The 112,024-nt window shown below is 63.3% G+C and carries 98 protein-coding genes, 2 tRNA genes and 1 pseudogene; 47 read left to right on the forward strand and 54 right to left on the reverse strand.

The genetic code is table 11. The features are described 5' to 3' along the window. Nucleotides 1-72: 72 nt before the first annotated feature. From V6M89_RS21510 to V6M89_RS21530, 5 genes are read right to left on the reverse strand one after another with little or no spacing between them, the layout of a single operon-like run. On the reverse strand, nucleotides 73-984 hold the full coding sequence (locus V6M89_RS21510; RefSeq protein ID WP_332855092.1) for a dihydrodipicolinate synthase family protein: 912 nt from the start codon (nucleotides 982-984) through the stop codon (nucleotides 73-75). A 45-nt stretch (nucleotides 985-1,029) separates the two neighbouring features. Next, nucleotides 1,030-2,292, reverse strand: a complete 1,263-nt coding sequence (locus V6M89_RS21515; RefSeq protein WP_332855093.1) for an FAD/NAD(P)-binding oxidoreductase — start codon at nucleotides 2,290-2,292, stop codon at nucleotides 1,030-1,032. Next, nucleotides 2,289-2,543: a 2Fe-2S iron-sulfur cluster-binding protein gene (locus V6M89_RS21520; RefSeq protein WP_332855094.1), complete on the reverse strand. Its 255-nt coding sequence runs from the start codon at nucleotides 2,541-2,543 to the stop codon at nucleotides 2,289-2,291. Before V6M89_RS21520 ends, V6M89_RS21515 begins: the two co-directional genes overlap by 4 nt. Next, nucleotides 2,536-3,654, reverse strand: coding sequence for an NAD(P)/FAD-dependent oxidoreductase (locus V6M89_RS21525; RefSeq protein ID WP_442881991.1), 1,119 nt, complete (start codon nucleotides 3,652-3,654; stop codon nucleotides 2,536-2,538). The genes V6M89_RS21520 and V6M89_RS21525 overlap by 8 nt, the downstream gene beginning before the upstream one ends. Beyond that, entirely contained in the window at nucleotides 3,639-4,571 is a 933-nt protein-coding gene (locus tag V6M89_RS21530) for a 4-hydroxyproline epimerase (RefSeq protein ID WP_332855096.1), read from the reverse strand. The genes V6M89_RS21525 and V6M89_RS21530 overlap by 16 nt, the downstream gene beginning before the upstream one ends. Before the next feature lie 123 nt (nucleotides 4,572-4,694). Here V6M89_RS21530 and V6M89_RS21535 point away from each other — a divergent pair, with 123 nt between their 5' ends. Beyond that, entirely contained in the window at nucleotides 4,695-5,459 is a 765-nt protein-coding gene (locus V6M89_RS21535; protein ID WP_332855097.1) for an AraC family transcriptional regulator, read from the forward strand. 14 nt (nucleotides 5,460-5,473) lie between these two features. Here the strand turns inward: V6M89_RS21535 and V6M89_RS21540 are convergent, their stop codons facing one another. Together V6M89_RS21540 and V6M89_RS21545 are read right to left on the reverse strand one after the other, a co-directional pair. Continuing rightward, a complete protein-coding gene (locus V6M89_RS21540; RefSeq protein WP_332855098.1) occupies nucleotides 5,474-6,964 on the reverse strand; it encodes a sensor domain-containing diguanylate cyclase in 1,491 nt (496 codons plus the stop codon). Nucleotides 6,965-7,038: 74 nt separating this feature from the next. After that, nucleotides 7,039-8,109, reverse strand: coding sequence for an alkane 1-monooxygenase (locus V6M89_RS21545; protein ID WP_332855099.1), 1,071 nt, complete (start codon nucleotides 8,107-8,109; stop codon nucleotides 7,039-7,041). Between the two features lie 139 nt (nucleotides 8,110-8,248). On the opposite strand from V6M89_RS21545, the gene V6M89_RS21550 reads away from it, so the two are divergent. Beyond that, complete coding sequence (locus V6M89_RS21550; protein ID WP_332855100.1) at nucleotides 8,249-9,247, forward strand: AraC family transcriptional regulator; 999 nt, start codon at nucleotides 8,249-8,251, stop codon at nucleotides 9,245-9,247. A gap of 60 nt (nucleotides 9,248-9,307) precedes the next feature. On the opposite strand, the gene V6M89_RS21555 is transcribed toward V6M89_RS21550, so the two are convergent. Next, nucleotides 9,308-9,384, reverse strand: a tRNA-Met gene (locus tag V6M89_RS21555). Between the two features lie 146 nt (nucleotides 9,385-9,530). Between V6M89_RS21555 and V6M89_RS21560 the strand changes: the two genes are divergently transcribed. Next, nucleotides 9,531-9,935 carry a VOC family protein gene (locus V6M89_RS21560; protein WP_332855101.1) on the forward strand — a complete coding sequence of 135 codons (405 nt, stop codon included), beginning with the start codon at nucleotides 9,531-9,533 and terminating at the stop codon, nucleotides 9,933-9,935. On the opposite strand, the gene miaA is transcribed toward V6M89_RS21560, so the two are convergent. The 3 genes from miaA to V6M89_RS21575 form a co-directional block, all read right to left on the reverse strand. Further along, the gene (miaA, locus tag V6M89_RS21565; RefSeq protein ID WP_332855102.1) at nucleotides 9,932-10,888 is read right to left on the reverse strand and encodes a tRNA (adenosine(37)-N6)-dimethylallyltransferase MiaA; all 957 of its coding nucleotides are present in this window, start codon (nucleotides 10,886-10,888) and stop codon (nucleotides 9,932-9,934) included. The genes V6M89_RS21560 and miaA overlap by 4 nt on opposite strands. Before the next feature lies 1 nt (nucleotide 10,889). Beyond that, nucleotides 10,890-12,857: a DNA mismatch repair endonuclease MutL gene (mutL, locus tag V6M89_RS21570; protein WP_332855103.1), complete on the reverse strand. Its 1,968-nt coding sequence runs from the start codon at nucleotides 12,855-12,857 to the stop codon at nucleotides 10,890-10,892. Between the two features lie 92 nt (nucleotides 12,858-12,949). After that, a complete protein-coding gene (locus tag V6M89_RS21575; RefSeq protein WP_332855104.1) occupies nucleotides 12,950-13,873 on the reverse strand; it encodes a peptidylprolyl isomerase in 924 nt (307 codons plus the stop codon). A 137-nt stretch (nucleotides 13,874-14,010) separates the two neighbouring features. Here V6M89_RS21575 and V6M89_RS21580 point away from each other — a divergent pair, with 137 nt between their 5' ends. Next, a complete protein-coding gene (locus V6M89_RS21580) occupies nucleotides 14,011-14,655 on the forward strand; it encodes a VTT domain-containing protein (RefSeq protein ID WP_332855105.1) in 645 nt (214 codons plus the stop codon). A 105-nt stretch (nucleotides 14,656-14,760) separates the two neighbouring features. Continuing rightward, nucleotides 14,761-15,798 carry a carbonic anhydrase gene (locus V6M89_RS21585; protein WP_332855106.1) on the forward strand — a complete coding sequence of 346 codons (1,038 nt, stop codon included), beginning with the start codon at nucleotides 14,761-14,763 and terminating at the stop codon, nucleotides 15,796-15,798. A 9-nt stretch (nucleotides 15,799-15,807) separates the two neighbouring features. Here the strand turns inward: V6M89_RS21585 and V6M89_RS21590 are convergent, their stop codons facing one another. The 3 genes from V6M89_RS21590 to tsaE are packed head-to-tail and all read right to left on the reverse strand — an operon-like array spanning nucleotide 15,808 to nucleotide 18,555. After that, nucleotides 15,808-16,650, reverse strand: coding sequence for a D-hexose-6-phosphate mutarotase (locus V6M89_RS21590; protein WP_332855107.1), 843 nt, complete (start codon nucleotides 16,648-16,650; stop codon nucleotides 15,808-15,810). Between the two features lie 16 nt (nucleotides 16,651-16,666). Further along, the gene (locus tag V6M89_RS21595; RefSeq protein ID WP_332855108.1) at nucleotides 16,667-18,106 is read right to left on the reverse strand and encodes an N-acetylmuramoyl-L-alanine amidase; all 1,440 of its coding nucleotides are present in this window, start codon (nucleotides 18,104-18,106) and stop codon (nucleotides 16,667-16,669) included. After that, nucleotides 18,070-18,555 (reverse strand): tRNA (adenosine(37)-N6)-threonylcarbamoyltransferase complex ATPase subunit type 1 TsaE, encoded by a 486-nt coding sequence (gene tsaE / locus V6M89_RS21600; protein ID WP_116991545.1) that lies wholly within the window; start codon nucleotides 18,553-18,555, stop codon nucleotides 18,070-18,072. Before tsaE ends, V6M89_RS21595 begins: the two co-directional genes overlap by 37 nt. A gap of 57 nt (nucleotides 18,556-18,612) precedes the next feature. Here tsaE and queG point away from each other — a divergent pair, with 57 nt between their 5' ends. From queG to V6M89_RS21615, 3 genes are read left to right on the forward strand one after another with little or no spacing between them, the layout of a single operon-like run. After that, nucleotides 18,613-19,713, forward strand: a complete 1,101-nt coding sequence (queG, locus tag V6M89_RS21605; RefSeq protein ID WP_332855109.1) for a tRNA epoxyqueuosine(34) reductase QueG — start codon at nucleotides 18,613-18,615, stop codon at nucleotides 19,711-19,713. A 42-nt stretch (nucleotides 19,714-19,755) separates the two neighbouring features. Beyond that, on the forward strand, nucleotides 19,756-21,513 hold the full coding sequence (locus tag V6M89_RS21610) for a DUF885 domain-containing protein (protein WP_332855110.1): 1,758 nt from the start codon (nucleotides 19,756-19,758) through the stop codon (nucleotides 21,511-21,513). A 22-nt stretch (nucleotides 21,514-21,535) separates the two neighbouring features. Then, nucleotides 21,536-22,012 (forward strand): DUF4188 domain-containing protein, encoded by a 477-nt coding sequence (locus V6M89_RS21615; RefSeq protein WP_332855111.1) that lies wholly within the window; start codon nucleotides 21,536-21,538, stop codon nucleotides 22,010-22,012. 56 nt (nucleotides 22,013-22,068) lie between these two features. Here V6M89_RS21615 and nhaD read toward each other — a convergent pair whose 3' ends face one another. From nhaD to V6M89_RS21630, 3 genes are read right to left on the reverse strand one after another with little or no spacing between them, the layout of a single operon-like run. After that, nucleotides 22,069-23,352: a sodium:proton antiporter NhaD gene (gene nhaD / locus V6M89_RS21620; protein ID WP_332855112.1), complete on the reverse strand. Its 1,284-nt coding sequence runs from the start codon at nucleotides 23,350-23,352 to the stop codon at nucleotides 22,069-22,071. A 7-nt stretch (nucleotides 23,353-23,359) separates the two neighbouring features. Continuing rightward, nucleotides 23,360-23,947 (reverse strand): response regulator transcription factor, encoded by a 588-nt coding sequence (locus tag V6M89_RS21625; protein WP_332855113.1) that lies wholly within the window; start codon nucleotides 23,945-23,947, stop codon nucleotides 23,360-23,362. 3 nt (nucleotides 23,948-23,950) lie between these two features. Beyond that, nucleotides 23,951-25,972 (reverse strand): two-component system sensor histidine kinase NtrB, encoded by a 2,022-nt coding sequence (locus V6M89_RS21630; protein ID WP_332855114.1) that lies wholly within the window; start codon nucleotides 25,970-25,972, stop codon nucleotides 23,951-23,953. 129 nt (nucleotides 25,973-26,101) lie between these two features. Between V6M89_RS21630 and V6M89_RS21635 the strand changes: the two genes are divergently transcribed. The 8 genes from V6M89_RS21635 (at nucleotide 26,102) to V6M89_RS21670 (ending at nucleotide 34,468) form a co-directional block, all read left to right on the forward strand. Continuing rightward, the gene (locus V6M89_RS21635) at nucleotides 26,102-27,088 is read left to right on the forward strand and encodes a TRAP transporter substrate-binding protein (protein WP_332855115.1); all 987 of its coding nucleotides are present in this window, start codon (nucleotides 26,102-26,104) and stop codon (nucleotides 27,086-27,088) included. A 61-nt stretch (nucleotides 27,089-27,149) separates the two neighbouring features. Next, entirely contained in the window at nucleotides 27,150-27,722 is a 573-nt protein-coding gene (locus tag V6M89_RS21640) for a TRAP transporter small permease (protein WP_332855116.1), read from the forward strand. Then, a complete protein-coding gene (locus tag V6M89_RS21645) occupies nucleotides 27,719-28,999 on the forward strand; it encodes a TRAP transporter large permease (protein ID WP_332855117.1) in 1,281 nt (426 codons plus the stop codon). Before V6M89_RS21640 ends, V6M89_RS21645 begins: the two co-directional genes overlap by 4 nt. A gap of 433 nt (nucleotides 29,000-29,432) precedes the next feature. Beyond that, nucleotides 29,433-29,954, forward strand: a complete 522-nt coding sequence (locus V6M89_RS21650) for a methylated-DNA--[protein]-cysteine S-methyltransferase (RefSeq protein ID WP_332855118.1) — start codon at nucleotides 29,433-29,435, stop codon at nucleotides 29,952-29,954. Further along, a complete protein-coding gene (gene xerD / locus V6M89_RS21655) occupies nucleotides 29,930-30,835 on the forward strand; it encodes a site-specific tyrosine recombinase XerD (RefSeq protein ID WP_332855119.1) in 906 nt (301 codons plus the stop codon). The genes V6M89_RS21650 and xerD overlap by 25 nt, the downstream gene beginning before the upstream one ends. Before the next feature lie 71 nt (nucleotides 30,836-30,906). After that, the gene (locus tag V6M89_RS21660; protein WP_332855120.1) at nucleotides 30,907-31,086 is read left to right on the forward strand and encodes a hypothetical protein; all 180 of its coding nucleotides are present in this window, start codon (nucleotides 30,907-30,909) and stop codon (nucleotides 31,084-31,086) included. Between the two features lie 365 nt (nucleotides 31,087-31,451). Further along, nucleotides 31,452-32,903, forward strand: a complete 1,452-nt coding sequence (locus tag V6M89_RS21665) for a DNRLRE domain-containing protein (RefSeq protein WP_332855121.1) — start codon at nucleotides 31,452-31,454, stop codon at nucleotides 32,901-32,903. Nucleotides 32,904-32,977: 74 nt separating this feature from the next. Next, the gene (locus V6M89_RS21670) at nucleotides 32,978-34,468 is read left to right on the forward strand and encodes a DNRLRE domain-containing protein (protein ID WP_332855122.1); all 1,491 of its coding nucleotides are present in this window, start codon (nucleotides 32,978-32,980) and stop codon (nucleotides 34,466-34,468) included. A 17-nt stretch (nucleotides 34,469-34,485) separates the two neighbouring features. On the opposite strand, the gene V6M89_RS21675 is transcribed toward V6M89_RS21670, so the two are convergent. Continuing rightward, nucleotides 34,486-37,632, reverse strand: coding sequence for an efflux RND transporter permease subunit (locus V6M89_RS21675; RefSeq protein ID WP_332855123.1), 3,147 nt, complete (start codon nucleotides 37,630-37,632; stop codon nucleotides 34,486-34,488). 3 nt (nucleotides 37,633-37,635) lie between these two features. Continuing rightward, nucleotides 37,636-38,871 carry an efflux RND transporter periplasmic adaptor subunit gene (locus V6M89_RS21680; RefSeq protein ID WP_332855124.1) on the reverse strand — a complete coding sequence of 412 codons (1,236 nt, stop codon included), beginning with the start codon at nucleotides 38,869-38,871 and terminating at the stop codon, nucleotides 37,636-37,638. 220 nt (nucleotides 38,872-39,091) lie between these two features. Between V6M89_RS21680 and V6M89_RS21685 the strand changes: the two genes are divergently transcribed. Further along, complete coding sequence (locus tag V6M89_RS21685) at nucleotides 39,092-40,846, forward strand: putative bifunctional diguanylate cyclase/phosphodiesterase (RefSeq protein ID WP_332855125.1); 1,755 nt, start codon at nucleotides 39,092-39,094, stop codon at nucleotides 40,844-40,846. Nucleotides 40,847-40,925: 79 nt separating this feature from the next. Here the strand turns inward: V6M89_RS21685 and V6M89_RS21690 are convergent, their stop codons facing one another. Then, on the reverse strand, nucleotides 40,926-41,924 hold the full coding sequence (locus V6M89_RS21690) for an endonuclease/exonuclease/phosphatase family protein (protein WP_332855126.1): 999 nt from the start codon (nucleotides 41,922-41,924) through the stop codon (nucleotides 40,926-40,928). A gap of 47 nt (nucleotides 41,925-41,971) precedes the next feature. Between V6M89_RS21690 and ybaK the strand changes: the two genes are divergently transcribed. The 6 genes from ybaK (at nucleotide 41,972) to V6M89_RS21720 (ending at nucleotide 46,678) form a co-directional block, all read left to right on the forward strand. Further along, nucleotides 41,972-42,463, forward strand: a complete 492-nt coding sequence (gene ybaK, locus V6M89_RS21695) for a Cys-tRNA(Pro) deacylase (protein ID WP_332855127.1) — start codon at nucleotides 41,972-41,974, stop codon at nucleotides 42,461-42,463. Between the two features lie 95 nt (nucleotides 42,464-42,558). Then, the gene (gene plsY, locus V6M89_RS21700) at nucleotides 42,559-43,188 is read left to right on the forward strand and encodes a glycerol-3-phosphate 1-O-acyltransferase PlsY (RefSeq protein ID WP_332855128.1); all 630 of its coding nucleotides are present in this window, start codon (nucleotides 42,559-42,561) and stop codon (nucleotides 43,186-43,188) included. Between the two features lie 79 nt (nucleotides 43,189-43,267). Further along, entirely contained in the window at nucleotides 43,268-43,924 is a 657-nt protein-coding gene (locus tag V6M89_RS21705; RefSeq protein WP_332855129.1) for a DsbA family oxidoreductase, read from the forward strand. A gap of 133 nt (nucleotides 43,925-44,057) precedes the next feature. Next, entirely contained in the window at nucleotides 44,058-45,110 is a 1,053-nt protein-coding gene (locus V6M89_RS21710; protein ID WP_332855130.1) for a GGDEF domain-containing protein, read from the forward strand. Between the two features lie 18 nt (nucleotides 45,111-45,128). Next, nucleotides 45,129-45,419 carry a DUF427 domain-containing protein gene (locus tag V6M89_RS21715; RefSeq protein WP_332855131.1) on the forward strand — a complete coding sequence of 97 codons (291 nt, stop codon included), beginning with the start codon at nucleotides 45,129-45,131 and terminating at the stop codon, nucleotides 45,417-45,419. Between the two features lie 8 nt (nucleotides 45,420-45,427). Then, complete coding sequence (locus V6M89_RS21720; RefSeq protein WP_332855132.1) at nucleotides 45,428-46,678, forward strand: metal-dependent hydrolase; 1,251 nt, start codon at nucleotides 45,428-45,430, stop codon at nucleotides 46,676-46,678. Nucleotides 46,679-46,689: 11 nt separating this feature from the next. Here the strand turns inward: V6M89_RS21720 and V6M89_RS21725 are convergent, their stop codons facing one another. Next, entirely contained in the window at nucleotides 46,690-47,550 is an 861-nt protein-coding gene (locus tag V6M89_RS21725; RefSeq protein WP_332855133.1) for an oxidoreductase, read from the reverse strand. 107 nt (nucleotides 47,551-47,657) lie between these two features. On the opposite strand from V6M89_RS21725, the gene V6M89_RS21730 reads away from it, so the two are divergent. Continuing rightward, nucleotides 47,658-48,578, forward strand: coding sequence for a LysR family transcriptional regulator (locus V6M89_RS21730; protein ID WP_332855134.1), 921 nt, complete (start codon nucleotides 47,658-47,660; stop codon nucleotides 48,576-48,578). 133 nt (nucleotides 48,579-48,711) lie between these two features. Beyond that, nucleotides 48,712-48,897: a hypothetical protein gene (locus V6M89_RS21735; protein WP_332855135.1), complete on the forward strand. Its 186-nt coding sequence runs from the start codon at nucleotides 48,712-48,714 to the stop codon at nucleotides 48,895-48,897. On the opposite strand, the gene tsaD is transcribed toward V6M89_RS21735, so the two are convergent. Beyond that, nucleotides 48,894-49,934 (reverse strand): tRNA (adenosine(37)-N6)-threonylcarbamoyltransferase complex transferase subunit TsaD, encoded by a 1,041-nt coding sequence (gene tsaD, locus V6M89_RS21740; RefSeq protein ID WP_217941064.1) that lies wholly within the window; start codon nucleotides 49,932-49,934, stop codon nucleotides 48,894-48,896. The genes V6M89_RS21735 and tsaD overlap by 4 nt on opposite strands. Before the next feature lie 186 nt (nucleotides 49,935-50,120). Here tsaD and V6M89_RS21745 point away from each other — a divergent pair, with 186 nt between their 5' ends. After that, complete coding sequence (locus V6M89_RS21745; RefSeq protein ID WP_332855136.1) at nucleotides 50,121-50,435, forward strand: hypothetical protein; 315 nt, start codon at nucleotides 50,121-50,123, stop codon at nucleotides 50,433-50,435. 76 nt (nucleotides 50,436-50,511) lie between these two features. Here V6M89_RS21745 and V6M89_RS21750 read toward each other — a convergent pair whose 3' ends face one another. Continuing rightward, entirely contained in the window at nucleotides 50,512-51,570 is a 1,059-nt protein-coding gene (locus V6M89_RS21750; protein WP_116991519.1) for a 3-deoxy-7-phosphoheptulonate synthase, read from the reverse strand. Between the two features lie 74 nt (nucleotides 51,571-51,644). On the opposite strand from V6M89_RS21750, the gene ybiB reads away from it, so the two are divergent. The 10 genes from ybiB (at nucleotide 51,645) to V6M89_RS21800 (ending at nucleotide 62,145) form a co-directional block, all read left to right on the forward strand. Continuing rightward, nucleotides 51,645-52,634, forward strand: coding sequence for a DNA-binding protein YbiB (ybiB, locus tag V6M89_RS21755; protein ID WP_332855137.1), 990 nt, complete (start codon nucleotides 51,645-51,647; stop codon nucleotides 52,632-52,634). A 136-nt stretch (nucleotides 52,635-52,770) separates the two neighbouring features. Continuing rightward, nucleotides 52,771-53,979, forward strand: coding sequence for an NAD(P)/FAD-dependent oxidoreductase (locus tag V6M89_RS21760; RefSeq protein WP_332855138.1), 1,209 nt, complete (start codon nucleotides 52,771-52,773; stop codon nucleotides 53,977-53,979). Between the two features lie 194 nt (nucleotides 53,980-54,173). Then, entirely contained in the window at nucleotides 54,174-54,386 is a 213-nt protein-coding gene (gene rpsU, locus V6M89_RS21765; RefSeq protein ID WP_008451879.1) for a 30S ribosomal protein S21, read from the forward strand. Nucleotides 54,387-54,525: 139 nt separating this feature from the next. After that, a complete protein-coding gene (locus V6M89_RS21770; protein ID WP_332855139.1) occupies nucleotides 54,526-54,975 on the forward strand; it encodes a GatB/YqeY domain-containing protein in 450 nt (149 codons plus the stop codon). Between the two features lie 94 nt (nucleotides 54,976-55,069). Then, entirely contained in the window at nucleotides 55,070-56,866 is a 1,797-nt protein-coding gene (gene dnaG, locus V6M89_RS21775) for a DNA primase (RefSeq protein ID WP_332855140.1), read from the forward strand. Nucleotides 56,867-57,356: 490 nt separating this feature from the next. Further along, nucleotides 57,357-59,597, forward strand: coding sequence for an RNA polymerase sigma factor RpoD (gene rpoD, locus V6M89_RS21780; RefSeq protein ID WP_442881992.1), 2,241 nt, complete (start codon nucleotides 57,357-57,359; stop codon nucleotides 59,595-59,597). A 102-nt stretch (nucleotides 59,598-59,699) separates the two neighbouring features. Next, nucleotides 59,700-59,778, forward strand: a tRNA-Ile gene (locus V6M89_RS21785). A 111-nt stretch (nucleotides 59,779-59,889) separates the two neighbouring features. Further along, complete coding sequence (locus V6M89_RS21790) at nucleotides 59,890-60,831, forward strand: hypothetical protein (RefSeq protein ID WP_332855142.1); 942 nt, start codon at nucleotides 59,890-59,892, stop codon at nucleotides 60,829-60,831. Then, nucleotides 60,828-61,535: an HIRAN domain-containing protein gene (locus tag V6M89_RS21795; protein WP_332855143.1), complete on the forward strand. Its 708-nt coding sequence runs from the start codon at nucleotides 60,828-60,830 to the stop codon at nucleotides 61,533-61,535. The genes V6M89_RS21790 and V6M89_RS21795 overlap by 4 nt, the downstream gene beginning before the upstream one ends. A 319-nt stretch (nucleotides 61,536-61,854) precedes the next feature. After that, on the forward strand, nucleotides 61,855-62,145 hold the full coding sequence (locus tag V6M89_RS21800; RefSeq protein ID WP_332855144.1) for a hypothetical protein: 291 nt from the start codon (nucleotides 61,855-61,857) through the stop codon (nucleotides 62,143-62,145). 272 nt (nucleotides 62,146-62,417) lie between these two features. Here V6M89_RS21800 and V6M89_RS21805 read toward each other — a convergent pair whose 3' ends face one another. The 3 genes from V6M89_RS21805 to V6M89_RS21815 all read right to left on the reverse strand — a co-directional run bounded on the left by V6M89_RS21805 (nucleotide 62,418) and on the right by V6M89_RS21815 (nucleotide 65,225). Beyond that, entirely contained in the window at nucleotides 62,418-63,101 is a 684-nt protein-coding gene (locus tag V6M89_RS21805; RefSeq protein ID WP_332855145.1) for a hypothetical protein, read from the reverse strand. 452 nt (nucleotides 63,102-63,553) lie between these two features. Beyond that, entirely contained in the window at nucleotides 63,554-64,111 is a 558-nt protein-coding gene (locus tag V6M89_RS21810) for a hypothetical protein (protein ID WP_332855146.1), read from the reverse strand. 898 nt (nucleotides 64,112-65,009) lie between these two features. Beyond that, on the reverse strand, nucleotides 65,010-65,225 hold the full coding sequence (locus V6M89_RS21815) for a hypothetical protein (protein ID WP_332855147.1): 216 nt from the start codon (nucleotides 65,223-65,225) through the stop codon (nucleotides 65,010-65,012). A 573-nt stretch (nucleotides 65,226-65,798) separates the two neighbouring features. On the opposite strand from V6M89_RS21815, the gene V6M89_RS21820 reads away from it, so the two are divergent. Both V6M89_RS21820 and V6M89_RS21825 read left to right on the forward strand, forming a co-directional pair. Beyond that, the gene (locus tag V6M89_RS21820; RefSeq protein ID WP_332855148.1) at nucleotides 65,799-66,050 is read left to right on the forward strand and encodes a hypothetical protein; all 252 of its coding nucleotides are present in this window, start codon (nucleotides 65,799-65,801) and stop codon (nucleotides 66,048-66,050) included. 258 nt (nucleotides 66,051-66,308) lie between these two features. Then, nucleotides 66,309-67,484, forward strand: a complete 1,176-nt coding sequence (locus V6M89_RS21825; RefSeq protein WP_332855149.1) for a sensor histidine kinase — start codon at nucleotides 66,309-66,311, stop codon at nucleotides 67,482-67,484. Between the two features lie 52 nt (nucleotides 67,485-67,536). Here the strand turns inward: V6M89_RS21825 and V6M89_RS21830 are convergent, their stop codons facing one another. From V6M89_RS21830 to V6M89_RS21890, 13 genes are all read right to left on the reverse strand, one after another. Continuing rightward, on the reverse strand, nucleotides 67,537-68,412 hold the full coding sequence (locus tag V6M89_RS21830) for a Crp/Fnr family transcriptional regulator (protein ID WP_332855150.1): 876 nt from the start codon (nucleotides 68,410-68,412) through the stop codon (nucleotides 67,537-67,539). 157 nt (nucleotides 68,413-68,569) lie between these two features. Next, nucleotides 68,570-68,956, reverse strand: coding sequence for a hypothetical protein (locus V6M89_RS21835; protein ID WP_332855151.1), 387 nt, complete (start codon nucleotides 68,954-68,956; stop codon nucleotides 68,570-68,572). Further along, the gene (locus V6M89_RS21840) at nucleotides 68,953-69,846 is read right to left on the reverse strand and encodes a hypothetical protein (RefSeq protein WP_332855152.1); all 894 of its coding nucleotides are present in this window, start codon (nucleotides 69,844-69,846) and stop codon (nucleotides 68,953-68,955) included. Before V6M89_RS21840 ends, V6M89_RS21835 begins: the two co-directional genes overlap by 4 nt. Nucleotide 69,847: 1 nt before the next feature. Beyond that, nucleotides 69,848-70,318, reverse strand: coding sequence for a hypothetical protein (locus V6M89_RS21845; RefSeq protein WP_332855153.1), 471 nt, complete (start codon nucleotides 70,316-70,318; stop codon nucleotides 69,848-69,850). Beyond that, a complete protein-coding gene (locus V6M89_RS21850) occupies nucleotides 70,318-71,529 on the reverse strand; it encodes a DUF4214 domain-containing protein (RefSeq protein ID WP_332855154.1) in 1,212 nt (403 codons plus the stop codon). The genes V6M89_RS21845 and V6M89_RS21850 overlap by 1 nt, the downstream gene beginning before the upstream one ends. Continuing rightward, the gene (locus V6M89_RS21855; protein ID WP_332855155.1) at nucleotides 71,529-71,750 is read right to left on the reverse strand and encodes a helix-turn-helix domain-containing protein; all 222 of its coding nucleotides are present in this window, start codon (nucleotides 71,748-71,750) and stop codon (nucleotides 71,529-71,531) included. Before V6M89_RS21855 ends, V6M89_RS21850 begins: the two co-directional genes overlap by 1 nt. 341 nt (nucleotides 71,751-72,091) lie before the next feature. Continuing rightward, the gene (locus V6M89_RS21860) at nucleotides 72,092-72,694 is read right to left on the reverse strand and encodes a hypothetical protein (RefSeq protein ID WP_332855156.1); all 603 of its coding nucleotides are present in this window, start codon (nucleotides 72,692-72,694) and stop codon (nucleotides 72,092-72,094) included. 1 nt (nucleotide 72,695) lies between these two features. Then, nucleotides 72,696-72,860, reverse strand: a complete 165-nt coding sequence (locus tag V6M89_RS21865; RefSeq protein WP_332855157.1) for a hypothetical protein — start codon at nucleotides 72,858-72,860, stop codon at nucleotides 72,696-72,698. Beyond that, nucleotides 72,860-73,150 (reverse strand): hypothetical protein, encoded by a 291-nt coding sequence (locus V6M89_RS21870; RefSeq protein ID WP_332855158.1) that lies wholly within the window; start codon nucleotides 73,148-73,150, stop codon nucleotides 72,860-72,862. Before V6M89_RS21870 ends, V6M89_RS21865 begins: the two co-directional genes overlap by 1 nt. A gap of 104 nt (nucleotides 73,151-73,254) precedes the next feature. Continuing rightward, on the reverse strand, nucleotides 73,255-73,827 hold the full coding sequence (locus V6M89_RS21875; RefSeq protein WP_332855159.1) for a hypothetical protein: 573 nt from the start codon (nucleotides 73,825-73,827) through the stop codon (nucleotides 73,255-73,257). After that, on the reverse strand, nucleotides 73,824-74,222 hold the full coding sequence (locus V6M89_RS21880; protein ID WP_332855160.1) for a helix-turn-helix domain-containing protein: 399 nt from the start codon (nucleotides 74,220-74,222) through the stop codon (nucleotides 73,824-73,826). The genes V6M89_RS21875 and V6M89_RS21880 overlap by 4 nt, the downstream gene beginning before the upstream one ends. A 587-nt stretch (nucleotides 74,223-74,809) precedes the next feature. Then, on the reverse strand, nucleotides 74,810-76,171 hold the full coding sequence (locus V6M89_RS21885; RefSeq protein WP_332855161.1) for a tyrosine-type recombinase/integrase: 1,362 nt from the start codon (nucleotides 76,169-76,171) through the stop codon (nucleotides 74,810-74,812). Nucleotides 76,172-76,441: 270 nt separating this feature from the next. After that, nucleotides 76,442-78,007, reverse strand: coding sequence for a S10 family peptidase (locus V6M89_RS21890; RefSeq protein WP_332855162.1), 1,566 nt, complete (start codon nucleotides 78,005-78,007; stop codon nucleotides 76,442-76,444). 162 nt (nucleotides 78,008-78,169) lie between these two features. Here V6M89_RS21890 and V6M89_RS21895 point away from each other — a divergent pair, with 162 nt between their 5' ends. Then, nucleotides 78,170-78,439, forward strand: a complete 270-nt coding sequence (locus V6M89_RS21895) for a type II toxin-antitoxin system TacA family antitoxin (RefSeq protein WP_332855163.1) — start codon at nucleotides 78,170-78,172, stop codon at nucleotides 78,437-78,439. Nucleotides 78,440-78,512: 73 nt separating this feature from the next. On the opposite strand, the gene V6M89_RS21900 is transcribed toward V6M89_RS21895, so the two are convergent. The 3 genes from V6M89_RS21900 to V6M89_RS21910 all read right to left on the reverse strand — a co-directional run bounded on the left by V6M89_RS21900 (nucleotide 78,513) and on the right by V6M89_RS21910 (nucleotide 81,202). Further along, on the reverse strand, nucleotides 78,513-79,142 hold the full coding sequence (locus tag V6M89_RS21900) for a hypothetical protein (protein ID WP_332855164.1): 630 nt from the start codon (nucleotides 79,140-79,142) through the stop codon (nucleotides 78,513-78,515). A gap of 48 nt (nucleotides 79,143-79,190) precedes the next feature. Continuing rightward, nucleotides 79,191-80,249 (reverse strand): hypothetical protein, encoded by a 1,059-nt coding sequence (locus tag V6M89_RS21905; RefSeq protein ID WP_332855165.1) that lies wholly within the window; start codon nucleotides 80,247-80,249, stop codon nucleotides 79,191-79,193. 65 nt (nucleotides 80,250-80,314) lie between these two features. Beyond that, nucleotides 80,315-81,202, reverse strand: a complete 888-nt coding sequence (locus V6M89_RS21910; RefSeq protein ID WP_332855166.1) for a bifunctional helix-turn-helix transcriptional regulator/GNAT family N-acetyltransferase — start codon at nucleotides 81,200-81,202, stop codon at nucleotides 80,315-80,317. A 104-nt stretch (nucleotides 81,203-81,306) separates the two neighbouring features. Here V6M89_RS21910 and V6M89_RS21915 point away from each other — a divergent pair, with 104 nt between their 5' ends. Then, nucleotides 81,307-81,669 carry a DUF5710 domain-containing protein gene (locus V6M89_RS21915; RefSeq protein WP_020701289.1) on the forward strand — a complete coding sequence of 121 codons (363 nt, stop codon included), beginning with the start codon at nucleotides 81,307-81,309 and terminating at the stop codon, nucleotides 81,667-81,669. Between the two features lie 17 nt (nucleotides 81,670-81,686). On the opposite strand, the gene V6M89_RS21920 is transcribed toward V6M89_RS21915, so the two are convergent. After that, on the reverse strand, nucleotides 81,687-82,571 hold the full coding sequence (locus V6M89_RS21920; RefSeq protein WP_332855167.1) for a LysR family transcriptional regulator ArgP: 885 nt from the start codon (nucleotides 82,569-82,571) through the stop codon (nucleotides 81,687-81,689). 87 nt (nucleotides 82,572-82,658) lie between these two features. Between V6M89_RS21920 and V6M89_RS21925 the strand changes: the two genes are divergently transcribed. Both V6M89_RS21925 and V6M89_RS21930 read left to right on the forward strand, forming a co-directional pair. Further along, nucleotides 82,659-83,264 (forward strand): LysE/ArgO family amino acid transporter, encoded by a 606-nt coding sequence (locus tag V6M89_RS21925; RefSeq protein WP_332855168.1) that lies wholly within the window; start codon nucleotides 82,659-82,661, stop codon nucleotides 83,262-83,264. A gap of 809 nt (nucleotides 83,265-84,073) precedes the next feature. Beyond that, nucleotides 84,074-85,855 carry a putative bifunctional diguanylate cyclase/phosphodiesterase gene (locus V6M89_RS21930; RefSeq protein ID WP_332855169.1) on the forward strand — a complete coding sequence of 594 codons (1,782 nt, stop codon included), beginning with the start codon at nucleotides 84,074-84,076 and terminating at the stop codon, nucleotides 85,853-85,855. Here the strand turns inward: V6M89_RS21930 and V6M89_RS21935 are convergent. Together V6M89_RS21935 and V6M89_RS21940 are read right to left on the reverse strand one after the other, a co-directional pair. After that, nucleotides 85,848-86,174, reverse strand: a complete 327-nt coding sequence (locus V6M89_RS21935) for a hypothetical protein (protein ID WP_332855170.1) — start codon at nucleotides 86,172-86,174, stop codon at nucleotides 85,848-85,850. The genes V6M89_RS21930 and V6M89_RS21935 overlap by 8 nt on opposite strands. 55 nt (nucleotides 86,175-86,229) lie before the next feature. Then, nucleotides 86,230-86,523 carry a divalent metal cation transporter gene (locus V6M89_RS21940; protein ID WP_332855171.1) on the reverse strand — a complete coding sequence of 98 codons (294 nt, stop codon included), beginning with the start codon at nucleotides 86,521-86,523 and terminating at the stop codon, nucleotides 86,230-86,232. A 205-nt stretch (nucleotides 86,524-86,728) separates the two neighbouring features. On the opposite strand from V6M89_RS21940, the gene V6M89_RS21945 reads away from it, so the two are divergent. The 3 genes from V6M89_RS21945 to V6M89_RS21955 all read left to right on the forward strand — a co-directional run bounded on the left by V6M89_RS21945 (nucleotide 86,729) and on the right by V6M89_RS21955 (nucleotide 92,451). Further along, entirely contained in the window at nucleotides 86,729-88,972 is a 2,244-nt protein-coding gene (locus V6M89_RS21945) for a TonB-dependent receptor (RefSeq protein ID WP_332855172.1), read from the forward strand. After that, the gene (locus V6M89_RS21950; protein WP_332855173.1) at nucleotides 88,973-90,688 is read left to right on the forward strand and encodes an alkaline phosphatase family protein; all 1,716 of its coding nucleotides are present in this window, start codon (nucleotides 88,973-88,975) and stop codon (nucleotides 90,686-90,688) included. Between the two features lie 95 nt (nucleotides 90,689-90,783). Continuing rightward, the gene (locus V6M89_RS21955) at nucleotides 90,784-92,451 is read left to right on the forward strand and encodes a methyl-accepting chemotaxis protein (RefSeq protein ID WP_332855174.1); all 1,668 of its coding nucleotides are present in this window, start codon (nucleotides 90,784-90,786) and stop codon (nucleotides 92,449-92,451) included. Between the two features lie 79 nt (nucleotides 92,452-92,530). Here the strand turns inward: V6M89_RS21955 and V6M89_RS21960 are convergent, their stop codons facing one another. Beyond that, nucleotides 92,531-92,716, reverse strand: a complete 186-nt coding sequence (locus tag V6M89_RS21960) for an oxidoreductase-like domain-containing protein (protein ID WP_332855175.1) — start codon at nucleotides 92,714-92,716, stop codon at nucleotides 92,531-92,533. An 8-nt stretch (nucleotides 92,717-92,724) separates the two neighbouring features. Next, nucleotides 92,725-95,853, reverse strand: coding sequence for a ligand-binding sensor domain-containing diguanylate cyclase (locus tag V6M89_RS21965; protein WP_332855176.1), 3,129 nt, complete (start codon nucleotides 95,851-95,853; stop codon nucleotides 92,725-92,727). Nucleotides 95,854-96,161: 308 nt separating this feature from the next. Between V6M89_RS21965 and V6M89_RS21970 the strand changes: the two genes are divergently transcribed. Further along, nucleotides 96,162-97,733 carry a DEAD/DEAH box helicase gene (locus V6M89_RS21970; protein WP_332855177.1) on the forward strand — a complete coding sequence of 524 codons (1,572 nt, stop codon included), beginning with the start codon at nucleotides 96,162-96,164 and terminating at the stop codon, nucleotides 97,731-97,733. A 13-nt stretch (nucleotides 97,734-97,746) separates the two neighbouring features. Here the strand turns inward: V6M89_RS21970 and V6M89_RS21975 are convergent, their stop codons facing one another. Together V6M89_RS21975 and V6M89_RS21980 are read right to left on the reverse strand one after the other, a co-directional pair. Then, entirely contained in the window at nucleotides 97,747-98,598 is an 852-nt protein-coding gene (locus tag V6M89_RS21975) for a class I SAM-dependent methyltransferase (protein WP_332855178.1), read from the reverse strand. Between the two features lie 73 nt (nucleotides 98,599-98,671). Next, the gene (locus tag V6M89_RS21980) at nucleotides 98,672-99,823 is read right to left on the reverse strand and encodes an acyltransferase family protein (RefSeq protein WP_332855179.1); all 1,152 of its coding nucleotides are present in this window, start codon (nucleotides 99,821-99,823) and stop codon (nucleotides 98,672-98,674) included. 231 nt (nucleotides 99,824-100,054) lie between these two features. On the opposite strand from V6M89_RS21980, the gene V6M89_RS21985 reads away from it, so the two are divergent. Continuing rightward, the gene (locus tag V6M89_RS21985; RefSeq protein ID WP_332855180.1) at nucleotides 100,055-102,064 is read left to right on the forward strand and encodes an acyltransferase family protein; all 2,010 of its coding nucleotides are present in this window, start codon (nucleotides 100,055-100,057) and stop codon (nucleotides 102,062-102,064) included. A 91-nt stretch (nucleotides 102,065-102,155) separates the two neighbouring features. On the opposite strand, the gene V6M89_RS21990 is transcribed toward V6M89_RS21985, so the two are convergent. From V6M89_RS21990 to V6M89_RS22010, 5 genes and pseudogenes are all read right to left on the reverse strand, one after another. Then, entirely contained in the window at nucleotides 102,156-104,258 is a 2,103-nt protein-coding gene (locus V6M89_RS21990) for a DUF7024 domain-containing protein (RefSeq protein ID WP_332855181.1), read from the reverse strand. Nucleotides 104,259-104,279: 21 nt separating this feature from the next. Further along, nucleotides 104,280-106,388, reverse strand: coding sequence for a DUF7024 domain-containing protein (locus tag V6M89_RS21995; RefSeq protein WP_332855182.1), 2,109 nt, complete (start codon nucleotides 106,386-106,388; stop codon nucleotides 104,280-104,282). A gap of 63 nt (nucleotides 106,389-106,451) precedes the next feature. Beyond that, the gene (locus tag V6M89_RS22000) at nucleotides 106,452-107,456 is read right to left on the reverse strand and encodes a glycosyltransferase family 2 protein (RefSeq protein ID WP_332855183.1); all 1,005 of its coding nucleotides are present in this window, start codon (nucleotides 107,454-107,456) and stop codon (nucleotides 106,452-106,454) included. A gap of 3 nt (nucleotides 107,457-107,459) precedes the next feature. After that, a complete protein-coding gene (locus tag V6M89_RS22005) occupies nucleotides 107,460-111,773 on the reverse strand; it encodes a glycosyltransferase (protein ID WP_332855184.1) in 4,314 nt (1,437 codons plus the stop codon). A gap of 2 nt (nucleotides 111,774-111,775) precedes the next feature. Then, nucleotides 111,776-112,024 (reverse strand): annotated as a pseudogene (locus V6M89_RS22010) (FkbM family methyltransferase); the annotation flags it as partial.

The following is a 112,024-nucleotide window of genomic DNA, read 5'->3' on the forward strand; positions in this document are numbered from 1 at the left end:
CCATTACAGCATGAGCTCGGCTGTACCCGCCGAGCTCATGCTGTAATGGGGGACCTGACCCCGGATTAAGTTTTAGAACAGCGTGCTGACGTCCGGACGGGTGGCCAGCGCCTGCTGGACCACGGCCGTGACGCGGGCGCGGTCGGCGCCTTGCAGCGGCTGGCGCGGACGGCGCACGAACTCGTTGCCGACGCCGGCCAGCGTTTCCACCAGCTTCAGGTTCTGTACCAGCTTGGTCGACACGTCCAGGTGCATCAGCGGCATGAACCACTGGTACAGCTTGAGCGCTTCATCCCAACGCTTGGCTTTCATCAGCTTGTACAGCGCCACCGTCTCTTTCGGGAAGGCCACCACCAGGCCGGCCAGCAGGCCGTCCGCGCCCACCGCCAGGCCTTCGAACGACAGATCGTCCACGCCCATGAACAGCTGGTAGCGGTTGCCGACGGCGTTGCGCAGGTCGGTGATGCGGCGCACGTTGTCGGTCGATTCCTTGATCGCGACGATCCATTCGCAATCGGCCAGTTCCTTGAAGTCTTCCGGCGTCAGGTCGACCTTGTAGGAGACCGGATTGTTGTAGACCATGATAGGCAGCTGCGCCGCCTTGGCGATGATGCGCAGGTTGTCCATCGCCTCGCGCGAATCGGCCGCGTACAGCACCGACGGCATCACCATCAGGCCTTGCACGCCCATCTCATGCGCCTTCTCGACGAAGCGGCAGGCGGTGGCGGTGCGCGTTTCGCTGACGTTGACCAGCACCGGCACGCGGCCGGCGGCGACGTTCAGCGCGGTCTTGGTGACGGCCAGCTTCTCGTCGAACGACAGCGTGCTGGCTTCACCCAGCGAACCGCAGGTCAGCAGCGCGTGCACGCCGCTGTCGATCTGGAAGTTGAAGTGCTTTTCCATCTCTGCGTGATCGAGGTCCTCGTTCTCTTTGAACTTGGTCGTTACTGCGGGGAAGACCCCTTCCCATTTTGCTGCTGCCATGCTGTTCTCCTTGTGATGAATCGGTGGTTGTTATGACGGTAATGATCAATCGATGATGCTGGCGATGCGGGCCGGCGAGATCGGCATCCGCACCGCATCCGGCCGCCAGCCGTACAGCAGTTCGGTGGCGCCGCCGCAGATGCGTCCCTGGCACGGCCCCATGCCGCAGCGTGTTTGCAGCTTGGCGCTGCGCCAGCTGGTGTGCGTGCGCAGCTCGCTGTGGCAGACGTCTTCGCAACGGCAGACGATGGTGTCGTCGCCGGCCAGTTTCAGTAGTTCCGGCCGCAGCGCAAAGGCGCGCTCCAGCCTTGCCGCGAATTTCTTCCAGCGCGCGCGTTCGGGGTACAGCTGCCGCGCGGCGGTGAGCTGGCGGGTGGCCGCCAGGCCGGCGATGCGCCCCTCGGCCAGCGCCAGGTCCACGCCGCCGACGCCCGTGCCTTCGCCGGCGCAGTACACGCCGAACACGGAAGTCAGCTGGTCATCGTCGACCAGCACCGTCGTTTGCCGGTTGTTCGATGCGGTGACGCAGCCCAGCGCCTGCGCCAGTTCGACGTTGGGCAGCAGGCCGTAGCCGCAGGCCAGGTAGTCGCATTGCAGCGCTTCCAGCTCGCGCGCGCCGCCGCGCTGGACCAGGATCGATTGCAGCGTGCCGTCGCCCAGCGCCGAGTGCACATGGCTGCCGCGCAGATACGGAACGCCTTTCAGCTGCGCGGCCAGTTGCAGCGACTGGGTGATCTTGGACGGCGTCGCCAGCAGGCCGAAGCCGAAGCGCGCCAGTGCCGGCAAGGCCGCCTGCTCGATGATGGCGACGATCTCCGCACCCTTGGCGCGCAGCGTCGCGGCCACCGCCAGCAGCAGCGGGCCGCTGCCCGCCACCACCACGCGCTTGCCCTGCACCGGATAGCCGCCCTTGGCCAGCGCCTGCAAGCCGCCGGCGCCGGTCACGCCGGGCAGCGTCCAGCCGGGGAAGGGCAGCAGCCGCTCGCGCGCGCCGGTGGCCAGTATCAGTTTTTCGTAGTGCAGCGTGGCCGACGACGATGGCGTCTGCACTTGCAGCTGCTGCGGCGCCGGTGCGTACAGCACACGCGTCTGCGGCAGGTAGGTCAGGTTGGGGGCGGCGCGCAGGTCGCTCCACATTCTTTGCGCGCGCTGGTCCTGCTGCTGCTCGGGACCGCCGCGCCAGATCTGGCCGCCGGCCAGCGGGTTGTCGTCGACCAGGCCGACCTGGGCGCCGTGCGCCACGGCGGCATGCGCGGCCGCCAATCCGGCCGGTCCGGCGCCGATCACCAGTACGTCGTAGCGGCTCATGGCTGGACCTCGCCGGTGGTCACGCGCATGCCGTCGGCGCACGGCGTCTGGCAGGACAGTTGGTGCATGCGGCCGTCGATGGTGACACGGCATTCCTGGCACACGCCCATGCCGCACAAGGGTGCGCGCGCCGCGCCGCGGACCGAGCGCCGGGTGATGGCGCTGCCGGCCATGGCGATCGCCGCCGCCACGCTGACGCCTTGCGCCACATGGATGTCGTGGCCGTTGATGTTGAGGACGACGTCAGTCATTGAAGCGTCCCGGTAAATATGGGGCGGCGGGGATGCGCGTGCCGTCGCCGGTCATCTGGCCGGCCAGCAGTTGCGCCGTCGCCAGCGAGGTGGTGATGCCCAATCCTTCATGTCCGGTCGCCAGCCACAGTCCGCGCCGCGCGGCGTGGGGGCCGATCAGCGGCAGGCCGTCCGGCGTGGCGGCGCGCAGGCCGGTCCAGCAGCGCAGCACGTTCAGTTGCGCCAAAGCTGGCGTGAACGCGGCGGCATGGCGCAGCATGCGTTGCAGCATGGCCGGCTCCACCGCCAGGTCGATTGTGTCGAACTGGCGGGAGGAGCCGATCAGTACTTGTCCGGTAGGACGGGGCTGCAAATTGAACGCGACCGAGTCGCCGCTGGCGGCGTGGGCGCTTTTGATGTATCCGAGTTCCACCAGCTGATGGTGGACAAAGCCGGGATAGCGGTCGGTGATGGCGATATGTCCCTTCTTGGGCTGCACCGGCAGTTCCGGCAGCAGCGTGGCCGAACGCGAACCGGCGGCCAGCACCACGTGCTGCGCCTGATGGCGCGCGCCGTCGGCCAGCAGCACGCCGTTGTCTTCGATGGCGGCGACGCTGGCGCGCAGCGTGGTGGCGCCGCGCCGGATCGCCCGGTCCAGCAGGATGCGCGCGCTCTTGGGCGGATAGACCAGGCCATCGCCGGGGACCAGCAGGCCGCCGGCCAGGCCGGTGCGCAATTGCGGTTCGCGTGCATACAGCGCGGCGGGCGCCAGCAGTTCGCAGGCGATGCCGTAGGCGGACAGGGTGTCGGCCTTGGTGCGCGCCGCCGCCATTTCTTCTTCATCGGCGGCCACCCAGATGGTGCCGCAGCGGCTGTACTCGTGGCGCTGCGGCAGGTCGCCCACCAGCGAATTCCACAAGGAGACCGAATACGCCGACAACGCCAGCTCCGCCGGGTTGTCGTCCATGACCACCAGGTGACCCATGCCGGCGGCGGTAGCGCCGCTGCCGGGCATGTCCTGTTCGATCACCATCACCCGCAGGCCGCGCTGGCTGAGCGCATCCGCACAGGCGGCACCGACGATGCCGGCGCCGATGACGATCACGTCTTGGTTGTTCACCGGATGCCCCATACGAAAGGATCGGTCGGATCGAGGATCAGCTGCGCCTGCGAGTTCACCCATGCGCGGCCGCGGATGCTGGGAATCAGCTGTTCGCCGCGATAGCGGTACGAGGCTTCGAACACGCTGCCGATGACGCTCTCCTGCTTCCACAGCGCGCCCTCGGCCAGCTTGCCGTCGGCCGCCAGGCAGGCCAGCTTGGCGCTGGTGCCGGTGCCGCAAGGCGAGCGGTCGTAGGCCTTGCCGGGGCAGAGCACGAAGCTCTGGCTGTCGGCGCCGGTGCGCGATGGCGCGAACAGTTCGATATGGTCGATCAGCGCGCCGCCTTCGCCGGTGATGCCGGCCTTTTCCAGCGCCGCGCCGACGGCCACGGTGTAGGCGGTCAGCGCCTCGACGTTACCAACCCCCAGTTCCAATCCATGACCGGAAACCAGGAAGAACCAGTTGCCGCCCCACGCCACGTCGCCGGTGACCGGGCCGTGGCCCGGCACCTCGACCGTGACCTGGGCCTGGCTGCGATACGAGGCCACGTTGTCCACCGTGACGCTGCCGTCGGCGTGCAGCTCCGCCTCGACCACGCCCACCGGCGTATCGATGCGGTGGCGGCCGGCGCCGATGCGGCCCATGAAGGCCAGCGACGCGACCAGGCCGATGGTGCCGTGGCCGCACATGCCGAGGTAGCCGACATTGTTGAAGAAGATGACGCCTGCGGCACAATCGGCCTCGTAGGGCTGGCACAGCAGCGCGCCGACCAGCACGTCCGAGCCGCGTGGTTCGCACACCACGGCGGAACGGAAGCGGTCGTGCTGGCGTTTCAGCAGGGCGAGCCGCTCGCTAAGCGGTCCTTGGCCCAGTTCCGGGCCGCCGTCGGTCACCAGGCGGGTCGGTTCGCCGCCGGTGTGGGAGTCGATGATGGAGATGGTTTTCATGCTCAAATCTTAGGCCTCCTGAGGTTAGTTGTCTTGCACGTCCTGCGCATGATCGATGACGAAATCTGCACAACGGCGATAAAACAGGAGACGCCGCCCGGCGCCGCTGGCACAATCGCCTTCATGCATAAAGAACTCCCTCACGACGACGCCCGCCGCGCCCTGGGCACGGGCATCGCCGATCCCTTCTTTGCCGAAGCGCTGTTCGACGCGCTGCCGGACGTGGTTTTCTTCGTCAAGGACGTCGAGTGCCGCTATGTGGTGGTCAATCAGACGCTGGTGCAGCGTTGCGGCCAGCGGCACAAGGCGGCGCTGATCGGCCGCACGCCGGCCGAGGTGTTCGCGCGGCCGTTCGGCCTGACCTACCTGGCGCAGGACATGGCGGTGCTGGCCGGCGGCAGCGATATCGAAGACCAGCTGGAACTGCACCTGTATCCCAACCGCGATCCCGGCTGGTGCCTGACGCGCAAGACCGCGCTGCGCGACGCCGACGGCCGCATCGTCGGCCTGACCGGCGTGTCGCGCGACCTGGCGATGGCGGACAAGAAGAACCCCGCCTACCGCAAGGTGGCGGCGGCGGTGAACCTGATCCACCAGGAATACGGCCAGGCCTTGCCTCTGGCCGAGCTGGCGCGCACGGCCAATATGTCGGTGGCGCAGATCGAGCGCTACTTCCTGCGCATCTTCCACCTGACGCCGCGCCAGATGATCATCCAGACCCGCGTCGACGCCGCCTCGCGTTTGCTGAAGGGCGCCGCCAGCGTGGCGGAGATCGCCCAGGCCTGCGGCTACGGCGACCATTCCGCCTTCACCCGCCAGTTCAAGGCCACCACCGGCGTCACGCCCACCCAGTACCGCCAGCTGGCGGTGGCCGGCAAGGGCGGCTAGAACGGTGAGTGCGCTCATACCGGCAGGCGGATGTCGCGGATGTCGGCCATCTCGGCGCGGTTGCGGCCCATCTGCTTGGCGCGATAAAGCGAGGCGTCGGCCTGCTTGAGCAGGTCGGCGGCGGCGCTGTCCGCGTCCGGCACCGTCACGGCGACGCCGACGCTGACCGTGACCACGCCGTAGGGCGACAAGGCATGCGGCATGTGCAGCGCCTCGACCACCTGGCACACCAGATCCGCCATCTTTTGAGCATGTTCGGCATCGGTCGACTGCGAGATCAGCGCGAACTCCTCGCCGCCGTAGCGCGCGACGAAATCGCCGCTGCGTCGCACCTGCGCGGCCAGCGCCTGCGCCACCATGCGCAGCACCTCGTCGCCGGCCTGGTGGCCGTAGTGGTCGTTGTACTGCTTGAACAGATCGACGTCCAGCATCGCCACAGCCAGCGGCTGGCTGCCGCGCCAGGCGCGGCTCCATTCGGCGTTCAGCATCTCGTCGAAGCGGCGCCGGTTGGCGATGCCGGTCAGGCCGTCGGTGGCGCTCATCGCGGCCAGCAGCTGGTTCGATTGTTCGAGTTCGCGCGTGCGTTCCTGTACCCGGCTTTCCAGTTCGCGCTCGCGCATGCGCAGTTCGTTGAGCATGACGGCGAAGCCGATGCCGACGATGCACAGCGTCAGGATGAACTCCTGGGCGTGCAGCGTTTCCAGGTACACCGGCACGTCGCCGAAGGGCTTGAAGTGGGCCGTCATCGTCATCGCCATGCCGAGCGAAATCAGGGCCACGAACAGCGTCGTCATGCGGATGCCGAAGCGGAAGGCGATGACCGCCACCGCAGGCAGCAGCAGGGTAGGCGTGACGGGGAAGCCGTCGATGGCGCCGCCCTGGGCGAACAGCACGGCCGTCGCCAGCATCAGCGTCAGCGCCAGGCTGGCGTCGTCGAGCCATGTGCGCAACCGTCGCTGGCGGGGCGGGTAGGTGAAGGCCAGCAGCATCGGCGTGTAGATCAGCAGCCCTAGGGCGTCGCCGAACCACCACAGGCGGGCCAGCGTCAGGTAGGGCGTGGTATCGCCGCCGACCTGCTGCATCACCACCGCCGCCATCAGCGCGGCCGCCAGCGTGCCGGCGATCGGCCCGGCCACCACGAAGCGCAGCAGGTCTTGCGTGCGTTGCAGGCGGAAGGTGGCGCCGCTGCGGCGCATCAGCAGGAAGGACAGCATCACCTCGAACAGGTTGATGACGCTGAGCAGAATCGCTTCATGCAGGGGGAAGGTGCCGAGATTGCCCAGGATGTCGGAGCTGAAGGTCAGCGCCGCCATCAGCGGCGCGCGCTGGCCGTTGAAGCGCACCAGCGCCGCCAGCAGCACCGCGTTCGGCAGCCAGACCACCACCACTTTTTCCGGCGTGACGGCGCAGAACAGCGTCAGTTTGACGCTGGCGAAATGCAGCAGGAACAGTAGTACGCAGAACAGCCAGCCAGGCCGTTCCCAGAAGGTGGCACGTTTGATCATCAGCTGCCTTTGCGGAGGGAGGCAACCGGCGCGGCGGTCGGTTCACGCTAGATTGCCCCGCAACGGCAGCGCTGTCAATCCCTGCCGGATTGGGCGGCCAGTGCGCGTTCTTCGTCGTTGGCCTGGTGCCGGTCCCAGGCCTGCAGGCGTGGCGTCATCAGGTGGTGCCACAGCGGCGGCACCAGCGCCACCAGGATGGTCGACAGATAACCGCCTATCATCATCGGCGCATCCGGATAAGGATGCAGCTCCTCGTACGGCAGGCCGGCGCGCGCGTGGTGGTGCGAGTGGCGCGTCAGGTTGAACATGGTCCAGGAGCTCAGGCGCTTGTTGGTGTTCCACGAATGACGCGGCTGCACCGGCCTGGCCGGATTGCGCACCAGCCCATAGTGCTCCATGTAGTTGACCACCTCCAGCAGCGCCTTGCCCCACAGCGCGCAGGCGGCGAAGAACAGCGTCGCCGCGGCGCCGCCCCAGTACCAAACGGCGGCCAGCAGCAGTACGCTCATCAGGTGGCCGCGTATCACCATATTGTGCCAGCTGTACTGGCGATGGCCGCGCCGTTCCAGGCGCTTGCGTTCCAGTGTCCACGCGCTGATGTTGCCCTTGATGGTGGAGCAGACGATGTGCCAGTAGACGTTGCGTCCGCGCGGCGCGGTGGCCGGGTCCTCGCGGGTGGAGACGTAGCGGTGGTGGCCGTACATATGCTCGATGGCGAAGCCGGTGGCGAAGCTGAAGGCCAGCAGCCAGCGGCCGATCAGCAGCGATGCCGGCTCCTTGGTGCGGTGGACCAGTTCATGCGCGGTGATGGTGCCTATCATGCCTATCATTAGCCCGGTCAGCAGCACGGCGGCCGCCAGCTGGACCGGCGTGGCGTAGCGGCCGGCGATGAAGCTGTCCAGTGACGCACCGACGATCAGCAGCAGCAGCGGCAACGCCAGCCACAGTTGCCCGGTCAGGATGGCGTGGTGGCGCAGCGACGGCGTGCTCAGATCGTCGCCGCCCAGCAGGTCGCCCAGCACGTAGAACAGCACTACGCCAAGCAGCGAGGCCGCTATCGTGTCGCCGCCCGCGTACAGCGCGGCGGCGGCCAGCAGGCCGATCACATGGAACAGGCAGAATTTCAGGTAGTGCAGGACGTTCATAGACGCGGTCTCCTTGTTGTTATTACGTCCATTGTAGGCAGCGCAGCTGCGTCCAAGGGAGGTGCCGGATTGACATGCAGGGGTTATTTATTGACAATCGATTGATCTCAATTGATCGCTCTTCATTCAGGCGCTCCCCATGCAGGCAAACGACCACACGCTGGCAAGCAGCTACCTGCGCCAGATCGCCGAGCAAATCGGCAGCATGGGCGGCGACGTCGGCGACTGGCTGGCGCGCAGCGGCCTGCGCGCGGAGCAGCTGGACGACGGCGAGCTGGCCGTGTCCTTCCCGGTGTTCCGCCAGTTGGTGCTGGATTCGGTGGCGCTCACCGGCGAGCCGGCCATGGGCCTGCTGGTGGGTGACCGCATGCGCGAGCACACCCACGGCATCCTCGGCTACGCCGCCATGAACAGCGCCACGCTGCGCCAGGCGCTGGAGCTGCTGGAGCGTTTCTTCATGCTGCGCACGACGATGATCTCGATCGATTTCGCGCAGCAGGGCGATGACTTCCGCGTGCGCCTGCATGAACGCATTCCGCTGGGCGATATCGCGCGGCCGGTGCTGGAGGCGGCGCTGCTAGCGTTTAAGAATGTATTGGATTTCATCGCGCGCGGCTCGTATCAATGCCGCAGCGTGGCCTTCCAGTTCGCCGCGCCGGACGATGCGCCGCTGGCGCGGGAGCTGTTCCGCTGCGAGGTTCAGTACGGGCAGGATTGGACCGGCATGGTGCTGCCGTCGGCGGCCATCGACGTGCCGTTGCGGGTGGGCGATCCGGCCACCTTCGGACACGCGGTGCAGATCTGCCAACGGGAGCTGGACAAGCTGGCGGCGCAAGTCTCGCTGAGCGCGCGCGTGCAGCGGCTGATGCTGGAGCAGCGCACCAGCTTCCCGTCGCTGCAACTGACGGCGCGGCTGCTGTGCATGACGCCGCGCACCCTGCACCGGCGCCTGCTGGAGGAGGGCAGCTCGTACAAGCAGATACTGGAACAGGTGCGCCGCATGCTGGCGCTGGAATACCTGCGCGCCGGCCAGCTGAGCGTGCAGGAGATCAGCTACGCGCTGGGCTACACCGACGTCGCCAATTTCCGCCGCGCGTTCAAGCGCTGGGAGTCGGTGCCGCCGTCGGCGCGGCGCTGAACGCGTCGCGCATAAGCAAAAAGGGCGATAACTCATCGAGTTATCGCCCTTCGAAATTCTTGGTGGTGATAGGTGGACTTGAACCACCGACCCCAGCATTATGAATGCTGTGCTCTAACCAACTGAGCTATATCACCTGCAACGCCCAGCATTATGGGGGTTGGAGCCTTCGCTGTCAACGACCGTTCCGAAAATTTTTTAAAATTTTGAATCGCGTCGCCAAAAGATAGTCAAATTGGTATGCTGTTTCGCTGGGTGTGAACATTTTTTTAACGGAGACGATATGGCGACCAATATCTTTGTGAACCTCCCCGTGCGCGACCTGGCCGCCTCGGTCCGGTTCTTTACGCATCTGGGCTACTCCTTCAACCAGCAATACACCGACGACAGCGCCACTTGCATGATCGTGGCGGAGAATATCTTCGTCATGCTGCTGGTCGAGGAGCGCTTCAAGGGCTTCACGCCGAAACCGATCTGCGACGCCCGTACCTCAACCGAGGTGCTGGTCTGCCTGCAGGTGGAATCACGCGAGCAGGTCACGTCCATGGTCAACAAGGCCATCGAAGCCGGCGGCAGCGCCTACAAGGAGCCGCAGGACCACGGCTTCATGTACGGCCACGGCTACCAGGACCTCGACGGCCATTTGTGGGAAATCATTTATATGGATTCGGCACCGCCGAAAACCTAACCGAGCTTCTCGGCGATCTGCGCCAGCATCGCGCTGGCCGGATCGGCGCCCAGGCAGTCGAGCACCACGCGTTCCGGCATGGAACGCAACCACGTCAGCTGGCGCTTGGCCAACTGGCGCGTGGCGATGATGCCGGTCTCGCGCATCGTTTTGTAGTCGATGGTGCCGTCCAGGTATTCCCACGCCTGGCGGTAGCCGACGCAGCGCATCGACGGCAGGCCGGGATGCAGGTCGCCGCGACGGCGCAGCACTTCCACTTCGGTGATCAGGTTACCGTCCGGGCTTTCTTCCAGCATGATGTCGAAGCGGCGCGCGATGCGCTGGTGCAGCACGGCGCGGTCCGACGGCTCCAGCGCGAACGACAGCAGATCGAACGGCAGCTCGGTCTTCTCTTTTAACGCCAGCAGTTCGGACATCGGCTTGCCGCTCAGGGCGCAGATCTCCAGCGCGCGCTGGATGCGCTGCGCGTCGGCCGGCGCCAGGCGGGCGGCGGTTTCGGGATCGAGCAATGCCAGTTTTGCGTGCATGGCCGGCCAGCCGACGCGGGCGGCTTCTTCTTCCAGCTCAGCGCGGAGTGCCGGATCGGCGCCGGGCAGGTCGTCGAGGCCGTCGGCCAGGCCTTTGAAGTACAGCATGGTGCCGCCCACCAGCAAGGGCAGCTTGCCGCGCGCGACGATGTCGTCGACCAGCCGCAGCGTATCGTTGCGGAACTGCGCCACCGAATACGAATCGAGCGGATCGATGATGTCGATCAGGTGATGCGGCGCGGCGGCGCGTTCTTCGCGCGTGGGCTTGGCGGTGCCGATGTCCATGCCGCGATACACCAGCGCGGAATCGACCGAGATGATCTCCGACGGAATGCGTTGCGCGATGGCCAGCGCGGACGCGGTCTTGCCCGACGCCGTAGGCCCCATGATGGCGACCGCCAGCGGTTTTGAAACGTGAGTGTTCATCTTATTGACCGCGCAGGAACAGCTTGTCGAGCGCGCCGATTTCCACCTGCACCCAGGTCGGGCGGCCGTGGTTGCATTGGTCGGCGCGTTCGGTGATTTCCATCTGGCGCAGCAGGGCGTTCATCTCCTGCGTCGACAGGATGCGGTTGGCGCGCACCGCCGTGTGGCAGGCCAGTGTGCCCAGCAGCTCGTTCTGGCGCTCGATCAGCACCCGCGAGCCGCCGAATTCGCGCACGTCGCGCAGCACGTCGCGCGCCAGCGTCTGGGCGTCGGCGTTCTTCAGCAGCACCGGCACCGAGCGCACCGCCAGCGTGGTCGGCGACAGCGTGGCGATGTCGAAGCCCAATGCCTGCAAGGTCTCCTGGTGTTCGGAGGCGGTGGCCACTTCCACCGTGTCGGCGTAGAAGGTGACGGGGATCAGCAGCGGCTGCACCTGCATTTCTTCACCGGCGACGCGGCTGTCCAGGGCGGTCTTCAATTGTTCGTACAGGATGCGCTCGTGCGCGGCGTGCATGTCGACCAGCACCATGCCCTTGTTGTTCTGCGCCAGGATGTAGATGCCGTGCAGCTGCGCCAGCGCGAAGCCGAGCGGGAACTCTTCCTGCGCCATCGCGGCCGAAGAGACGGTGAACGGGCTGGCCTGCGGCAGCGCCATGTCCGATTCGGCGCGGTAGCCGGTGACGGGGCCGGAGCCGCCGAACAGGGCGCCGTATTTTTCCGTGCTCTGGGCGATGCCGCCGTCGTTGCCGCCGAAGCGGGGCGCGCCGAAGCCGGCGCCCGCACCCGCACCTGTACCGCCTGCGCCGCCGTCACGCGAGCCGAATGGCGACGGCGAAAACGTCGGCGAATAGTCGGGCGCCAGCAGCGGTCCGAACGAAGTCTGTTCGCCGCGCCAGGTCGAGCTGCCCAGGCTTTCGGCCGCCGGCAGCGGCGACGGCACGCTGCCGTGCGAGGTGGCCGAGGTCTGCGCCAGCGCGCGCTGCACCGCATGGAACACAAACTGGTGCACCGCGCGGCTGTCGCGGAAGCGCACTTCGATCTTCGACGGGTGGACGTTGACGTCCACCAGCGCCGGATCGAGATCGAGCGCCAGCACGTAGGAAGGGAAGCGGTCGCCGTGCAGCACGTCCTGGTAGGCCGCCTTGACGGCGTGCACCAGCACCTTGTCGCGCACGAAGCGGCCGTTCACGTAGAAGAACTGGCCGTCGGCGCGCGCCTTGGAGGCGGTGGGCAGGCCGGCGTAGCCGTGCAGGCGCAGCGGGCCGGCGCTTTCGTCGATCGGCAGGCGCGCCTCGGCAAAGCCGTCGCCGAGGATGTGGGCGCTGCGCTTGGCCATCTCGCTGACGTTCCAGTGATCGATGGTGCGGCCGTTATGGCTGAGCGAGAACGACACGTCCGGCCGCGCCAGCGCGATGCGGCGCACGACTTCGGCGCAGTGGCCGAATTCGGTCTGCTCGGATTTGAGGAACTTGCGGCGCGCCGGCGTGTTGAAGTACAGGTCCTGCACGTCGACCGTGGTGCCCTGGGCGCCGGACGACGGCGCCACCGCGCCGTTGTGCGAGCCGACGATTTCCCATGCGTGGGCGGCGTCGGCGGTGCGCGAGGTCAGCGTGACGGCGGCCACCGAGGCGATCGAGGCCAGCGCCTCGCCACGGAAGCCCAGCGTGCCGACGTTTTCCAGGTCGTCCAGCGAGGCGATCTTGGAGGTGGCGTGGCGCGCCAGCGCGAGCGGCATCTGCTCGGGCGGGATGCCGCGGCCGTTGTCGGTGATGGCGATGCGTTTGACGCCGCCTTCCTCCAGCCGCACGGTGATCTGGGTGGAACCGGCGTCGAGGGCGTTTTCCAGCAGCTCCTTGACCACGGCGGACGGCCGTTCGACCACCTCGCCGGCGGCGATCTGCGAAATCAGCTGGTCAGGCAGGGCCTGGATAGGGCGGGGAGTGCGGGGGGAAGTGTCGGGCGCGTTCATCACGAGATTATAACTGTTCGCCGCGCCCGATTACCCCGCACGGCGGAGACAGGGGTCTGACCCCGGCGGGGTCAGACCCCTTGCTTGTGGGTTTAGTCCTTTGGATGCTCGCGCACCGGAATCGGCGCGTTGCACAGCTCAACGTAATGCGGCGTGAATTTGTTCCACGGGCCGCCACGGTTGCGCGCCGCGTCGACCACGTCCTTGTAAATAGCCGCGTCGCTGCGCATCACTTCCAGGTGGCTGCGTTCCGCCTCCGGCACGTCGGCCTCCAGCCGCACCGATTTGATCGGCATGCGGGCCTCGTTGGCGCCGTAGAAACCCATCGCCTCGCTGCCGCGCGGCAGTCCGGTCAGCAGCGGCATGCCCGACACCACCCGGCCCACCACCGTGATATTGCGGTCCAGGTGGCGCGGCGCGTTGCCGGTGACGGCATACAGCTCGGCGCCGCTGCCGCTGTCGGTGTCGTTGTCGCGGCCGACGCCGACCATGCCGTAGCAGTGCGCCAGCCAGGTGGTCTTGGCCTTGGGATCGCGGCCGACCGGGAAACCGTTGGAATGGCCGATCTGCGGCGCGTAGCCGTCGGCGTCCTGCTGGCGCACGAAGCGCTTGTCGTTCGCCATCGGCACCGTGAACTCGCCCGGCACCTTGGCCTTGGCCGATCCCAGCGACTTGGGCTTGGTCTCGGCGTTCGGGTCGCCCCACTGCGCCACATAGTTATCCTGCGAGCGCAGGATGGCCAGGCCGTCGAAATACCCTTCCTTGACCAGCGTCTTGATGTTGGCGATGCCCTGCGGCGCGAAATCCGGCGCCAGCTCGATCACCACCCGGCCGCTGGCCAGCTCCATGTACAGGGTGTTGTTGGGGTCCAGCGGACGCCAGTCGGCCGGTTTGGATAGCTTGACGATGTCGCCGGCGCTGGGGCGGACCGGCAGGTCGGCGGCGTGCGCCAGGCTGGCCAGGCTGATCGCCAGGGCGGAGAGGGGAAGGGCGCGGAACGGGTGGGTCAGGGACATCCATTATCTCCTTGGTTGGTCGCGCCTGCTTGTTGCGGACGCTCGGGGGATTGTAAACTGCTTATCACCGGTCTGGAAACTTCCGCGACCGGGGCAAGGGTGGTGTATGATTCCGGCGCAGACTTTATGGGAAGAATATGGATTTTATGCAATTTTTTGACATGATCCTTCATGTCGACAAAACACTGGAAGTGCTGATTCAGCAATACGGAACCTTGGTCTATGCCGTGTTGTTCGCGATTATTTTTTGCGAAACCGGGCTGGTGGTACTGTTCTTCTTCCCAGGCGATACGCTGCTGTTCATTGCCGGCGCCCTGTGCGCGCTGGGCGAAATGAATCTGTTCCTGCTGATGATGTTGCTGATTACGGCGGCCGTCACCGGCAATACGCTCAATTACTGGATAGGCGAGGCCATCGGGCAGCGCGTGTTCACCCATGATTACCGCTGGCTCAACAAGGATGCGCTGCGCCGCACCCACGATTTCTTTGAAAAACACGGCGGCAAGACCATCGTGCTGGCGCGTTTCGTGCCGGTGGTGCGCACCTTCGCCCCGTTCGTGGCCGGCGTGTCGGACATGACCCATGCCCGCTTCCAGATGTACAACATCACCGGCGCCGTGCTGTGGGTGGTGCTGCTGACCACCGCCGGCTACTTCTTCGGCAATATCGCCATCGTGCGCGAACACCTGACCGAGATCGTGCTGTTCGGCGTCGGCATTGCCGTGGTGCCGATGGCGCTGGGCGGCATGTGGAAGCTGTCGCGCCGCATGCTGGGCCGCTGAGCGTGATGTTTTGTAAATAAAGTCCTCAGGAAAGGCTCGGCCCGCTCAAGTTTTGCCCAAATGCATCCGTATACCAGTGTGTAATTCTCTTCTTTCTGGATACACATGCGTACTCTCCTCACCCTGATTGCCTGCTGCTGCGTCTTCGCGACCGCTAGCGCTGCAAACGATCCGCTGATTTCGCCTTCGACGAAATCGGCGGTGGGTGGCGCTACCGGGTCGATTCCGTCCATCCGTCCGAATAGTCCAGCTTCTTCCAGCGCTTCCGCTTCCGGCGGTTCTTCCAGTGGCTCGTCACCGACCCGCAAGATGTCCGAGCGCGAGCGCGAGGCCGAGGCGGAATCCGACCTGTCGGCCAAGATCGCGGCGCGCCTGGCCATCATGCGCGCCAACCAGCAAGCCCGCGCCGCCGCGGCGGCCAAGGCCAAGAAAGTCGCCGCCGCCGCGCCGGTCGCGCCCAAGGTGTACAGCAATGTCTGGTCGTACGAGGGCGAGAACGGCCCGGCCAACTGGGGCAAGATCAATCCCGAGTGGGCCAAGTGCGGCACCGGCAACCGCCAGTCGCCGATCGACATCCGCGACGGCATGAAGGTCGAGCTGGAACAGATTACCTTCGATTACCATCCGTCCTCGTTCAACGTGACCGACAACGGCCACACGGTGCAGGTCATGCTCGGCGGCGGCAATTTCATCACGGTCAACAACCGCATGTATGAGCTGATCCAGTTCCATTTCCACCGGCCGTCGGAGGAGCGCATCAACGGCAAGGGTTACGAGATGGTGGTGCACCTGGTGCACAAGGACGGCGAGGGCAAGCTGGCCGTGCTGGCGCTGCTGCTGGAGCGCGGCAAGCCGCAGCCGGTGATCCAGACGGTGTGGAACAACCTGCCGCTGGAGAAGCTGGAAACGCTGGCGCCATCGACCGTGCTCGATCCGCTGGACCTGCTGCCGGCGCGCCGCGACTACTTCACGTTTATGGGTTCGCTGACCACGCCGCCGTGCTCCGAGGGCGTGTTGTGGCTGGTGATGAAGGAGCCGGTGCAGGCCTCGCCGGCGCAGCTGGCGCTGTTCAGCCGCCTCTATCCATTGAATGCGCGGCCTATCCAGCCGGGTTCCGGCCGCATCGTCAAAGAGTCGAACTAAAGATCCAACTTAATCCGCAGTGATGCGATGGTTGCCGGTCCACGTGGCGCCGGCGGCCAGCTGCTGCTGGTCGATACGCGCCGGTTCGATGCAGACGAAACGCAGATACTCGTCATCCGCCAGGTCCACCAGCGCCTTGGCGTCGTCCTGGCCTGGATTCCACACCACCCAGTTATCGTAGCCTTGCTGCTCCAGGCGCAGCGTGGCGTTGGCCGTGTTCAGCGTCAGCGTCGGCGTGGACTGGTACAGGCGGTCCAGCTTCGCGGTGAAGTGCAGTGCCGGATGCTCCTGCGTCAGCGTTTCCTGGTGATGATCGGTGCAGCGCATGTGCTGCAGGCCGCTGATGCTGGTCGCGGCCAGCTGGCCGACGTCGTAATAGGTGTGCAGCGCGACGCCGAACGGGAACTCCTGCGCGCCGCTGTTATGCACGGTGAACTGCGCGTCGAGCGACTCGCCGTGCAGCGTGAAACGCAGCGTCAGTTCGAAGGCGTGCGGCCAGGCTTGCGCGTGTTCCGGCGCCAGGTCGTCTTGATTCAGGCTGAATTCGAGGAAGGACTGGCCGCCGTCGCCGCCGCTGCCGGTCAGGCGCCAGGTGCTGACGCGGGCGAAGCCGTGGCGCAGGCCGGGGCCGCGCACATTAAACTGCGGGAAGATCACCGGCACGCCGCCGCGTATGGCCTTGCTGCCGTCCAGCGGCGTCTGCGAGCTGACGAACAGCCGCTCCTTGCCGTCGCCGGTTTTCCAGGACAGCAGGTGGGCGCCGAACAGCGACACCGTCGCCTGGCTGCCGTCGGCCGCCGTGATTTGTACCGCCGGCAGTGCGCCGTATTCCGTGTTTGCTATGACAGCCATGTCTCGTCCGTTTTAATCAGGTCAGCCGGTTCTTTGCCAGCGGTGGGTTCTTCGCGAAATAACGCCGTATGCCCTTGACGATGGCATCGGCCAATTGGTTCTGGTAGCCGTCGTCGAGCAGCTTGGCTTCTTCTTCCGGGTTGGAGATGAAGGCGGTCTCGATCAGGATCGACGGTATGTCCGGCGCCTTCAGCACCGCGAAGCCGGCCTGCTCGACCGAGCCTTTGTGCAGGCGGTTGATGCCGCCGATCTCGCCCAGCACGGATTTGCCCAGCCGGAGCGAATCGTTGATCTGCGCGGTGGTCGACAGGTCCAGCAGCACGCTGGCCAGCTGGCGGTCCTGGGTCTTGACGTTGACGCCGCCGATGGTGTCGGCCAGGTTTTCCTTGTCCGCCAGCCAGCGCGCAGCCGACGAACTGGCGCCTTTTTCCGACAGCACGAACACCGACGAGCCGCGCGCGGTCGGCTGCACGAAGGCGTCCGCGTGGATCGAGACGAACAAATCGGCCTGCACCTTGCGGGCCTTGTCGACGCGGGTGCCGAGCGGTACGAAGTAGTCGCCGTCGCGCGTGAGCATCACGCGCATATTGGGGAATTCCTCGATCTTGTCCTTCAGGCGCTTGGCGATGGCCAGCACGATGTCCTTCTCGCGGCTGCCGTTCTTGCCCGAGGCGCCGGGGTCTTCGCCGCCGTGGCCGGGATCCAGCACCACGGTCAGCATGCGTATCAGCTTGCCGTTCTTGTCGGTGCGGGTCTGCGCTTCGGCGGTTTTCAGTTCGTTCTTCAGTTCCGCGCGCGGCTCGGCCTTGGTGTTGGGCTTGAGCGCCTCCAGCTGCGCTTGCGGCGCGGCGGCGATGGCGTCGGCTTCGGACGGCTTCAGCGGCGGCATGTCGCCCTTGGGCGCGCTACCGGTGGCGGCGGCGCCGGACGGCGGCGGTTTGCCGTCGCCCGACCAGTCGCCTTTCTCGATCATCGCGGCGATCGGGTCGACCGGCTTGACCGGATACAGGTCGAAGATCAGGCGGTGCTTGTAGTTGCCGGCCGGGGCCAGCGTGAACACCTGCGGCTTGATCTCTTCCTTCAGGTCGAACACCAGGCGCACCACGTTGGGCCGGTTCTGGCCCACGCGCACCTGCTTGATGTACGGGTCGTTGGACTGGATCTTGGCGACCAGGCTTTTGAGCGTGGGGTTCAGCTCCAGGCCTTCGATGTCGACCACCATGCGCTCCGGGTCCTTGACGATGAAGTGCGTGGCCTTGAGCGCGGCGTCGTTTTCCAGCGTGACGCGGGTATAGTCTTCCGCCGGCCAGACCCGCACCGCCAGGATCTGCGCGGCGTAGGCGCGGATCGGCGCCACCACGGAAAGCAGCAGCGTGGCGCCGGCCTTGAGCACGGTGCGGCGCGAAACAGCCTTGCTGTTTACATGTTCGGGGCGAATTTGAGGCGTTGAAGGCATGAGTTACCCAGTGCGGTGGACGCCTGCAATTCTACATCACGGCCGTTGCCGGCCACAGTCAGAAACAGGTTGATATCGGCGGCAGGCAGCACGCGGTCGGCCTTTTCGGGCCATTCGACGATGCAGATGTTGTCGCCGTTGAAGTCTTCCCGGAAGCCGGCGTCGAGGAATTCCTCCGGGCTGCCCATGCGGTACAGGTCGAAATGGATCACGCTGACGCTGCGACCGTCGAGCTCGATTGCATACGGTTCGGACAGGGTGTAGGTCGGACTCTTGACCGTGCCGACATGGCCGGCGGCGTGCAGCAGGGAGCGGGTGAGGGCGGTTTTGCCGGCCCCCAGGTCGCCGTGCAGGTAGATCACCAGGCCGGGCGCCAGGGCGCGCGCCAGGGCCGTGCCCAGGGCGGCGGTGCCGGCTTCGTCATGGAGATGGGCTTGGAAGTGCTGCATCAATTAGAATGTCGTGTTGGTTGGATCGCCAGCCATTGTAACCGCCACCTGCTACCGATGTCCCTGCCAGTAACCAATTTAGCCGAACTTGCCCTCAGCATCAAGCGCTGGGGTGTGGAGCTGGGCTTCGCCGAAATCCGCATCACCGACATCGACCTCAGTCACGCCGAGGCCGGCCTGCAGGCGTGGCTGGACGCCGGCATGCACGGCGAAATGGACTATATGGCCACCCACGGCATGATGCGCGCCCGTCCGGCGGAGCTGGTGCCGGGCACCATCCGCGTGGTCAGCGCCCGCATGAACTACCTGCCGAGGGACACGGAAACCGGCGGCGACAACGACTGGCGCGAGCGCGAGGCCCGGCGCCTGGCCGATCCCGGCGCCGCCGTCATCTCGGTCTATGCGCGGGGCAGGGACTACCACAAGGTGCTGCGCGCGCGCCTGCAGCAGCTGGCCGACAAGGTCAAGGCGGAGATCGGCGACTTCGGCTACCGCGTCTTCACCGACTCGGCGCCGGTGATGGAGCTGCCGCTGGCGGAGAAGGCTGGCCTGGGATGGCGCGGCAAGCACACCTTGCTGCTGTCGCGCACCGCCGGCTCGATGTTCTTCATGGGCGAGTTCCTGGTCGACCTGCCGCTGCCGGTGGACGAGCCGACCGGCCGTCATTGCGGCCAGTGCTCGGCGTGCATCGACATCTGCCCGACCCAGGCCATCCTCGGGCCGGGCAAGCTGGATGCGCGGCGCTGCGTGTCCTACCTGACGATCGAACTGAAAAGCGCGATCCCGCTGGAGATGCGGCCGCTGATCGGCAACCGCGTCTACGGCTGCGACGATTGCCAGACCGCCTGCCCGTGGAACAAGTTCGCGCAGCGCGCGGTGCTGCCGGACTTCGACGAGCGCCACGGCTTGGGCAGCGCCTCGATGGTGGAATTGTTCGCCTGGACCGAGGAAGAGTTCAACCGCAAGATGGAAGGCAGCCCGATACGCCGCATCGGCCATGAGCGCTGGCTGCGCAATATCGCGGTCGGCCTGGGCAACGCGGCGGCGGCCGGCGCCAAGGGCGATGCGGCCATCGTGGCGGCGTTGACGGCGCGCCGCGAGCACCCTTCGGAACTGGTGCGCGAGCACGTCGAATGGGCGCTGGCCTGCCACGCTTGAACTGCGCTACACTCGTGCGGTTCTTACACAAGGCCCACGCAAATGCACACTTCAACCAGATTCATTTCGCTGCTTGCCGGCGCATCCCTCACGCTGGCCGCGCATGGCGCCAGCTTCGACGACTGGGCCGACAAGGTCGCCAACGCCAAGGTGCGCAACGACCCTGAGCAGGCCACGCAGAAGCAGTACTTCAGCGGCAAGGAGCAGGACCGGCTGGACCGCAAGTTGACGCCGAACTCCATCGTCTATCGCGCCGGCGAAGTGGCCGCCGCCAAGACCGCGCTGGCGCAGCTGGCGAAGATCGACCAGCAGGCGCTGACGCCGCAGCAGCGCGCCAGCGCCGCCAGCATCGCCTGGAATTTGCGTGGGGCCGTGGATGCCTGGCCTTACGCGGACTATAACTTCGTGTTCAACCAGTTCGGCGGCCTGCATGTGCAGCTGGTGAACTTCCTGACGCAGGCGCACCCGATCCGCAACCAGCGCGACGTGGAAAACTACCTGGTGCGCCTGAAGGCGGTGGCCGGCAAGATGGACACCGGCATCGTGCAGGCACGCGGCGCCGCCGGCCATGGCATCCTGATGCCGACTTTTTTGACGCAGTCCTCGATCGGGCAGCTGGACCGTTTCCTTGACGGCGCGCCGGAGAATAACGTCTTCGTCGCCACGCTGAAGCAGCGCATGAGCGGCTTGAAGGATGTGTCGCCGGAACAGCAGGCGAAGTTCGCTGCGGCGGCAGAGGACACCGTCAAACGCTCGATTATTCCAGCATTCCAGCGCACCCGCGCGATGCTGCAAGAGCAGCTGCCGCGCACCACCAACGACGCCGGCCTGTGGCGCCTGCCCAATGGCGACAAGGCCTACGCGCTGTTGCTCAAGCAGATGACTTCCACCGACTATACGCCGGAGCAGATCCACAACATCGGCTTGCAGGAAGTGGCGCGCATCGAGAAGGAGATGGATGGCTTGCTGGCGTCGCTGGGCTATACCGATGGCAGCATCAAGGAACGCATGGCCAAGCTGGAGAAGGACTCGCAGCCGAAGGAAGCCGATCCGCGTCCGGCGCTGCTGGCGCGCTACGACGGCGTGCTGCGCGACGCCGAGGCGCGCGCCAAGGAGCTGTTCGACGTGACGCCGAAAGCGCCGGTGGTGGTCAAGCGCGAGCCGTTGTTCACCGAGAAGACGGCTGCGGCCCATTACACGGGACCGGCCAAGGACGGCACGCGGCCGGGCATTTTCTGGGCACCGATGCCGGGACCTGAGTTCCGCATCGTCGGCATGCGCACGCTGGTGTATCACGAGGGCGTGCCGGGCCACCACTTCCAGGTCGCGCTGCAGCAGGAGAACGACAAGCTGCCGCGCTACCGGCGCGATCGCGTGTTCTCGGTCGGCTCGGCGTATGGCGAGGGCTGGGCGCTGTATGCGGAGCAGCTGGCGGCGGAAAACAACTGGTACGACGGCGACGTGGTCGGCCACTTGGGCCAGCTGGATGCGGAACTGTTCCGCGCGCGCCGGCTGGTGGTGGACACCGGCCTGCACGCGATGAAGTGGACGCGCCAGCAGGGCATCGACTACGGCATCGCGGCGTCTGAAGTGGAGCGTTATGTCGCCATGCCGGGCCAGGCCTGCGCCTACAAGATCGGCATGATGCGCATCCTCGACCTGCGCGCCAAGGCGCAGAAAGCGCTGGGCGACAAGTTCTCGATCAAGGCCTTCCACAACGTGGTGCTGGAGACCGGCAACGTGCCGCTGCCGGTGCTGGAGCAGGTGGTGGATGAATGGATCGCGGCGAAGGGTATTTAACTTTTTTGCATAGGAATTCCAGATGATTCGTACCGAACGGCTAACCGCTCAATTGGATGGTGATTTCGTGGTCTTCCTGATAGGCATGCGCATCAATAAGTTATGGAAAATTCACAAGTGGCTTCCTGTAATGGCTGCTATGCCCCGGATGCTGCGCGAACTTATGAATACGCCCGACTCGGGCCTGATGTCCTATGAAATGTGGTTCGGCCGTACGATCATCCTGGTGCAATATTGGCGTTCGTCCGAGCAATTGCTTGCCTACGCGTTGAACAAGGATGCGGAGCATCTTCCGGCGTGGCGGAAATTTAACCAATCTGTCGGGACCAGCGGCGATGTCGGCATCTGGCATGAAACCTACAAGGTTTCGCCGGGTTCATCCGAGAATGTGTATGTGAACATGCCGCCTTTCGGATTGGGTAAGGTTGCGACTTTGCATCCCGCAACCGGCAAGAGGTCCAGCGCCAGGGAGCGTTTTCAAAGCGATGCACCGTCCTGAAAATGGCACTTTGCCGGAACTGACTCCAAAGCGCACCACGGAATCAAGCGAACTACTCAGTGCAGCAGGCGGTATTGCAGCACGTAGGCGGCGGCGCCGGCGAAGTAGCCCAGCAAGGCCAGGCCGCTGATTTTGCGCATGTACCAGATGAACTGAATCTTCTCCAGACTCATTGCGGCCACGCCGGCGGCCGAGCCGATGATCAGGATCGAGCCGCCGGTGCCGGCGCAGTAGGCGACGAAATGCCAGAGGAAGTCGTCGAGCGGGTACTGCGCCAGGTCGTACATGCCCATGGCCGCAGCCACCAGCGGCACGTTGTCGACGATGGCGCTCAGCAGGCCGAGTGCGACCACGATCAGGTCCTGGCGGCCGATCGTGCGCTCCAGCCATGCGGCCAGCGCCGACAGGATGTGCGTGTGCTCCAGCGTGGCCACGGCCAGCAGGATGCCGATGAAGAAGATGATCGCGCTCAGGTCAATGCGCTGCAGCGCGCTGGTCAGCGACAGCGCTTCCCGGCACTCGACCTCCTTGTCGCGATGCAGCAGTTCCCCCACCAGCCATAGCAGGCCCAGGCCGAACAGCATGCCCATGAACGGCGGCAGGTGCGTGGCGGTCTTGAAGACCGGCACCGCCACCAGGATGCCCATGCCCAGGCTGAACATCAACGCCCGTTCGAAGCCGCTGCCTGCATGGGCATCCTGCTGGTCGTCACGCTGGGGGGCGGCGATGCCGCGCCCTCTGAGCGCGTAGGCCGAAATCGCCAGCGGCACCAGTAAATTGACCAGCGACGGCAGGAACATCGCCTGCATGATGCCGGTGCTGGAGATCTGGCCGCCTATCCACAGCATCGTGGTCGTGACGTCGCCGATCGGCGACCAGGCCCCGCCTGCATTGGCCGCCAGCACGATGATGCCGGCGAAATGGAGCCGGTCTTCCGCCTGGTCGAGCAGCTTCTTTGTCAGCGAAATCATGACGATGGTGGTGGTCAGGTTGTCCAGCACGGCGCTGAGGAAGAAGGTTGCGATACCGATCAGCCACATTAAAGATGACAGCCTGGAGGTGCGGATGCGCGAGGTGATGACGTCGAAACCGTGGTGGGAGTCGACCACCTCGACGATGGTCATGGCGCCCATCAAAAAGAAAACGATCTGCGCGGTCGCGGCCACGGTGGTGTCGAGCCTGCCGCCCACCAGTTGCGGGTCGTCCATGCCCAGTGCGTAGATGCACCACATGAGGCCAGCGCCGACCAGGGCCGAGGCGGACTTGTTGATGCCGAGCGGATGTTCGAGCGCGATGGCGGCATAGGCGATGACGAAGACGACAACCAGTGATATCAACATGTAATTCCTACTTCAGCAGGCCGGCCAGTTCTACGGCGGTCTTGACCTGCATCTTGTCGAAGATGTGGGCGCGGTGGACTTCGACGGTGCGCATGCTGATGCCCAGCTGGTCGGCCACCACCTTGTTCATCTTCCCCGCCAGGATCAGGTCCAGCACCTCGCGCTCGCGCGCCGACAGCGTGGCCAGGCGCGCGTGCACCGCCGCCATCGCGCCGGCCTGGCGCGAGTTGGCCATGGCTTCCTGCACGCGGTCCATCAGCTGGTTGTCGTTGAACGGCTTCTCGAAGAAATCGAAGGCGCCGCGCTTGAGCGCATCGACCGCCATCGGCACGTCGCCATGGCCGGTCAGGAAAATCACCGGCATGCGCTGCACCAGGCCGCGCGCCGACAGCTGGTCGAACGCGGCCACGCCGTTCATGTCCGGCATGCGCACGTCGAGCAGCACGCAGTCGCCGTCGGCGTCGAACTGGCCGGCCTCCGTATGCGCCAGCAGCTGGGGCGCAGATTCATAGGCGCGCGAGGGGATGCCGCGCGAGGTGGCGAGCCAGGTCAGGGAGTCGCGTACGACCGCTTCATCATCGACGATATGCAGCATGCTTCAAGTCTCCTGTTCTGCTGCCGCCAGCACCGCCGGCAGCACGAAGGTAAATATGGTTCCGCCCTGCGGGTTGGCGCTGTGGGTCAGCGAGCCGCCGTGGAATTCTATCGCGGTGCGGCAGATGTTGAGCCCCATGCCCATGCCTTCCGCCTTGGTCGAGAAGAACGGCGAGAACAAACGCTGCGCCACCTCCTCCGGTATGCCGTGCCCCTGGTCGATCACCGCCACGCTGACCTGCGCGCTGGCCGCATCATACGCCGCCACCACGTTGAGCATGCGCCGTTGCGGCGGGATGTGGGCCATCGCTTCGATGGCGTTGCGGGTCAGGTTGAGCAGCACCTGTTCGATCATCACGCGGTCGGCGCGCACCGGCGGCAGGTCGGCGGGGATGCTGGCGTTGAAGGAGACGTAGGCCTGGCGCGCCTGCAGCTCGATCAGCGCGCGGATGCCGTCGAGCAGCGAGGCCATGCCGATCTCCTGCCGCTGCGGCTCGCTCTTCTTGACGAATTCGTGCACGCTGCGGATGATCTGGCCGGCCCGCTGCGCCTGCGCGCTGGCCTGTTCCAGCGCCGGCTTGAGCATGCCGCAATCGACCGCTGCGCCGCTGCTGTCGGCGCGCGCCAGCACATTGAGCGCGCCGGTGGTGTAGCTGGAGATGGCGGCCAGCGGCTGGTTCAGTTCATGCGCCAGCATCGAGGAGATTTCGCCCATGGTCGCCAGGCGCGCGCTGGCCTGCAGCTTCTCGTGCTGCTGGCGGTTCAGTTCCTCGATGCGCTTGCGGTCCGAGATGTCGAGGATGGAGCCCATCCAGCCGGTCTGCTTGCCGTCCTTGTCGACCAGCGGCGCCTCGAAGATCAGCACCGGCACGCGCTCGCCGTCGGGGCGTTGGAAGATGGTTTCGAACTGCGGCGTGACCTTGCCCGCCAGGACCGAGGCGAAGCGGGTTTGGTATTCCGCCATCTCCTCCGGCGCCCAGTAGGGCATGGGCGGCAGCATGCCGACCAGTTCCTCGGCGGGATAGCCGACGATCTGGCAGAAGGCCGGGTTGACGTAGGTGATGCGGCCTTCCAGGTCGCGCGCGCGCAGGCCGGTGACCAGCGAGTTCTCCATCGCGGTGCGGAACGACATCTGCTGGCGCAGCGCGCCTTCCGCCTCCAGCCGCCGCGAGATGTGGCCCCACAAGGCCACCAGGCTCCATAACAATCCCAGCGACAGCACGATCACCGAACCGACCAGCAGGTTGGGCAGCAGCCGTGGCTCGCTCTTGACGCTGTCCGTCACCAGCGTGATGGTGGCGCCGGGCAGGTCCAGCGCGCGCTTGTGGGTGTAGACGCCGTGGCCGGGGCCTGCGGCGGCGCGGCGCGCCAGCACCTTGTCGTCGCGGTCGATCAGCGAGACCTGGTTGTCCTGCGCGAACCACCAGGGCACCATTTCCTCCAGCAGCGCGCTGGTTTGATAGGTGGCCACCAGGTCGCCGATGTATTCGTCGCCGCGGAACAGCGGCACGTGGTAGTCCATCAGTACGGCGGCGGGGGCGGCCGACAGGTTGGGCGTTTGCGCTTCCGGTTGGGTGTAGGTCGCATGGCGGGTCTTGCGGGCCAGCTCCATGCTGGCCAGCGAAGCGGGCGACAGTTCCACCGGCGTCGCCTGCGGATCGCTGCTGGCGGCCAGGCTGCCGTCCGGCCGCAGCCAGATCACGCGCAGCAGTTCGTGGCCGTTCTTCAGCAGGCGCGCCAAGCGGTCGTGCGTTTGCCCGGCCGGCAGGCGGCCGGCGCTGATCTCGGCGCCCAGCCCGCGCAGGCTTTCTTCGTCGCGGCCCAGCTGGAAGCGGATGGTTTGTTCGACCCACAGCGTGTCGGCGATCAGCTGTTCCTGGCGCTCGTTGCTCTCCATCTGGCGCGCCTGCCACGGCAGCCAGATCAGGATCGCCAGAAAGAACAGCACCAGCGTGATGGGCAGCAGCCAGCGCAGCGAAGAGCTGAAATGGGCGCGGCGCGGGGCGTTGGCTGGTTTGGCTGTCATGGAGACTCAGGGTAAAGCCTTGGAGTGGCGGCACCATTGTGGTTATCCACAGTTGCGCCCCTTGTCACTATTGGTAAGAATCGGTCAAACTACAACAATAGTGTATTTTAAATCCCTTCTGGAGACTCCATGAAACTGAAATCCGTTCTACTGGCCCTGAGCGTCGCTCTGAGCTTCAATGCCTACGCCCAGGCGCCTATCGTCATCAAGTTCAGTCACGTGGTCGCCACCGACACGCCGAAAGGCCAGGCCGCCGAGCGCTTCAAGCAGCTGGCGGAGAAGGCTACCAACGGCCGCGTCAAGGTCGAAGTCTATCCGAACAGCCAGCTGTACAAGGACAAGGAAGAGCTGGAAGCGCTGCAGCTGGGCGCGGTGCAGATGCTGGCGCCGTCGCTGGCCAAGTTCGGCCCGCTGGGCGTGAAGGAATTCGAAGCGTTCGACCTGCCTTACGTGTTCCCGTCGAAGACGGCGCTGTACAACGTCACCGAAGGCGAAATCGGCAAGGGCCTGATGAAGAAGCTGGAACCGAAGGGCATCATCGGCCTGGCGTTCTGGGACAACGGTTTCAAGGTCATGTCGGCCAACAAGCCGCTGCATGCGCCGGCCGACTTCAAGGGCCTGAAGATGCGCATCCAGTCGTCCAAGGTGCTGGACGCGCAGATGCGCGCGCTGGGCGCCAACCCGCAGGTGCTGGCGTTCTCCGAGGTGTATCAGGCGCTGCAGACCGGCGTGGTCGACGGCACCGAGAATCCGCCGTCGAATATGTACACGCAGAAGATGCACGAGGTGCAGAAGCACGTGACGGTGTCCAACCACGGCTACCTGGGCTACGCGGTGATCGTCAACAAGAAATTCTGGGACGGCCTGCCGGCCGACATCCGCACCGCGCTGGACAAGGCGATGAAGGATGCCACCACGTTTGAAAAAGCCATCGCCCAGCGCGACAACGACCTGGCGCTGGAAGCGATCAAGAAAACCGGCAAGACCGAGATCTATACGCTGAGCGTGAAAGAGCAGGCCGAATGGCGCAAGGCCCTGCTGCCGGTGCAGAAGGACATGGAAGGCCGCATCGGCAAAGACCTGATCTCCGCAATCAATAAAGAAGCAGCCAAATAAGTCTGCCGCCGGGACGGCGCAAGGCCGTCCCGTTTTTTGTCTCCTCCACTGAAGGTCCACCATGAAATTCCTCGATAAGCTCGAAGAATGGTTGATTGCGTCCCTGATGGCCGCAGCCACCATTCTGATCTTCGTCGCGGTTGTCCACCGCTACCTGTCCGGCCTGCCGATCCCCGGCGTGCAGGACTACCTGATTCAACTTAACACCAGCTGGGCCCAGGAGGCCTGCATCTATATGTTCGTCTGGATGGCCAAGTTCGGCGCCGCCTACGGCGTGCGCACCGGCATCCACGTCGGCGTCGACGTCATCATCAACCGCATGAACACGCCGTGGCGCAACAAGTTCGTCATCTTCGGCCTGCTGGCCGGCGCCGTGTTCACCGGCATCGTCGGCACCCTGGGCGCCAGCTTCGTGTGGGAGATCGGTCACACCGACCAGACCTCGGCCGATTTGGAAATGCCGATGTGGATCGTCTACATGGCGGTGCCGCTGGGTTCCTACCTGATGTGCTTCCGTTTCCTGCAGGTGCTGGTGGCCTTCTTCAAGACCGGCCAGCTGCCCAAGCACGACCATTCGCATGTCGAGGGCCTGGAAGACGAATTGACGGCTGAAGAAAAAGGAGCCCGCGCATGAACGCACTGATTATTTTCGTGCTGCTGCTGTTGCTGATGTTGACCGGCATGCCGATCTCCATCTCGCTCGGCCTGACGGTACTGACCTTCCTGTTCACCATGACCCAGGTGCCGATCGAATCGGTGGCGCTCAAGCTGTTCACCGGCATCGAGAAATTCGAGATCATGGCCATCCCGTTCTTTATCTTGGCGGGCAACTTCCTCACCCATGGCGGGGTGGCGCGGCGCATGATCAACTTCGCCAGTTCGATGGTGGGCCACTGGCATGGCGGCCTGGCGCTGGCCGGCGTGCTGGCTTGCGCGCTGTTTGCCGCGGTGTCGGGCTCGTCGCCGGCGACGGTGGTGGCGATCGGCTCCATCATCCTGCCGGCCATGGTGCGCCAGGGCTATCCGAAGAGCTTTGGCGCCGGCGTCATCACCACCTCCGGCGCGCTGGGCATCCTGATCCCGCCGTCGATCGTGATGGTGATGTTCTCGGTCACCACCAACACCTCGGTGGGCAAGCTGTTCATGGCCGGCGTGGTGCCGGGCGTGATGCTGGCCTTCTTCCTCGGCCTGACCACCTGGTGGCTGGCGCGCAAGCACAACTATCCGCGCATGGCCAAGGCCAGCTGGGGCGAGCGCTGGGCCACCTTCCGCAAGAGCGCCTGGGGCCTGCTGCTGATCGTCATCGTCATGGGCGGCATCTATACCGGCTCGTTCACGCCGACCGAGGCGGCCGCGATGGCGGCGGTGTACGCGTTTGTCATCGCCGTGTTCGTCTACAAGGACTTGAAGATCAAGCAGGTCGGCAAGGTGCTGCTGGACTCGGCGGCGATGTCGGCGATGCTGCTGTACATCATCACCAACGCCGTGCTGTTCTCGTTCCTGATGACCAGCGAAAACATCCCGCAGGCGATGGCGGAATGGATCACCGGCCAGGGCCTGGGCGTGGTCAGCTTCCTGCTGGTGGTGAACATCCTGCTGCTGTTGGCGGGCAATGTGATGGAACCGTCGTCGATCGTGCTGATCATGGCGCCCATCTTGTTCCCGGTGGCGATGAAACTGGGCATAGATCCGGTGCACTTCGGCATCCTGATCGTGGTCAACATGGAAGTGGGCATGTGCCACCCGCCGGTCGGGCTGAATCTGTACGTGGCCTCGGGCATCACCAAGATGGGCATCACCGAACTCACTGTTGCCGTATGGCCATGGTTGTTGACGATGCTAGGCTTCTTGATTTTGATCACATATGTACCACAAATTTCTTTGTGGCTTCCAAATTTAATTTACTCTTAAACTAGTGCTGCGGCCGGGTGGCAAAAAAACTGGGAAAAACGCAAAAAGATAAGTTATGATTGCGTCGCTCTCAGGGATAACTGCATATCAATATGCGACCCGGTAGCAAGAGCCCAGAATTGTAGGTGGGGAGTGTGTAGAGAAACGGTACTGAATACCGGCAAAAGATCGAGGAGACACACGTTTTACAGAATGTCGTTGTTATAGTCGCTGAAGGCCGCCACAAGCGCGCTACGGGGACAGACAAACGACCGGGAACGTGAAGCAGGATTTGGAAACGCACCGCAAGGTGCGTTTTTTTTTGCCGGTCGAACTGCTGTCGTTGGCGGCGCGGATTTACAATGCAATCGTGTGGTTTTTTTAATGTAGTTCGAATGCAACAAAATGGTGCATTTCGACAACTTCTGCCGGCTTTTTTGGTGCATAGAGTGTGATGAAAATACAACAGCAGCATGAATTGTTTTCCGCCGTCCTGGATTTGCCACTTGGAAAACTGGGCGTGCGCACGGCAAGTGGTCTGATAACGGAACTCTGTTACCTGCCGCCCCACTTTGATGCAAAAGCGCCGCAGGACGCGATCGCGGAGCTGGCTGCCGGGCAGCTGGAGCGGTATTGCCAGGACGCCGATTTCATCTTCGACCTGCCGCTCAAGCGCGCCGGCACCGAGTTCCAGTACAAGGTCTGGGACGCCATCCGCTCGATTCCACGCGGCAGCGTGCGCACCTACGGCGAGCTGGCCCGGCACATCGGCTCGGCGCCGCGCGCGGTGGGCCAGGCCTGCGGCGCCAACTGGTTCCCGGTGGTGATCCCTTGCCACCGCGTCACCTCGGCCAGCGGCCTGGGCGGCTTCGCCAACAGCGACGACCCGAACGGCTACCTGCTGGGCATCAAGCGCTGGCTGCTGGCCCATGAAGGAGCTAGCGAATACGCATGGCAACAGACAACACTGCTCTGATCGACGAGTTCTGCGACAGCCTGTGGCTGGAGGACGGCCTGTCGAAGAACACGCTGGAAGCCTACCGGCGCGACATGCGCCTGTTCGCCACCTGGCTGGAGAAGAAGCGGCCGCAGGTGGCGGACCTGGCGGCCGTGGCCGCGCACGACATCGAAGGCTATATCGCCGCCCGCCACCAGGACAGCGGCAAGGCCACCTCGTCCAACCGGCGGCTGTCGGTGCTGCGGCGCTTCTACCAGATGCTGCTGCGCCAGCGCCGCATCGCCGACGACCCGACGCTGAAATTGGTATCGGCCAAACAGCCGGCCCGCTTCGTCCACACCTTGAGCGAAATTCAAGTGGAGGCCCTGCTGGCGGCGCCCGACGTCGCCACGCCGCTGGGCCTGCGCGAGCGCACCATGCTGGAGCTGATGTACGCCAGCGGCCTGCGCGTGTCCGAGCTGGTCACGCTCAAGCTGCTGGAGCTGAGCCTGAACGACGGCGTGCTGCGCATCACCGGCAAGGGCGCCAAGACGCGGCTGGTGCCGTTCGGGCAGCAGGCGCGGGTGTGGATCGAGCGCTACGTCAAGGAAGCGCGCGGCATCATCCTCAACGGCCAGGTCGACGACGCGCTGTTCGTCACCGCGCGCGGCGGGCCGATGACGCGGCAGATGTTCTGGGTCTTGATTAAAAAACATGCCCTGAAGGCCGGCATCACCGCGCCGCTGTCGCCGCACACCTTGCGCCACGCCTTCGCCACCCACCTGCTGAACCACGGCGCCGACCTGCGGGTGGTACAGTTACTGTTGGGGCATTCGGATATTTCGACGACGCAAATCTATACCCACGTCGCCCGAGAACGCCTGAAGCATTTGCATGCGCAACATCATCCCCGCGGCTGAAAAACTTGCGCCGGCCGTAACTGCGTCATAATGTGGGCAGGTAATCGAACCGTATAAAGAAGAGGTGGCAAATGGCAAAGACAAATTTCGCGTATGAAAAGCGCCAGCGTGAGCTGGAAAAGAAGAAAAAAGCGGATGAAAAAGCCCGGCGCAAGGCCGAGCTGAAGCAGAACCCCGGCCTGGCCCAGGAAGGCGAGCTGGAGGAGATGGACGGCGATGCCGCCGACGACGGCGACACAGCAGCAGAGTAGACATGCGCGCTGTTTGTTCAAGTTGTTAATCAAATATTAGCAGTCGCCCACCAAGAAAAGCTATCTTGGGAGGGAGAGTATTGAGGGCCGTCATCGGTGGATGACGGCCCTTTTGCTTTTCAAATTCCGTATCGCGGGTTCGTCAACATCAGAATGCGATAGAAATAATACTAATTAATCAAAAGAAAAAAAATTAATGTTGACATTTATAGTTTCCCAAAAGCATACTTTAAAAAGCAATTGCCGTAATTAAACATTGCCGCTTTTTCTTGCGTTGTCTGGCGCAGGCGATTTGTGGCTGTTATGTCGCGTAGACAGATCCCCTTTTTTTAAATAAAAATATGACAATATTTCGACGAAATTGGATGGCCGCTGCGGCGTTCCCGCTGCTTTGCCTGTCCTTCTCACATGCTGGCGCAGTGGATGCCCCGCTACTGGCGGATGCTTATACTTTTCCCGGCAACATAGGAGCGGTCGATGCCAGCACGGGGGCGTCGCCGGGCCTGAACGTCGGAAACGGCAGCGTAGCCTATCTCCGGTTCAATATGGCGACGTTGCCATCTGGAATCACGCGCGCCAATGTCGCCAAGGCCACGCTGACGGTATGGGTCAGCAAGCGCACCAGCGCGACCAGCGCGCTCGCGGTGCAAGCGGTAACTGGCGCATGGCAGGAAGATACGTTGACACTGGGCGACCCTATACCTGCGCTCGGTACCCAGCTCATTGCGACCGCACTGGTACCGGCAGCGGGCAGTTATGTGTCATTCGATATCAGCGAACTGGCCAAGAGCTGGGTGGATTTTCCCGAGCAAAACTTTGGTCTGGGCATTACCTCAGTACGCAGTCAGCCCTCCATCACCTTCGTAATCGATAGCAAGGAAAACACCCTGACTGGCCACGCTGCACGGCTGGACATTACGCTCATGACGGAAGGCAAGCCTGGTGCTGTTGGCGCTACCGGCCCCGACGGTGCGGTCGGACTGCCTGGCGTCGCCGGTGGGAAGGGCGGCAAGGGCGACCCGGGCGCCGCCGGGATGGTCGGTGCCAAGGGCGACAAGGGCGACACTGGTGACGCCGGTGCGCAGGGCGCCATAGGCTTGATCGGCGCCAAGGGTGACAAAGGCGATATCGGCGACGCCGGTGCGTCAGGCGCGGCCGGCGTCAAAGGCGACAAGGGCGATGCGGGTACGCCTGGCGCGCAGGGCGCCGCCGGTATCAAAGGCGACAAGGGCGACGCGGGTGCAGCCGGCGCCCAGGGGATTGCCGGCGTCAAAGGCGCCCAGGGCGATGCGGGGGCGGCCGGCGCGCAGGGCGCGGCTGGTCCGAAGGGTGATGTCGGCGCGCAAGGCGCGCAAGGCGTGGCTGGCGTAAAAGGCAATCCAGGCGCGGCTGGCGCGACCGGTGCTACCGGGCCGACGGGATCTGCGGGGCCGCAAGGAGCCGCTGGTATCGCCGGCGCAGGCGGTATCCAGGGACCGAAGGGAAATACCGGTGATACCGGCGCCGGTGGCGCTCAAGGTCCGGCTGGCGCGGCCGGTGCTGCAGGCGGCGTGGCTGCCGGCGTGTTGGTTGATGTCAAGGGCGTCTGCGCGCAGAACTCTTGCGCCGCAGTATGCCCGTCCAGCGCGCCGCAGGCGGTGTCTGGTACATGCTCATTTGAAGCGATCGGTGGTCCCGAAAATAACTTCCCGCTGACCTGGATGGGTGTTGTGCGCCGCGGCGCGCTCGGCGATAGCTATTCCTGCAACTATGCCGCGCCGGGTCCAATCAGTGTCGGCAAAAAGGTCCTTTCGCAGGTCGCGTGCACGTCGAAATAAAAATGACCAAGAGACAACCTTCGCTCTGCCTCGGCTTTTTTCTCAATTGATGGATTTACTTTTTCAATAACAAAATGACAAAATTTCAAAAAAACTGGATAGTTGCTGCACTTTTCCCAATGTTTGGCCTGGCGTCGCATCATGCGGCAGCAGTCGATTCGCCATTGGTGGCCGATTCATATGTCTCGGCCACTGCAAACCCTCTTGCTGGCGCCGCATCCAGTTTGATGGTTGGCAATGGCAATTCCGCCTTCCTGCAGTTTGACATGGGGACCTTGCCAATCGGAACGATCGGCACCAAGGTGGCCAAGGCGACATTGACCGTATGGGTCAACAAAACGGATGTGGCCGGTGCACTCGATGTGCGCGCGGTGACTAACGCGTGGACCGAAGCCGGATTGGCGACTGGCACGCCGCCTGGCGTGGGCAGCAGCGTTGTCGCAACCACGCCGGTAAGCGATACCGGCCGCTACGTGTCGTTTGATATCAGCGAATTGGTGAAGACCTGGATCGACTATCCATCGCAAAACTTCGGGGTGAACATTGCCGCCTCCGCCGCAGACCCGGTTGCCGTGGTTGCGATCGATAGCAAGGAAAATACTTTGACCGGCCACACGGCAAGGCTCGACATTTCGCTGGAGCCGGTGGGCCCGGTGGGAGCAACCGGTGCGACCGGGCCGGCAGGTCCGGCCGGCGCGCAGGGTATCGCTGGCGCCCCGGGCGCCAAAGGCGACAAGGGTGACACCGGCGTGGCCGGCGTCAAAGGCGACAAAGGCGACAAGGGCGACACCGGCGTTGCCGGTATCCAGGGTGTCGCCGGCGCGGCCGGCGCCAAGGGCGACAAGGGCGACACTGGCTTGGCCGGTGCGCAAGGTGCCGCAGGCGCCAAGGGCGACAAGGGTGATGCCGGGGCCGCTGGTGTGCAAGGGGGCGCCGGTGCAAAAGGCGATAAGGGCGATACCGGTGTGGCCGGTGCGCAAGGCGTCGCTGGCGCCAAGGGCGACGCTGGCGTGGCCGGTACGCCAGGCGCGCAAGGCGGCGCAGGTCCAAAAGGCGATACTGGAGCGGCTGGTGCTCAGGGTATTGCTGGTGCAAAAGGTGACACCGGTGCGCCCGGCGCCACCGGCGCGACCGGACCGACCGGTCCTGCCGGCCAGCAAGGCGTGGCTGGTGCTACCGGCGCTACCGGTCCTCAAGGATTGAAAGGCAATACCGGCGCGACTGGCGCCACCGGTCCTCAGGGATCGACTGGCGCCACTGGTCCTGCGGGCATTGCGGGCGTGGGTATTCTGGTGGATACGGTCGCTACTTGCAGCTCGAATGTCTGTCTCGTGCAATGCGATATGGATCACATGACCCTGGTTAGCGGCACCTGCAGTTTTGAAGCCATCAACGGGCCTCAAAACAACTTCCCGTTGACGCAAACGGGTCTTATTCGTCACGATGGCATCGACGGTGATATCTTCGGCTGCACCTACGCGGCCCCGGGGCCGACCAGCGTAGGGAAGAAGGTGATTGCCGCCGCAATGTGCGTGTCAAAATCCGTATTGCGCACCATTAAGTAACGGCCGGGTTCTCCTGGTCAGGCGACGTCGCTGCGGGCTTTAATGTCGTGCAGCGGCTCGATGGCGTCCTGCAGCGCGGCCTCTTCTTCGTGGGCCTTGCCCTTGAAGAAGCGGGCGCAGCGCTTGCCCAGGCTGTCCAGGTAGGTGTAGGCCACCGGCACCACCACCAAGGTCAGCAGGGTGGAGGTGATCACCCCGCCGATCACCGCGCGGCCCATCGGCGCCTGCGTTTCGCCGCCGTCGCCCATGCCGATCGCCATCGGCAGCATGCCGAACACCATCGCCAGCGTGGTCATCACGATAGGCCGCAACCGCACCTGGCCGGCCGACATGATGGCTTCGTACTGGCCCATGCCGCCTTTCTGCGCATGGTTGGTAAAGTCCACCAGCAGGATCGCGTTCTTGGTCACCAGGCCCATCAGCATGATGAAGCCGATCACCGAGAAGATGTTCAGGGTGCTGCCGGTAATCAGCAGCGCCACCAGCACGCCGATCAGCGACAGCGGCAGCGACATCATGATCGCCACCGGCTGCAGGAAGCTGCCGAACTGCGAGGCCAGCACCAGGTAGATGAAGATCACCGCGATGCCCAGCGCGATCATGGCCGACGACATGCTTTCCTCCATGTCCTGCGCATTGCCGCCGACGTCGAAGCGCACGCCGGCCGGCAGCTCGATTTCCTTCATGGCCTTCTTGACGTCGCTGTCGACGTCGCCGCCCGGGCGGCCTTCGACACCGGCATACACCGCCACCCGGCGTTGCAGCGCCTGGCGCTTCAGCACTTGCGGGCTGAACGACGGCACGAAGTCCACCACCTGGCGCAGCGGCACCATCAGCGGGCGGCCGTCCGGCCCCAGCTTGCTGGAGGCCAGCGACAGGTCGGCCAGGTCGGCGACTTTCTGGCGGCCCGATTTCGGCAGCTGCACGTTGACGTCGTAGTTCTGGCCATCGTCGGCCAGGAAGTGGCTGGTGGTGTCGCCCGCCACGAACGGCCGCAGCGCGCTGCCGATCTGCTGCACCGACAGGCCCAGGTCGCTGGCCAGCTCATTGTTGATCTTGACCGTGGTCGACGGGTTGGCGCCTTCCTGGCTGTACTCCAGGTCGGCGATGCCCTTGATCTTGCGCATCTTGTCCATCAGGCGATGGGCCACCGCGTCCAGCTTGCCTTCGTCGGTGCCGAGGATGGCGATGAAGATCGGCTTCCAGCCCACCGACATGGTGATGCCGGCGATCTTGCTCAGGCGCGCGCGCACCACGCCTTCCAGCTCCTTCTGCGAGCGCCGCTTGGTGGTCTTGCGGTCCTGCAGCTTCATGTCGATCTGTGCGTTGTTGCGGCCGTCCTGGGTGCCGACCACCGAGATCACGCTGGCGATTTCAGGGAAGGCCTTCAGCGCCTCTTCGACCTGGTGCACCTTGTTGTCGGTGTACTCCAGGCTGGAGCCGACCGGGGTCTTCAGGTGCAGGTTGATCCAGCCGTTGTCCTGGTCGGGGAACATCTCGCCGCCTATCATCGGCACCAGCATCAGGCTGGCGACGAACAGGGTCGCGGCGAAGGCCAAGGTCAGCTTGCGCCAGCGCAGCGCCACGCCCAGCACCTTGCCGTACACCACGTGCAGGCGTTCGATGCCGCCTTCCACCCAGTGCATGAAGCGGCCCAGCCACGGCAGGTATTTGAAGCGGTCCTTGACCGGGTCCGGCCACACCGACGACAGCATCGGATCGAGCGTGAAGCTGACGAACAGCGACACCAGCACGGCCACCGCGACGGTGATGCCGAACTGCAGGAAGAAGCGGCCGATGATGCCCTGCATGAAGGCCACCGGGATGAACACGGCGACGATGGCGAAGGTGGTGGCCATCACGGCCAGGCCGATTTCATTGGTGCCGTCTTCGGCCGCGCGGCGGTGGTTCTTGCCCATGCCCAGGTGGCGCACGATGTTCTCGCGCACCACGATGGCGTCGTCGATCAGCAGGCCGATGCACAGCGACAGCGCCATCAGGGTCAGGAAGTTCAGCGTGAAGCCGAAGAACTTCATCGCGATGAAGCTGGCCATGACCGAGATCGGCAGGGTCAGGCCGGTGATGATGGTCGAGCGCCACGAGTGCAGGAAGAAGAACACGATGATCATCGTCAGCACCGCGCCTTCGATGATGGTTTCCTTCACGTTGTCGAGCTGGCTCTGCACCTTCAGCGATTCATCGTTCAGCACCGTCAGCGTGATGTCGGCCGGCAGCGTTTTCTGCAGATCGGCGGCGACCTTCTGGATGCGGCGGCCCACTTCGACCACGTTGGCGTCCTGCACCTTGGTGATGTCGATGGTGATGGCGCGCTTGCCGTTCAGGCGCGAGACCGACAGCTCTTCCTGCGCGCCGTCGATCACGGTGGCGACCTGCTCCAGGTAGACCGGACCGTTGGCGCGGCGCGCCACGATGATCTTGTTGAAGTCGCGGGCGTCCTTCATCTTGCCCTCGACCCGCACCAGCTGCTCGTTGCCGGCAAAGCTGATCGAGCCGGCCGGCAGGTTGGTGTTGGTGGCCTGGATGGCGTTGATCACTTCATCGACGCCGATCGCCTGCGCGTTGAGGTCGTTGGGACGCAGGCTGACCAGGATCTGGCGCGAGGCGGTGCCGTTCAGGCGCACCTGGCCGACGCCGGCCACGCCCTGGAAGCGCTTGCCGATCAGCTGGTCGGCCATGGTCGACAGGTCGCGCAGCGAATGGTCGGTGGCGGTCAGGCCGATCTGCGCGATCGGGCGGCTGTTCTCGCCCTCGAAGCGGACGATGAACGGATCCTTGGCTTCTTTCGGGAAGCGCGGGCGCACCTGCGCCACCTTGTCGCGCAAGTCCTGCATCGCCTTGTCCATATTGGTGGACAGTTCAAAGTCGATGTACAGGCCGGCGCGGCCTTCCCACGAATTGGCGCGCAGCGTCTTGATGCCGCTGACGGTGTTGACCACGTCTTCCAGCGGACGGGTGATGTCGTTCTCCACCGCTTCCGGCGACGCGCCCGGGTACTTGACTTCGATCAGCGCGCCCGGAATGTCGACGTTGGGCATGGACTCCAGGCCCAGTTCCCGATACGAGAACAGGCCCAGCACGACCAGCGCCACCATCACCATGGTGGCGAAGACGGGGTTCTGGATACTGGTTTTAGTGATCCACATGATTTAGCCCTTCTGTGCCAGCATGGCGGATTTGGCCGAATTGGCCGGCAAAGCCGGCGTGGCGACATTGGCCGGCAGCTTGACCTGGTTGCCCGGCTTGACGCCGTCGAGCTTGGAGACGATGACGTTGGCGCCCTGCGCCAGGCCGTCCACCACTTCGGCGTAGCCCTCGTCCTCGTTGCGCAGGCCCAGCTTGACCGGCTGCGCCACCACCTTGCCCTGTTCAATTTTGTACACCACCTGCTGGCCCTTCTCGGTGCGCAGCGCGGTCAGCGGCACGATAGGCATCACGGCGGAACGGTCGGTGACGATGCTGCCCTTGGCGAACATGCCGGCGCGCAGCGCGCTGTCGTCGTTCTTGACGGAGATGTAGACCAGCATCGCGCGCGAGCCGGTCTCGGTGGCCGGGTTGATGCGCGCCACCTTGCCGGCGAAGTCGCGGCCCTGGAAGCCGTCGACCTTGAACTTGACCTCCTGGCCCACCTTGACGCGCGGGATTTCCGAGGCCGGCACCTGCGCTTCAAGCGTCAGCTCGGACAGGTTGACGATGCTGTAGACCGGCATGTCCGGCGCCAGCTTTTCGCCGGCCTGCACGTGGCGCTTGCTGACCACGCCGCTGATGGGCGCCTTGATGACGCCGTCGTTCAGCGCGATGCGCGCGATCTCCACCATCGCCGCGGCCGACTTGACGTTGGCGCGCGCCAGGTCGACGCTGTTCTGCGTCGAATCGTAGGCGTTTTGCGAAATGTATTTTTGCTTGAGCAGGGCGCCGCTGTTGGTCTCGTTCTTGGTCGCCAGCGACAGCTTGGCCTGCGCTTCATCGAGCATCGCCTGCTGTTGTTGCAGGCGCGCGCGCAGGTCGGCCTGGTCGATGCGCGCCAGCACCTGGCCGGCGGACACCGCCATGCCTTCCTGCACCGTGGTGGCCTCCACCACGCCCGACACCTTGGACTTGATGGTGGCCGAACTCAGGGGCGCCAGCGAGCCGGATAAGGGCAAGCTGACCGCCAATGACCTGGCATCGATGGCCGCGATATCGCCGCTGGCCAGCTCGAAGATTTCCTGTTTCTTTTTATCGTCCTTGGCCGCCTGCGCGCTGGGCGGCGGGGCGTCCTTCTTGTGCATGACGGTCCAGCCGCCGCCGGCCAGGCCGATGACGATCAGCACCGCCAGCGGCTTGCGCCAGCGTTTGCTGCGCACCGTGGATTGTGGGGAGACGGGCAAGGTTTCTAGTTTCATATCGTTCTTCTATTAAAAGGTCGCCACGGCGCATATTGGCACTTTAGGAATTTTCAAGGCCGGCCGCCAGAGAAATGCGACAGGCCGTGAAAAAATACGGATGAACGGTAAAAACGCGGGATCAAGCGCGTTTGACGGAAGTCAATGGTCGATTCCCGTCAGCGGCAAGAATGGGCAAGGCCTGAGAGGGCGCTATGGGCGCTATGCCGGAGAGGGCCAGGTGGCACCAGCACACAAACGAGATGAGAGCGCGGGCGCAGATTTCCGCGCGATGGTTGCGCACACCAGCGACGCCTTGCTGCTGTTGCAGGATGGCCGCGTGGTGGCCAGCAATCCGGCCGCGCAAGCGCTGTTCGAGTGCGACCAGCCGGACCGCCTGCTGGGCCTGGGGCTGGTTGATTTGTCACCATTGCAGCAGGCCGAGGGCGTGCTGTCGGCGCGCGCGCTGGCCGATTTGATGGCCGATGCGCTACGCGACGGCAACCGCCAGTTCGAGTGGTGCTGCGTGGGTTGCGGCGGGCATCAGTTCTGGGCCGAGGTGCTGCTGACCGCGATCGGCCCGCAGCGCGTCTACGCGGTGATCCGCGACATCTCGGCCCGCAAGCAGGACCAGCTGGTGATGTACCTGGCCTTGCTGGCCGACGTCGCCGACCGCCGCCGCTCCGAGGAGCAGACCCGCCACCTGGCCGAGCATGATTTCCTGACCGACCTGCCGAACCGGGTGCTGCTGCTCGACCGCCTGAGCCTGGCGATGGCGGCGGCGCGGCGCAAGCGCAGCCGGCTGGCGATCCTGTTCCTCGATCTCGACCGTTTCAAAAACATCAACGATACGCTGGGCCACCACGTCGGCGACCAGCTGTTGCAGGAAGTGGCGGCGCGGCTGGTGCGCTGCGTGCGCAGCGTCGACACCGTCAGCCGCCAGGGCGGCGACGAGTTCGTCATCATGCTGCCCGAGATCGGCGGCGTCGACCAGGTGGCGCACGTGGCGGACACGGTGCTGCACGCGATCAGCCAGGAATTCGTGCTGGAGCCGCACCGGCTGCATGTGAGCACTTCGATCGGCATCAGCATCTACCCGGACGACGGCGCCGAGCACGACACCCTGATCCGTAACGCCGACCTGGCCATGTACCACGCCAAGGAAAACGGCCGCAACGGCTTCCAGTTCTTCAGTCCGGAAATGAATGCGCAGATCGTCGAGCGGGTGACGTTTGAAAACGACTTGCGGCGCGCGTTGCGCGAGCAGCAGTTCGTGCTGGAGTACGAGGCCCAGGTCGACATCGCCAGCGCGCGGCCGCTGGCGGCCGAGGCGCTGCTGCGCTGGCGCCATCCGACGCTGGGCCTGCTGCTGCCGGAGCGCTTCATCACGGTGGCCGAGGATTGCGGCCTGATGGTGCCGATCGGCCAATGGGTGCTGGAGCAGGCCTGCCGCGAGGCCAAACGCTGGCAGGACGCCGGCCATGCGCTGGCGGTGGCGGTCAACCTGTCGCAGACGCAGTTCTTGCAGCGTAACCTGGCCGACAGCATAGGCGCGGCGCTGGTCGCCTCGGGCCTGGCGCCGGAGCGGCTGGAGCTGGAGCTGACGGAAGCGATCATCATGAAGCACGTCGCCACCGCGCCCGACACCTTGCGCGCCTTGCGGGCGCTGGGGGTGCGGCTGGCGATCGATGATTTCGGCACCGGCTACACGCGCGTGGGCCACCTGCGCGAGTACCCGTTCGACAAGCTGAAGATAGACCGCACCTTCATCGGCGACATCGATGGCGCCATCGACGGCGCGCCGGCGCCGACGGTGGTGACGGCCATCATCGCGATGGCGCGCAGCCTGGGCCTGACGGTGCTGGCGGAAGGGGTGGAGACCGAGACGCAGCTGCACTTCCTGGCGCAGCAGGGCTGCCACCAGTTCCAGGGACGCTACGTGCGGAAGAACGGTTTTCTCGACGGCCTGGGCGGCCTGCTGGATGGCGCCAGCTAGGTCGTTCCCGCGAAAGCGGGAATCCATGCTGAGTTGACTGGCTGGCGTTCTATGGATTCTCGCCTGCGCGGGAACGACGCTACATGGCTTGGGCGCGGTCGCGCGCGCCGTACAGGCGCAGCCGCACCAGCACCTGGCCGTGGTCGGACGCTTCCGGCTTGTGCTGCAGCAGATGGTCGTTCAGATAAGTCACGTCCAGCACCTCGCCGACCGCGTAGCGCGAGGCCGGGTTGAATTCCTCCGACACCAGCACATGGTCGATGGTCATGTAGTGGCCTTCGTGGATGTTGGTGTAGCCGATCTGGCGCAGCGTGTCGCGGCCCAGCTGGATCTGGTTGCAATCGAACATGCGTCCGCTCAGCTCCTCGCCCGGCAGGCCGGCCGCGCCGGAGCCCATGACGATGGCGGTGGTGACGGCGTCGGCGGTGTCGTTGAAATCGCCCAGCACCACGCGCGGCCGGCGCGCGCTGCTTTCGAGCTGGCTGAGCAGGGCGCGCAAGGCCACCGCCTCGGTGCCGCGCCGTATCAGCGAGCGCAGGTTGGCTTGCGCGTATTGCAACGGATCGGTGTAGTCGTCGCCGCTGCTGTAGTCGGGCCGCTTGGATTTGAGGTGGATGACGATCACGTCGACGATGCGCTGGTCCGGCAGCAGCACCTGTGCGTGCAGCGGCGCACGGGCGAAGCGGTCGGCGTCGCGGCTGCCGGCCGGCAGCGCCACGCCGTCGGGGAAGGCGCGGTATTCGGCGGCCGGCGCCGCCAGCGGCAGGCGCGAAATCAGCGCCACCTGCGGCACCACGCGCGCGGCGCCGGTGCCCGGATCGGGCGCGGCGTCGAAGCCGGCCAGCGTGGCTTCGCGGTAGCGCGCGCTGTGCGCCAGCACGTCGCGCAGCGCCGCCAGCGAGAAAATTTCCTGCAAGCCGATCACGTCGGCGTCGAGCTGGTCCAGCTGCTGCGCGGTCCACAGGACTTTCGCTTGGTACTCGGCCGGCGTCAATGGCGGCAGATTGTCGTACAATTTCGCCCCAGGCTGGGAAAGATTGCAAACATTGAAAGTGGCAAAGCGAATTTCCTGCTGCATAATTAGAAACTCCCGATCGACATTACTTCACAAGCAGCGTATCACGCATGGCTAAAAAAGAGCACATCTCCGAGACCCCGGCAACGCAAATGCTGCGCAAACATAAGGTGGCCTTCAGCGAGCACCCCTACGACTACGAAGAACACGGCGGCACCACGGTGTCGGCGCGCGAACTGGGCGTGGATGAACACGCGGTGGTCAAGACCCTGGTCATGCAGGACGAGGCCGCTAAACCCTTGATTGTGCTGATGCACGGCGATTGCAAGGTCTCGACCAAAAACCTGGCGCGCGGCATCGGCTGCAAATCCGTCGAACCCTGCAAGCCGGAGGTGGCCACGCGCCACAGCGGCTACCAGATCGGCGGCACTTCGCCGTTCGGCACCCGCAAGGTGCTGCCGGTGTATGTCGAGGATAGCATTCTTGCGCTGGAAACGATTTATATCAATGGCGGCCGCAGGGGTTATCTGGTTGGCATCGCGCCGCAGGTGCTGGTCGATTTGTTGCAGGCCAGGCCGGTGCACTGCGCGCTGGCCGATTAGTTGGCTGCTTAGTTGGCTGCTTAGTTGGCTGATTAAGCGCCGGCAGTGTATATTCAGCGGCCCCCAACGGGCGCATGACTACTTTTGAGGAAATAATGAATACAGTTTGGATGACCGTCGCCGCCTATCTGATCGGCTCGATCTCGTTTGCCGTCGTGATGAGCAAGTTGTTCGGCATCGCCGATCCCCGCACCTACGGCTCGAAAAATCCCGGCGCCACCAACGTGTTGCGTAGCGGCAATAAGGCGGCCGCCATCATGACCCTGATCGGCGACGGCGCCAAGGGCTGGCTGGCGGTGTGGCTGGCGATCCGCTACCAGGATCAGTTGCAGATCGGCGACGCCACCATCGCGCTGGTGGCGATCGCGGTGTTCCTGGGCCACCTGTGGCCGGTGTTCTTCCGCTTCGTCGGCGGCAAGGGCGTGGCGACCGCGCTGGGCGTGCTGCTGGGCTTGAACCCATGGCTGGGCCTGGCCACCCTGGTGACCTGGCTGGCGGTGGCGTTCGCGTTCCGCTACTCGTCGCTGGCGGCGCTGGTGGCGGCGCTGTTCGCACCGTTCTACTACGGCCTGCTGTTCGGCGTCGAGCCGCAGCTGTTCGCGGTGTTCGTCATGAGCGCACTGTTGGCTTTCCGTCACAGCAAAAATATTTCAAACTTGCTGGCAGGTAAGGAAAGCCGCATCGGCAGCAAGAGCAAAGAAGCCGTCAAAGGCAAGAAAAAGTAAGGCCATCCCCCCATCCCGGCGCTTGATTTTGCGCCGGGTGTCGCCATATGCTGAAAATTACGTTTAGCAAAGGCACATCATGACCACTCCCCTGAAAATCGATTTCGTCTCCGACGTTTCCTGCCCGTGGTGCGCCATCGGCCTTAAGTCGCTGGACCAGGCGCTGGCCAATATCGGCGACGCGGCGGCAGTGAGCATGCACTTCCAGCCTTTCGAGCTGAATCCCAATATGGGCCCCGAGGGCCAGGACATCGTCGAGCACCTGACCGAGAAATACGGTTCGACCCCGTCGCAGCAGGAACAGGCGCGCGAGATGATACGCGCGCGCGGCGCCGAAGTCGGCTTCGATTTCGCCATGGGCAAGCGCAGCCGCATCTACAACACCTTCGACGCCCACCGCCTGCTGCACTGGGCCGAGTCTGAGGGCGAGGGCAAGCAGAAGGAGCTGAAGGAAGCGCTGTTCGGCGCCTACTTCACCAAGGGCGACGATCCCAGCTCGCACGACGTGCTGCTGCGCGTGGCCGGCGAAGTGGGGCTGGACACCGGCGTCGCCGCCGAGGTGCTGCAATCGAACCAGTACGCCGACGAGGTGCGCGAGCGCGAGCAGTTCTTCCAGCGCCACGGCATCAACTCGGTGCCGGCCGTGATCATCAACGAGCGCCACCTGATTTCCGGCGGCCAGCCGGCCGAGGTGTTTGAAAAGGCGCTGCGCGAAATCATGGCGCAAGCGGCTTAAAAAATGCTGGACGCGGCGGGGGCAAGTGCTCCCGCCGCCCCTGTTTTGCGATAAACTGATCGGGTAGCACCATAGTTCGGCCCCGCTTCATGCCGGGAGCCCAAAAAAGATCGACGTCGCTACAGGGAGGCCTATGCTGGCCGCAGAAAAAGTACACACGCTGTCCATCGCCCGTCCGCAGGCCGACCAGTTCCGGCTGGCCGCACTGCACCGCTACCACATCCTCGATACCCCCGCCTGCGAAGACTTCAGCTTCCTCACCGAGCTGGCCGCCAAAGTGTGCGAGGTGCCGTATGCCTTCATCTCGCTGGTCGACGCCGAGCGCGTCTGGATCAAGTCCTGCGCCGGCATGCAGCTGGGCGAGCTGCCGCGCGGCGAGAGCTACTGCTCGCTGGCGGTGCTGGGCCAGGCCGCCACCGAAATCCCCGACCTGACGCTGGACTTCCGCACCGCCCACATGGCGCTGACGGTCGACGCGCCTTACATGCGCATGTACAGCAGCGTGGCGCTGACCTCGTCCGACGGTTTCGCCATCGGCACCTTGTGCGTGATGGACACCAAGCCGGGCGGCCTGAGTGCCGAACAGCGCGCCACGCTGGTCAAGCTGGCGCGCCAGGTGATGGCGCTGATCGAACTGCGCGCCAACGAGAAGGCGCTGGAATCCACCGTGCGCGAGCTGGAGCAGCTGGCCACCACCGACGAGCTGACCGGCCTGCACAACCGCCGCTCGCTGCTGCACCGCCTGAAGTTCGAGACCGCGCGCGCCAAGCGCTTCCGCTCGCCGCTGTCGGCGGTGATGATAGACCTCGACCACTTCAAGCAGATCAACGACGAATACGGCCACGCGGTCGGCGACCAGGTGCTGGCCAGCGTCGGCCTGCTGCTGCGCGAGAGCGTGCGCGTGATCGACGTGCCGGGCCGCTACGGCGGCGAAGAGCTGTGCGTGATCCTGCCGAACACGCCGGTCGAAGGCGCCTGCAAGTTCGCCGAAACGCTGCGCTCCAAGATCGAAGCGCAGCTGCACTACGCCGGCCCGCGCCTGCTGCCGGTGACGGCCAGCATCGGCGTGGGTTCGTTCGACCACATGGAAATCAGCGACGCGGAAAGCCTGCTGCGCCAGGCCGACGCCGCGCTGTACCGCGCCAAGCACGCCGGCCGCAACCGCGTGGAATGCGGCCCCACCTGACACTGAAAGGAAGTCCCCATGCCTACCGCCAGCTGGAACGGCGTCGTCATCGCCGAGGCGAAGGACGACGAAGTTGAAATCGTCGAGAACAACGTCTACTTCCCGCCGTCCAGCGTCAAGACGGAGTACCTGCAGGCGAGCGCGCACACTTCGCGTTGTCCGTGGAAGGGCCTGGCCAGTTACTACAGCCTGAACGTCAACGGCAAGGTCAACGAGAACGCCGCCTGGTACTACCCGGCGCCGTCCGAGAAGGCCGCGCAGATCAAGGACCATGTGGCGTTCTGGCGCGGCGTGGACGTGCAGCGCTAGATAGCTACGTGGACAATATCACCCACAGCATTATCGGTTTCGGCGTTGGAGAACTGGTGCACCGCAGCCTGCCCGACGAGGCGGATGCGCCGTCGCAGCGGGTGCGGCACCGGCTGTTGCTGGTGGCCTGCGCGCTGGCCAGCAATTTTCCCGATCTCGACCTGGTCCTGAACAAGCTGCTGCCCGATCCGCTGGGCTATCTGCTGCATCATCGCGGCCATACGCATACGGCCTTGCTGGCGTTGCCGCAGGCCTTGCTGCTGGCGGCGTTGCTGTGGTTCTGCTGGCCGGCGGCGCGCGCGCTGCTGAAGGCCAGCCGCTCGGCGCGGCTCGGCCTGGCCTTGAGCGTGGGGCTGGGCTTCGCGCTGCACCTGCTGATGGACTTCACCAATTCCTACGGCATCCATCCGTGGTATCCGTTCACCGGGCGCTGGTTCTATGGCGACATGGTGTTCATCGTCGAGCCGCTGTTCTGGGTGGCGATCGGCGTGCCGATGGCGCTCATCATGCGCTGGCGTTCCTTGCGCATGCTCGGCCTGGCCTGCCTGTTCGCCGCGTTGGTGGTGTTCGCGGCCAAGGGCTATCTGGCGTGGACGTCGTTTGCCGCGTTGCTGTTGATCGCGGCCGCTTGCGGCGCGATGCAGTGGCGCGCCGGCGCGCGCGGCCGCGCGGGCCTGGTGCTGGCGCTGGTGGTCAGCGCCGGCTTCATCGCGCTGCAGGGCGTGGCCTCGCATTACGGACGCGAGCAAATCACGGCCGCGTTGCTGAAGGCCGATCCGGGCGTGCGCGTGATGGATGTGGCGATGACGGCGTTCCCGTCGCAGCCCTTGTGCTGGTCGTATGCCAGCGTGGAGGCCAACGAGAAGCAGGGCTACTACCGCCTGCGGCGCGGCGTGGCCAGCTTGGCGCCGGAGTGGCTGGCGCCGCTGGCTTGTCCGGCGGGCCTGGTCGGAGCGCCGGAGCAGGTGCTGGCCTTGTCGCCGGGCGTGCAGCAATTCGGCACGGTGCTGTCCAGCCTGACGGCGCTGCGCATGCTGAAGGATGAGAACTGCCAGGTGGATGCCTGGCTGCGTTTCGCCCGCATGCCGGCGCTGATGTTGGCGACCGGCGAGCTGGCCGACTATCGCTTCGCGACTACCCCGCGCGGGAACTTCACGACGCTGCATGCAACGCAGGCCGGGCCATGTCCGGCGGGCGTGCCCGGCTGGGGCTACCCGCGTGAGGATTTATTGTCGCTGCACCCGCCAGGCAAGCTTTAAGCCGTCTTTGTTTAAGCAGCTTTTTGCAGCACGCTGAAGTCGGTCGATACCGCCAGCTCCAGCCACTGCGCCATCTCGGTTTCGACGAACTGGTTCTTGGCGCGCACGCGTTCCACCGTGTCCGAGCCCAGTTGCAGGCGCACCGGCGGCGTGGCGCTGTCGGCCAGTTGCAGCAGGGCGTCGGCCAATTTGGCCGGATCGCCCGGCTGCTGGTGATTGACGCCGGCCGCGAACTCGCGCATCGCGCCCACGGTGGCGGCGTAGTCTTCGATGCGGCTGTGGGTGGACACCAGCGACGAGGCGTCGAGGAAATCGGTGCGGAAGAAGCCCGGCTCCACCACCGTCACATGGATGCCCAGCGGCGCCATTTCCATCGCCAGCGCCTCGCTCAAGCCTTCGACCGCGAACTTGGTCGAGCTGTACAGGCCCCAGCCGGCATAGGCCGAATAACCACCCACCGACGAGATGTTGATGACATGGCCGCCGCCTTGCTTGCGCATCGCCGGCAGCACGGCGCGGGTGACGTTGAGCAGGCCGAAGACGTTGGTGTCGTACAGCGCGCGCACTTCCTCGGCGCTGGCTTCCTCCACCGCGCCCAGCAGGCCGTAGCCGGCGTTGTTGACCAGCACATCAATGCGGCCGAAGCGCGCAATCGCTTGCTGGGCGGCGGTGATCGCTTGCGCTTCCAGTTTGACGTCCAGCCGCAAGGCCAGTAGATTCGGATGCTCGCCCAGGACGGCGGTGACGGATTGCGGATCGCGGGCGGTGGCGACCACGAAGTCGCCGCGTGCCAGCGCTTTTTGCGCCGTCAGCATGCCGAAGCCACGGGATGCGCCGGTGATGAACCATACTTTTTGTGCAGTGCCAGTCATGATCGTTTCCTTGGTGTGTGGTGAGTTGGTGATGCCAGTGTAGGCATGACCGACCTGCTACACTAGCCATAGGAAAGCTGTTTGATTATCACCTTTTGGTTGTAAATATGGATAAAGCCAGGGTTGTCAGTCTGTTCATCGGCGTGGTGCGCGCCAAGAGCTTCAGCCAGGCGGCGGTGGACGCCGGCCTGACGCCGCAGGCCGTCAGCAAGGCGGTGCGGCAGCTGGAAGATCATCTGGGCGTGCGCCTGTTCCACCGCACCACCCGCAGCCTGAGCCTGACGGAGGAGGGCGCGCGCCTGTTCGAGCTGGCCAACCCCGGCCTGCGCCTGTTGGACGAGGCGCTGGACCACATCCAGAACAGCCGCCTCGAAGTGGACGGCCTGATCCGCGTGGTCGCGCCCATGTCGATCGGCAATACGATCCTTGTGCCGCTGCTGCCGGAGTTCCAGCGGCGCTATCCGGGCGCGCATTTCGATGTGCAGCTGGACGACCATTTCACCGACCTGGTGGAGAGCAAGATCGACGTCGGCTTCCGCGCCGGCAATCCGCCCGAGCGCAACCTGATTTCCCGCAAGCTGGGCGAGATCCTGCTGGTGCCCTGCGCCACGCCCGGCTATCTGGCCCTGCACGGCACGCCGCAGACGGTGGCGGATTTGCAGCAGCATCGCTGCACCGGCTTCCTCCACCCTTCCACCGGCCGCGTGATGGCGTGGGAATTGCAAGTGGACGGCGCCACGGTCTACCAGGAGATGCCGGCTGTGGCCAGGTTCAATACGGTGGAGGGGGAGTTGACGGCGGTGCTGAACGGCCTGGGCATCGGCCAGCTGCCGGTCTTCATGGTCGAGGCCGAGCTGGCCAGCGGCGCGCTGGTGCCGCTGCTGTCACAGACGGCCACGTCCAACAGCGGTGTGTTCATGTACTACCAGCAACGCACCTTGATGCCGCTGCGGGTGCGGCACTTCATCGATTTCGTCGCGGAGCGGGCGCCGCAAAGGCTGGCGGGGCAGCGCGCCGCGCTTGCCTAGCGGTATCGTGTCGCGTGTTTGCCACAAAAAGGCCTAAAATCAAGTGGTATAGGCCACTTTTGGACTAGATGGTTGGCACGACAATTGCATTGCCCTCCAGAAAGGTAGAAGATCGTTAAACATGGAGGCTGTTATGAATACCGCAACTGAACAAAAAACAACGAACAATGTAATCCACGAATCGGCGTCGGACGAGCACCGTCTGCGCAGCGAGCGCATCGCCGCGCGCGGCGTGCGCCTGGGCAAGGGCAAGATCAAGTACCTGCTGGCGCTGGCCGGTCTTGCCGTGCTGGCATCCGTCGCGTTCGCCCAGAGTTAAACGACTTTGATGTCGTCCAGCGGCCAGCGCGGCCGCACGTTGAACGAGTAGTCTTTCTTTGCCGCGTCCGGGTTGATCATCAAGCGCATGGCCCCGGCGAAGGCGATCATCGCGCCGTTATCCGTGCAAAATTCCAGTTCAGGGTAGTAGACCTTGAACTTCTTCTTGGCCGCCGCCTCGTTCAGCGAAGCGCGCAGCTGCGAATTGGCGCCCACGCCGCCCGCGATCACCAGCCGCTTCAGGCCGGTGTGCTTGAGTGCGGAGATGCACTTCGCCGTCAGCACGTCGACGATCGCGTCGACGAAGCCGCGCGCGATGTTGGCCTTGTCCTGCTCGCAGATATTGGCGATGACTTTTTCTTCGTGGTTCTTCACCACCGTCAGCACCGCCGTCTTCAGGCCGGAGAAGCTGAAATTGAAATCCTTGGTATGCAGCATCGGGCGCGGCAGCTTGTAGGCCGTCGGGTCGCCGAACTCGGCCAGGCGCGAAATCGCCGGACCGCCCGGGTAGCCCAGGCCCAGCAGCTTGGCCGATTTGTCGAAGGCTTCACCGGCGGCGTCGTCCAAGGTTTCGCCCAGCAGCGTGTACTGGCCGACGCCGTCCACCCGCATCAGCTGCGTGTGGCCGCCCGAAACCAGCAGCGCGATGAAGGGGAATTCCGGCGGCTGCGACGCCAGCAGCGGCGAAAGCAAATGGCCTTCCAGGTGGTGCACGCCCAGCACCGGCTTGTCCAGCGCCAGGCCCAGGCTGCAGGCGACCGAGGAGCCGACCAGCAGCGCACCCGCCAGGCCGGGGCCTTGGGTGTAGGCGATGGCGTCGATGTCGGCCAGCGTCTTGCCGGCGCCTTCCAGCGTCTGCGTCAGCAGCGGGATGGCGCGGCGGATGTGGTCGCGCGAGGCCAGTTCCGGCACCACGCCGCCGTACTCTTCATGCATCGCCACTTGCGAATACAGGGCGTGGGACAACAGGCCGTGTTGCGTGTCGTACAGCGCAAGGCCGGTTTCGTCACAGGAGGATTCGACGCCGAGAACGATCATGAAGGGTGCACAAATGAAAAGGGGAATCCGCCATTGTAATGGAAAGTGCGTGCAAGCATGCACCACGGCGGGTCCGCACCGCACTGGCAAAGTGCGGAATTTTGCCGTTCGGTCAGGATAGGCGGCGTTTTTCGTGGCACCGGTTTTGCTTAGACAACTGATGGAAGTTGACTAGGGAGGCGCGCGATGTCCGGACAATGGAAGCTGATTTGCAAACTCAAGGATGTGCCCATGAGCGGCGCGCGCCTGGTGCCGCGCGGCCTGGCCTGGCAGGAATTGCCGGGCGTGGCGTTGTTCCGCACCGGCGAGGAGCAGGTGCATGCGGTGCTGGAATGCGGCGACGTCGAGCCGCGCGACAGCGATGCGCGCCGTTACTCGGTCAAGGTGGAGGACTGCAAGGTCTATCTGGATCTCGATGAACTGAGCGCCCCGGCCAGCCAGGCCGAAGCGGCGCTGGCGGGGTCTTTCGGCGTGGCCACCAGGGTGATGGCCTTCGGCTGAGCGCCCGCTTTCCCCCACTGCAGAAGGGGTCAGACCCCGTACGGGGTCTGACCCCGGCCGTCGCGGGGTGCGGGGGTCACGGGCGGTTCTTCAACTGCTTGTGCGCGTCCAGCAGCATCTTCTCGGTGGTTTCCCAGTCGATGCAGCCGTCGGTGACGGAGCAGCCGTACTTCAGCTGGCTCAGGTCCGCCGGGATCTTCTGGTTGCCGCCGACGATGTTGGACTCGATCATCACGCCCACCAGCGACTGGTTGCCCTGCGCGATCTGGTGGATGACGTCGGCCATCACCAGCGGTTGCAGTTCCGGCTTCTTGTAGCTGTTGGCGTGCGAGCAGTCGACCACCAGGTTGGCCGGCAGCTTGGCCTTGGCCAGCGCCTGCTCGGCGATCGCGATCGATACCGAATCGTAGTTCGGACGGCCGTCGCCGCCGCGCAGCACCACGTGGCCGTAGGCGTTGCCGCGCGTGCGCACGATCGCCACATTGCCCTGCGCGTTGATGCCCAGGAAGGAATGCGGATGCGCCGACGACAGGATGGCGTTGATGGCGATGCTGATGTCGCCGTCGGTGCCGTTCTTGAAGCCCACCGGCGTGGATAAACCGGACGACATCTCGCGGTGGGTCTGCGATTCGGTGGTGCGGGCGCCGATGGCGGTCCAGGCGATCAGGTCGCCCAGGTATTGCGGCGAGATCGGATCGAGCGCCTCGGTGGCGGTCGGCAGGCCCAGCTCGCACACATCCAGCAGGAACTGGCGCGCCTTTTCCATGCCGACGTTGACGCGGAAGGAATCGTCCATGTCCGGATCGTTGATATAGCCCTTCCAGCCGGTGGTGGTGCGCGGCTTTTCGAAATACACGCGCATCACCAGCAGCATGGTGTCGGCCACTTCAGCTTGCAGGGCTTTCAGGCGGCGGGCGTAATCCAGGCCGGCCACGGGATCGTGGATCGAGCATGGACCGACGACCACGAACAGGCGCTTGTCCTGGCGGTCGATGATGTTGCGCAGGGCTTCGCGGCCCTTCATCACGGTGTCCGAGGCGCTGTCGGTCAGCGGCAGCTTGCTGTGCAAGGCTTCCGGCGACGGCATCGGCGCGAACGAGGTGACGTTGATGTTTTCGATATCTGGGGAGATCATGATTCTCTACGTATATTTATTGCGGGGGAGGGATAGTGTAGCCGAAATGCGGCCGACTGGTTTAAGCTGACGTCATGACGACACACACCACCGAACCATTCCTGGCCGCACGTTTCATCAAAGAAATAGGCCGCGGCAAAAACGGCGCCCGCAGCATGAACCGCGACGACGCCCACGATCTGTACCAAGCCATGTTGGACGGCCGCGTTTCCGAGCTGGAGCTGGGCGGCATTTTGCTGGCCATGCGCATCAAGGGCGAGTCGGTGGAAGAGATCGCCGGCTTCCTCGATGCGGCCGAGGCCTCTTTCGAACCGCTCAGCGCGCCGCCCGGCCAGTTCGCCCCGGTCTGCATCCCGACCTACAACGGCGCCCGCAAGATGGCCAACCTGACGCCGCTGCTGGCGTTGCTGCTGGCGCGCGAAGGCGTGCCGGTGCTGGTGCACGGCGTGGCGCATGACGCCGGGCGCGTCGCCACGGCCGAGGTGTTCGAGGCGCTGGGCCTGCCCGCCGCGCGCCATCGGTCCGAGGCGGAGGAGGCCATGTCGCAGGGGCATCCGGCCTTCATCACCATCGACGTGCTGGCGCCCAAGCTGGCTTACCTGCTGTCGCTGCGGCGCCGCCTGGGCGTGCGCAATTCGACCCACACGCTGGTCAAGATCATGCAGCCGTTCGCCGGACCGGCGCTGCGGCTGGTGTCGTACACGCATCCCGAGTATCTGGAGATGCTGGGCGAGTACTTCACCACGGCGGCCCTGCCGGAGCGCGGCGACGCCTTCCTGATGCGCGGCACCGAGGGCGAAACCGTGGCCAACGCCAACAAGGCGCAGCAGATCGACTGGTTCCACGGCGGCCTGCGCACCACGCTGGTGCCCAAGCAGACCTCGGTAGGCGAACTGCCGTTGCTGCCGGAAGACAAGGATGCGGCCACCACGGCGGCCTGGATCCAGTCGGTGCTGGACGGCGACGTGCCGGTGCCGCCATCGATCGCCGAGCAGGTGGCGCAGTGCATGCTGGTGTCGCGCACCTTGCAGTCGCGCCAGCGGGTGAGCGAGCCGATCGAGTAAGGCAATGAGAGTTCAAGTACAATCTCGCCCCTGTCATTCCCGCGTAGGCGGGAATCCATAGACCGCTTGCCTTCAAGCAAAGTATAGATTCCCGCCTGCGCGGGAATGACGGACATTTACTCTGATTGGAATGAAGATGGCAAAGTTTGATGTAGCGGTAATCGGCGCGGGCGCGGCCGGCATGATGTGTGCGGCGACGGCGGCCCAGCGCGGCAAGCGCGTGGTGCTGATCGACCACGCCACCAAGCTGGCGGAAAAAATCCGCATCTCCGGCGGCGGCCGCTGCAACTTCACCAATATCAACGCTGGTCCGGCCAACTTCCTGTCCGAGAATCCGCACTTCTGCAAGAGCGCGCTGTCGCGCTACACCGCCGCCGACTTCGTCGCGCTGGTGAAGAAGCACCGCATCGGCTACCACGAGAAACATCGCGGCCAGCTGTTCTGCGACGACTCCGCCGAGCAGATCATCGACATGCTGAAAGACGAATGCTCGGCCGGCGACGTGCACTGGCGCATGCCGTGCAAGGTCACCAGCCTGGCGCAGGCGGACGAGGGTGGCTTTGTGCTGCAAACCGACACCGGTGAAATTGAGGCCGACAGCGTGGTCATCGCCACCGGCGGCCTGTCGATCGCCAAGATCGGCGCGACCGACTTTGGCTACCGCATCGCCGAGCAGTTCGAGCTGCGCATGGTCGAGACGCGCCCGGCGCTGGTGCCGCTGACCTTCGACCCGCAGCAATGGGCGCCGTTCGTGGAAATGGCCGGCATCGCGCTGGAAGTGGACGTGGAAACCGGCTCCTTCAAGGGCCGCAACCCGACCGGCGGCCGCTTCCGCGAAGACCTGCTGTTCACCCACCGCGGCCTGTCCGGCCCGGCGATCCTGCAGATTTCCTCGTACTGGACGCCGGGCACGCCCATCGTCATCAACCTGATTCCCGAGCTGGACCTGGCCGCCACGCTGATCGAAGGCAAGGGCACGATCAAGAAGCAGCTGGGCAATGTGCTGTCGCAATGGCTGCCGGCGCGCCTGGCGGAAGGCTTGCTGCTGGCGCACGGTTTCGCGCTGGACGCCCGCCTGGCCGACCTGCCCGACGCGCAGCTGCGCAAGCTGGGCGCGGCCGTCAACCAGTGGACCATCACCCCCAACGGCTCGGAAGGCTACAAGAAAGCCGAAGTCACGCGCGGCGGCGTCGACACCCGCGAGCTGTCGCAGCAGAGCATGATGGCCAATAAAGTGCCGGGCCTGTACTTCATCGGCGAGGCGGTGGATGTCACCGGCTGGCTGGGCGGCTACAATTTCCAGTGGGCATGGGCATCCGGTGTGGCGGCGGGGCAAGCAGTCTGATATACTGACTGTCTCTGGAAGTTAGTGGCGTCACGCAATCGTTGAAGTTCCTGAAAGATTGCACCATACGCCGCGTTGTTTTTGCAGTCAAAGCCTTACGGCTGGCCGTTCAGATGGCCAGGCGTCTTCCATTTTCCTGCAAAAGCTGCTATAGTCTCTTTCTCCCTATAACCTCAAACGGTTTGAATTTTTACATGACCACTATTCGCCTTAAAGAAAACGAGCCGTTCGAAGTCGCAATGCGTCGCTTCAAACGCACCATCGAAAAAACCGGTCTGCTGACCGAACTGCGTGCACGCGAGTTCTACGAAAAGCCAACGGCTGAGCGTAAGCGCAAGCTGGCAGCTGCAGTGAAGCGTCACTACAAGCGCATCCGCAGCCAGCAACTGCCGAAAAAACTCTTCTAAGACTGCTCTGCAGACTCAACCCGGCAGTATGGCGCTCACGCCTCGGGTTGTATCTCGCTGCATCTAAGAGAATGCCCGCCCCGGTTCGCCGCGGCGGGTTTTCGCATTTTTACTCCAACAATTTTTTGAGAGAAACGCCATGGGCTTGAAAGAACAAATCACCGAAGACATGAAAAACGCCATGCGCGCCAAGGAAGCCGGCCGTCTGTCGACCATCCGCCTGATCCTGGCGGAAATCAAGCGCAAGGAAGTGGACGAGCGCATCGAAGTCAGCGACGAGCAGACCGTGGCCATCGTTGAAAAAATGATCAAGCAGCGCAAGGATTCGATCACCCAGTTCGAAGCCGGCGGCCGCGCCGACCTGGCTGACATCGAAAAAGCCGAACTGGTGGTGCTGACCGCCTACATGCCTGCCGGCCTGTCCGACGAGGAAATCGCCGCCGAAGTGGCCGCCGCCGTGGCCGCCTCGGGCGCCGCCGGTCCGCAGGACATGGGTAAGGTCATGGCCATCGTCAAGCCCAAGCTGGCTGGCCGCGCCGACATGACCGTGGTGTCCGCACTGGTCAAGAAAGCACTGACCCCGGCATAATGCGCCGGTAGTTTCCTCCGCCGCAGCTTGATCCGTGTCAAAACCGGATAGTCGCGGCGGTATAGTCTGATCCATAACAAGACCGCATAGCCCTGTGATTCCACAATCCTTTATTTCTGATTTGCTGAACCGGGTCGACATCGTCGACGTGGTCGGACGTTATGTGCAGCTGAAAAAGGGCGGCGCGAATTTCATGGGCCTGTGCCCGTTTCATAACGAAAAATCGCCCAGTTTCACGGTCAGCCCGACCAAGCAGTTTTACCACTGCTTCGGCTGCGGCGCCCACGGCACCTCGATCGGCTTCCTGATCGAATACTCCGGCATGGGCTTTGTCGACGCCGTCAAAGACCTGGCGCAAAACGTCGGCATGGTGGTGCCCGAGCAGGACGACAAGATTCCGCCGGCCCAGCGCGCGCAAATGGCCGCGCAGAGCCTGGCATTGACCGAGGCGATGACGCGCGCCAGCGACTTTTACCGCGCCCAACTGCGCGGCGCCACCGACGCCATCGCCTACCTGAAGAATCGCGGCCTGACCGGCGAGATCGCCGCCCGCTTCGGCCTGGGCTACGCGCCGGCCGGCTGGGACAATCTGCGCTCGATCTTCCCCGACTACGAAGTGGTGGCGCTGGCCGAGGCCGGCCTGGTGATCGACAAGGTGGACGAGGACGGCGGCAACCGAAAACGCTACGACCGCTTCCGCGAGCGCGTGATGTTTCCGATTAAAAACACCAAAGGCCAGGTCATCGCCTTTGGCGGCCGGGTCCTCGACCACGGTGAACCGAAGTACTTGAATTCTCCGGAAACGCCTTTATTTTCAAAGGGATTCGAGCTGTATGGCTTGTTCGAAGCGCGCCAGGCGATCCGCGATGCGGGTTATGTGCTGGTGACGGAAGGCTATATGGATGTGGTGGCGCTGGCGCAGATGGGCTTCCCGCAAGCCGTCGCGACCTTGGGCACCGCCTGCACCACCCACCACGTACAGAAATTGTTGCGTCAAACCGACACGGTGATTTTCAGTTTCGACGGCGACAAGGCCGGCCGCCGCGCCGCACGGCGCGCGCTGGAAGCCTGTCTGCCGCACGTGACGGACAACAAGACCATCAAATTCCTGTTCCTGCCGACCGAGCACGACCCGGACAGCTACGTCCGCGCCCATGGCAAGGAAGCGTTCGAACAGGAGATTCACGAAGCGATGCCGCTGTCGCAGTTCCTGGTCAAGGAAGCGGTCGGCGAGCATGATTTGCAGAGTCCTGAAGGCAGGGCGCGCGCGCAGTTCGACGCCAAGCCGATGTTGCAATCGATGACGCCGACCGCGTTGCGCCTGCAGATCGTGCGCGGCCTGGCGCAGTTGACGCAGACCACGCCGTCCGAGATCGAGGCGCTGTTCGAGCTGGCCAAGCCGGTCGCCATCGCCCGCCAGGCGCCGCCGCGCACCGGTCGTCCGGTGCCGGTCGGGCTGGAATTGCAGATCGTGCGGCTGTTGGTGGCGCATCCGCCGCTGGCGCTGGACGTCGACGCCTCGGCGCTGGCGGCGTTCCAGTACTTCGGCGCCGATCCGGCCGAGCGGCTGGCGCAGCTGGTGGCGTCGGCCCAGTCGCTGGGGCCGAACGGCAGTTTCGCCGCCTTCGCCCAGCATCTGAAGTCGCAGGGCGACGAGTACGACGGCATCATCGGCGAGATCGTCAAGGAGTCGGAATCGGATTTCGACGCAGTGCGGCTGTTCCTGCGCGGCGCGATCCGCCAGGTGAAGAACGACGCCCTGAAGCAGGAGTTGAGCCAGTTGTTCGCGGCCGGCCTGTCGTCCGACGAGATCGGCGTGCGCTACCGGGAGTTGACGGCGCAGCAAGATCAACTGTTGCGCGAGGCGGAAGCGGAGTTAGCCAACCGATAATGTTGCAGGTCGTTTTGTATAGTAATGTTTCTGTCATGGTTGCGGTGCTGGGAAGTGGCTTCTGCCCTCTGGAAATTGAAAAGTGACGTGCTATAATAAAACGCTAAGTGTTGTATGTTTTGGCATCGTTTTTCAGTTCAGAGTGTGTTTGTTTTCAGTAAGTTAGGCTCTTGATCGGCATGGAAAGACAGGTGTCGGCGGCCAGGGCCAGCTTTGGTTGAGTCAGCGCGCTACGGCGGCGCTGTATAGCGAGCGTTCCGTTCGCTTTCCAACCTAGTCATGGTTTCTTGCCCCCACGCACGTGTCTGATGCAGTAGAATTTCCGCCATGAGAGGGTGGAGTTCTGTTGAGGCCGGTCGGCCCGACCAGGTGTAAGTAAGTCGTAGTATTGTCGGACTTGTGCAGTCGGCATGTTCGAAGACGTAGGCCCGCGAGGGCCGCAAGAAACTTTATCCTAAATAAGCAAGTCGTTGTGTAATCGAAAGCGCCTGTGCCAATCAAGAAACCTGAATCCCAAGCGGCTGTAAAGCCGAGCAAAGTGACCGCAAAATCCGCCAAGACAGCGGATAAGTCGGAAACGCGTGTCGCCAGCAACCCGCCAGCGGTCAGCCAGACCACCGACGCGGCCACGCTCGCTGCCATCGATACCTCGGGCTACGTGCTGCCGTCGGTCAAAGTGCCGGGCCGGCGCGGGCGCAAGCCAAAAGAATTCCAGCCAGAAAACGACGAAGTCGCCGCGCTGAACGCGGTAGAACGCGCCGAACTGAAGGCGGTCGACAAGGCCAAGGCCAAGGACCGCAAGGCCAAGGAAAAAGCGCTGCTGAAGGACGCTTTCTCGTCGGACACGGAAGCCACCGAGGAAGAACTCGAACGCCGCCGCCAGAAACTCAAGACCCTGATCAAGTTCGGCAAGGAACGTGGATTCCTCACGTACGCCGAGATCAATGACCACCTGCCTGAAAATATCGTCGATCCGGAAGCGATCGAGGGCATTATCGGCACCTTCAACGACATGGGCATCGCCGTCTACGAGCACGCGCCGGACGCCGAGACCCTGCTGCTGTCGGACAACGTCGCCACCGTCACCAGCGACGACGAAGCCGAAGCGGCCGCCGAAGCGGCGCTGTCGACCGTCGACTCCGATTTCGGCCGCACCACCGACCCGGTGCGCATGTATATGCGCGAGATGGGCTCGGTCGAGCTGCTGACCCGCGAAGGCGAGATCGAGATCGCCAAGCGCATCGAAGACGGCCTGAAAGACATGATCCAGGCGATTTCCGCCTGCCCGGTGACGATCGCCGAGATCATCGCCGCCTCCGACCGCATCCGCGCCGATGAAATCAAGATCGACGAAATCGTCGACGGCCTGGTTGACGACAGCGACGAAGTGGCCGCGCCGGTAGCGGCCGCGCCGGCCGAAGAGGACGAGGAAGAAGAGGAAGCGGAAGAAGAGGAAGAAGAGGAAGAGGAAGAAGCGAGCGCGTCTGGCGCCGCCGGTTTCTCGGCCGAACAGCTGGAAGCGTTGAAAAACGCCGCGCTGGAAAAATTCGACGTCATCTCCCTGCAATTCGACAAGATGCGCCGCGCCTTCGAGAAGGAAGGCTACAACTCCAAGGCCTACATCAAGGCGCAGGAAGCGATCTCGTACGAGCTGCTGGGCATCCGCTTCACCGCCAAGGTGGTCGAGAAGCTGTGCGACACCTTGCGCGGCCAGGTCGACGAAGTGCGCCACATCGAGAAGCAGATCCTGGACGTGGCCGTGAACAAGTGCGGCATGCCGCGCGCCCACTTCATCAAGGTCTTCCCGGGCAATGAAACCAATCTGGAATGGGTGGACGGCGAAGTGGCCGCAGGGCACGCGTACAGCGCCATCCTGGGCCGCAACATCCCGACCATCAAGGAACTGCAGCAGCGCCTGATCGACCTGCAAGCGCGCGTCGTGCTGCCGCTGCCGGACCTGCGCAACATCAACCGCCAGATGGCGGCCGGTGAAATGAAGGCGCGCAAGGCCAAGCGCGAAATGACCGAGGCCAACTTGCGCCTGGTGATTTCGATCGCCAAGAAATACACCAACCGCGGCCTGCAATTCCTCGACCTGATCCAGGAAGGCAATATCGGCCTGATGAAGGCGGTGGACAAGTTCGAATACCGCCGCGGCTACAAGTTCTCGACCTATGCGACGTGGTGGATCCGTCAGGCCATCACCCGCTCGATCGCCGACCAGGCGCGCACCATCCGTATTCCGGTGCACATGATCGAAACCATCAACAAGATGAACCGGATTTCCCGCCAGATTCTGCAGGAAACCGGCGCCGAGCCGGACCCGGCGACGCTGGCCATCAAGATGGAGATGCCCGAGGACAAGATCCGCAAGATCATGAAGATCGCCAAGGAACCGATTTCGATGGAGACGCCGATCGGCGACGACGACGATTCGCACCTGGGCGACTTTATCGAGGACAACAACACGCTGGCGCCGTCGGATGCCGCGCTGCACGCTTCGATGCGCGGCGTGGTCAAGGATGTGCTGGACTCGCTGACCCCGCGCGAAGCCAAGGTGCTGCGGATGCGTTTCGGTATCGAAATGTCGACCGACCACACCTTGGAAGAAGTGGGCAAGCAGTTTGACGTGACGCGCGAGCGGATACGTCAGATCGAAGCCAAGGCGCTGCGCAAGCTGCGCCACCCATCGCGTTCGGACAAGCTGAAAAGCTTCTTGGAAGGCAACTAAGACTTGACTAGTGGCCGGGCTAGCCCTTATCCTCGCGAGTTCGTTTTAAAAACGACCGCGCGTTAGAGGGGCTGCCAGGCTCCCAGCGCAAAGCAAGACCCTGGGCCTCTAGCTCATGCTTGGTTAGAGCAGCGGACTCATAATCCGTTGGTGCCGTGTTCGACTCACGGGAGGCCCACCAATAAAATCAAACACTTAGCCCAGTCTTCGCAGACTGGGCTTTTTGTTATCTGAGGCCATGTAGGCACTGTGTAGGTTTATCTACGGATTTTGTCTTCTTGATGGAGCAACAATGGTCTCTATACTACAAACAGACGTTATTGATGTAGCGGACTGGCTCGACGATGAGTTGTATCCGAACTATCCAGAGGGCGCGCGCTCAAAGGACGCTATCTTTCCTCCGCCTCATATATCCATCAATTTCATTAAGGGACAACGACGATATCTCTACAAGCGGTCAAATCGAAAGTACCCGGACCAATTTTGGGGCGAAATTGTGGCCTATTTGGTGGGCTGCCTATTGGATGTGCAGGTCCCTCCAGCCTTCGCAGCAATCAACTCAGAAAAGGACGATTGCGGTGCACTAATTGAGTGGTTCTACGAAGATTTCAAAGCTACATACATAGCAGGTGGTCATTTCATGCAAAGGCTGATGCCCGACTTCGATAGAAAACGAGGCGACCAGCATAATTTTCATTCGATTCAAGTGCTGTCAAAAAGTTTCAATAGGGCATTCTCGTTCCCGAATTGGGAACAATGGTGGTGTGAAGCTCTTTTGTTCGATGCACTTATCGGCAACACTGACCGCCACCAAGACAACTGGGGCTGTATTTTCGTCCGACGCCAAGGCCGTCCACTGTCAGCCACGATGGCGCCGCTCTTTGACAACGGCACGAGCTTGGGGCATGAGCGTTTTCCGGACAACTTAGCTGCCTGGACAGACGAAAATTTTCAACGGTACGTCGCAAAAGGTACACATCATGTAAGGTGGCAGAAAGATGACGAACTACGTTGTGGTCATATAGATACCTTTGCTAAATTAAAGGTTGCATTCCCTGACCAGATAGTTAATCTAATAACAAAAGTTGATGGCTTCAACATCGATGCGCTTGCGCTACAGCTTGAGCATCTTTGTGGGTTGCCTCTAAGGGTTTCCTTAACGCAAGAGCGAAAAAACCTGTATATTAAACTCCTAGAACTACGCAAACATCGCATCCGAGAAGCATTGACATGAATCAAATTGAGCACATCATTGACCCTAATAGGCTACTGCTCGTTTGGCGGGCAGGTGCGAATGCTCAATGCCGGACTCGTCGGGTCGTAGCTGAGATAGTGAAAAGCCCGGATAGTGACGGTTTGACCCTTCGGTATACCAAAGGCACCCCAGATTTTGAGAATGCAAAAGGCGAGGGGTTTCTCGGTTATCCTGCCTTTGACTTGAAGCAAGCCGAGCACACGCATAATGTTCTTGACTCATTCATTCGGCGCCTTCCTCCGAGGAAGAGGGATGATTTCCCAAATTATCTCTCACGGCATAGGTTGCCTATTCACCAGTCTATCTCTGACTTGGCGCTGCTCGCCTATACGAATGCAAAGTTGCCTAGCGATGGTTTTGAGCTTTACCCAGACCTCACCAATGCTCGCCCGCCATTCGAACTGGTGTTCGAAGTTGCCGGTTTTCGTCATCAGGACGTAAGGTCGTCGGAAGATATATATATTGGCGACCCTATAGTTTTGAAGTCGGAGCCAGACAATCCCCATGATGGTTTTGCCGTGGCTGTGTACCACAGCGGAGCGAAAATTGGGTACATTGACCGTGCCCAGTCTCCAGCATTCTCGGAGTGGATGCGTAAAGGCTACTCATTGAATGCCTCTGTGGAACGCATTAACGGAAAACCGGAGCGCCCTCTGGTCTATATTTATTTAACGGTGCGCTAGTACTACAGGGCCTGCGCAATGCAGGCCCTGTTACTTCATCAAGTCTGCTTAACCACCCCTAGAATATTGGCGCGTGACACCGCGTACACGCGAGCCAGCGCGCTGACGCTCTCGCCGGCGGCGTACTTGGCGATGATGTCAGCGCGCTGCTCGGCCGTGGTCTTCGACGGGCGGCCCAGCGTCTTGCCTTCGCTTTTCGCGGCGTCCAGACCGGCTAGTTTGCAGAATAGTACTACTGCGCCAGCAAGTTGCAGTCAGATTGGAAATGGCCGGGGAAATAGTCGTCGCACGTTACGGCCACTTATCGGGGGGATCAACCATGAAATTTCGTTCGCGGCTTTGGCTCCTGCTTGAGTTTTTGGCTCTGTACGCTGGCATGAGACTTTTCACCGATCAGGGGGAGTGGATCTGCGTGATCGCTGCAAGCGGAGCTGCCAGTATCTATGACCTGCAACGAAAGCTCACCGAGGGCCGGCTTCTATTTGATATCACCGATAGGCAACTAGTGAGCGCCTCCGCGCAAGTTACGGCCATGCAGGAGGAGATCGATGCGCTATACACCCGGCTGGAGGAAGTTGAGTTTGCCAGCGCCAGCCACCGATCATCCTAAGGTGACGCGGCTAGACTGATACACCGCGCAGTGCATCACTCTTTGCAGCAAAGCGGCGAGATGCGGGTAATCGCCCATCACTTGTCGCTTATCTGGCCGCCTGTGGATACCAGCTTGGATACCTCGCGTTTGGATACCAGCTTGTTACCTAGCTCTGCCTGGTAACCACACTGGTAACCGGCGATTGGTAACTGAGTATAGCAAGCCGGCGACCAGTAACGGATCAATTTTACAGTCGCTCCTTCCCATGCTTAGGAAAGGACGCCTACTCCCTACGCCTTCGGAGGTAAGTTAGTTTTGTCGCCAACCAAGTCGCTTGGTGGAGGCAATTGTGCTTCAGCTGATCTGAACATGAATGGAGTTCCCTCCATAGCCTTGAAATCCAAACGCTTGTAGTAGCGCCGCAGCGCTTCAGTGGCGTGGTCTGTTTTTTTATCGAACTCTGATAGCTTCAGACGGTTCCGCCATCTATCGGCATCCTCTTCGTCGGCTTCGCACTGTAGGGGAAAGGGCTTTATAGCCACCACGGCAGCCCCTGCGCCAAAACGCTCGATCAATCGACGCATCACAACCAGACCAAGTCCTTTTTGTCTGAACTTGGGCAAGATTTCAAGTCTATCAAGAATCAGTATATTGCCCCATAAAGGCGCATCATCTAGCAGCGCGGTCAGCGTTTCGGAAAAAGCTGCTGTGCCAGGCTCAAAGATTGCAGCATGGTAGTCGTGCGCGCTCTGCTTGGAGTCGAATATGTCGAAGATCGAGGCCCCGGCGTTGATGGCGGCACCTATATCCACATAGAACAATTCAAACCGCCCCGCGACATACCTGCGATCATTCCCAGCTAAACTGATCAGAGAGCCCGTGGACATGTAGAGGTAGTGCGATGGGTCATCTTCCTCCAATGCCTCCTCAGTCTTATCAAGTTCAAGAAAAAAATAATGTTGGCCGATTAGCATGGGCCAATTATATGACGTTCTATTGTCTAGGTGCGTAAGGCATCCTGCCGCAACTTCAAAGGGTGCCATTGCAAATGCGCCCCTTTGAGCGAGCCCGCAGTAGCCGCTTCAGGTGCGGACTTGGTGCGGACCGGTTGGGTGCGTACTAGCCTGCGCACCCGCTTGCGTACCGCTCCAAGCGCTTATATCTCCTCGGATATGTGCGCGGAAATCGCGTACCTGACCGCGCACATATCGTTGCGATATTTCGTTGCGCTTGCGGCCGAGTTTGCGCAACTTCCCCTATGAAACACTTGGGGATCTGCGTTGCGAAATCCTCCACCGGGTACGAACTTATTCTGTGCGAAAAATTCCCTGCCGCTCAACCGGCTCTGCCGGCATGGCGCCAAATACCCGCTTGGCTAAGCAACTGCATGGCATGGCGCCTGCCTTCTTGGCGACTAGCTGATTAGTTAAGCAACGACTCCCTGCGGTGCGCTTTTTTTTGATGCACGGCCGCGTTTTGGCGGGACCAGTCCAGGTATAAGCGCCTTAAATGCCTGGAACTTCTCGTCCGTTTTTGCGCCCCAGGATCGGTTATACATACGATTCCATTCGTCGCGGCCTTTATCGCTCCAACGATAGATTTCGGCGGCAAGGTCTTGGGCCATAGTTGCGATGCGTTTCTGATGGAGATCTGGTCCGCCGAGCAGAACCCAGCGCAAACTCCACCAGTCGCAGTCTGCAAAAGCCTTGCTTTTACCTTTAGCTCCATCGGGACGACAACGGCGAAGCCAGTATTTGAATTTTCCGGACTCCCAAAAAATGTCACTGTAGGCGTCGGGCCACTCAAAGTCAGCAGGGATGACTCCCTCTCCTTCAAGCATGGCGCGGGTGCCGCGATATTCGGTAATGTCGATGGCGCGATTGATGTAAATGATCAGTTCTTGAGCATTCGATGCGGCGGAGATGATATTCGACGCGACTGCGACTTCAGCGGTGGGGGATTGCGCGATAGTGGCTTTGACCATGATGGCCTCCGTGTGTGATGGTGGTCCGCACACCCCGTCGCCAAACGGGGAGAGCGGCAGATAGCGGGGTTGGCGAACCGGCACACACGGAAACCGGCATACCCGAAGGTATCCCCACCACTGCCGCTCATAGAGACGTGATGGTACGGACGAAAAAAAGCCGCCAGTCGGCGGTTGTCCGCCATGTGTAATTCGAGTCGCCAAACCCGGTTCCCTTTTTCTTAGGAACAGTTTAGGATAGTCTCGACAACTTGCCGGAGTCAAGTGATTTAAAACGCATCGAGCAAAAACACATCTCAAAAAACTGAGAAGCTAATCAGGTAAGAGGACGAAGAATGGAAATTTTGACCGGGTTAGTGGGCGTACTTATCCATTGGGTCGCGGAGCTCCCGTCGTGGTTAGACATCCATAAGGAGGCAACCGCTTTTATTGGCGTCGTGTTTCTTTTTGCTTACGCTATAAAACATTTGGAGGCGCAGGTAATCCACCTACGCCAGAGGGTGATGTATTTGGAAGAGCAGTTTCTAGCAAGCACTGAGCGCAACGAATCTAGCCAACGACGCTAGACGCAGTTCGCGTTCGACCTTCTTATGCACCCCGGCCCAATTTGACGCACTTCGTCATTTTCGTCAGTTCGTCAAACCGTGCGTCAAATTGACCCGCGTTTCAAACGTGAGCAAGTTTGCGCCTTGCCGTTTGTGGCCTTTCGCTGCGAACCTGTGCGAACCAAATTGCGAAGTGCGGACCTCGCAGGACAATCAGTTGCCCAGCACATCGCGTGCCGTTTCACCTCCGGCGTAGCAACTGCAAGACGCCTATGGGATTTCCTATATCACCCAGATGCTGGGACATTAGTCGGCTTAATGCTCTTACTTCGGGCTGCGGTGCCGGCTTAGGGCTAACAGTTGGCGTACCGGTGACGCGCTCCAGACTGCAACAGCGCAGCTATTTGGTTGGCGATACGTTGCAGAGCTTCGCGGGCTGAAGCTTCCATCTCGCGATTACCCGTGGTTATGGACAGCTCCAGCACATTATGCGCCGTCACCTCCATATCAACTAAACCCATGAATTTTTCGGCAAACTCAAGGTCTTGGCGCGACATAGACTTTTCCATACTGAACTCCTTACTTCCAGTGTCCAGAATCGCAGTACGTCACACCACGGTCTGTGCGCATTCGCACATATCGACCAACATCCGTTTCCCCTAGGCACACCGTCCAGAAGATGAGCTTACACTCAGGCACTGCGCGTGTAACCCTGCGAGAGGCGCAGTATTTGTGAGTTACCTAGCCCCACGCCGACGATCGCACTTGCTGGCAAGTCGCGCAAGTTCTTGCTCAATAAGATTCCATCGTTTCAATGCGTCAGCCGCCGCTAACTTATCGCTGCGATAGAGCGCATCGTTGTATTCGGCACGAGTCGCATTGAGTTTCACCTTCAATAAAGCGAGCTCCGCATATAGGGGATTGACGCGTTCCAACTCCATATGCCCCCCATGTCAATAAAAGCCAACCTTAACGGCCTGGGCCGTAATGGTCTGTGCGGCACAACGCATGGGAAAGTGAGGCAGCTTAACCGCTAACTAGAACCCGTTCGCTGTTGCGCGCTGTTGCGTCCCGTTGCGGGTACAAGGCCGGCGCGGGGAGCATCGGAGCATAATGGCCCTTTCAACGTCTGGGAGACATCCGTGCCTCAATATCAAGTCTGGTACAAAGGAAATGAAGAGCCATTCGAGTTTGCATCTATTGGCCGCCTGAGTGACGCCGAGATCGTGGGCAAGATACTGGAGAAGGAACACATAATCGGCTTCCTGATCACCGACAAGAACAGAGGTCAAGCTGGCGACGTAGAGCCGCCGCTAAGCGAGACCATCCAGCGCAATGGCCTCACTCCCGTCAAGTACACCATGGATGAAAGCGAGATGATCGTTATCGGCTGACCTGGCCTCACACAGACAACCTGACAGCCTCCAGTCTGTGAGCGGCGCTGGAATCAGGCTAGTAAACTTAACTCCGTCGTCTCCGTCCCGCAACGGATCGAGCCAAAATAGAAAAGTGTTCGGAAGCACACAGAAAACGCATTTCAAGTAGCAGACCATCGTTTCCTGCGCCGGACTTCCTGGCGCCACTGCCCCAATACCGACATGCTTCTCGGATGCCCTGAATACTAGGGCATGGGTTCACATGCGAGAACTGCCATGATGCATAACTTCTTGATCGCCAATCGACATGAGCTTGAGCGGCGATGCCGCGAAAAAGTCGCGGCTCGCCCCGATAGATCGCCGAACACACAGCAATTGGAGCAAGGCATCCCGATGTTCCTGGATCAGCTCATCCGCACACTCCAGGCGGAAAGCAAGGGTGATCTGACCCGAGGGCTGGCTGTCTCGGGGCCAGCGACTGGCGCTCCGGACCGCCAAGCGGAAGTAGGGGTGTCGGCCGCGATGCATGGTGCTGATCTTTTGACGCTAGGATACTCGATCAACGAGGTGGTCCATGACTACGGCGATCTTTGCCAAGCTGTGTCTGACCTTTCGATAGAACTCAACGAGAAATTTGATATTGCCGAGTTTCGTACTCTCAATCGCTGTCTAGACAACGGTATCGCCGACGCCGTGACAGCCTTTAGCGACCGTCGCGACTTGATCATTGCTGACGAACAGGCTTTAGAGTCCAATGAGCGCCTGGGATTTTTCGCCCATGAATTGCGCAATCATTTGAGCACGGCTTTCCTCGCGCTGGCAGCCATCAAATCTGGCAGTGTCGGTCTAGCCGGCCCGACGGGCGGTGTACTCGACCGCAGTTTGGTCGGGCTTCGAGGTTTGATAGACCGGTCTCTCGCACAGGTTCGCATTGGGTCCGGCATGACCTTACAACGTTCGGTGTTCAGTCTTGCAAGTTTTATCGGGGAAATGAAATACTCCGCTTCGCTCGAAGCTACGCTCCTCAAATGCGGCTTCCATGTTGAGCACATTTCTGCCTTTCTAATGATCGATGCGGATAAGGATTTACTCTTCTCCGCGCTCGGCAATCTGCTGCAAAATGCGTTTAAATTTAGTGGCAAGGGTGGCATGGTCGTGCTTAGTGTCGATATTGGAGGGGATCGCATTAAAATCAAAGTGAAAGACAGTGGCCCAGGCCTGAGCGTAGAGGCCGCTCGGGACGTGTTCCTGCCATTCACGCAAAGCGGTGTCAACAAAAGTGGCCTCGGACTGGGCCTGTCCATTGCGCGCCGCAGCGTAGAGGCGAATGGCGGCCTTCTAACGGTCGATAGCGAGCCAGGTCAAGGCTGCCTGTTTACCATTGATTTACCTCGAAGACCGGCCCTGTCAGAAACTGACAAACCTCCCGCGCGGCCGGTCGAACAGAGATAGTCTTTTCATTTCCCATGCGACGAAACCTGGCACCACCAAGCTAAGTGGCTATTCAAACTGTAACCGCCGCAAGGAGATCTACAGATTGGGTTTCGTCGGCAACTACGCTATCCTCGTGCTCCACGTCCCGGATACGCCGATCTGCACTCCCCTTGCGACGATTCTGCTTCCCATTGCGTTTGGGCCACATGGGATCAAAAGCATCATCGAAAGTTGTATTTTTCGCCATCAGTCTTTTCGTTTCGCGCTTGACCACCTCATAGCATTCACATACCTGCTTTTCGAGTCCCATCCGATCCAAGACACGGATATGACCACGCCGGCAACTAATTAGCCCCGAGGTTTGCAATCGTCCAGCCGCCTCAGTAATCCCCTCCCTTCGAACCCCTAGGATCGAACCAAGTGCCTCTTGGGTTACTATCAGCTCACTAGTATGGGAATGATCCAGGGTTTGCAGCAACCAGCGACATAAGCGCTGCACCGTCGAGTGATGAGAGTTGCAGACCGCTGCTTGCGACATTTGAATCATTAATGATTCGGTGTATCGCAGCAACAAATCAAAAAGCGGGCCTTTGCGATGGAACTCCTCCAATAGCAGGCTGGCACGCAACCGGTACGCATAGCCAGCGCTATGGACGATTGCTCGATTTTGGGTGGTATGTCCTCCCATAAATAGAGACAAGCCCAGCACGCCCTCATTACCAACGCTGGCAATTTCCGAAACACCTCCATCTTTTAACTCGTGTTGAATCGAAAAAATCGCAGTGGTAGGGAAAAACAGATATCTCAACTTTCCCCCGCTCTCGTACAGCACATCGCCCTGACCCATGGTTAGAAGCTCCAGATGCGGTGAAAGACGGTCAGATTCAGCGGCATGAAGAGCCGCCAACAACTGATTCCTCAGTAGGGGCGACTGATTTGCAGACATGGTATTTCCAGTGAAACGTCTTGAAGCAATTGCTGCTTACGCTCAATGAGAATACGCCAGTCTGCTGCAAATATCACAGTGTTGAAGAATATATAATTAAATTTGCAAGTCAGGGTGTTGTGTGTGGAAGCACACAGACGATCGATACCATACACAACTAGTGAAGTCGCGAGGGGAGGGGCTTCCGATATTGTCGAGCATCATTGTCGGGACGTTTCTTGCCCACCCGAGTCGCCTTCTTAGCCATCTCTGCCATATCCCCGCCGTTAGCCTCAATGAGCGCGCCAACGCCCTGATATAGCCCTTCCCGCAGCATGCTCAAGGTGTCCCCGCCTTGCCTGGTGTTCTCCGCCAATGCCGAAAAGTCAGGGCCGTATAGGATGCGGAAGATCCCGACCAGAATTTCCCGAACGGCGCCCTTTTCATCGACAGGCGCTAAAGCGATAGTCTGCTCGATGAAGTCCATGAGAATTGAGCAGCTATCGCCAGCGACAATAAATGCATGTTCGCTGGCGGCGCCGCCACAGGTCGCCTTGTCCGTCATCCGTTACCCTTCATCGCCTTGGCGATAATGCCAAAGCTGGGGACTTCGCTACCATGCGAGGTTTGCGCAAGGCGCTGCTTGGCGAGATCCATTTGCGCATTGATGTTCTTCTGGTTCTGGATGCCGCCAGGGATGGCAAGAAGAGACTTTGCTACTTCCGCTTGAGTCTGTGGTGAGAGCTTCGACCAACCGTCGCCTATCGTCTTCTTGAAGCTTTCCAGAGGAGACAAGCCAAACCCCGAGCCGGCGGCATCCATGCCTTGGCTGGCGGCGTACTTTTCGCCCGCCACGTCGCTGTAGGCATCGCTCAGCGTGGAGTCGGACAAGGACTGCGGCGCGGTGGCTGCGGCGTTGCCTGAAACGCCCGGTGCACTTGCATCGGGCGTTGGGAGCTGCAAGCCAGGACTTCCGACGCTGGCCAGTGAGCTATCGATTGGCGGCGGCTGAGCGCCCGATGCCAGCGGGGCCAAACTATCGACGCCGGTCATGGCAGGGGCTGCTGAGGTGGCCGCCTGCGCACTGTTGATGATGCCGGTAGCGCCTGCGGTGCCGGCAGCATTCGCCGCACCAAAGCCGGAGCCGGCGGCGTCCATTCCCTGCGACAGCGCGAACTGCTCGCCAGCCACATCGCTGAAAGCGCCAGCAGATGCACCCTCCGCCACGCCAGCTTCGCCCAGGCCTGCGGCAGCAGCACCAGATAGTGCGCCAGCGGCCAACCCACCAAGCCCGCCAACGAGGCCAAGCTCACCGCCTATCTTGACCAAGTTCTGCTTACCAGTGACGACGCCGACGACGGTTGTTAGGGCGCCTACAGCAGCGATAGCGCCCAGCACCGATGCGACGGTTGGGGCCAAGACTGCCCCCATTACTGCGGATACAGCCCATGCCATGTTATACCCCTTCCAATTTGGTTTTCTCGCTCATGGCAAGACATTCTTGTTCGTCGTTCGTGGTGAAAATTTCACGAATTTTTTCAGGATCGCGCTCGTCTGTAACGTGCAGCGATATCCAAACGCATTCGGTTAGCGTATGCACAATCCGTTTGGTGCCGGGCGGCGAGACGACGAAGTAAGGGGCCGTGACGCGCAGCGGTCCGCTTTCAGTACCCAACATCATTTCTCCTCGCGCCAGCATGTTGGAGTTGATGAACTTGTGCACTGAGCCAGATACCACCACGTCAGCGGGAATATGTAGCTCTCGGGCATACCATCCGTCGCCGTAGATGTGCTCTACGCGCAGCTCGACTTGTGGCGCTTGCAGCATGGCACGCTCAAACTCAAATACTTTGGCGCGGTGCTCGGCAAGAGCATGTTGACCATCCTCGACTTGGTCAATTGGAGCAATTTCTGATGGGTTTTTCATTAGTTGTCGAATTTTAAATAGTGGGACACATCTTCTCCGCCGGCCTGCTTAATCGCGTCCTGAACGTAGGCGCTCACATCAAGTGGGCTGGTGGTATCTGGAGTGCCTGGAGTGGCGGCTTTCAGCCCCGCGATGGCTTGATTGAAAATCATGGTTTCTCTGGCGATGGCGATTCCCTTAGCGTCCTTGTCCATTGATGGCTGGATATCGATGTTGGCGACGGCGTTGATGTACGCGGTGTATGCTGCCTGCGCCGATTGGTTGTTTTGCAGCAGGACAGAGTTTGCATCGTGCAGTTGGCTGACTGTTTGCTGACTTTGCGTAGACATCTTCTGCACGGCGAGCTGCGTTGCTGCGTTCTGGTCCGACAGGTATTTCTGCGTCGCGGCGGTCGTGTCGGCACCGTACTTGCTCGTTGCTGCTGCTTGATCTGCCGTGTACTTCGTCGTGTTGGCAGAGGTGCCAGCATTCGCTAGCGATACACCCAGATTCGCGTTGACCTGACCAGCGGTGTTGGCCGCGTTCTGGTTGTCTACGGCGAACTGGTTAGACTGGTCCGTGTTGTAGCCGGCGGCCTTGGAATAGGTTGATGCGTCGCTCGTGGCGATAGGCGTAGCGCCGCGCATCACCGCGTCAATAATGCCCGTGTCTCGGATCGAGCTGTTGCCAGTGAAGCCGCGAGCTGCGGCATCCTGCGCGCCAGCCGTCGCCCACTGCTGGTAGTACGGGTTGTTCGGGTCGATAAGGTTCTTCATCTGCCCCTGAACAGTTTGATCCGGCGTGACGCTCCATTGCGTAGGTGGGGCGAGCATAGTGGGAGTGTAAGCAGTCTGCTGATTGGTCGGATGGAGCGACTTGTATTCAGCGGAGTTCAGTAGCGCTTTATCGACACCCTCAAGCGTGGTGCTACCGTTCGCAAGATTGTTCGCATAGAACTGCATGCCGCCAGGATCTGCATTACGTCCCAATTCCTTGGTGTACAGGTCATTCAACTGGGCCGTGTAGTCTGGGGCTGATGCCGGCGTCGCGGGTGTGGTTGGCGCTGGCGCCCCCATTGCGCCGGCAATGATGCCGGGTTGCGATGTGGCGCTCATCGACGGCGTTTGTGCGTCACCCATTACGGACCGATTGGCCGTGGCGTTAGCCGTCTTGTTGGCGGCAGCCGTTTGATCCTGCGTCGTGACACCGGTATAGATTGATGGTACTGCCATTACGCCACCTCCGCCAAGACCGGCTCTTTGCAGCCGTTGATTAGCCGGCGCAGGTCGGCAGGGTCGAAGCGCAGCGAGCGGCCCAAGCGAATACTTTCGAGCGGCAGGGAGTGTACTGTCTGTGGCGCGATGTCTAGCATTGCAGCGACTTCCTGCAATGTGAGCAGCGCGCCCGTTTCCATCTTATCCTTGGCCTGTTGGGCCAATTCGTTTGATTGCATTTTCATTTCCAGTTGATTTGATGATGGGTCCATTGAATCAGAAGGCCGTGCCAAAAACTGCGACTAGCCGGCACAGTTGAGGGCGGCGTCAATAAGGCGATATGCTTGGCGCCTAGACAGGCCATAGAGGGCCATTAGTCGGTCTCTGATCGTCGGACGAGATATCCCAGCATGGACGAGGCGGCGAGCATGATCGACGCGAGAGGCTTGCACAAGCTCGCGAAGACCGTGTGCGATCCCGGCTTGCATGACGATCTGCTTGAACTGATCGCGGGCTTGAGGAGGCAGGTCTAGCTTTGATGTTGCAGTAATGATCTCTTGAAGGATTGTCGCGCTCACCTTCATGCAACGGCCCTCTCAATCTCAGCGGCAGATGGTATCTCTAGATGGTCACCGTGAGACGGTGTAGAGACAGAGGCCAAAACAGGCTTAATAACACCGTGAGACGGTGCAGTGGGCGAACTCTCTACACCGTGAGACGGTGCAATAGAAGGGCGCCTTACACCGTGAGACGGTTTAAGGACGTTAATTTTCAAAGGCTGATTAATCCGATAGGCGCTTCGTTCAAATGCTGCGGTAACACCAGCGTCATACCCATTAATCCGATCCAGCGCTTGCCAAGTGACAGCGTACCAACTTGCCTTGTTGGGGCGCTGTCCCTTCACGGTTTCGAAAATAAAACCCGCGTCCAGCAGCTCACGCTTTGCCCTGGTGATGACGTCATTACTTGTCCAGCCGCGTGAAGACAGATAAGCGGCGGACGCGAGTAGGCGTCCGTTGTTGTCGCGAACGAATTGGCGGGCAATCTCGACAAGGAGACTGCGTGCAGGATGCGATAAGCGGGCGTATGCCGGGCAATCGAGGACTGACCAAGGCAACGCAGCAAACCCGCCGCCGTCGCGCCCTGATCCGCCCTTATTGCGGTTGCTGCGATCTGTACCCATGTCATCCCCTTAGTGCTGAGAGCCAGGGCACAACAAACACGAGCGGTGCATCTTGCAGAGAGACCAGAATGGATGGCGCGCTGATCCAGATCGGCATGTAGGTCTCGCCGAAACCGGCGATACCCCAAAGGCCAATCCGGCTGATTAATGAGAGTGCGGCGCGCATCACCAATCTGCTCCTAACTTCGCCCGTAGCAGTGCGCGCTGGGTCTCAAGCTCGACTGCTATCAGATTGCGGACGAACGCCGTTGCGTCAAAGCCGAGCTCGGCCGTGAGTTGATGCTCCAGATCGGAGCGCGCCTTAATTAGGCCGACAACAGCATCATGATTGACTTCAGCTTGCGAGCTGAAGGGCGGCGTAAGTTCCTCAATTACGCCTGCGATTGCCATGCAAGTACGTATGGCAGCACGAATCAAAGCCTCACCGCTCTGGTGGGCAATTTGGGGAGTATCCAATTTATTTTCCTAGTCGGGCGGCCTCGGCAAAGACGTCCGGGCCGTAAACGCAAAACGCCCGGCTGCATGGCGGGCGGTTACGATATGAGAAGGTAGTCGTGAATTTATTGTGATCGCTGGGATCGGCGGACAAGCGAAGTTTCGCGCAGCATCGATGCTGCACGCGCCCCATGAGCGCCGACTAACCCCACAAGGTCACTTAGCATGTCCAGTGTGCGCTGAACGACTAGGCGCTCACCTTTGACCGTTGCTCGGCCTGTTCCGTTGCACGCTTTGCACGTGCAATTGATCGTCGCCTTACCGGTGCCGCCGCATGGTTCGCATTTGCCATCCAGCCAATGCGCGAGCGATAGCTCGGCAACCTTCGTATAGAAAGCCTCGTGTGCTGCGGCATCCCACGTAGTGCGCGGAGTCGGCAGCCACTTGCGCTCGATGCCCTTCTTGCGGACTTCGGCGCGCCAGGCTTTAAGAGCGTCAGCTAACCTCGCTCTTTCAGGTTCACCGATTTTTCCACTGGATGTAAGGGATGCCTTTAGGCGGGTAAGAGCACTCCCCAAGCCACCGACTCTGATATCGCTAATAGCAGAGGCAGTCAGGCTGTCGGTCGAAGAGTGGACGGCGTCGTTAGTAAGGTTTCTTGCGGTAAGTGCGCGTGAATACTTTTCGCTAAAGCTCATGCGCCCTCCAGGCTGGATGATACGTGGCCCATTTTTCCCGAGCCCTCAATAAGATGATATCGCGCACATTTACTATGGCGCCGCCCCTCGGCATCGTAAAGTGGAAGGAGCTCCGTCTGGATACTAAACCCGTATTCATTTTTTAGCTGAAACACACGAGCAGCAGGCATCATGATCCCTTGAGAGCGAAGCTCAATGGTAGTCTTCGGCCCCTGACGTAGCAACAGGATTGCCTTTTCAAGTTGGATAGCGGTCGCAGTGGACTTACTATCTAAAATGCGCGGATTAGTGCTAGACTCTGTGCGTACCATTTCATCAGCCGACTCTCGCCCCCCAGCAAGATCGGCATAAGCGCCGGCCTCCACGCCGGCGTTTTGCATTTTTGGATCAGGCATTCGAACCTCCGTTCAAAATAGCGGCGATCTGGTCAACCGGCCAAAGCAGCAGTCTCCCTCGCTTGATGGGGCGAATGCCAAAGCACTCCCCTGTGAGGCAATGATTTTTTAGAATAGTCTGCTTTGCGCGGCACATGGCATGCGCAAACTCCGATGTCCTGATGTGATCGCGCCCTTGAGCGACTAAGGCTAAGGCTGCGGGGATTGGCATACAGGCTTCTTTCATTGTGGGTATCTCCAAATAAAAAGCCCGCCTCCGAATGATCGGATAGCGGGCTGTAAACGAAAAAAGCCGGCGTGTGAGGCCGGCTTGGTAGGTGCTGCGGAAGTTAAAGGCGAAAAAAAACCCGCTTGCGCAGGTATATTGTCATGAAAATTTAGGGCGAACGGGGCTTAAGCAGCTCAGGAGATAGTCGGCTATTTTGACTATCTGCATTTTCTGGTTCTGCCGCTCGGTGAGGTCGAAACCTACATTACGCGGGGCAGTACGGATGTAAGGTTTAATCCTAGCAGCTCAAAAACAATGCCGCAAGGGGAATTTTGACACATCATAATTTGAGACCATTCAGGCCCACAATGCTGCGATCCTATTTACCAACAATTTTTAAGCTTGCTGGCGCTGGTTGGAACTGGATGCCCGCTTGCGCAAGCACCCATTCCTCAATTTGGTCGTGCCACTTGCGTAGCATATCAAGTGGACGGCGGCGGTAGTGCTTTTCGGCGAGAGCACTTGGCTTATGCCCCATGATTTGGGCTGATACGCCGCTGGGCACTTCTACCCATTCGCACAATGTACCGAAGGAGCGGCGCAGACCGTGCAGCGTCAGATGGGGCAGACCAGCTACTGCGAGCGCTTCATTATGAGCTATGCGCGGCTCGGCTAAGCGACCGCTTTCGGACGATGAGCTACTAAATACCCAGGGCGAGGGCGCCCATTCAGCCGGCGGGCGGGCGCCGCTGCGTAGCTTCTTGACGGGCGGCGGCGTGTTGTTGATGCGCTTCAGTGTTTCCAGCAGCGCGGCGAGATACGGCGTCAGCGGGATGATGCGCGAGCCCTCCACCTTGTCGCGAATGGACAGGCTTCGCCATTTGAAATCTATGTCATCCCAGCGTAGTGCCGCCATTTCCTCTCTCCTAGCACCGGTGATGAGTAGGGCTTGCAAGTATGTGCTGATGACAGGGCTGCCGATTTTGCAGACGGCTGTGAACCAGTCTTTCAATTGCTCACGCTGTAGGCAGTCGCCTTCTTTCGTCTTCACTTTCGGCAACGCATCGCGGACCGCGCGCGCGGTGTAGGCATCGGAGGGCACCAAGCCGCTGTACTCTGGAATATCGGCAGACCATCGAATGAAGCCGCGCAGTAATCTGTAGCTCAGGGCGGCCGATGTGGGCCGGCTTGCAGCCTCATCGTTCAGCCATCGGGCGATGCGCTCCCCGGTGAGGTCGGTCAGCAGTTCCGGGAGGAGGGCGGCGAGCGGCCCAGCGCCGGTTTCCCCTTTGCCGCGCTTCTTTGTCTGGCCGCCCTTGTCCGCCAGCTTGACGTGGTCGGTGTAGGTGCGGTCTCCCCATTTGCTCTTCCGCGCCGCGAGATAGACCGGCCATGCGCTCTCCAGAGTAACAGCCTGGCGCCGCGTTTCCAGCTGAGCGGCGTCCGCTTGAGCTCGCTGGCTGGCGCGCACCTCGCGCGGGTCGATGCCTTGGTCGGTCTGTGCTTTGTAGCGCGTCGCCTCGGCCTGGGCTTTCGCAACTGTCCAGGTCCGGACGTCGCCTATTGTGATGCGCAAGGTTTTCCCCTGCAGTCGGGTTTCGAAGATGTACGAGCGTGCGCCGGCGGCGGTGATGCGCAGCCCCAAGCCCGGCGTTTTCGCATCCCACATGATGCTTTGCTGCTTGCCGGTCTCGCATTGGAATGCGGCCACCCGGTCGGCAGTGAAATTGACCTTTGCCACCTATCTGCTCTCCCTGTGTAGGCGCCATGTAGGCACTGTGTAGGCAAATTCTAGCAAACTAAGGGAAGCAATCGGGAAGTTTCTGCAAGGTGGTGAGCGCGGAAAACGTGATTTCTCCTATGGGGAGTGCGATTTATGACAGGCAAGGGAAACTATGGGAAGTCATTGATGGTCGGACTCATAATCCGTTGGTGCCGTGTTCGACTCACGGGAGGCCCACCAGAATTTGTATAAAGAAAAAAGGGGACGATCATTCGTCCCCTTTTTTTATTAGTACTTTGCCGGCGCGTTCGGCGCTGGCGTCGCCTTGCGGATGAAGTCGCGCAGGTCTTCGTTGGACGTGGCCAGGTCTTCCGAACGCAGATACATCATGTGGCCGCTGCGGTAGCCTTCAAAGCGCAGGCGGTCTTTCATTTTGCCGCTAGGATCGAGCTGCCACATGGTGTACTTGGCGTCGAAATAGGTGCAGGCGCCGTCGTAGTAGCCGGACTGTATCATCACCTTCAGGTACGGATTGGCGGCCATCGCCAGACGCAGATTGTCGCCCGTTTTTTCGTTCTTGAAATCCCATGGATGGACGTCGCCGAACAGCGCGTACTTGAGGTCGGTCTTGAACTGCAGCTCGTTGCGCAGGTACTGGTTGATGGCCGGCGTGAACGAATGCAGCCACGAACTCAGCTCGGCGTTGTAGTCGGGCGCGTTGCCGGTATCGCTCTTGTCGATGCCCAGGTAGCGCGAGTCGAGGCGGCCGACGGTCTTGCCCTGCGCGCGCAGCAACTCCTTCCAGAAATGTTCAGGCGGCACCGACAGGTTGTGCTGCAGCAGGAAGGTTTCCGACAGGCCCGAGTAGCGCGCCATCTTGGCGGCGATCTGGGCTTTTTTCTGCGGATCGAGGAAGCCGCCCTTGGCCAGCGCCGGCAGCAGTTCGTCGACGGTGAAGGCTTCGACTTCCGGCAGCACGTCTTTCAGGTCGCGGCTTTGCAGGTCCGCAGGCAGCACTTTCTGGTACCAGGCGGTGGCGGCAAAATAGGGCAGCGCCAGCGCCACGCCTACCGAACCTTCGCGCTTCAGGCCCAGCTCGGTTGGCGACACCAGCACCACGCCGTTCAGATACATCCACTGCGCATTTTGCAGTTCCAGCGCCAGGCCTGCCACGCGCGAAGTGCCATAGCTTTCGCCGATCAGATATTTGGGCGAGGTCCAGCGGCCTTCGCGCGAAACGAAGGCGCTGACCCATTCCGCCAGATAGGCGATATCGGCATTGACGCCGAAGAAGCGGGCGCGGTCGTTCTTGCCGTCCAGGACGCGCGAGAAGCCGGTGTTGACCGGATCGATATAAACGATATCCGCGACGTCGAGGATGGAGTGCGGATTGTCGTGCACGCCGTAAGGCTGGGTTGGATAGCCTTCGGCATCGAGGTTCAACAGTTTGGGACCGGTGTAGGCGATATGCATCCACACCGACGCCGAGCCCGGCCCGCCGTTAAACGACAGCACCAGCGGGCGCCGGCTTTTGTCGGCCACGTCGGTGCGCTGGTAGTAGGTGTAGAACAGCGATGCGATCACCTTGCCGTCCTTGTCCCACACCGGCTGGGTACCGGCTGTCACTTTGTATGGAACGCTCTTGCCCTTGATGACGACCTGCGCCGTTTTGCTGACCTGCGTGTCGGCCTTGAGCACGCGCTCATGGGCCAGCAGATCGGCAGCGCGTTCCTTGCCGAGTGCCGGTGTAGCCGCAGCGGTGGCGGGCGCTGACGCTGCGGCCGCGGGTTCCGCATCCTGCGCGGAGACGGTCGCGCTCAACACCAGCAGCAACATGGCAAGCTTGGATTTCATACACAACTCCCGGAGGTGAAATAACCAATAGTAGTTCAGCTTCGGGCTTGCAGTCCAGTTGCTGCTGGTCAGGTTTTGTCGGAGGCTTCCACTGGGTGCCATTTTGGCGCCAGCGTGCTATTCTTAATCGCGAGATCGCCGCTGATATGAGGAGCTTCTGCTATGGACACCGTAGAGCGAGGCATGCAGGAAGCTGCCGACCTGACCGGTGCGACGTTATACCAGTTCTTGGTTCAAGCGGCGCTGGAGAAGGCTGACAAAATTATCGACCGTGAGCGGGTGATTGTCTTCTCGCGCGAAGATGCCGCCTTATTCGTCGAGTTGCTTGATAATCCGCGTCCAGCGAATGACAAGTTGGTGCGAGCATTTGAACGGCACAAGACCAAAGTTCAACATGGCACACTCGATAGCACCGCTGACGGAAGTACATGATTTGTCCCTTTAGTCTCTGATCCGTTGACTTTGTTCATGCCAATCAAGCAGTTTCCGCCAGCATAGAGCAGTCTCAGGACTTATCGTTTGCTTCTGCTTCCCGCACATCCAGCATCGCAATCACCAGATCAGCCTCGGCCAGAAACTCCTTCACCGGGAAGCCATCTTCCAGCGCCACCACGGCGCCGCCGGCAATCTTCTCGTTGCCGCCTGGCGAATTCGGCATGAAGGCGAACTGCGGGAACTTGGTCTTGCCATGCTGGGCGATGTCGCGCAGCGTGCGCGGGGCGGCGCGCAACAGGCCGTTGCGGACGTGACGCTGGCGCTCTTCGTTGCGTTCTTTCACCAGCGCCGTCAGGCGTTCAACTTCCTTGTGCAGACGGTCGGACTCGGCTTGCAGGTTGCGCAGGCCGTCGTCGCTGAGCGCGTCTTCCCATTGCGTCAGCTTCAGCAGGCCGCGCTTGTGCAGCGCTTGTCGTTGCAGGTCCAGGTCGACCGTGGACAGGCGCAGTTGATGCGCTTCCAGATCCTGCTGTTCGTTCACGTCGCCGTTGGCGCGGTGCCATTTGTCGCTGAAGTCGAACACCAGTCCGTCGAAGTAGAAATACATCGGCAGGCCTTGTTCGATCAGCTGGCTGGAGGTCTTGTTCCAACGGCTGGCCAGTTCGGCCAGCGTCAGGGTGATAGGTTCGATGATGGGCATTGTTGTCGCGAGTAGAATCCAATCCGGGATTTTCTCACAGACCACAGGTCAATGGATATCCTTGGCTTGCGCTTGCGCCTCCATCTCGCATTGCTTGCGCGCTTGCGTGCAGGCGTTCAGGACCTCGGTGTACCGCACCATTTGCCGGCGCGCGATCAGGTCTTCCCGGAATTGGTTGCGCACGCTTTCGGGCGATTTTTTCAGCTGCTGGGACAAGTCCGCGACGGCTTCCTTGTAGCGCTTTAACTGCCAGGCCTGGATGGCCGCGCGTTCTGCGGGCGGCGGCGCTGGCATCGTGCGCTGCTTGTCGTCGTCCAGATACGATTTGGGGAAGCTGATTTCCATGCGGCCGTCCGGCTGCACGGCAACCCACAGCGTGCGGGGGCTGTCATATTTCGGCACCGCCAGCGGCACGGTCGTCAACTTCCCGTCCGGCAGCGAGCGGTACTCGACGTTGACGCGCAGCGATGCATTCCATGTCTTCGGCAGGTAGAAGCAGCAACTCGGTACGCTGCTCATGTAGGGATGCAGTGGATCGGTATCGACCGCGTTTTTCTTGTTGGACGCCGCGCTCAGGCCGATCTGGATATTTTTCCCGCTGTAGTTCAAGGCGCTGACCTCGACCTTCTGCTCCGTAGCCTGCGGCTGGTAGTCGTTCACGCCGCGTTCGCCGCGCTCCTGGTGATCGGCGACGAGCGGACGACGCTTCAATTCTATCGTTCCCAGTTGCACCATATGCGTCAGGTAGCCCGTCTCGGATTTGCCGGCGCGGGAGAATACGCCTTGCGGCAACTGATACAAGGCCCCCAAGCCCTCCACCGACAGCGTGACAACCTTGGGATCGTGGGGGAAGGGGCCGGGCATGGCCCACTGTTCGGACGGCTCTCCGATCTTGCCTTCATTCGGGCCGGACCAAGCGCCGGCGTTGATGAAGACGGTGTACCCGTCGTCCAAAAATTTCTGGATCTTCAGCATATCCACTTCCGCGCCCGTGTGCGGATCGATGGTGGAATAAATGCCGGAAAATACATCCTTATCCGCCGCCCCGCTCACGGCCGGCAGCGACAGGGCGAGGCAGCCGGCGGCCACGGTAAGCAAGGTTTTCATCAGATTTCATGGCGAAGTGTATATTTTACAATATTACCCCTTCGTCACAGAAGCCGCCGCACGCCTCAGCGCAGGCGTTTGCGCATGAAGATGGTCGCCTGCGGATTGTCGTTGTAGCGCTCGCAGCGTTCGTAGCCCAGCTGTTCGTACAGCCGGATCGCCGCGTGCAGGTCGTCCTTGGTGTCGAGGTAGACGGCGTTGTAGCCGGCTTGCGCGGCGTGGCTTTCCAGCACCTGCATCAGCGCTTCGGCCAGACCGCGCCGGCGGAAACGGTCTACCACATACAAGCGCTTGCATTCGGCCGCGCCTGCCACTTCCGACAGCGCACGCATGGCCACGCAGGCGGCCGGCACACCGTCCACGTAGGCGATCCACATGGCCGCGCTGGCGTCGTTGAGGAAGGCGCGGATGGCGTCGTCGTCGTCGCGCAGCACGACGTTGATCAGGTCGAAATATTCGTACAGCAGATGCCGTGCGTCGTCGAGCTGGGCGGCGGTGGCGCGGACCACGCGCGTGGCCGGGGTCGACAGGATGTGCTGCACCTTGCGCATCGCGTCCAGCAATTCCGTGCGCTGCGATTCACCCAGCTGGCCCAGCATGCGCACTGTTTCCGCCGAGACGCGATGGTTGATGTCGGCGATGACGACCTGGCCCGCATCGGTCAGGCTCAGCAGGGTGGCGCGCTTGTCCTGTTCCGAACGCACGCCGTTGATCAGGCCGCGCTCGCTGAGCGAACGCACCAGGCGGCTCATGTAGCCGGCATCCAGGCCCAGCTTGTTGCGCAGATGGTTGGCGGTGCAGCCGGGATTCATCGACAGTTCGTACATGATGCGGCCTTCGCTGAGCGAATAGTCCGTGTCCAGGTAGCGCCCGCGCAGCAGGCCCAGGTGGACCGTGTAGTAGCGGTTGAACTGACGCACGACGTCGGCTTGCTGTTGCATGTCCTGATGCATGGCTTTCTCCATGTGCTTGCTTTTGGCAACTATATCGACGAAGTGCGGTGCAGTCAACCGGGCGTGCATGTAAAATGGCAGCTTCCATTAGCGGAGTAGCGACGATGATGTTTTTAAAAGTTCCGTTTGCGGAAAAAGATGAAGCCAAGGCCCTGGGCGCACGCTGGAACGGCGAGCGCAAGGCGTGGTACGTTCCCGACGGCAAGCCGACCGAACCCTTCGAACGCTGGCTGGCCCCCGGCGGCGCCGATTTCCTGCCGGCCAAGGCCTCGGTGGCGCCGAAAGCCAAGCCCTTGTCGGTCGATTCGTATGTGGGCAAGTCGGTGGTGGGCAAGTTTTACCAGGAATTGCCGCACGACTGTAATCCCTTCGAGGCATGTCCGGTCTGCGCGCCGGTGCTCGCCAGTTCCGGCTGGCAAGCCGCCCACGACAGCGTCGATCAGATGCTGTCGGCACTGCGCGCCTGATCCGCAAGGCCTGGGCCTTAAAGCAGCCATTTGCGTGCTGTAGCGATCATATTGTCCGACAATGACCGGGTAAGCGCCGTCTGGATATCCCAGCGGTGCCAGATCAGCGGCACATCCAGCGTGTCGCCGGGCGTCATTTCCACCAGCGTTCCCGCCTTCAATTGCTGCTCGCACTGCAAGAGCGGCACCATGCCGTAGCCGAAACCCGCCTCGATAAACCGTACAAAACCATCCGAACTGGCCAGAGAGTGATGTGGATAGTGGCCGCTGTAGCCGGTGCGGCGGGCGATGTAGCGTTCTTGCAGCGCATCTTTGCGGTCGAAATTCAGCGCCGGCGCCAGTTGCACGGCGGCGGCCGTCATGCCGTCCGGGAACCAGCGCTGGGCAAACGCCGGGCTGGCGACGCAGTGGTAGCGCATGATCCCCAGCGGCGTCGACGTGGTTCCGGCAACTTGCGCCGATTCGCTGGTCACGCAGCCGAACACCCGGCCTTCCCGCAACATGGTCAGCGTATGGTCCTGGTCGTCCAGGCGGATGTGGAGCAGGCACTGGCCGCTGTGCATCAGCGGCGTTACCGCTTCCTGCACCCAGGTTGCGGCGCTGTCGGCGTTGACGGCGATGGCGATCTCCGGTCGCGCTTCGCCCAATTCCGGGCGGTGGAGCAGCGCCGCCTCCAGCAGGCGCACTTGGCGGTAATGGGCGATCAGCCGCTGGCCGGCCTCGGTGGGCGAGGGCGGCTGGCTGCGCACGATCAGCAGTTCGCCGGCGCTGTTTTCCAGCATGCGTATCCGCTGCGAGACGGCGGATTGCGTGATCGACAAGGCCAGGGCCGCCTTGTCAAAGCTTCCATGATCGATGACGGCATCCAGCGCCGCCAGGCCGCGATAGTCTACCTGCTTCATTAGCCGCTCTAATATTTGGTCAATAATATTAATTATACTTATCTTCTCTGGCTAAGTAAGCTGTCACCTTCGTTCTGGGAGAAAAATATGGAAGTTACTGCTTTTTTAAAGGGAATCGGTCTGGGAGGTAGCCTGATCGTCGCTATCGGTTCGCAAAATGCTTATTTACTGAGGCAAGCGTTGAAAAGGGAATTTGTGCTGACCTGCATCGCTATTTGCGTAGTCTGCGATGTCGTTTTAATCGGCGCGGGCGTGGCCGGCATGGGCCAGCTGATTACGGAAGCGCCGGCGCTTTTATTCTGGATTAAGATCGCTGGCGGCGGCTTTTTATTCTGGTATGGATTGCGAGCTGCCCGTTCGGCTTTGAATCCCGGCGCAATGACGGCTGGCGACAGCGTCCCGGCCGGCGACCGTCGCACGGTTATCGCCGCCATGTTGGCATTCAGTTTATTGAATCCGCATGTCTATCTGGATACCGTCGTATTACTTGGCTCGATTGGCGGGCAGCAGGCCGGCAATGGGCGCCTGTATTTTGCATTGGGCGCCATGCTTGCTTCTTTATTGTGGTTTAGCAGCCTGGGGTTGGGCGCCCGTTATTTAACCCCGGTGTTTGCCAAGCCACGCGCGTGGCAAATACTGGATGCTGTGATCGCACTGGTAATGTGGGGTCTGGCTATCTCCTTATTCGCTTGATGTAATTGAATAGATCGGCAACAAGCGGCGTCACTGCCTATCCGCGCGCTGCGCTGGGGCAGGGCTAGCCAAGCTGAAAATTGGCAAGTACATGCCAATTTTTGGCATAAAAAGCATGGTTCCCGGGGCTTTTTCTGGCGGACAGGCGCATTGTGCCAATCGGCAACACCGTATCCGGCCCGAGATACCGCCAGCGCAGCCGTTCGGCATACAATGGAGATAGTTACCTCAAAAACAGTTCTTCAGGATTCCGAGCCAGAAGACGGCCGATATATATGAGCACGGACCTCAGTAATTACGCCCACCTCTCCGCAGTAGCGGCCGCCTTTGCGGCGGACGCTATTCTGAGTACATTGCTTATTTTCCTGTGGCTTATGCAACGCAAGGAAAAACATGCCCTGTTCTGGGGGCTGGGGCAGTTGTCGGTAATGAGCGGAATTATTATCTGGTTCATCGGCGACCGTGTATTTTCCGAAACCCTGCGTATTCAACTATGCGCCGTGCTGCTTAGCGCCGGCCTGATAGGTTATTGGAGCGGTACCAAGTTTTTCTTGGGAGAGTTATACCGCTATCAAATACGCTGGATATTGCCTGCCGGTATATTGATCGCCGCGATATCGGGTATTGTCTGGTTTAGTAACCCGGCCATTATCGCTCCCGGCAGCACCGCCATATTAGGCATGATGATGCTCTGGTGCGGTCAACGCCTGATCAGGAATAAAAACCGCTATCGCCTGTTGGGTATTACCTTGATCTTGCGTGGCGGTTTTAACCTGCTCAGCGCGTTAACGCTGGGGCCCGAGTTATATTTGATCTGGTTTGTCGGCACCACGATATTAAAAACCCTCAGCATGCTGGGGTTGATTTATGCGGTACAGGATGAGATCCAGCAACGCTACGCCCGAACCATCGATAGCCTGAGCAATGGTTTTTTGATACGCGACCGCCGCGGCTATGTCATGGTGGCCAATGAGCGCTGCGCCCGTTTGCTGGGCTTTAATGCCCCGGCGGATCTGATCGGCCGCCATGTCACGGACTTGCTTCCCGGTCTCACGCGTGAGATGGCGGACCATTATTTCAGCCAGTTCGTGACCGAGGGCGTCCATTACCCCATCGTCGATACCGCCGTCGTGACATTGCATAATGGCAATAAATTGCCAGTTGAAATGCTAGGCTCTCCTTACGAAGAGCGCGGCCGTACGTATTGCCTGGTCCAGTTGCTGGACATCAGCGAGCGCAAAAAGAAGGACGATCTGTTGTATCAGGCGGCCCGCATCGATCCCGTCACCGGCTATTTCAACCGCCATGCGCTGTCCAAACGGCTGGAGGAGGAGCTCGCGAACGCCGCCTTCGACCGCAATGAATGCGCCGTGCTGTTCATCGACCTGGACAAGTTCAAGCGCGTCAACGATTCCTTCGGCCATGCCGTCGGCGACGAATTGCTGCGCCAGTTCGCGCGCCGCCTGCACGCCATCCTGCGTCCGCAGGACGTGCTGGCCCGGTTCGGCGGCGACGAATTCATCGTCGTCCTGCCCGGCTTGCCAGCGGGAGGCAGCGAGAAAACCGCCAGCGACTGCGCGGCCGGCATCATCGCCACCATGTCCGACTGTTTCAACCTGTCGCACCACGCGATCGGCGTGTCGGCCAGCGTGGGCATCGCCTGCTATCCCTTGCACGGCAACGATAGCGATACGCTCATCCGCAACGCCGACATCGCCATGTACGAAGCCAAGAAGGCGGGGCGCGGCGAAATGCGTTTCTTCAACGACGCCATGAACGCCGCCGCCAAGGATGCGCTGGTGATCGACGGCGCCTTGCGCGGCGCCATCGAGGCCGGCGAGTTCCGCCTGGTTTACCAGGCCATCACCAACTCCCACACCGGCAAACTGACCAAGGTGGAGGCGCTGTTGCGCTGGGACAGCGCCTTGCTGGGCGCGGTTCCGCCGGACCGTTTCATACCAGTCGCCGAAGATAGCGGCATGATCGTCGAACTTGGCACCTGGGTGCTGAACCAGGCTTGCCGCCAGGTGGCGCAGTGGAAGGCCAGCCCGTTGGGCGAGATCACCATCAGCATCAACGTCTCGGCCTGGCAACTGGCCGATCCGGCGTTTGTCGGCTTGGTGCGGCAGGCGCTGGCCAGCAACGGCCTGGCGGCGCGCCAGTTGGAGCTGGAGCTGACCGAGCGGGTGCTGATCGACGATGGCGGCCAGGTGCAGGCGGTGCTGGCGCAATTGCGCTCGCTGGGCATCAGCATTTCGCTGGACGATTTCGGTACCGGCTATTCCTCGCTCAGCTACCTGACCCAGTTCCACCTGAACACGCTGAAGATAGACCGCGCCTTCGTGATGGATATCGAGCACAGCGAGCGCAGCAACAACCTGGTGCACGCCATCATCGCGATGGGGCACAGCCTGGGCTTGCAGCTGGTGGCGGAGGGCGTGGAAACCGCCGGCCAGGCGGCCATCCTGGAAAAGATGGGTTGCCATTACCTGCAGGGCTACCATATTTCCCGGCCGATCCCGGCGGAGGAACTGCTGGTTTTTGCGGACGGCCTGCTCGACAGGCCGCACATTGACAACTTCGCTATTTAGTATCGGCCGCAGTGGGCAGCTTTTGCGCCGCTTCCTCGGCGGTCAGGATCCAGATGCGGTCGATAAAGCCCTGGAAGTCCACCGTGTAGTTGACCACGATGTCGCTGCCGCGCAATCCGGCCGGCATTTCGATCATATTGTCGCGGTTGAAGATGCGCGCGGCGGGTGACAGCTGGCGCGGCTTGCCGTCGATGCTCACATCGGGGAAATAGCCGGGCGTCATTTTCCCGCGCAGGGCATTGGCCGGAAACGGCCGTTCGAACGCCAGCGCCGACAGCGACAACAATCCCGCCATCAGCAATGCACAGAATCGCAGCATGGGTGAGCTCCTCCAAGGATGAAGCCCCAGCTTACCCGATTATTTTCCCGGCGTGCTAGTCCTCGATTTTCTGCGGCACCTGCCGGAAAAACAGGTAGGGGCTGATGGTGGTGCCGAAGATCGCCACCAGCGCCGTGATGTAGGCCGCCTGCCAGGACAGCTTGGGCAGCAGCGCGTCGTGCAGCAAGGTCAGCCACGGCAGTTTGAGCGTCAGCGCGGTGACGATATAGGCCAGCAGGGCCAGTGTCAGCCACTTGACGTGGCCGAGGCGCGCGCTGATCGCCCGGATGCCCATCATCAGCGGATAGCCGTCTTGTTTGCTGGTTTGCTGCGGCTTGGTCATGTTCATCAAATTCTCCCTGTTGACGACCATGCTAAGGCGGGCACCGGCCGGCGGTCCGTACGTTCGCGTACTTAGGGCGAGTGGAGGAATGTTGCCATGTCACCAATTAGTCACATTCCCGTCATCGCCGCGTCACATGCAGTTCCTACAATCTTGCGAGTTTAGTTTCCAGTCTAAGTCCACACTAACCAGCAAGAAAGAAGAATAAATCATGCAACAGCGCTTCCCTCTGAAACCTTTGTGCCTGGTGGTCCTGCAAGCCATCGCTTGCCACGCTTACGCCGCCGACGCGGCCGATGCCGCCGCCGACAGCTCTGTGGCCGGCGCCATCATCGGCCCTGTGCAAACGGTGGAAATCACCGGCCGTGGCCAGTCGCGCCAGGTGCAGAACATCAACAAGGCCGACCTGGCCGAAGCGCTGCCGGGCACCAGCCCGCTGAAAGTCCTGGAAAAACTGCCGGGCGTGAACTTCCAGTCCGCCGATCCGTTCGGCGCCTACGAGTGGTCGACCCGCTTCAGCGTGCGCGGCTTCAACCAGAACCAGCTGGGCTTCACGCTGGACGGCGTGCCGCTGGGCGACATGAGCTACGGTAACAACAACGGCCTGCACATCAGCCGCGCCATCTCGTCGGAAAACGTCGGCAACGTCACCGTGTCGCAAGGCGCGGGCGCGGTCGGCACCGCCTCGACCAGCAACCTGGGCGGCACCGTGCAATTCTTCACGCTGGCGCCGGCCAACGAGCGCGGCCTGACCTTCGCGCAAACCTTCGGCAGCGATTCGACGTCGCGCACCTTCGCCCGCGTCGATACCGGCCTGATCAACAACGTCGTCAAGGCCTACATCAGCGGCACCCGCCAGCGCACCGACAAGACCAAGGGCGAAGGCGGCCAGGACCAGGATCAGCTGAACTCGAAGTTCGTGTTCAACTTCGGCGAAAACAGCCTGACCGGTTTCCTCAACTATTCCGACCGCCGCGAAGTCGACTACCAGGACGTGTCGCTGGAAATGGTGCGTCGCCTGGGCTACGGCTGGGACAACTACCAGCCTGACTGGCAGCGCGCCGTCAACGCCGCCAAGGGCGTCTACAGCGGCGGCGTCAACAGCATGGACGACGCCTACTACTCGGCCGGCGGCCTGCGCAAGGACACCATCGGCGGCCTGACCCTGGCCCTGAACTTCGGTCCGTCGATCGAACTCAAGACCACCGTCTACCACCACGACAACGACGGCCAGGGCCACTGGTACACGCCCTACGTGGCGACCGACGCCGCCAACCCGATCTCGCTGCGCACCACCGAGTACTCGATCGGCCGCGACGGCGTCACCAGCGACCTGACCTGGGAACTGGGCAGCCACACCATCACCGCCGGCCTGTGGGGCGAGCGCAGCAACCACAACGTCAGCCGCAACTACTACAAGGTGACCGGTCCTGCCGACACCATGTTCTTCCTGGCGAATCCGTTCCGCACCGACTTCAAGCAGAACTTCGTCACCACCACCGCGCAGTACTACGTGGCCGACACCTTCAGCGCCATGGACGGCAAGCTGAAGTTCAACGCCGGCTTCAAGGCGATGGACGTGGACATCAAGGCCACCAACATCATCGGCACCCGCGCCGCCGGCGACCTCGACGCAGAGAAGAAATTCCTGCCGCAGGCCGGCGTCAACTACGCCATCAGCGCCGACGACGAAGTGTTCGCTTCCGCATCGAAAAACATGCGCGCCTTCCAGCCGGGCGTCAGCGGTCCGTTCTCGCAGACCCAGGCCGCCTACAACGCCGGCATCTCCAAGCTCAAGCCTGAAACCTCGGTCAACATCGACCTCGGCTACCGCTTCAAGCGCGCCGACATCCAGGGTTCGGTGGCGGTCTACAACGCCCGCTTCGACGACCGCCAGCTGAGCGTTGCCACCTGCGCCGGCATCGTCGGTTGCCCATCGACCTTCGTCAACGTCGGCAAGGTCGACACCAAGGGTCTGGAAGCGATCGCCGTGTGGAAGTTCAACCGCGAAATCAGCTGGTTCAACTCGTACACCTTCAACGATTCCAAGTACAAGTCGAACTACCAGGACGGCGTCAACCTGGTGGCTGTCAGCGGCAAACAAGTGGTCGATGCGCCGCGTTCGCTGTTCAACACCGAAGCCTCGTATGAAAGCGGCACCTGGTTCGCGCGCGTCGGCGGCAAGTACACCGGCAAGCGTTACTACACCTACCTGAACGACGGCGGCGTGCCATCGTTCTGGCTGGCTAACCTGTCGGCTGGCTACAAGATGAAATCGCTGGGCATGCTGAAAGACCTGTCGCTGCAAGTCAACGTCACCAACCTGTTCGACAAGCAGTACATCAGCTCGATCGGCACCAACGGCTTCCAGGCCAGCGATGTCGCCGGCACCGCGCAAACGCTGCTGACCGGCGCGCCGCGTCAAGTGTTCATCACGCTGAACGGCAAGCTGTAAATGGTGCGCTCGCTGGTCTGCGGTGGGTTGACGCTGATACTACAGGCGTCGGCCGCCGCAGCGGCCAGCGGGGCGGCCACCACGCCGATTCAGCACGTGATTGTGCTGGTCGGCGAGAACCGTACTTTCGATAATCTGTACGGTGTGTATGAGCCGAAGAAGGGCCAGACGGTGGCCAACCTGTTGTCGAAGAAAATCGTCAACAGGGACGGCACGCCGGGGCCGCGCTTCGCGGACGCGGCGCAGAAGCTGGGCCTGTCCAGCGGCGCCTACACGCCTACGCCGGAATTCAACGGCATCTACGGCACCTTGCCCCAGCCCTGGGCCTGGGGCGCTCTCGGCCAGCGGCAGGACGTGGCCGATGCGCGCTTTCCGTCCAACCTGCCCAACGGCCCGTTCCAGATCACCCACCACGTCGGCTACGGCGCCCACACCGGCGATCCGACCCACCGCTTCTTCCAGATGTGGCAGCAGGTTGACGGCGGCAAGAACGACTTGTTCGTCTGGGTGGCCGACCAGACCGGTCCGGGCCCCAGCAATCCGGCGCCGCTAGCGCCCGGCAAGACCGGACAGGGCGCGGTCGCCATGGGCTTCTACAATATGGCGCGCGGCGACGCGCCGCTGTTCAAGCGCCTGGCCGACCAGTACGCCATCGCCGACAACTACCATCAACCCATCATGGGCGGCACCACCGCCAACTACTTCGCGCTGGCCACGGCCGATGTCGGCTACTACACGGAAGACGGCAAGGCCGCCGTGCCGCCAGCCAGGCAGATCGAAAACCCGGACGCCCAGCCCGGCACCAACAACTGGTACACCGAGGACGGCTATCGCGGCGGCACCTACGTCAATTGTTCCGATCCGGCGCAGCCCGGCGTGGCCGGCATCCGCGCGCTGCTGGCGCAACTGCCGTACCCGGCCTTCAACGACGGCAACTGCGCGCCCGGCCACTACTACATGGTCAACAATCTCGACCCCGCATTCGGCCCGCTGGGCGAGCCGCTGCCGCTGGGCCCGGATAAATTCCTGTTGCCGCCGCAAGCGATGCCGCACATCGGCGATGCGCTGACGGCCGGCGGCGTGTCGTGGAAGTGGTATAGCGGCGGCCGCAACGACGGCAAGAAAGTCGACAAGGAATACTGCGGCATGTGCGACACGCCGACCTTCTTCAGCTCGACGATGAACGGCCCGGACAAGGACAAGCTGGTTGACCTGATGCAGTTCTATGTCGACGTCAAGGACGCCGCCAGCTTCCCGTCGGTGGCGGTGATCGCTCCGTACGACAGCATCTCCGGCCATCCCGGCTACGCGATGGAAACCAGCTTCGACGAACTGGTGGCCGGCGTGCTGGAGCGCGTGCAGGCCAATCCCGCGCTGTGGAAAAACACCGTCATCCTGGTCACCTTCGACGAGGGCGGCGGCTATTACGATTCCGGCTATGTGCAGGCGATCGACTTTTTCGGCGACGGCACCCGCATTCCGCTGCTGGCCATTTCGCCGTGGGCTAAAAAGGGCGCGGTCGACCACACTTATTACGACCACGCCTCGATCGCCAAGTTCATCGAGCGCAACTGGTCGCTGCCGCCGCTGTCGGCGCGCAGCCGCGACAACTTGCCCAATCCTGTCCACGACAAGACTTCGCCTTACGTGCCGCGCAACCGTCCGGCCATCGGCGATCTGATGAATCTGTTCGACTTTTCCAGCCCCCGCCATTGACCTGTTGCTTGCGCAACACAAGCCGGTGTTGCCTCTGGTGGCGGGCTCCACATCGTTGCATACTGGACGGCCCAGGCTGAGATGAGGAGACCGCCATGAAATGGTTTTACGACCTGAAGATAGCCACCAAGTTGATAGTGTCTTTCGGCGCCGTGCTGTTGCTGACACTGGTGATGGGTGTGTGTTCCATCCTGTCGATGGGCCAGGTCAATCAAGCCTCGACCGACCTGGCGGAAAGCTGGATGCCCAGCGTGCGCGCGGTGCTCGAGCTGCGCGCCGACGTCGGCGATTACCGGCGCTGGGAACTGGCGCATCTGCTCAACGAAGATCCGCAAGGCATGGCCGGCTACGAAAAGCGCATGGACGACACCATGGCGACCCTCAAGGCGCATCGTGATGGCTTTGAAAAACTGATCACCAGCCCGGAGGAAAAAACGCTGGCCGGTGAATTCGATGCCAGCCTGGCCGCCTTCCTGGGCGAGCACGGCAAGATGATGACCTTGTCGCGCGCCAACCAGAAAGTCGAGGCGCGCGCGGTGGCCAGCGGCGCCTCGGCCAAGGTCCTCGGCGAACTGACCGCCATCGCCAACAAGCTGGTCAAGCTGAACGCGGAGGGCGGCGATGCCGCCAGCAAGGCCGCCACCGACACCTTCAAGAATGCCCGCTGGACCGCCATCGTGCTGCTGTCGTTCAATATCGTGATCGGCATGGCGCTGGCGATGTGGGTGGCGCGCATCGTCGCGACACCGTTGCAGGAAGCGGTGGCGCTGGCGCGCGACGTCGCCGGCGGCGACCTGACGCGCACCATCGACGTCAAGTCCGCCTGCGAGACGGGCCAGCTGATGCAGGCGCTCAAGGACATGACGGGCAATCTGCAAACATTGGTCAGCCAGGTGCGCAGCGGCACCGACACCATCGCCACGGCGTCGAGCCAGATCGCCAGCGGCAACCAGGATTTGTCGGCGCGCACCGAGGAGCAGGCCAGCTCATTGGAAGAGACCGCGTCGTCGATGGAGGAGCTGACCAGCACCGTCAAGCAGAACGCCGACAATGCGCGCCAGGCCAACGTGCTGGCGCAGTCGGCGTCCGGCATCGCGGTCAAGGGCGGCGACGTGGTGGGGCAGGTGGTCGGCACCATGGCGTCGATCAACGAATCGTCGCGCAAGATCGTCGACATTATTTCCGTCATCGACGGCATCGCTTTCCAGACCAATATCCTGGCGTTGAATGCCGCCGTGGAAGCGGCGCGCGCCGGCGAGCAGGGGCGCGGTTTCGCGGTGGTGGCGTCCGAGGTGCGCAACCTGGCGCAGCGCAGCGCGGCGGCGGCCAAGGACATCAAGCAGCTGATCGGCGATTCGGTGGAGAAGGTGGAGACCGGTTCCCAGCTGGTCGAGCAGGCCGGCCAGACGATGACGGAAATCGTCGCCAGCATCACCCGCGTGACCGACATCATGGCCGAGATCACGTCGGCCAGCGCGGAGCAGAGCAGCGGCATCGAGCAGGTCAACACCGCCATCGTGCAGATGGACCAGGTGACGCAGCAGAACGCCGCGCTGGTGGAGCAGGCCGCCGCGGCGGCCGAGTCGATGCAGGATCAGGCGGCCAGGTTGAGCGAGGTGGTGAGCGTGTTCAAGTTGCTGGCGTCCAGCGCGCCGGTGGTCCGGGCCATGCCACGCCGCAAGACGGTGGCGGTCGCCGCAGCACGGCCGGCATTGAAGAAGCCGGCCAAGACCGGCACCACTGATGAGTGGGAGACGTTTTAACGTCATTCCCGCGCAGGCGGGAATCCATACTTTGCTTGAACGCAGGCGGTCTATGGATTCCCGCGTGCGCGGGAATGACTTAGGTGCCGGCGCCGGGATGCCGCTCGCGCCAAGCCTTGAGCGCGGCGCGGTAGCGCTCCAGTTCGTCCTGGTACATGTCTTCCACGCAGAAGGTGCAGCCGCTGTGGCAGCAGTCGCCCGGCTGCGGCGGTGGTGGCGGCAGCGGCATCGGATCGTCGGCCGCCTTGTTTTGATTCTCGTCCATCGACTTCCCTACATCGGCGGCATGGCCAGCAGCGCCATGTTGCGGCCTTTTTCCTTGGCCCGGTACAGCGCGCGGTCGGCCATCTGCACCAGCAGTTCCGGCGAGCTGTCCTCGGTCGGCACCATCACCGCCACGCCGATGCTGATGGTCAGGATGCCGAACGGCGACTGCTCGTGCGGCAGCTGGCGCCGCGCCAGCTCGGCGCAGATTTCCTCGGCCACGCCGAAAGCGTCGGCCGCGTCGGTGGCGGCCGCCAGCAGCGCGAACTCCTCGCCGCCGTAGCGCGCCACCAGGTCGGTGGTGCGGCGGCCGTGCGAGGTGATCAGCTCGGCCACGGTGCGCAGGGTCGAATCGCCGGCCAGGTGGCCGTAGTGATCGTTGTACTTCTTGAAGTAGTCGACGTCCAGCATCGACAGCGCCAGCGTCTGGCCGGTGCGCGCGGCGCGCCGCCATTCCGCTTCCAGCGCCAGGTCGAAGCCGCGCCGGTTGCTGACGCCGGTCAGGCCGTCGGTGGTGCTGAGCGCGGCCAGCTTGCGGTTCGATTCCTCCAGCTCGCCGGTGCGCGCGGCCACCAGCTGTTCCAGTTCGGCCTGGTGGCGGGTCAGGCGGTGGATGCGGATCTTGTAGGCCAGCAGCAGCGAGCCGACGATCAGCACGGCGCCGCCGGCGCGGAACCACCAGCGCTGCCAGAACGGCGGCGTGATGGTGATGTTGAGCGTGGCCGGCTCCGGATTCCACACGCCCAGGTGGTTGGCGGCCTTGACCCGGAACACATAGTGGCCGGGGTTCAGATTGGTGTAGCTGGCGCTGCGGTGGGCGGCGTCGGTCTCGACCCAATCGCGGTCGAAGCCCTGCAGCTGGTAGGCGTAGCGGTTCTCGCCCGGCTCGGTGTAGTGCAGCGCCGCGAACTCCAGCGAAAACACCGAGGCCTGCGACGACAAGGTCAGCGCGGTGGGCGAGGTCACCGGCCCTTCGGCCTTGACGTTCTCGCTCGGCTTGCCGTCCTGCAGCGAGTGGTTGAACACGGTGATGTCGGTGATCGCCACCTGCGGCGGCACCGAGCTGGTGCGCACCGCCGACGGCGTCACCGCCGTCATGCCGTGCACGCCGCCGAAGTACAGCACGCCGTTCTCGCCCATAGCCGACGAGTTGACGGTGTAGCCCTCGGTCAGCCCGTCCGACGCGCTGAAGTGGCTGACCTGGCCGGTGGCCGGGTCCAGGCGGTACAGGCCGGCGATGGTGCTGCACCAGATCTTGCCGTCGCGGTCGTGCTCGATCGACAGGATCTTGGGCGCGCGCATCGCCGCCGCATACGATTTGAAGCTGACCTGGCCGTCGGCCGCCACCACCACCAGGTCCAGGCCCTTGCTGGTGCCGACCCAGATGCGGCCTTGCGCGTCCTCGTGCAGGCTGGCGATGTTGTCGTCGCTCAGGCTGTTGCGGTCGTGGTTGGCGTGGCGGTAGTGGCGGAACTTGCCGCTGGCCGGATCCAGCAGGTCGAGCCCGCCGCCGTTCCATTCCGAGCCGGCCCACACCCGGCCGCTGCGGTCTTCCAGCACCGCCGAGGTGCCGTTGACGCTGCGCGTGGCCGGGTCCTGCGGATCGTTGTAGTAGATCTTGCGGGCGTCGGTCTTGCTGTCGTAGCGGATCAGGCTGTTGCCGGTGGCCAGCCACAGCACGCCGTTGGCGCCGGGCGCGATGGCGTTGATGTAGTCGCTGGCGGTGTTGCCGAAGTGGATGACCTGGAAGGCGCTGTCGGGCGTGTCCAGCCGGTTCAGGCCGTTGGAGGTGCCCAGCCACAGCGGCCCTTTGCCGGCCGGGTCCTGGTACATGCTGTAGATGATGGAGTGGCTCAGCATGCCGGGCTTCTTGTCGTCGGCGCGGTAGCTCTGGATGACGCTGCCGCTGGCCGGATCGTACAAGCTCATGCCGACGTTACCGCCCAGCCAGATGCGGCCGCCCGGCGCGCGGGCCAGGCTCAGCAGCGCGTTGCTGGCCGGCGCCGAACGGCTGTCGATGCGGAATGGCACGTGGCGGGTAAAGCCCTCGCTCGACAGGTTGGCCAGGCTGATGCCGTCGGTGAAGGAGGCGATCCACAGCATGCCGCCACGGTCCTGCAGCACCGCGCGCAGATTGTCGCCCGGCAGGCTGTAGGGATCGTCGGCCGCGTGCACGAACTGGTCGAACTCGCCGCTGGACTCGTTCCAGCGCAGCAGGCCGGCCGACAGCGTGGTGCACCACAAGGTGCCCTTGTTGTCGAGGTTGAAGTTGGTGATGCGGCTGTAGGGCGAGGCGATGGTCTGGCGGGTGTCCCAGTCGCGCTTGCCGTCCCAGCGGATCACGCCCGATTCCGTGCCTATCCACAGCATGCCGTTCTTGTCGAACTGCAGCGCGCGGACGATGTTGACGCGGGCGTCCGGCTTGGGCGCCGGATCGACCTGGTGGTGCTTGAAGCTGGTCGCGCCGGGCGCCAGATAGTCCAGCCCGCCGGGCCAGGTGCCGATCCAGACGCCGCCGCGGGCGTCCAGCGCCAGCGCGTTCAGGTCGTTGCTGGCCAGGCTGCCGGGATCGGCGTCGTCGTGGGCGTAGACGGTGAACTTGCCGCTGGCCGGATCGAAATGCTGCAAGCCGCCCCAGCTGCCGACCCACATGCCGCTCTTGCCGTCGGAAATGATGTTCTTGATGATGCGGTGGTTCTTGGGCGCCTTGCCGGGCGGCGCGAACAGCGTGAAGTCGTTGCTCTCCGGGTTGAAGCGCGCCAGGCCGTTCTGGGTGCCGGCCCAGATGCGGCCCTGCTGGTCTTCGTAGATGGCCGACACGCGGTCGTGCGGCAGGCTGCGCGGGTCGCTGGGGTTGTTGATGTACTTGACCGCCTGGTAGCCGTTGTAGCGGTACAGGCCGTTGGTGTGGGTGCCGACCCAGATATAGCCTTTGCGGTCCTGCAACAGCGACAGCATCGACGGTTCGTCGCCGCCCAGCGGGCCCAGTTTCTTGAAGCGCAGCGACGGCGCGGGCGCCGCCAGGGCGTCGGCGGACGGCAGCCAGGCCAGCAGGGAGGCCAGCAACAACAACAGCAGTAGGGAGGCGAAGCGCAATAGGGAAGGGCAGCGGCGCAGGACCGGCGGAAGCACGTGCATGTAGGAGTATCCGGTGGCGTAACAGGTTGCGCGTGCGGAGCAGCGCTCGGTTTTATAGGCTATTCTGGTCAGATTGGCTATTATACATACCATTGATGCAAGGGTTTTAATATAAAAGCCGGTGGTTTCTAGCGCAGTTGCCGGAAATTAGGGTATAGTTTACGGCGCTCATTGTATCCTGCTCACCGCGTGTCCGCCCGCCGGTCCCTCCGCACTCCTCCAAGTCGTACATCCGCCGGGCCGGCAGCACAGATATGCCGTTAATTGAAGAAAGCTTGGCTGTCCGCCGCAGGGCCGCCGCACACATTATGTCCGAAACCGAGATCATCACCCCGACCGTTATTGAGTCCGCCGCCCAGCAGGCTGTCGCCGCCGAAGCCGTGGCCGTGCCTGCCGCCGTCGCAGCCGCCGAGCCCGCAGAAGTCCGTTTTGCCGACTTCGGCCTGTCGCCGGCCATCCTGCGCGCGCTGACCGACCAGGGCTATGTGCACCCGACGCCGATCCAGGCCCAGGCCATTCCCGTGCTGCTGCAGGGACGCGACGTCATGGGCGCGGCCCAGACCGGCACCGGCAAGACCGCCGGCTTCGCGCTGCCCATCATCCAGATGCTGCTGGCCCACGCCAGCAGCAGCACCTCGCCGGCGCGCCACCCGGTGCGCGCGCTGATCCTGACGCCGACCCGCGAACTGGCGGTGCAGGTGGCCGAGAACGTCAAGGCCTACGCCCAGCACACGCCGCTGCGCTCGACCGTGGTGTTCGGCGGCATGGACATGAAGGGCCAGACCATCATCCTCAAGGCCGGCGTTGAAATCGTCATCGCCACCCCGGGCCGTTTGCTGGACCACGTGGAACAGAAGAACATCAGCCTCGGCCAGGTGCAGATGCTGGTCATGGACGAAGCCGACCGCATGCTCGACATGGGCTTCCTGCCCGACCTGCAGCGCATCATCAACCTGCTGCCGGCCAAGCGCCAGAACCTGATGTTCTCGGCCACGTTCTCGCCGGAGATCAAGAAGCTGGCCAACACCTTCCTCAGCAACCCGGTGACGATCGAAGTGGCGCGCAGCAACCAGACCGCCGACAAGGTCAGCCAGGTGGTCTACAAGGTGCCGGAAAACCAGAAGCACGCGCTGACCGCGCACCTGCTGCGCCAGCGCGAGCTGAAGCAGGTGATCATCTTCTCCAACACCAAGATCGGCGCCTCGCGCCTGGCCAAGGGGCTGGAGCAGGAGGGCATGAAGGCGGTCGCCATCCACGGCGACAAGACCCAGCAGGAGCGCATGGCGGCGCTGGAATCGTTCAAGAAGGGCGAGATCGACATCCTGGTCGCCACCGACGTCGCCGCGCGCGGCCTCGACATCACCGACCTGCCGTGCGTGATCAACTACGACCTGCCGTACAACGCCGAAGACTATGTGCACCGCATCGGCCGCACCGGCCGCGCCGGCGCCTCGGGCGACGCGCTGTCGATCTATTCGGACAAGGATGAACGCCTGCTGGCCGACATCGAGAAACTGATCAAGCAAACCATCCGCCGTGGCGAGCTGGACGGCTTCAACCCGGCCCCGAGCTATGGCGGCGACGAACGCGGCGAACGCCGTCCGCGCCGCGACGAAGGCGGCCGCAGCGCGCCGTCCTCGTCCCCGTCGTCCTCATCGGCCGGCCGTGGCGAGCGCAGCGACCGTGGCGAGCGTCCGCCGCGCGCCGCCGGCGCGCCGTCGTACGGCAGCCGCCGCGAGAAGGTCGACCCATGGTTCCTCAAGCCGTACGAGCCGGCCAAGGCGCCGGCCCCGGCGCCGGCCGCCACGCTGAGCAGCGCGGCAGCGACCAAGCCCAAGCAGAAGATCGCCTTCCTGCTGGGCGGCGCGCCCAAGCAGTAAGCCGCCGGCGGCGTCAGGTCTTGCGGTAGACGCAGACCACGATGTCGCTGGGGAAGGCGCGCAATACCGGGATCGTCATCATGACGGCGGCGTATTGCGCGTAAATGCTGAGCCAGGTTCCCTGGCCGGCGCAGCGCAGCCGTTCCAGCATGCTCTTGGCGCGCACCGCCGGCAGTTCGGCCTTGAAGCGCAGTTCCAGCCCTTGTCCCCCCACCAGCTTGCTCAAGTTGCCGGCCTCGAAGTAGTGCACGTGCGGCGACGGCAGGCCTTTCTGCCACAGCCGCTCGAACGGCGCATGCCAGCCGACACGGGCGAACAACTTCGACAGGCGGTAAAAGAAGCCACGGCTGTTGGGCAGGTTGAGGATCAGGATGCCGCCCGGCGTCAGCCGTTCGCGGCAGGCCGCCAGCGCCGAACGGATGTCGGGGATGTGCTCGATGACGTCGTTGAACACGATCACGTCGAAACGCTCGTCCGTCTCCAGCGCGTCGGGAAAGAAGCCGTTGCGCACCGGCAGGCCGCGGGCGGCGGTTTTCTGCGCCACCGCCGTATCCGGCTCCATGCCCAGCACGTCGAAATGGTCGCGCGCCGCTTCCAGGAACCAGCCATGCGCGGCGCCCACATCCAGCAGGCGGCGCGCGCCGGGCGGCGCCAGCTCGACCGCGTAGCCGACGATGGTCTGGAAGTTCTCCTGGCGTATGGCCTTCAGGCCGGCTTCGCGCTGCGCCTCGTCCACGTGGACATGGACTTCGGCGTCATTGATGGTGGGCAGCAGCGCGGCGCTCTCGTAGCGGCAGGCCGGGCAGATGCGGTGCCAGGGCGACAGCCCCGGCGTGGTGGGTTGCTGGCAGACGATGCAATTCATTGAAAACCCTCATTCGTGCGGCGTGAATTGGAGGGTTGAATATATAGCAATATTGGATCGGGGGCCAGCGCTTTCAGGCCCGGCGGCTGATCGGCAGCGCCGTCGCCGGCGTAGGCGATGCCGGCCGCTTCGGCAGCAGCTTCAGCAGGGCGTCGCGCACCTTGTTCGACAAGCCCTGTTCCAGGTAATGCTGCGACAGCGAGGCAAACGCCAGCGCGACCGCGGTCGACAGGAAGATATAGCTCCAGGTCTGGGCGAATTGCCCGTGGCCGGCGGCGTTCAGCGCCCGCGTCACCAGTCCCTGCGACAGCAGATGGGTCAGGTACAGCGAATACGAGATCGATCCCAGCCACAGGAACACGCGGTGCACCCGCAGGTGCACGGTCTTGCTGGCCAGCGCCAGCGCCAGCACCATCAGCGCCAGCGGCCAGCCCCACTGGGTCGGACCGTGGGTGACGGCGGCGCCGCTGTAACTGGCCCACAGCGCGAACGCCACGCCCAGCGCGGCGACGTGCCAGGCCACGTAGGCGCTGCGCAAGCGGGCCCAGTCCTGCTGGTACAGCCAGCCGATCAGCACGCCGGCGGCGAATTCCAGCACGAACGGACTGGTGACGATGGCCAGATAGCCGACCTGGTAGCCGAGGTCGCGGCTGATGTTCATGTCGAAGCCGCGGACACCCAGCGGTATCAGGATCACCGTCAGCAGCACCCAGGACGCCAGCACGAACCAGCGCAGGCGCTTGAACAGCATGCTGGCGGCGAAGGCGAGGTAGAAATACATCTCGAATTCCAGCGTCCAGCCGGGCAGCAGCGTCAGCGAGAAATACGGGACATAGTGGGGATTGGCCGGAATCATGCCCACCGAATGCCAGAACGTCAGCCGGTTGGCGGCGTGGTGGAAGTAATCGATGCCGCCGCTGAGCACGAACACCGACAGCAGCGTGATCACCGCATAGATCGGCCACACGCGGGCGAAGCGCTTGATGGCGAAACGCGCCACATAGCCGGCGCTGCCGTCGAAATTGGTGGTCGAGTAATGCATGATGAAGCCGCTGATGATGAAGAACAGGTCGACTCCCATCGCGCCCGGCACGAAGATGCGGTCCGCCAGCGGCATGTCGGGCGTGTTCAGCATTGCGTAGCGGGCATGCGTCAGTGCGACCAGTAGCGCGGCAATGCCGCGCAGCAGTTGAACCCAGTCCAGGTTCTTTTCATGTGTTGCCATTGTTGTTGGTTTGTTTAATTTGCAATGCGGGAGTGCGGTGCTATTTTAACCGCGAGTGGCTGGCGCGATCTATCCATTTTGTTACAGGACGTTGGTGTCCCGGATCAGCGGATGGCTGGCGCGGAACGTGTAGAATGCCGGCGGTTGGGTCATGGCCTGGTATGTCCTGAGCGCAAAATCATTTATAATGATTCATCTTTTTTTGACAATGTTTCGATGCAACTAACGTCCATGCAAATTGAAAAACTCCCCCCGGCGCCGTACCAAGCCGACCCGGCGCCGGCCCTGCACCCGGCCTACCGCCGCGATATCGACGGCCTGCGGGCGCTGGCCGTGCTGTCGGTGGTGCTGTACCACGCTTTCCCGTCGCGCCTGCCGGGCGGCTTTGCCGGCGTCGACATCTTCTTCATCATCTCCGGTTTCCTGATCGGCAGCATCCTGATCGCCGGCATGCAGCAGAACGCCTTCAGCTTCACCGAGTTCTATGCGCGCCGCGTGCGCCGCATCTTCCCGGCGCTGACCGTGGTGCTGAGCGCCTGCCTGGCGTTCGGCTGGTTCGCGCTGTTCCCGGACGAGTACAAGATGCTGGGCAAGCACGTGTTCGGCGGCGCCGGCTTCCTGTCCAACTTCTTCCTGTGGAATGAAGTCGGCTACTTCGACACCGCCGCCGAGACCAAGCCGCTGCTGCACCTGTGGTCGCTGGGCATCGAGGAACAGTTCTACATCTTCTGGCCGGTGCTGATGCTGCTGGCGTGGAAGCGCCGCTTCAGCCTGGTGGCGCTGGCGCTGGGCGTGGCCGTGCTGTCCTTCCTGGTCAACGTCGGCGGCCTGCATAAATTCCCCAGCGCGACCTTCTACTCGCCGGCCAGCCGGGTCTGGGAACTGCTGTACGGCAGCGTGCTGGCGTATATGTCGATCAACGGCCTGCACCTGTTTGCCGGCGTGCGCCGCGGCCACGGCGCCGACGCCGTGATCGACTGGTCCAGCCCGCGCGCGCGCAACATCAAGTCGGCGCTGGGCCTGGGCCTGCTGCTGGCCACGCTGGCGCTGCTGCGCGCCGACCGCCACTTCCCCGGCTGGTGGGCGCTGCTGCCGACCACCGGCGCGGTGCTGCTGATTTCGGCCGGCCCGCAAGCCTGGTGCAACCGCGTGTTGCTGGGCAATCCGGTGGCCGTGTGGTTCGGCCTGATCAGCTACCCGCTGTACCTGTGGCACTGGCCGCTGCTGGCGTTTGCCCGCATCATCGAATCGGGCCTGCCGTCGTCGAAAATACGCGGCGCCGCCGTGCTGGCCGCGATCGTGCTGGCCTGGCTGACCTACCGCCTGCTGGAGCGGCCGCTGCGCGGCACCGCCCATGGCCGCGCCAAGGTGGCGGTGCTGTCGGCCGCGATGCTGGCGCTGGCCGCCGCCGGCGGCGCGCTGTACCGCGCCAACGGCCTGCCGCTGCGCGCCAGCGTGGTCGACAGCGCGGCCCAGCAGAAGGAACTGTTCGTGGTGGAAGACGTGCCCAATGCCACGGCCTGCAAGGCGCGCTACGGCTTCACCAGCATCTACGAGTACTGCCTGATGGACGACCCGACCAAGGCGCCGACCGTGGCGATGCTGGGCGACAGCCACGCTTTCCACATCTGGGCCGGCCTGAACCGCTACTATCACAGCCGCGGCGAAAACCTGGTGTACTTCGGCACGCGGGTGCCGTTCGTCAACCTGCCGGTCGGCGACGATCCCTACCAGAAGGTGGTGCCGATGATGATCGACAAGGTGATGCAGGCGACCACCGTCAAGACCGTCATCATCTCCACCTTCGCGCGCCTGAACATCGAGGATGAGGGCGGCAAGAAGATGACCCAGGCCCTGCACGACACCCTGGCCATGTTCGTCGCCAGCGGCCGCAAGGTGATCTACGTCAGCGACACGCCCTACCTGGACTTCGAGCCGCGCTCCTGCATCCGCCGCGGCGCCATCCCCACTTCGCAGACGCGCACCGACTGCTCGCTGCCGCGCGCCAAGCAGGACCAGCAGATCGCCCGCCACAAGGTGGCCGAGCAGCAGGCGCTGCGCGACCTGCCGATGGTGCAGGTGTTCGACGCCGCCGCCCAGCTGTGCGACGCCCAGCGCTGCCTGGTGATGCGCGAAAACAAGATGATGTACCGCGACACCCACCACCTCAGCCATGAAGGCGACCTGTTCATGGGCGAGCGCTACGGACGCCAGATGGACGCCTTGAAGGCGGCGCACTAAACCGCCGCGGCCGGCACAAAAAAAACCCACCCGCACCGAACGCGATCTTGAGCGCGTTCGGTGCAGGTGGGTTTTTTTATGCGCGCGGGGTTTATTGCTGCGCTTCGTCGATCACCGTCAGGTGTTCGAAACCGATGCCCAGCGTGCGGGCGTCGTCGCCCAGGCCCAGCTGTTTGTGCGAGGTCGGCTGCGGCACCTTGAAGCGTACCCGGGTGGCCGTGCCGTCGGTGTCGAAATGCAGCGTGACATCGCCGTTCAGCGCCGGCAGCTGCATGATGCGTTCCTGGCCGCCCACCGTCACCACGATGTCCTTGCCGGCGTTCGGGCCGAAGCTGCGGCCTTCGACGCGCAGCCCCAGGCGCTTGGGCAGCGGCCGGCCGAACTCCAGCTCCACCTTCGATTCCACCGACCAGGCGCCCCAGGTGTCATGCCCGGCCAGGCCGTTGATGCGCACATAGCCTTCCAGCTCCTGCGTGAAATCCAGGCGCTGGCCGCGGGCGTCGAGCGCCGGCGGCTGGAACAGCAGCAGGTCGTCCTTGTGGGCCACCACGCGCGCGCCGTCCGGCGGCACGTAGGCGCCGATCGCCAGCACCCATTTGTAGCCGGCCGGCAGCTTGGACCAGTCGGCCTCCTGGCCAGCTTCCACCTGCATGAACTGGGCGTTCGGGTTTTCGATGAAGAAGCGGGCGCGGTGCAGGATGCCGATGTCCTGCGAGACGATCACCAGGTGGTCGCTCTGGCCGCGGTCCAGGTAGTGGCGCGCGAACAGGCCGGCCTTGGAGGCGGTGTCCGGCCAGATCGACAGGCGCACCTCGTGCGCGGCGTTCCAGGCGCAGCAGCCGACGATCACCGGCAGCGCCAGCGTGAAGAACAGGCGCAGCCCCTTCTGCTGGTCCCAGGCCCAGCGCAGCAGCGACACCAGCGTCACCGCGGTGATGATGTTGAACAGGTTGGCGCGCATCGACAGCGCGCGCAGTTCCGGCGAATCGATGATGGACGGCGTGAACGAGTGCAGCAGGTGGGCGCGGCCGTGCCAGACCAGCAGCAGCACCACGGCGGCGATCAGCACGCGGGTGACGGTCCTGAGCGAAGGCGCCGGCGCATAGGCCGCCGCCGCCGCGCACAGCAGCATCAGCGGCAGCGCGAAGTCGTAGTAGCGGGTATGGATGCGGGCCGTGCTGTCGCTGGCCGCCAGGCCGGTGATCGAGGCGGTGAACATGATGGTCACGCCCAGCACGGTGCCGAGCATCAGCACGCTGAACACGCTGACCGCCTGCAGGCGGCGGGCCGGCAGGCCGGCCGGGCGCAGGCGGCTGAACGAGCCGGCCAGCGCCGCCAGCGGCACGCCGAACAGCAGCGCCAGCAGCATCAAATGGCCTTGCATATTGTGCCAGGCGAAGACGATCAGCTGGCCGACCGGATAGTGGCTCTTGGCGGTGTAGGCGACCTGGCCGGAATAGATGCTGCCGAACAGCGCCAGGCCGTCGCGGCCGGCCAGCCAGTAGCCGATCGCCAGCCGCACCGCCATCGCCGCCGCCAGCGCCAGCAGCGCCCACAGCGCGCCTTGCAGCAGCCAGTACAGCTTGTGGCGCGCCGGCTCGGCGGCGCGGCCGTCCCAGGCCAGGAACAACAGGAACAGCGCCAGCGCGGGGCCGAGGAAGATGGCGTGCAGCTTGACCATCAGCAGCAGGCCCAGCACGACGCCCAGCAGCAGCGCGCGGCGCGGGCCGGGACGGTCGGCAAACACGAAGGCCATCCAGCAGAAGCACCAGAAGCCGAAGTAATACATCGCCTCCGGCATGAAGAACGGGGTGTAGACGTTGTTCGGGCTGAGCGTGGCGGCCAGCGCGATAAGCACCGCCACCCAGGCCGGCGCCACGCGCCGCGCCAGCAGGTAGACGAAGGGCGCGGCCAGCACGTACAGCGCGCTGTTGAGCATGCGGTTGCAATCGAGGTAGCCGTCGCCGCAGAAGTTGGTCAGCTGGTACAGCTTGAAGTACAGATAGGACGGCACCTGCGCGGCCGACAACGGCATCATGCGCGTGTTGCTGCTGTAGGTCCACTCGTCGATGAACACCAGCGGATAGATGCCGGCGTTGCGTATCATCAGGAAGATGAAGACCAGCACCAGCGCGCCCACCAGGAAGGACGGGGCGCGGCGCGGATCGGCAAAGAAGTTGCGTAGGGAAGTCATGGGCAAGTACCTGGTGATGATTTAATGCGGAGCCGGCGCGGCCGGAGCGTCGGCCTCGCCGATTTCGACGCCGACCAGGCCGATGCCCAGCAGGCGCGTGTCGTTGCCGCCGTACAGCGAGGCCGGCGTGGCCGGCTGCGGCACGTCGATGTGCAGCGTGCGTTGCTGGCCGTCGGTCTCCAGTTGCAGGAACAGTTCCTGGGTGGCGGCCGGCAGCTTGAAGCGGGTGCTGGCCTGGCCGGCGCGCAGCACGAAGTCCTGGCCGACGTTGGGGCCGAAGGCGCGGCCGTTGAGCATCACCGTCAGGTGGCGCGGCAGCGGCTCGCTGGTGTGCAGCGTGACGGTGCGGGCGTTCGACCAGCTGCCCCAGTGCTCGGCGTCGGCCAGGCCGTCGACCGCGCTCAGGTGGCCGCCGGCCAGCGGCTGCAGCATATTGATCTGGTACAGGCTGCGGCCGCCGCGACTGAGGCGCACCAGCGCGTAGTCCGGCGTCGCCAGCAGCGGCTTCAGCGCGGGCGGCAGCGCGTGCTTGCCGACCACCAGCAGCCACTGCTGGCGCGCCGGGGTTTGCGTCAGGTCGAACGGCGCGCCTTCCCGCAGTTCGATGGTGGCCGTCTGCGCGTGGTCGCTGTGGAACTGGGCGCGCGCCAGGCCGCCCAGGCTGTCGCCGGCGATGCTCAGGCGGGCGCGCTGGCCGTCGTCGAGGAAATCATGCACCAGGCGGCCGCCCAGGTCGTACGGGTTGGGCTGCTGGGCGCGGTGCATCAGCACCGCGCTGGCGCCTTCGCCGGCCAGCGCGAACAGCGGCGCCAGCACCAGCAGGTACAGCGGCTGGGCGCGGCGCGGCCGCCAGATCCACAGCGCCAGCAGCGCCAGTTCCAGCAGGGCCAGCAGGTAGTACAGCGGCGCCAGCACGTGCATGCTGAACAGTTCCGGGCTGTCGATGGCCGACAGCTGGAAGGCCGGCACCAGCCGGGCGGTGGCCGCCAGCATCAGCAGCGCCAGCGGCGCGGCGATGGCGGCGCGCAGGCGCAGGCTGAGGCGCTCGCTGTGGCGCACCACGGCGACGGCGGCGATCATCAGCAGCGGGAAGGTGAAGTCGTAGTAGCGCAGGTGCAGGCGGATGATTTCCTGCGGCCCGGCGTCGGCGATCGAGGCGGTGTAGACCGCCGTCATGCCCAGCGCGGCGCCCAGCATCAGCACGGTGTACGCCAGCAGCGCGCGGCCCGGGCGGCCCAGCGCGTCGCGCAGCGGCGCGCTCAGGCCGGCGGCCGCCAGCATCGCCAGCGGGAACACGAACAGTACCAGCAGGCCCATCGCGTGGCCCAGCGCGTTGTGGGCGAACGGCGCCAGCAGGCGGGCGATGCCCAGGCCGCTGTTGCTGACCTGGCCGCCGTAGAAGCTGCCGAGCAGGCTCAGGCCCACCGGACCGGCCAGCAGGTAGCCCAGCGCCAGCTTGACGGCGAAGGCCGCCAGCGCGGCCAGCGCGGCGGCGGCGGCGCCGGCCACGATCCAGCCCTGGCGCGCGGCGCTGCGGCGGCTGTGGACCAGGAACAGGCACAGCGCCGGCAGCAGAAACAGCGCGTGCACCTTGATCAGGCTGAGCACGCCGAGCAGGGCGCCGCCCAGCAGCGCGTAGGCCAGCGTCGGCCGCCATTGCGGCGCCGGCGCGGCGTGCGCCAGCAGCGCCCAGCTCAGCACCCAGAAGCCGAGGAAGTACATCGATTCCGGCATGAAGTAGCCGGTGTAGCTGCTGATCGGCGACAGCACCGCCAGCAGCGCGATCAGGCGCGCGGCCCGCTTGCCGGCCAGCGGCCGCGCCACCATGGAGATGAACGGCGCCGCGGCCACGAACAGGGCGGCGTTGAGCACGCGCGCGCATTGCAGGAAGCCGGTGCCGCAGGCGTTGGTCTGGCCGAACAGCTTCAGGTACAGCCAGGACGGCACCTGCGATTCGGCCAGCGGCTGCAGGCGGGCGAATTTGCTGTACAGCCATTCGTCGGCGAAGACCACCGGATAGGCGCCGGTGTTGCGCAGCACCAGGTACAGCAGCACCGCCAGCAGCGCCAGCGGGAAGCCATAGGTGGTCAGCACCAGGCGTTGCCGGGGCGCGAGCTGGAATAGGGACATGGGGCGGACACTTTCAAAAAGCTGGGGACGGTCGAAACAGACCCCGATGATAGCTTTGGTTTGTTATTCAGGCAATGTTGCTCGTGCCGGCGCCTTGGCGCGGGCGCGCGTCATGCGGTGGATCGGCCGGCGCGGCACCGAGGCGATGTCGTGCGCCAGGAACGCCAGGATCAGCTGCATGCCCATCAGCACCGGCAGCGCCGACAGCATCACGGTGCCGGGCGCGGTGGCGGTGCCGGCGTGCGCCGATTGCAGCCAGTGGACGATGCCGTAGCCGCCGCCGCCCAGCAGCATCGCCAGGCCCAGCGGCAGCTCGATCGAGGCCAGCGACATATTGCGCAGGTAGTAGTTGTAGAAGATGCGCTTGCCGAAGTTGCGCAGGTGCTTGGCCATGAACTCGGTGACGATCTTGGAGATCTTCAGGTTGCTGACCTCGTCGCCGTAGCTGGCGTCCATCGGCACGTCGACCACGGCGGCGTTGATGGTGTTGAGGCGGAACAGCATGTCGGTCTCGAAGAAGTAGCGCTTGCTGATGCGGTGCAGCGGCAGGTGGCGCGCGGCGTTGACGTGGATCGCGGTGTAGCCGTTGGTCGGGTCGAACAGGTCCCAGTAGCCGGACGACAGCTTGGTCAGCAGCGACAGCACGGCGTTGCCGAACAGGCGGATGGCCGGCATCTGGTTGATCTGCTCGAGGTCGAAGAAGCGGTTGCCCTTGGTGTAGTCGGCCTCGCCGTTGACGATGGGGGCGACGAAGTCGGGGATCAGGCTGGCGTCCATCTGGCCGTCGCCGTCGACCTTGACGATGATGTCGACGCCCTCGGCGATCGCGGCCTGGTAGCCGGTCATCACGGCGCCGCCCACGCCCTGGTTTTCCGCATGCTCGATGATCACCACGCGCGGGTCGCTGCACTGCTCGCGCACGAACTGGCCCGAGCGGTCCGGGCACTTGTCGTCGACCACGTAGATGCGGCTCACTTCCGGTCCGATGCCGGCGATCACGCCGAGGATGTGGCGCGTGACCTTGTAGCTGGGGATGACCACGGAGATGCGGGGAATAGGATTGGACATGGCTTATCGATTCGGGGTAGCGGCGGGGCCGGGGAACAAAATGGCGGTCAGGTTGCGGGCGTTGTCGGCCCAGGTGTGCCAGGGCATGCCGGACGAGGGCTGGGCCTGGCCGGCCGCGTGCAGGCGCAGCCACTCGCGCACGGCGGCGGCCAGCGCGGCGCCGTCCTCGCCGCTGAAGTATTGCGCGTGGGCGCCGGCGATCTCGCGGAACACCGGTATGTCGCGCGTCAGCAGCGGCAGGTCGTGGCGCGCGGCCTCGATCAGCGGCAGGCCGAAGCCTTCGCCCTCGCTCGGGAACAGCAGGCAGGCGCAGTCGCGGTAGACCCGCTCCAGGTATTCGTCGCTGATGCCCTGCAGCCAGTGCAGGCGGCGCCCCAGTTCCGGGTGGCCGCGCAGGCGCGCCATGATGGCGGGGATGGTGCGGCGGCCGGCGTCGGGCAAGCCCTTCCAGCCTTCGCCGCCGACCACCACCAGCCGCACGTCGGCGCCGGCGGCCCACAGCTGCTCGAAGGCGTCGAGCGCCTGCAGGTGGCCCTTGCGCGGCTCGATGGTGCCGACCATCAGGAAGCTCGGCGCCGAGCCGATGTCGGCCAGCACGGCGGCGGCGTCGTCGGCCAGGCCGGTGCTGGGCAGCGAGGCGGCGATGTCGGCGCCGTGGTGCAGCACCGCGAACTGCGGCAGCGGCCGTTGCGGCGCCTGCTGGCGCAGCCAGGCGCGCGTCTCGTCGGCCACCGCGCCGCTGATGCAGATCAGGCGGTCGGCGTTGCTGCTGACGGTGTGCAGCCATTTTTCAAACACATCGTCGACCCGCGCCGGGAAGAAATCCGGCCGCAGCACCGGCAGCAGGTCGTGGATCAGGAAGTTGACGCTGACGCCGGCTTCGCGCCAGCGCCGGTACAGGCCGATGCGGCCGGCCTCGGTGACGGCGCCGGGGTAGAAGTCGGGGCTGTAGAAGACGTCGCCCGCGGCCACCCGCACCACGTCGTCGACCACGCCGTAGCTGTCGGTGCCGGTCAAGGTGTGGCGGTAGCGGCGCGCGTAGCGGTAGTGCCAGTGGCCGCCCTCGTCGCTGAGGTAGACCGGCAGCACCTGGTACGCGGTGCTGTGCAGCGCCATCAGCTCGGACAGCTGGGCCCGCACCACGCGCTGGATGCCGGTCTTCAAGTCTTCGCGCGCCACGGCCGAGACGTCGACCAGCAGCTGCGGGGCGACGCCGCCGCCGGCCACGCTGGCGTGGCTGCGGCCGTCCACCACCGCCTCCAGCAACTGCTGCGCGCTCTGCCGCCAGGTCAGCCACGGCATGCCGGCCGACGGCGGCGCCTTGCCTTCGGCGTGCAGCGCCAGCCAGGCCTGGATGGCGGCTGCCAGTTCGTCCGGCTGGCGGCCGTCGAAGTAGTAGGCGTGCTCGCCGGCCACTTCGCGGAACACCGGGATGGCGCGGGCGATGATAGGCAGCTGGTGCTGGGCCGCCTCGATCAGCGGCAGGCCGAAGCCTTCGCCTTCCGAGGCCGCCAGCAGCGCCGAGCTGTGTTGATACAGCTGCTGCAGCATCTGGTCCGACACGCCGGGCAGCCAGAACAGGCGCTGCTCGCGCTGCGGGTGCTGCTCCAGTTGCTGCACCAGGGCGTCGACCAGCCAGCCGTTCTTGCCGACGATGACCAGGTTGACCGCCACGCCCTGGGCCCACAGCAGCTCGCAGGCGGCCAGCGCCTGGGCCTGGCCCTTGCGCGGTTCCAGCGTGCCGACCATCAGCAGCGTCGGCGCTTCCTGCAGGGCTTGCAGCACGCGTTCGGCGTTGTCCGGCAGGCCGGTGCTGGGGGCGCTGGCGTCGAGGTCGGCGCCCAGGTGGAAGTGGCTCAGCTTGAGCGGCGCCTGGCGCCGGTTCGGCCGCGCCGCCACCCAAGCGGCCAGCTCGTCCGACACCGCGCGCGAAATGGTGACGATGCCGTCGGCCACGTAGGTGATGGTGTCGAGGTAGTCGCCGTAGTACTTGTCGGCGGCAAAGGTGAAGCATTCGGGACGCAGCACCGGCAGCAGGTCGTACACCGTGAACCAGACGGCGACGCCGCGGCGGCGCATGGCCAGCAGCTGCGGCTCGTTCTGGCTGGTGATGTTGGAGGCCAGGTCGAGGCCGAGGAACAGGTCGCCGGCGCGGGTTTCGACCGGCGCGTCTTCCAGCTGCGGCGAGCGCACTTCCAGCAGCTCGCAGGTGAAGCGGCGGGCGTAGCGGTAGCTGCGGTTGCCGCCTTCGCTGTACACCGGCTCGACGCGGTAGCCGGGCGGCGGCGCCTGGATCAGCGCCAGCACGATGCTGCGCACCACGCGCTGGATGCCGGTCTTGTAGTCGGATTGCACCAGCGCCGAGATATCGATCAGCATCTGGCGCGGCGCGGCGGCCGGCTGGTTGGCGGCGATGGCGGCGGCCGCCGCGATCAGCTCGCTCTCGTCCGGCGCCGGCGCGATCGCGCTGACGGCGGCCACCAGCTGGCGGTAGTGGGCGTGGGCGCCGCTGCGGGCCAGTTCTTCGATGGCGGCGTGGTACTGGCGGCCCACTGCGGCCGGCGCGTGATGGCGGCGCACGTGGTCGCGGCCGGCGGCGGCCAGCTGTTCGCGCTGTTCCGGCTGCTCGAACAGCTCGGCCAGCGCGGCGCTCAGCTGGGCGTCCTCGAACAGGTCGGGCAGCTTGCGCAGCACCTCGTCCGGCAGGCTGGCGGCGGCGCCGTGGGCGTTGATGATGGTCGGCACGCCGTGCAGCAGGCAGTCCAGCACCGAGGCCGAGGTTTCGCCGCGGGTCTGCGTGCGCAGCTGCACCGCGACGTCGCTGGCGGCCAGGTAGTGCTGGTAGTCGTCGGCGCTGACGAAGCCGGTGATCGCGACGCTGGCGGCGGTGTCGCTGGAACCGATGCGGTGGGCCAGCTCGGCGCCGTACTGGCCGCCTTCATTCTCGCCGACGAACAGCAGGCGGCAGCGCGCCTGCGCCGCCAGCGGCGAGGCCAGGAAGGCGTCCAGCAGGCGGTGGTTCAGTTTGGTCGGTCCCAGCATGCCGAAGCTGCACACCAGGAAGTCGTCGTCGGCGATGCCCAGCTTGCCGCGCGCGGCGGCGCGCAGCGCGGCCGGCGCGCGGCCGGCTGCCTGCGGCGGCAGGCCGCGCAGCAGCGGCAGCGTGTGCCAGCTGTCGGCGCTGCCGGGGCCGTACCATTGTTCGGCCAGCGTGCGCGAGAACCCGGCGTGGACGATGACGCCGGCCGCCTGGTCCAGCACCGTCTTGTTGCTCGGCATGGCCCAGATCGACGGGTTGTGGCCCAGCGCCTTGTGCGCCTGCAGGCCGGTGTGGCCGTGCGAGGCGTACAGCGCGCGCAGGTAGGCCAGCGGCTGCACGCCCTCGCGCTCCATATTGTCGATCACGCCGCTGAGGAAGAAGTCGTGCAGCACCACGATGCCGGGGTGGCGCTCCAGCAGCGGGAACATGTACTGGTGGGCGTTGGAGTTGCCGAAGTGGTAGAGCCGGCGCGCGAAACGCCCGGCCTGGCTGTCGAACTGTTCCGGCGTCAGCAGCGGCAGGCGGCGGCCCAGCGCGGTGGCGGCGACGCCGGCTGCGCTGGCGGCCGAGACCACCAGCGTGAGGTCGTAATACGCTTCCAGTTCGGCGATCAGCTCGACGCTGTAGTCGGCGATGCCGGATTTTTCCGGCGGCAGCGGCGAGATGTAGGCCAGCTGCGGACGGCCGGACGTTGGTGCGGGCGGCTGGCTGGCGCGGCGCGCCTGCGCGGCCGCGTCGGCCTGTTCCAGCGCGCGCCACAGCGCGGCCGCGGCGTCGGCACCGGTGGCGGCGTCGGCGGTGATCGCCGGCAGCACCAGCGCGGCGTCGCGCAGGCAGGCTTGCTGGCGCTCGGCCAGCGCCGGCTCGGCCGCCGTGCCGGCCTCGGTGTAGACCATCAGCGCGCCGTCCGGGCCGGGACCGAACACGGTGTCGTTGAGCGCGATGTCGAACAGGCCGGGCGCGAACACCAGGTCCGGATTCAGGCTGGCCAGGAAGCCGTCGCGCACCAGCGAGGCGGCGTGGTGGCGCCAGCCGTGGCCGGCCGGGGTGCTGTAGCTGAGCAGCTGTTGCGGCGGCAGCAGGCCGTCGAAGGCGTGGCGCAGGGCGTCGATGCGGTCGGTCTGGGCGGCGGCCAGGACGATGAAAACGGTGTGCTGTGCGGGCTGTGCGGGCAGGGCGGCGGCGTGGCGCAGCAGCGCCTGCGCCAGCGCGAGCACGGCCTCGGGCGCGCGGGCGGCGCCGTTCTGGCAGGATTGGAGATCGATTACGAGGCGCATGTTCAGTGGTCGGTAGGATGTTGGGCGCGGCGCAGGTCGTCGAGCACCTTGCGCGCCGACAGCGGCAGTTCACGCAGCAGGTGCGGCACGTCGGCGGCGCCGGCGGCCGGCTCGCCCAGCTTGATCACCTGCAGGCTGCGGCTGATGGCGCCGCTCAGCAGCGGCGAGCGGCTGATCAGCGGGATCAGCACGCGGCGCAGCCCCGGGCGCGCGGTCAGCCAGCGCACCGCGCGGCGCACGCCGCCGCGCGC

Origin of the sequence: Duganella sp. S19_KUP01_CR8 (genome assembly GCF_036688705.1) — a bacterium.
In the GTDB taxonomy this organism is placed as follows: Bacteria; Pseudomonadota; Gammaproteobacteria; order Burkholderiales; family Burkholderiaceae_D; genus Rugamonas.

Coding starts and splice junctions, on each gene's coding strand:
- V6M89_RS21510 (WP_332855092.1), bottom strand. CDS start 984: ATGGCAGCAGCAAAATGGGAAGGGGTCTTCCCCGCAGTAACGACCAAG.
- V6M89_RS21515 (WP_332855093.1), bottom strand. CDS start 2,292: ATGAGCCGCTACGACGTACTGGTGATCGGCGCCGGACCGGCCGGATTG.
- V6M89_RS21520 (WP_332855094.1), bottom strand. CDS start 2,543: ATGACTGACGTCGTCCTCAACATCAACGGCCACGACATCCATGTGGCG.
- V6M89_RS21525 (WP_442881991.1), bottom strand. CDS start 3,654: ATGGGGCATCCGGTGAACAACCAAGACGTGATCGTCATCGGCGCCGGC.
- V6M89_RS21530 (WP_332855096.1), bottom strand. CDS start 4,571: ATGAAAACCATCTCCATCATCGACTCCCACACCGGCGGCGAACCGACC.
- V6M89_RS21535 (WP_332855097.1), top strand. CDS start 4,695: ATGCATAAAGAACTCCCTCACGACGACGCCCGCCGCGCCCTGGGCACG.
- V6M89_RS21540 (WP_332855098.1), bottom strand. CDS start 6,964: ATGATCAAACGTGCCACCTTCTGGGAACGGCCTGGCTGGCTGTTCTGC.
- V6M89_RS21545 (WP_332855099.1), bottom strand. CDS start 8,109: ATGAACGTCCTGCACTACCTGAAATTCTGCCTGTTCCATGTGATCGGC.
- V6M89_RS21550 (WP_332855100.1), top strand. CDS start 8,249: ATGCAGGCAAACGACCACACGCTGGCAAGCAGCTACCTGCGCCAGATC.
- V6M89_RS21560 (WP_332855101.1), top strand. CDS start 9,531: ATGGCGACCAATATCTTTGTGAACCTCCCCGTGCGCGACCTGGCCGCC.
- miaA (WP_332855102.1), bottom strand. CDS start 10,888: ATGAACACTCACGTTTCAAAACCGCTGGCGGTCGCCATCATGGGGCCT.
- mutL (WP_332855103.1), bottom strand. CDS start 12,857: ATGAACGCGCCCGACACTTCCCCCCGCACTCCCCGCCCTATCCAGGCC.
- V6M89_RS21575 (WP_332855104.1), bottom strand. CDS start 13,873: ATGTCCCTGACCCACCCGTTCCGCGCCCTTCCCCTCTCCGCCCTGGCG.
- V6M89_RS21580 (WP_332855105.1), top strand. CDS start 14,011: ATGGATTTTATGCAATTTTTTGACATGATCCTTCATGTCGACAAAACA.
- V6M89_RS21585 (WP_332855106.1), top strand. CDS start 14,761: ATGCGTACTCTCCTCACCCTGATTGCCTGCTGCTGCGTCTTCGCGACC.
- V6M89_RS21590 (WP_332855107.1), bottom strand. CDS start 16,650: ATGGCTGTCATAGCAAACACGGAATACGGCGCACTGCCGGCGGTACAA.
- V6M89_RS21595 (WP_332855108.1), bottom strand. CDS start 18,106: ATGCCTTCAACGCCTCAAATTCGCCCCGAACATGTAAACAGCAAGGCT.
- tsaE (WP_116991545.1), bottom strand. CDS start 18,555: ATGCAGCACTTCCAAGCCCATCTCCATGACGAAGCCGGCACCGCCGCC.
- queG (WP_332855109.1), top strand. CDS start 18,613: ATGTCCCTGCCAGTAACCAATTTAGCCGAACTTGCCCTCAGCATCAAG.
- V6M89_RS21610 (WP_332855110.1), top strand. CDS start 19,756: ATGCACACTTCAACCAGATTCATTTCGCTGCTTGCCGGCGCATCCCTC.
- V6M89_RS21615 (WP_332855111.1), top strand. CDS start 21,536: ATGATTCGTACCGAACGGCTAACCGCTCAATTGGATGGTGATTTCGTG.
- nhaD (WP_332855112.1), bottom strand. CDS start 23,352: ATGTTGATATCACTGGTTGTCGTCTTCGTCATCGCCTATGCCGCCATC.
- V6M89_RS21625 (WP_332855113.1), bottom strand. CDS start 23,947: ATGCTGCATATCGTCGATGATGAAGCGGTCGTACGCGACTCCCTGACC.
- V6M89_RS21630 (WP_332855114.1), bottom strand. CDS start 25,972: ATGACAGCCAAACCAGCCAACGCCCCGCGCCGCGCCCATTTCAGCTCT.
- V6M89_RS21635 (WP_332855115.1), top strand. CDS start 26,102: ATGAAACTGAAATCCGTTCTACTGGCCCTGAGCGTCGCTCTGAGCTTC.
- V6M89_RS21640 (WP_332855116.1), top strand. CDS start 27,150: ATGAAATTCCTCGATAAGCTCGAAGAATGGTTGATTGCGTCCCTGATG.
- V6M89_RS21645 (WP_332855117.1), top strand. CDS start 27,719: ATGAACGCACTGATTATTTTCGTGCTGCTGCTGTTGCTGATGTTGACC.
- V6M89_RS21650 (WP_332855118.1), top strand. CDS start 29,433: ATGAAAATACAACAGCAGCATGAATTGTTTTCCGCCGTCCTGGATTTG.
- xerD (WP_332855119.1), top strand. CDS start 29,930: ATGGCAACAGACAACACTGCTCTGATCGACGAGTTCTGCGACAGCCTG.
- V6M89_RS21660 (WP_332855120.1), top strand. CDS start 30,907: ATGGCAAAGACAAATTTCGCGTATGAAAAGCGCCAGCGTGAGCTGGAA.
- V6M89_RS21665 (WP_332855121.1), top strand. CDS start 31,452: ATGGCCGCTGCGGCGTTCCCGCTGCTTTGCCTGTCCTTCTCACATGCT.
- V6M89_RS21670 (WP_332855122.1), top strand. CDS start 32,978: ATGACAAAATTTCAAAAAAACTGGATAGTTGCTGCACTTTTCCCAATG.
- V6M89_RS21675 (WP_332855123.1), bottom strand. CDS start 37,632: ATGTGGATCACTAAAACCAGTATCCAGAACCCCGTCTTCGCCACCATG.
- V6M89_RS21680 (WP_332855124.1), bottom strand. CDS start 38,871: ATGAAACTAGAAACCTTGCCCGTCTCCCCACAATCCACGGTGCGCAGC.
- V6M89_RS21690 (WP_332855126.1), bottom strand. CDS start 41,924: ATGCAGCAGGAAATTCGCTTTGCCACTTTCAATGTTTGCAATCTTTCC.
- ybaK (WP_332855127.1), top strand. CDS start 41,972: ATGGCTAAAAAAGAGCACATCTCCGAGACCCCGGCAACGCAAATGCTG.
- plsY (WP_332855128.1), top strand. CDS start 42,559: ATGAATACAGTTTGGATGACCGTCGCCGCCTATCTGATCGGCTCGATC.
- V6M89_RS21705 (WP_332855129.1), top strand. CDS start 43,268: ATGACCACTCCCCTGAAAATCGATTTCGTCTCCGACGTTTCCTGCCCG.
- V6M89_RS21710 (WP_332855130.1), top strand. CDS start 44,058: ATGCTGGCCGCAGAAAAAGTACACACGCTGTCCATCGCCCGTCCGCAG.
- V6M89_RS21715 (WP_332855131.1), top strand. CDS start 45,129: ATGCCTACCGCCAGCTGGAACGGCGTCGTCATCGCCGAGGCGAAGGAC.
- V6M89_RS21725 (WP_332855133.1), bottom strand. CDS start 47,550: ATGACTGGCACTGCACAAAAAGTATGGTTCATCACCGGCGCATCCCGT.
- V6M89_RS21730 (WP_332855134.1), top strand. CDS start 47,658: ATGGATAAAGCCAGGGTTGTCAGTCTGTTCATCGGCGTGGTGCGCGCC.
- V6M89_RS21735 (WP_332855135.1), top strand. CDS start 48,712: ATGAATACCGCAACTGAACAAAAAACAACGAACAATGTAATCCACGAA.
- tsaD (WP_217941064.1), bottom strand. CDS start 49,934: ATGATCGTTCTCGGCGTCGAATCCTCCTGTGACGAAACCGGCCTTGCG.
- V6M89_RS21745 (WP_332855136.1), top strand. CDS start 50,121: ATGTCCGGACAATGGAAGCTGATTTGCAAACTCAAGGATGTGCCCATG.
- V6M89_RS21750 (WP_116991519.1), bottom strand. CDS start 51,570: ATGATCTCCCCAGATATCGAAAACATCAACGTCACCTCGTTCGCGCCG.
- ybiB (WP_332855137.1), top strand. CDS start 51,645: ATGACGACACACACCACCGAACCATTCCTGGCCGCACGTTTCATCAAA.
- V6M89_RS21760 (WP_332855138.1), top strand. CDS start 52,771: ATGGCAAAGTTTGATGTAGCGGTAATCGGCGCGGGCGCGGCCGGCATG.
- rpsU (WP_008451879.1), top strand. CDS start 54,174: ATGACCACTATTCGCCTTAAAGAAAACGAGCCGTTCGAAGTCGCAATG.
- V6M89_RS21770 (WP_332855139.1), top strand. CDS start 54,526: ATGGGCTTGAAAGAACAAATCACCGAAGACATGAAAAACGCCATGCGC.
- V6M89_RS21790 (WP_332855142.1), top strand. CDS start 59,890: ATGGTCTCTATACTACAAACAGACGTTATTGATGTAGCGGACTGGCTC.
- V6M89_RS21795 (WP_332855143.1), top strand. CDS start 60,828: ATGAATCAAATTGAGCACATCATTGACCCTAATAGGCTACTGCTCGTT.
- V6M89_RS21800 (WP_332855144.1), top strand. CDS start 61,855: ATGAAATTTCGTTCGCGGCTTTGGCTCCTGCTTGAGTTTTTGGCTCTG.
- V6M89_RS21805 (WP_332855145.1), bottom strand. CDS start 63,101: ATGCTAATCGGCCAACATTATTTTTTTCTTGAACTTGATAAGACTGAG.
- V6M89_RS21810 (WP_332855146.1), bottom strand. CDS start 64,111: ATGGTCAAAGCCACTATCGCGCAATCCCCCACCGCTGAAGTCGCAGTC.
- V6M89_RS21815 (WP_332855147.1), bottom strand. CDS start 65,225: ATGGAAAAGTCTATGTCGCGCCAAGACCTTGAGTTTGCCGAAAAATTC.
- V6M89_RS21825 (WP_332855149.1), top strand. CDS start 66,309: ATGATGCATAACTTCTTGATCGCCAATCGACATGAGCTTGAGCGGCGA.
- V6M89_RS21830 (WP_332855150.1), bottom strand. CDS start 68,412: ATGTCTGCAAATCAGTCGCCCCTACTGAGGAATCAGTTGTTGGCGGCT.
- V6M89_RS21835 (WP_332855151.1), bottom strand. CDS start 68,956: ATGACGGACAAGGCGACCTGTGGCGGCGCCGCCAGCGAACATGCATTT.
- V6M89_RS21840 (WP_332855152.1), bottom strand. CDS start 69,846: ATGGCATGGGCTGTATCCGCAGTAATGGGGGCAGTCTTGGCCCCAACC.
- V6M89_RS21845 (WP_332855153.1), bottom strand. CDS start 70,318: ATGAAAAACCCATCAGAAATTGCTCCAATTGACCAAGTCGAGGATGGT.
- V6M89_RS21850 (WP_332855154.1), bottom strand. CDS start 71,529: ATGGCAGTACCATCAATCTATACCGGTGTCACGACGCAGGATCAAACG.
- V6M89_RS21855 (WP_332855155.1), bottom strand. CDS start 71,750: ATGCAATCAAACGAATTGGCCCAACAGGCCAAGGATAAGATGGAAACG.
- V6M89_RS21860 (WP_332855156.1), bottom strand. CDS start 72,694: ATGGGTACAGATCGCAGCAACCGCAATAAGGGCGGATCAGGGCGCGAC.
- V6M89_RS21865 (WP_332855157.1), bottom strand. CDS start 72,860: ATGCGCGCCGCACTCTCATTAATCAGCCGGATTGGCCTTTGGGGTATC.
- V6M89_RS21875 (WP_332855159.1), bottom strand. CDS start 73,827: ATGAGCTTTAGCGAAAAGTATTCACGCGCACTTACCGCAAGAAACCTT.
- V6M89_RS21880 (WP_332855160.1), bottom strand. CDS start 74,222: ATGCCTGATCCAAAAATGCAAAACGCCGGCGTGGAGGCCGGCGCTTAT.
- V6M89_RS21890 (WP_332855162.1), bottom strand. CDS start 78,007: ATGAAATCCAAGCTTGCCATGTTGCTGCTGGTGTTGAGCGCGACCGTC.
- V6M89_RS21895 (WP_332855163.1), top strand. CDS start 78,170: ATGGACACCGTAGAGCGAGGCATGCAGGAAGCTGCCGACCTGACCGGT.
- V6M89_RS21900 (WP_332855164.1), bottom strand. CDS start 79,142: ATGCCCATCATCGAACCTATCACCCTGACGCTGGCCGAACTGGCCAGC.
- V6M89_RS21905 (WP_332855165.1), bottom strand. CDS start 80,249: ATGAAAACCTTGCTTACCGTGGCCGCCGGCTGCCTCGCCCTGTCGCTG.
- V6M89_RS21910 (WP_332855166.1), bottom strand. CDS start 81,202: ATGCATCAGGACATGCAACAGCAAGCCGACGTCGTGCGTCAGTTCAAC.
- V6M89_RS21915 (WP_020701289.1), top strand. CDS start 81,307: ATGATGTTTTTAAAAGTTCCGTTTGCGGAAAAAGATGAAGCCAAGGCC.
- V6M89_RS21920 (WP_332855167.1), bottom strand. CDS start 82,571: ATGAAGCAGGTAGACTATCGCGGCCTGGCGGCGCTGGATGCCGTCATC.
- V6M89_RS21925 (WP_332855168.1), top strand. CDS start 82,659: ATGGAAGTTACTGCTTTTTTAAAGGGAATCGGTCTGGGAGGTAGCCTG.
- V6M89_RS21935 (WP_332855170.1), bottom strand. CDS start 86,174: ATGCTGCGATTCTGTGCATTGCTGATGGCGGGATTGTTGTCGCTGTCG.
- V6M89_RS21940 (WP_332855171.1), bottom strand. CDS start 86,523: ATGAACATGACCAAGCCGCAGCAAACCAGCAAACAAGACGGCTATCCG.
- V6M89_RS21945 (WP_332855172.1), top strand. CDS start 86,729: ATGCAACAGCGCTTCCCTCTGAAACCTTTGTGCCTGGTGGTCCTGCAA.
- V6M89_RS21950 (WP_332855173.1), top strand. CDS start 88,973: ATGGTGCGCTCGCTGGTCTGCGGTGGGTTGACGCTGATACTACAGGCG.
- V6M89_RS21955 (WP_332855174.1), top strand. CDS start 90,784: ATGAAATGGTTTTACGACCTGAAGATAGCCACCAAGTTGATAGTGTCT.
- V6M89_RS21960 (WP_332855175.1), bottom strand. CDS start 92,716: ATGGACGAGAATCAAAACAAGGCGGCCGACGATCCGATGCCGCTGCCG.
- V6M89_RS21965 (WP_332855176.1), bottom strand. CDS start 95,853: ATGCACGTGCTTCCGCCGGTCCTGCGCCGCTGCCCTTCCCTATTGCGC.
- V6M89_RS21970 (WP_332855177.1), top strand. CDS start 96,162: ATGTCCGAAACCGAGATCATCACCCCGACCGTTATTGAGTCCGCCGCC.
- V6M89_RS21975 (WP_332855178.1), bottom strand. CDS start 98,598: ATGAATTGCATCGTCTGCCAGCAACCCACCACGCCGGGGCTGTCGCCC.
- V6M89_RS21980 (WP_332855179.1), bottom strand. CDS start 99,823: ATGGCAACACATGAAAAGAACCTGGACTGGGTTCAACTGCTGCGCGGC.
- V6M89_RS21985 (WP_332855180.1), top strand. CDS start 100,055: ATGCAAATTGAAAAACTCCCCCCGGCGCCGTACCAAGCCGACCCGGCG.
- V6M89_RS21990 (WP_332855181.1), bottom strand. CDS start 104,258: ATGACTTCCCTACGCAACTTCTTTGCCGATCCGCGCCGCGCCCCGTCC.
- V6M89_RS21995 (WP_332855182.1), bottom strand. CDS start 106,388: ATGTCCCTATTCCAGCTCGCGCCCCGGCAACGCCTGGTGCTGACCACC.
- V6M89_RS22000 (WP_332855183.1), bottom strand. CDS start 107,456: ATGTCCAATCCTATTCCCCGCATCTCCGTGGTCATCCCCAGCTACAAG.
- V6M89_RS22005 (WP_332855184.1), bottom strand. CDS start 111,773: ATGCGCCTCGTAATCGATCTCCAATCCTGCCAGAACGGCGCCGCCCGC.